Source organism: Lentibacillus kapialis (genome assembly GCF_014646635.1).
Lineage (GTDB): Bacteria > Bacillota > Bacilli > Bacillales > Amphibacillaceae > Lentibacillus > Lentibacillus kapialis.
The window spans coordinates 1-88910 of record NZ_BMNQ01000007.1 but is presented as its reverse complement, the minus strand read 5'-3'; the positions used below and the strand labels follow the sequence as shown (position 1 = coordinate 88910).

The 88910-nt window shown below is 42.7% G+C and carries 95 protein-coding genes, 3 tRNA genes, 2 pseudogenes, 1 riboswitch and 1 other annotated feature; of the genes and pseudogenes, 43 read left to right on the top strand and 57 right to left on the bottom strand.

Annotation, left to right across the window (positions count from 1 at the left end; genetic code table 11):
• From IEW67_RS04985 to trpA, 7 genes are all read left to right on the top strand, one after another.
• The coding region (locus IEW67_RS04985) for a hypothetical protein (RefSeq protein WP_188631962.1) at nt 1-187 on the top strand (187 nt) is incomplete at its 5' end.
• Nucleotides 183-434: a binding site (T-box leader), on the top strand. (Overlaps the previous gene by 5 nt.)
• 62 nt (nt 435-496) lie before the next feature.
• The gene (trpE, locus tag IEW67_RS04980; RefSeq protein WP_188631961.1) at nt 497-1897 is read left to right on the top strand and encodes an anthranilate synthase component I; all 1401 of its coding nucleotides are present in this window, start codon (nt 497-499) and stop codon (nt 1895-1897) included.
• A 27-nt stretch (nt 1898-1924) separates the two neighbouring features.
• Nucleotides 1925-2950: an anthranilate phosphoribosyltransferase gene (gene trpD, locus IEW67_RS04975; RefSeq protein WP_188631960.1), complete on the top strand. Its 1026-nt coding sequence runs from the start codon at nt 1925-1927 to the stop codon at nt 2948-2950.
• A gap of 1 nt (nt 2951) precedes the next feature.
• The gene (gene trpC / locus IEW67_RS04970; RefSeq protein ID WP_188631959.1) at nt 2952-3752 is read left to right on the top strand and encodes an indole-3-glycerol phosphate synthase TrpC; all 801 of its coding nucleotides are present in this window, start codon (nt 2952-2954) and stop codon (nt 3750-3752) included.
• Nucleotides 3742-4347 carry a phosphoribosylanthranilate isomerase gene (locus IEW67_RS04965; RefSeq protein WP_188631958.1) on the top strand — a complete coding sequence of 202 codons (606 nt, stop codon included), beginning with the start codon at nt 3742-3744 and terminating at the stop codon, nt 4345-4347. Before trpC ends, IEW67_RS04965 begins: the two co-directional genes overlap by 11 nt.
• A gap of 5 nt (nt 4348-4352) precedes the next feature.
• Nucleotides 4353-5558, top strand: coding sequence for a tryptophan synthase subunit beta (gene trpB, locus IEW67_RS04960; RefSeq protein ID WP_188631957.1), 1206 nt, complete (start codon nt 4353-4355; stop codon nt 5556-5558).
• Complete coding sequence (gene trpA, locus IEW67_RS04955) at nt 5551-6324, top strand: tryptophan synthase subunit alpha (protein WP_188631956.1); 774 nt, start codon at nt 5551-5553, stop codon at nt 6322-6324. The genes trpB and trpA overlap by 8 nt, the downstream gene beginning before the upstream one ends.
• 47 nt (nt 6325-6371) lie before the next feature.
• On the opposite strand, the gene IEW67_RS04950 is transcribed toward trpA, so the two are convergent.
• Nucleotides 6372-6566: an SHOCT domain-containing protein gene (locus tag IEW67_RS04950; protein WP_188631955.1), complete on the bottom strand. Its 195-nt coding sequence runs from the start codon at nt 6564-6566 to the stop codon at nt 6372-6374.
• Between the two features lie 238 nt (nt 6567-6804).
• Here IEW67_RS04950 and IEW67_RS04945 point away from each other — a divergent pair.
• Both IEW67_RS04945 and IEW67_RS04940 read left to right on the top strand, forming a co-directional pair.
• A tRNA-Thr gene (locus IEW67_RS04945) sits at nt 6805-6880 on the top strand.
• Between the two features lie 5 nt (nt 6881-6885).
• Nucleotides 6886-6976 (top strand) — tRNA-Ser (locus tag IEW67_RS04940).
• Between the two features lie 285 nt (nt 6977-7261).
• Here the strand turns inward: IEW67_RS04940 and IEW67_RS04935 are convergent.
• Complete coding sequence (locus tag IEW67_RS04935) at nt 7262-8032, bottom strand: hypothetical protein (protein ID WP_188631954.1); 771 nt, start codon at nt 8030-8032, stop codon at nt 7262-7264.
• 267 nt (nt 8033-8299) lie between these two features.
• On the opposite strand from IEW67_RS04935, the gene IEW67_RS04930 reads away from it, so the two are divergent.
• From IEW67_RS04930 to IEW67_RS04920, 3 genes are all read left to right on the top strand, one after another.
• Nucleotides 8300-8881 carry a CotY/CotZ family spore coat protein gene (locus tag IEW67_RS04930; RefSeq protein ID WP_188631953.1) on the top strand — a complete coding sequence of 194 codons (582 nt, stop codon included), beginning with the start codon at nt 8300-8302 and terminating at the stop codon, nt 8879-8881.
• Between the two features lie 295 nt (nt 8882-9176).
• Nucleotides 9177-9509: a PadR family transcriptional regulator gene (locus IEW67_RS04925; protein WP_188631952.1), complete on the top strand. Its 333-nt coding sequence runs from the start codon at nt 9177-9179 to the stop codon at nt 9507-9509.
• Complete coding sequence (locus IEW67_RS04920) at nt 9506-10183, top strand: DUF1129 family protein (RefSeq protein ID WP_188631951.1); 678 nt, start codon at nt 9506-9508, stop codon at nt 10181-10183. Before IEW67_RS04925 ends, IEW67_RS04920 begins: the two co-directional genes overlap by 4 nt.
• A gap of 76 nt (nt 10184-10259) precedes the next feature.
• Here IEW67_RS04920 and IEW67_RS04915 read toward each other — a convergent pair whose 3' ends face one another.
• From IEW67_RS04915 to IEW67_RS04895, 5 genes are read right to left on the bottom strand one after another with little or no spacing between them, the layout of a single operon-like run.
• The gene (locus IEW67_RS04915) at nt 10260-11450 is read right to left on the bottom strand and encodes a hypothetical protein (RefSeq protein WP_188631950.1); all 1191 of its coding nucleotides are present in this window, start codon (nt 11448-11450) and stop codon (nt 10260-10262) included.
• Nucleotides 11451-11495: 45 nt separating this feature from the next.
• Nucleotides 11496-12680 (bottom strand): YycP family beta-propeller protein, encoded by a 1185-nt coding sequence (locus IEW67_RS04910; RefSeq protein WP_188631949.1) that lies wholly within the window; start codon nt 12678-12680, stop codon nt 11496-11498.
• 13 nt (nt 12681-12693) lie between these two features.
• The gene (locus IEW67_RS04905; RefSeq protein ID WP_188631948.1) at nt 12694-13524 is read right to left on the bottom strand and encodes a hypothetical protein; all 831 of its coding nucleotides are present in this window, start codon (nt 13522-13524) and stop codon (nt 12694-12696) included.
• On the bottom strand, nt 13521-14210 hold the full coding sequence (locus tag IEW67_RS04900; RefSeq protein WP_188631947.1) for an ABC transporter ATP-binding protein: 690 nt from the start codon (nt 14208-14210) through the stop codon (nt 13521-13523). The genes IEW67_RS04905 and IEW67_RS04900 overlap by 4 nt, the downstream gene beginning before the upstream one ends.
• Entirely contained in the window at nt 14203-14595 is a 393-nt protein-coding gene (locus IEW67_RS04895; RefSeq protein WP_188631946.1) for a GntR family transcriptional regulator, read from the bottom strand. Before IEW67_RS04895 ends, IEW67_RS04900 begins: the two co-directional genes overlap by 8 nt.
• Nucleotides 14596-14808: 213 nt before the next feature.
• Here IEW67_RS04895 and selD (IEW67_RS04890) point away from each other — a divergent pair, with 213 nt between their 5' ends.
• The 3 genes from selD (IEW67_RS04890) (at nt 14809) to IEW67_RS04880 (ending at nt 17425) form a co-directional block, all read left to right on the top strand.
• The gene (selD, locus tag IEW67_RS04890; RefSeq protein WP_373288487.1) at nt 14809-15861 is read left to right on the top strand and encodes a selenide, water dikinase SelD; all 1053 of its coding nucleotides are present in this window, start codon (nt 14809-14811) and stop codon (nt 15859-15861) included.
• Between the two features lie 18 nt (nt 15862-15879).
• On the top strand, nt 15880-16935 hold the full coding sequence (mnmH, locus tag IEW67_RS04885; protein ID WP_188631944.1) for a tRNA 2-selenouridine(34) synthase MnmH: 1056 nt from the start codon (nt 15880-15882) through the stop codon (nt 16933-16935).
• A 97-nt stretch (nt 16936-17032) separates the two neighbouring features.
• Nucleotides 17033-17425 (top strand): hypothetical protein, encoded by a 393-nt coding sequence (locus tag IEW67_RS04880; protein WP_188631943.1) that lies wholly within the window; start codon nt 17033-17035, stop codon nt 17423-17425.
• 553 nt (nt 17426-17978) lie between these two features.
• Here IEW67_RS04880 and IEW67_RS04875 read toward each other — a convergent pair.
• From IEW67_RS04875 to IEW67_RS04850, 6 genes are all read right to left on the bottom strand, one after another.
• Nucleotides 17979-18671 carry an LrgB family protein gene (locus IEW67_RS04875; protein ID WP_188631942.1) on the bottom strand — a complete coding sequence of 231 codons (693 nt, stop codon included), beginning with the start codon at nt 18669-18671 and terminating at the stop codon, nt 17979-17981.
• Nucleotides 18638-19045 (bottom strand): CidA/LrgA family protein, encoded by a 408-nt coding sequence (locus IEW67_RS04870; protein ID WP_188631941.1) that lies wholly within the window; start codon nt 19043-19045, stop codon nt 18638-18640. The genes IEW67_RS04875 and IEW67_RS04870 overlap by 34 nt, the downstream gene beginning before the upstream one ends.
• A gap of 127 nt (nt 19046-19172) precedes the next feature.
• Nucleotides 19173-20120 (bottom strand): MBL fold metallo-hydrolase, encoded by a 948-nt coding sequence (locus tag IEW67_RS04865; protein WP_188631940.1) that lies wholly within the window; start codon nt 20118-20120, stop codon nt 19173-19175.
• Between the two features lie 114 nt (nt 20121-20234).
• Nucleotides 20235-21527, bottom strand: a complete 1293-nt coding sequence (locus tag IEW67_RS04860) for an alpha/beta hydrolase (RefSeq protein ID WP_188631939.1) — start codon at nt 21525-21527, stop codon at nt 20235-20237.
• 75 nt (nt 21528-21602) lie between these two features.
• On the bottom strand, nt 21603-22955 hold the full coding sequence (locus IEW67_RS04855) for a tripartite tricarboxylate transporter permease (RefSeq protein ID WP_188631938.1): 1353 nt from the start codon (nt 22953-22955) through the stop codon (nt 21603-21605).
• Nucleotides 22956-22960: 5 nt separating this feature from the next.
• Nucleotides 22961-23194: a hypothetical protein gene (locus IEW67_RS04850; protein ID WP_188631937.1), complete on the bottom strand. Its 234-nt coding sequence runs from the start codon at nt 23192-23194 to the stop codon at nt 22961-22963.
• A 102-nt stretch (nt 23195-23296) separates the two neighbouring features.
• On the opposite strand from IEW67_RS04850, the gene IEW67_RS04845 reads away from it, so the two are divergent.
• Complete coding sequence (locus IEW67_RS04845; RefSeq protein WP_188631936.1) at nt 23297-23608, top strand: hypothetical protein; 312 nt, start codon at nt 23297-23299, stop codon at nt 23606-23608.
• Between the two features lie 12 nt (nt 23609-23620).
• On the top strand, nt 23621-24232 hold the full coding sequence (locus tag IEW67_RS04840; RefSeq protein ID WP_188631935.1) for a spore coat protein: 612 nt from the start codon (nt 23621-23623) through the stop codon (nt 24230-24232).
• Between the two features lie 100 nt (nt 24233-24332).
• Here the strand turns inward: IEW67_RS04840 and IEW67_RS04835 are convergent, their stop codons facing one another.
• A complete protein-coding gene (locus IEW67_RS04835) occupies nt 24333-24506 on the bottom strand; it encodes a hypothetical protein (RefSeq protein WP_188631934.1) in 174 nt (57 codons plus the stop codon).
• 3 nt (nt 24507-24509) lie between these two features.
• Complete coding sequence (locus IEW67_RS04830) at nt 24510-26465, bottom strand: aconitate hydratase (protein ID WP_188631933.1); 1956 nt, start codon at nt 26463-26465, stop codon at nt 24510-24512.
• 156 nt (nt 26466-26621) lie between these two features.
• Between IEW67_RS04830 and IEW67_RS04825 the strand changes: the two genes are divergently transcribed.
• From IEW67_RS04825 to IEW67_RS04800, 6 genes are all read left to right on the top strand, one after another.
• The gene (locus IEW67_RS04825) at nt 26622-27425 is read left to right on the top strand and encodes a TIGR00266 family protein (RefSeq protein WP_188631932.1); all 804 of its coding nucleotides are present in this window, start codon (nt 26622-26624) and stop codon (nt 27423-27425) included.
• A gap of 56 nt (nt 27426-27481) precedes the next feature.
• Nucleotides 27482-27664 carry a YfhD family protein gene (locus tag IEW67_RS04820; protein WP_188631931.1) on the top strand — a complete coding sequence of 61 codons (183 nt, stop codon included), beginning with the start codon at nt 27482-27484 and terminating at the stop codon, nt 27662-27664.
• A 112-nt stretch (nt 27665-27776) separates the two neighbouring features.
• Nucleotides 27777-28217 (top strand): YueI family protein, encoded by a 441-nt coding sequence (locus IEW67_RS04815; RefSeq protein ID WP_188631930.1) that lies wholly within the window; start codon nt 27777-27779, stop codon nt 28215-28217.
• Nucleotides 28218-28300: 83 nt separating this feature from the next.
• The gene (locus IEW67_RS04810) at nt 28301-28552 is read left to right on the top strand and encodes a DNA alkylation repair protein (protein WP_188631929.1); all 252 of its coding nucleotides are present in this window, start codon (nt 28301-28303) and stop codon (nt 28550-28552) included.
• A gap of 403 nt (nt 28553-28955) precedes the next feature.
• On the top strand, nt 28956-29717 hold the full coding sequence (locus IEW67_RS04805) for a hypothetical protein (protein ID WP_188631928.1): 762 nt from the start codon (nt 28956-28958) through the stop codon (nt 29715-29717).
• A 243-nt stretch (nt 29718-29960) separates the two neighbouring features.
• Entirely contained in the window at nt 29961-31952 is a 1992-nt protein-coding gene (locus IEW67_RS04800; RefSeq protein ID WP_188631927.1) for an acetoacetate--CoA ligase, read from the top strand.
• 61 nt (nt 31953-32013) lie between these two features.
• Here the strand turns inward: IEW67_RS04800 and IEW67_RS04795 are convergent, their stop codons facing one another.
• The 4 genes from IEW67_RS04795 to IEW67_RS04780 all read right to left on the bottom strand — a co-directional run bounded on the left by IEW67_RS04795 (nt 32014) and on the right by IEW67_RS04780 (nt 34971).
• Nucleotides 32014-32622: a class I SAM-dependent methyltransferase gene (locus tag IEW67_RS04795; RefSeq protein WP_188631926.1), complete on the bottom strand. Its 609-nt coding sequence runs from the start codon at nt 32620-32622 to the stop codon at nt 32014-32016.
• Nucleotides 32623-32672: 50 nt separating this feature from the next.
• The gene (locus IEW67_RS04790) at nt 32673-33215 is read right to left on the bottom strand and encodes a GNAT family N-acetyltransferase (RefSeq protein ID WP_188631925.1); all 543 of its coding nucleotides are present in this window, start codon (nt 33213-33215) and stop codon (nt 32673-32675) included.
• A gap of 71 nt (nt 33216-33286) precedes the next feature.
• On the bottom strand, nt 33287-33877 hold the full coding sequence (locus IEW67_RS04785; RefSeq protein WP_188631924.1) for a histidine phosphatase family protein: 591 nt from the start codon (nt 33875-33877) through the stop codon (nt 33287-33289).
• A gap of 185 nt (nt 33878-34062) precedes the next feature.
• Nucleotides 34063-34971 (bottom strand): LysR family transcriptional regulator, encoded by a 909-nt coding sequence (locus IEW67_RS04780; protein WP_188631923.1) that lies wholly within the window; start codon nt 34969-34971, stop codon nt 34063-34065.
• Nucleotides 34972-35100: 129 nt separating this feature from the next.
• Between IEW67_RS04780 and IEW67_RS04775 the strand changes: the two genes are divergently transcribed.
• A complete protein-coding gene (locus tag IEW67_RS04775; protein WP_229671679.1) occupies nt 35101-36132 on the top strand; it encodes a YeiH family protein in 1032 nt (343 codons plus the stop codon).
• 18 nt (nt 36133-36150) lie between these two features.
• Nucleotides 36151-36570, top strand: coding sequence for a universal stress protein (locus IEW67_RS04770; protein WP_188631922.1), 420 nt, complete (start codon nt 36151-36153; stop codon nt 36568-36570).
• 99 nt (nt 36571-36669) lie between these two features.
• Here the strand turns inward: IEW67_RS04770 and panF are convergent, their stop codons facing one another.
• The 4 genes from panF to IEW67_RS18320 form a co-directional block, all read right to left on the bottom strand.
• Nucleotides 36670-38112: a sodium/pantothenate symporter gene (gene panF / locus IEW67_RS04765; RefSeq protein ID WP_188631921.1), complete on the bottom strand. Its 1443-nt coding sequence runs from the start codon at nt 38110-38112 to the stop codon at nt 36670-36672.
• The gene (locus IEW67_RS04760; protein WP_188631920.1) at nt 38109-38393 is read right to left on the bottom strand and encodes a YhdT family protein; all 285 of its coding nucleotides are present in this window, start codon (nt 38391-38393) and stop codon (nt 38109-38111) included. Before IEW67_RS04760 ends, panF begins: the two co-directional genes overlap by 4 nt.
• Before the next feature lie 225 nt (nt 38394-38618).
• Nucleotides 38619-39056 (bottom strand): DUF4064 domain-containing protein, encoded by a 438-nt coding sequence (locus IEW67_RS04755; RefSeq protein WP_188631919.1) that lies wholly within the window; start codon nt 39054-39056, stop codon nt 38619-38621.
• 53 nt (nt 39057-39109) lie between these two features.
• The gene (locus tag IEW67_RS18320; RefSeq protein WP_268238643.1) at nt 39110-39238 is read right to left on the bottom strand and encodes a hypothetical protein; all 129 of its coding nucleotides are present in this window, start codon (nt 39236-39238) and stop codon (nt 39110-39112) included.
• A gap of 195 nt (nt 39239-39433) precedes the next feature.
• Nucleotides 39434-39549, top strand: a riboswitch (TPP riboswitch).
• A gap of 86 nt (nt 39550-39635) precedes the next feature.
• Here IEW67_RS18320 and thiW point away from each other — a divergent pair.
• From thiW to IEW67_RS04715, 8 genes are all read left to right on the top strand, one after another.
• Complete coding sequence (thiW, locus tag IEW67_RS04750; protein ID WP_188631918.1) at nt 39636-40127, top strand: energy coupling factor transporter S component ThiW; 492 nt, start codon at nt 39636-39638, stop codon at nt 40125-40127.
• A 159-nt stretch (nt 40128-40286) separates the two neighbouring features.
• A complete protein-coding gene (gene tenA / locus IEW67_RS04745; RefSeq protein WP_188631917.1) occupies nt 40287-40973 on the top strand; it encodes a thiaminase II in 687 nt (228 codons plus the stop codon).
• Nucleotides 40970-41773 (top strand): bifunctional hydroxymethylpyrimidine kinase/phosphomethylpyrimidine kinase, encoded by an 804-nt coding sequence (gene thiD, locus IEW67_RS04740; RefSeq protein ID WP_188631964.1) that lies wholly within the window; start codon nt 40970-40972, stop codon nt 41771-41773. Before tenA ends, thiD begins: the two co-directional genes overlap by 4 nt.
• A complete protein-coding gene (thiM, locus tag IEW67_RS04735; RefSeq protein WP_188631916.1) occupies nt 41774-42544 on the top strand; it encodes a hydroxyethylthiazole kinase in 771 nt (256 codons plus the stop codon).
• Between the two features lie 3 nt (nt 42545-42547).
• Nucleotides 42548-43153, top strand: coding sequence for a thiamine phosphate synthase (thiE, locus tag IEW67_RS04730; RefSeq protein WP_188631915.1), 606 nt, complete (start codon nt 42548-42550; stop codon nt 43151-43153).
• A 219-nt stretch (nt 43154-43372) separates the two neighbouring features.
• A complete protein-coding gene (locus IEW67_RS04725) occupies nt 43373-45109 on the top strand; it encodes a YVTN family beta-propeller repeat protein (protein ID WP_188631914.1) in 1737 nt (578 codons plus the stop codon).
• A 150-nt stretch (nt 45110-45259) separates the two neighbouring features.
• A complete protein-coding gene (locus tag IEW67_RS04720) occupies nt 45260-45838 on the top strand; it encodes an RNA polymerase sigma factor (protein WP_188631913.1) in 579 nt (192 codons plus the stop codon).
• On the top strand, nt 45822-46571 hold the full coding sequence (locus IEW67_RS04715; RefSeq protein ID WP_188631912.1) for an anti-sigma factor: 750 nt from the start codon (nt 45822-45824) through the stop codon (nt 46569-46571). The genes IEW67_RS04720 and IEW67_RS04715 overlap by 17 nt, the downstream gene beginning before the upstream one ends.
• A 182-nt stretch (nt 46572-46753) precedes the next feature.
• Here IEW67_RS04715 and IEW67_RS04710 read toward each other — a convergent pair whose 3' ends face one another.
• Nucleotides 46754-47491, bottom strand: a complete 738-nt coding sequence (locus tag IEW67_RS04710; RefSeq protein ID WP_188631911.1) for a MerR family transcriptional regulator — start codon at nt 47489-47491, stop codon at nt 46754-46756.
• Between the two features lie 179 nt (nt 47492-47670).
• Here IEW67_RS04710 and IEW67_RS04705 point away from each other — a divergent pair, with 179 nt between their 5' ends.
• Nucleotides 47671-48093: a hypothetical protein gene (locus IEW67_RS04705; RefSeq protein WP_188631910.1), complete on the top strand. Its 423-nt coding sequence runs from the start codon at nt 47671-47673 to the stop codon at nt 48091-48093.
• 346 nt (nt 48094-48439) lie between these two features.
• On the opposite strand, the gene IEW67_RS04700 is transcribed toward IEW67_RS04705, so the two are convergent.
• Both IEW67_RS04700 and IEW67_RS04695 read right to left on the bottom strand, forming a co-directional pair.
• Complete coding sequence (locus IEW67_RS04700; RefSeq protein ID WP_188631909.1) at nt 48440-49261, bottom strand: squalene/phytoene synthase family protein; 822 nt, start codon at nt 49259-49261, stop codon at nt 48440-48442.
• 90 nt (nt 49262-49351) lie between these two features.
• Entirely contained in the window at nt 49352-50914 is a 1563-nt protein-coding gene (locus IEW67_RS04695) for a BCCT family transporter (protein WP_188631908.1), read from the bottom strand.
• A 474-nt stretch (nt 50915-51388) separates the two neighbouring features.
• On the opposite strand from IEW67_RS04695, the gene IEW67_RS04690 reads away from it, so the two are divergent.
• The 3 genes from IEW67_RS04690 (at nt 51389) to selA (ending at nt 53816) form a co-directional block, all read left to right on the top strand.
• Nucleotides 51389-51832, top strand: a complete 444-nt coding sequence (locus tag IEW67_RS04690; protein ID WP_188631907.1) for a LytTR family DNA-binding domain-containing protein — start codon at nt 51389-51391, stop codon at nt 51830-51832.
• Nucleotides 51833-51841: 9 nt separating this feature from the next.
• The gene (locus IEW67_RS04685) at nt 51842-52246 is read left to right on the top strand and encodes a DUF3021 family protein (RefSeq protein ID WP_188631906.1); all 405 of its coding nucleotides are present in this window, start codon (nt 51842-51844) and stop codon (nt 52244-52246) included.
• A gap of 181 nt (nt 52247-52427) precedes the next feature.
• The gene (selA, locus tag IEW67_RS04680; protein ID WP_188631905.1) at nt 52428-53816 is read left to right on the top strand and encodes an L-seryl-tRNA(Sec) selenium transferase; all 1389 of its coding nucleotides are present in this window, start codon (nt 52428-52430) and stop codon (nt 53814-53816) included.
• Between the two features lie 51 nt (nt 53817-53867).
• Here selA and selB read toward each other — a convergent pair whose 3' ends face one another.
• Nucleotides 53868-55760 (bottom strand): selenocysteine-specific translation elongation factor, encoded by a 1893-nt coding sequence (gene selB / locus IEW67_RS04675; RefSeq protein WP_188631904.1) that lies wholly within the window; start codon nt 55758-55760, stop codon nt 53868-53870.
• Nucleotides 55761-55897: 137 nt separating this feature from the next.
• On the opposite strand from selB, the gene IEW67_RS04670 reads away from it, so the two are divergent.
• A tRNA-Sec gene (locus tag IEW67_RS04670) sits at nt 55898-55994 on the top strand.
• A gap of 102 nt (nt 55995-56096) precedes the next feature.
• Here IEW67_RS04670 and selD (IEW67_RS04665) read toward each other — a convergent pair.
• From selD (IEW67_RS04665) to IEW67_RS04625, 9 genes are all read right to left on the bottom strand, one after another.
• Nucleotides 56097-57143 carry a selenide, water dikinase SelD gene (gene selD, locus IEW67_RS04665; RefSeq protein WP_188631903.1) on the bottom strand — a complete coding sequence of 349 codons (1047 nt, stop codon included), beginning with the start codon at nt 57141-57143 and terminating at the stop codon, nt 56097-56099.
• Nucleotides 57144-57177: 34 nt separating this feature from the next.
• A complete protein-coding gene (gene yedF, locus IEW67_RS04660) occupies nt 57178-57405 on the bottom strand; it encodes a sulfurtransferase-like selenium metabolism protein YedF (protein WP_188631963.1) in 228 nt (75 codons plus the stop codon).
• On the bottom strand, nt 57395-58612 hold the full coding sequence (yedE, locus tag IEW67_RS04655; RefSeq protein ID WP_188631902.1) for a selenium metabolism membrane protein YedE/FdhT: 1218 nt from the start codon (nt 58610-58612) through the stop codon (nt 57395-57397). Before yedE ends, yedF begins: the two co-directional genes overlap by 11 nt.
• Nucleotides 58613-58729: 117 nt before the next feature.
• The gene (locus tag IEW67_RS04650) at nt 58730-59047 is read right to left on the bottom strand and encodes a thioredoxin family protein (protein ID WP_188631901.1); all 318 of its coding nucleotides are present in this window, start codon (nt 59045-59047) and stop codon (nt 58730-58732) included.
• Nucleotides 59044-60495, bottom strand: a complete 1452-nt coding sequence (grdC, locus tag IEW67_RS04645) for a glycine/sarcosine/betaine reductase complex component C subunit beta (protein WP_188631900.1) — start codon at nt 60493-60495, stop codon at nt 59044-59046. The genes IEW67_RS04650 and grdC overlap by 4 nt, the downstream gene beginning before the upstream one ends.
• 1 nt (nt 60496) lies before the next feature.
• Nucleotides 60497-61453, bottom strand: coding sequence for a thioredoxin-disulfide reductase (trxB, locus tag IEW67_RS04640; protein ID WP_188631899.1), 957 nt, complete (start codon nt 61451-61453; stop codon nt 60497-60499).
• Between the two features lie 19 nt (nt 61454-61472).
• A complete protein-coding gene (grdA, locus tag IEW67_RS04635) occupies nt 61473-61931 on the bottom strand; it encodes a glycine/sarcosine/betaine reductase complex selenoprotein A (protein ID WP_188631898.1) in 459 nt (152 codons plus the stop codon).
• Between the two features lie 24 nt (nt 61932-61955).
• Nucleotides 61956-63272, bottom strand: coding sequence for a glycine/betaine/sarcosine/D-proline family reductase selenoprotein B (locus tag IEW67_RS04630; RefSeq protein WP_188631897.1), 1317 nt, complete (start codon nt 63270-63272; stop codon nt 61956-61958).
• A gap of 21 nt (nt 63273-63293) precedes the next feature.
• Nucleotides 63294-64601, bottom strand: coding sequence for a glycine/sarcosine/betaine reductase component B subunit (locus IEW67_RS04625; RefSeq protein WP_188631896.1), 1308 nt, complete (start codon nt 64599-64601; stop codon nt 63294-63296).
• Nucleotides 64602-65014: 413 nt separating this feature from the next.
• On the opposite strand from IEW67_RS04625, the pseudogene IEW67_RS04620 reads away from it, so the two are divergent.
• A pseudogene (locus IEW67_RS04620) lies at nt 65015-65446 on the top strand (YaiI/YqxD family protein); the annotation flags it as partial.
• 239 nt (nt 65447-65685) lie between these two features.
• Here the strand turns inward: IEW67_RS04620 and IEW67_RS04615 are convergent.
• Both IEW67_RS04615 and cypC read right to left on the bottom strand, forming a co-directional pair.
• Nucleotides 65686-67098: a glycoside hydrolase family 18 protein gene (locus IEW67_RS04615; protein ID WP_188631894.1), complete on the bottom strand. Its 1413-nt coding sequence runs from the start codon at nt 67096-67098 to the stop codon at nt 65686-65688.
• 199 nt (nt 67099-67297) lie between these two features.
• Nucleotides 67298-68542, bottom strand: coding sequence for a CYP152 family fatty-acid peroxygenase CypC (gene cypC / locus IEW67_RS04610; protein ID WP_188631893.1), 1245 nt, complete (start codon nt 68540-68542; stop codon nt 67298-67300).
• A 168-nt stretch (nt 68543-68710) separates the two neighbouring features.
• Here cypC and IEW67_RS04605 point away from each other — a divergent pair, with 168 nt between their 5' ends.
• Complete coding sequence (locus tag IEW67_RS04605) at nt 68711-69004, top strand: DUF3219 family protein (protein WP_188631892.1); 294 nt, start codon at nt 68711-68713, stop codon at nt 69002-69004.
• A gap of 38 nt (nt 69005-69042) precedes the next feature.
• On the opposite strand, the gene thrB is transcribed toward IEW67_RS04605, so the two are convergent.
• Genes thrB through IEW67_RS04590 form a run of 3 tightly spaced genes read right to left on the bottom strand, consistent with a single transcriptional unit; the run spans nt 69043 to nt 72307 of the window.
• Nucleotides 69043-69945, bottom strand: a complete 903-nt coding sequence (gene thrB, locus IEW67_RS04600; protein ID WP_188631891.1) for a homoserine kinase — start codon at nt 69943-69945, stop codon at nt 69043-69045.
• Nucleotides 69942-71003, bottom strand: coding sequence for a threonine synthase (thrC, locus tag IEW67_RS04595; protein WP_188631890.1), 1062 nt, complete (start codon nt 71001-71003; stop codon nt 69942-69944). The genes thrB and thrC overlap by 4 nt, the downstream gene beginning before the upstream one ends.
• Nucleotides 71000-72307 (bottom strand): homoserine dehydrogenase, encoded by a 1308-nt coding sequence (locus IEW67_RS04590; protein WP_188631889.1) that lies wholly within the window; start codon nt 72305-72307, stop codon nt 71000-71002. The genes thrC and IEW67_RS04590 overlap by 4 nt, the downstream gene beginning before the upstream one ends.
• Before the next feature lie 213 nt (nt 72308-72520).
• On the opposite strand from IEW67_RS04590, the gene IEW67_RS04585 reads away from it, so the two are divergent.
• From IEW67_RS04585 to IEW67_RS04575, 3 genes are all read left to right on the top strand, one after another.
• Nucleotides 72521-72940 (top strand): MarR family winged helix-turn-helix transcriptional regulator, encoded by a 420-nt coding sequence (locus IEW67_RS04585; protein WP_188631888.1) that lies wholly within the window; start codon nt 72521-72523, stop codon nt 72938-72940.
• A gap of 83 nt (nt 72941-73023) precedes the next feature.
• Nucleotides 73024-73626 carry an alpha/beta hydrolase gene (locus IEW67_RS04580; RefSeq protein ID WP_188631887.1) on the top strand — a complete coding sequence of 201 codons (603 nt, stop codon included), beginning with the start codon at nt 73024-73026 and terminating at the stop codon, nt 73624-73626.
• A 139-nt stretch (nt 73627-73765) separates the two neighbouring features.
• A complete protein-coding gene (locus IEW67_RS04575; protein WP_188631886.1) occupies nt 73766-74527 on the top strand; it encodes a DUF3891 family protein in 762 nt (253 codons plus the stop codon).
• Nucleotides 74528-74982: 455 nt separating this feature from the next.
• Here the strand turns inward: IEW67_RS04575 and IEW67_RS04570 are convergent, their stop codons facing one another.
• From IEW67_RS04570 to IEW67_RS04500, 16 genes and pseudogenes are all read right to left on the bottom strand, one after another.
• On the bottom strand, nt 74983-75564 hold the full coding sequence (locus IEW67_RS04570) for a CBO0543 family protein (protein WP_188631885.1): 582 nt from the start codon (nt 75562-75564) through the stop codon (nt 74983-74985).
• Nucleotides 75565-75893: 329 nt separating this feature from the next.
• The gene (locus IEW67_RS04565) at nt 75894-76598 is read right to left on the bottom strand and encodes an N-acetylmuramoyl-L-alanine amidase family protein (protein WP_188631884.1); all 705 of its coding nucleotides are present in this window, start codon (nt 76596-76598) and stop codon (nt 75894-75896) included.
• 48 nt (nt 76599-76646) lie between these two features.
• A complete protein-coding gene (locus tag IEW67_RS04560; protein WP_188631883.1) occupies nt 76647-77495 on the bottom strand; it encodes a polysaccharide deacetylase family protein in 849 nt (282 codons plus the stop codon).
• Nucleotides 77496-77793: 298 nt separating this feature from the next.
• Nucleotides 77794-78663, bottom strand: coding sequence for an acyltransferase family protein (locus IEW67_RS04555; RefSeq protein WP_229671678.1), 870 nt, complete (start codon nt 78661-78663; stop codon nt 77794-77796).
• Between the two features lie 73 nt (nt 78664-78736).
• Nucleotides 78737-78916, bottom strand: a pseudogene (locus IEW67_RS18460) (acyltransferase family protein); the annotation flags it as partial.
• 73 nt (nt 78917-78989) lie between these two features.
• Nucleotides 78990-79652, bottom strand: a complete 663-nt coding sequence (locus IEW67_RS04550; protein ID WP_188631881.1) for a GDSL-type esterase/lipase family protein — start codon at nt 79650-79652, stop codon at nt 78990-78992.
• 371 nt (nt 79653-80023) lie between these two features.
• Nucleotides 80024-81808 carry a sensor histidine kinase gene (locus IEW67_RS04545; RefSeq protein ID WP_188631880.1) on the bottom strand — a complete coding sequence of 595 codons (1785 nt, stop codon included), beginning with the start codon at nt 81806-81808 and terminating at the stop codon, nt 80024-80026.
• Nucleotides 81805-82491 carry a response regulator transcription factor gene (locus IEW67_RS04540; protein ID WP_188631879.1) on the bottom strand — a complete coding sequence of 229 codons (687 nt, stop codon included), beginning with the start codon at nt 82489-82491 and terminating at the stop codon, nt 81805-81807. The genes IEW67_RS04545 and IEW67_RS04540 overlap by 4 nt, the downstream gene beginning before the upstream one ends.
• 272 nt (nt 82492-82763) lie before the next feature.
• The gene (locus IEW67_RS04535; protein ID WP_188631878.1) at nt 82764-83141 is read right to left on the bottom strand and encodes a hypothetical protein; all 378 of its coding nucleotides are present in this window, start codon (nt 83139-83141) and stop codon (nt 82764-82766) included.
• Nucleotides 83142-83386: 245 nt separating this feature from the next.
• Nucleotides 83387-83677 (bottom strand): type II toxin-antitoxin system RelE/ParE family toxin, encoded by a 291-nt coding sequence (locus IEW67_RS04530; protein WP_188631877.1) that lies wholly within the window; start codon nt 83675-83677, stop codon nt 83387-83389.
• Nucleotides 83678-83720: 43 nt separating this feature from the next.
• Nucleotides 83721-83987 (bottom strand): hypothetical protein, encoded by a 267-nt coding sequence (locus IEW67_RS04525; protein ID WP_188631876.1) that lies wholly within the window; start codon nt 83985-83987, stop codon nt 83721-83723.
• A gap of 602 nt (nt 83988-84589) precedes the next feature.
• The gene (locus IEW67_RS04520) at nt 84590-84868 is read right to left on the bottom strand and encodes a hypothetical protein (protein ID WP_010529332.1); all 279 of its coding nucleotides are present in this window, start codon (nt 84866-84868) and stop codon (nt 84590-84592) included.
• A 163-nt stretch (nt 84869-85031) separates the two neighbouring features.
• Nucleotides 85032-85283 (bottom strand): DUF3923 family protein, encoded by a 252-nt coding sequence (locus IEW67_RS04515; protein WP_188631875.1) that lies wholly within the window; start codon nt 85281-85283, stop codon nt 85032-85034.
• A 587-nt stretch (nt 85284-85870) separates the two neighbouring features.
• Nucleotides 85871-87280, bottom strand: a complete 1410-nt coding sequence (locus IEW67_RS04510) for a VWA domain-containing protein (protein WP_188631874.1) — start codon at nt 87278-87280, stop codon at nt 85871-85873.
• 299 nt (nt 87281-87579) lie between these two features.
• Nucleotides 87580-87807: a hypothetical protein gene (locus IEW67_RS04505; RefSeq protein WP_188631873.1), complete on the bottom strand. Its 228-nt coding sequence runs from the start codon at nt 87805-87807 to the stop codon at nt 87580-87582.
• 50 nt (nt 87808-87857) lie between these two features.
• Complete coding sequence (locus tag IEW67_RS04500; protein ID WP_188631872.1) at nt 87858-88136, bottom strand: hypothetical protein; 279 nt, start codon at nt 88134-88136, stop codon at nt 87858-87860.
• Nucleotides 88137-88910: the final 774 nt, after the last annotated feature.

The following is an 88910-nucleotide window of genomic DNA, read 5'->3' as shown; positions in this document are numbered from 1 at the left end:
CGACTTCTCGCACGAGTTGGCCGACTTCTCGCACGAGTTGGCCGACTTCTCGCACGAGTTGGCCGACTTCTCGCACGAGTTGGCCGACTTCTCGCACGAGTTGGCCGACTTCTCGCACGAGTTGGCGTTTTGCACCTTCGTAAACTCGGTGCAAAACCAGCCTTATTTAAAAACTGCATATAATTAAATCGTTTGAGTAAGAGAAGTAAGCTTTTTTGAAGCGTTCAAGAGAGCCGGTGATGGTGTGATACCGGCACGTGAATCATTGCTGAATGGACTTACAAGAGGTTTCCTGAAATGTTAGTAGGGAAACACGGCGCTCCGCCGTTATACGGATAGGATATCGGAAAAAGGATTTCCCGTATCCGAACAAAGATGGAGGCTTTATCAAAATCTCCAAAAGGGGTGGCACCGCGGTTTCAATCGTCCTCTGCACACACAGTTTCATGTGTGTTTGCAGAGGATTTTTTATTTCATAAAGGGAGGTTTTAAGGAGATGAAAACATTACCTTATAAGTATACCAAACATAACGCTGATACACTGACGCCAATCGGTATATACGAAAACTTATACGGTCGGAAAAAGTTTTTACTGGAAAGTTCAATCCAGCATGAGGAAAAAGGTAAGTATTCCTTCATCGGAGCTGATCCCTATCAGGAATTAAAAGGCAGTCAAGATGCAACGACTATTGTGAATCACCAAAATGAAACATCCGTAAACCGGCGTGAACCGGCACTGAATGTATTTCAAAATGAATTTCCCGAGGTGGATATGACATTGCCGTTCCCGTTTTTCGGCGGTGCGGTGGGTTATATCGGCTATGACGCCATCCGAAGCTATGAGAATATCGGCGGTGCGCTACCGGACGACATTGACATGCCGGATATCCACCTGATGCTTTATCAAAACATTATCATCTATGACCATAGCGATGAATCGGTATATCTGGTTGCAACCAACTTGAATCGACAGCCTGAGCATGCATTGGATGAACGGTTGGAATCGCTAAAGAAAGCCTTGATTCCATTCCCGACAGCCGATGTATCAGCCGGAGAAAATATCGAATTCAACCCTGAGATGGATAAACAACAGTTTATGCGGAATGTGGAGACCGCTAAAGACCATATCACACGCGGTGAAATCTATCAGGTCGTGTTATCACAGCGGATGGAAGCTGACATGCAAGGTGATCCATTTCTTTTTTACCGGAAACTGCGGAAAGCTAATCCATCACCATACATGTTTTATATTGACTTTGAGGATTACGTTGTGCTTGGCGCCTCCCCGGAAAGCCTGATCCAGACAAACGGACGGGATATCATGACAAATCCGATTGCAGGCACACGCCCGCGCGGCAGCACGAAAGATGAGGATAAAACCCTGAGGAGCGAACTGCTGACAGACAAAAAGGAAATTTCGGAACATGACATGCTTGTTGACTTAAGCTGTGATGATTTTGCCAGGGTCTGTGAAGCCGACAGTGTCACCATACCAACTTATATGAAAGTGGAAAACTATCAGCATGTGATGCACATGGTATCGGAAGTCCGCGGGAAGTTAGCTGAAAGTTATACCAGTATTGATGCTCTGATTGCCTGTCTGCCCGCCGGAACAGTGTCAGGTTCACCAAGAACTCAAGCGATGCGTCTGATCAATGACCTGGAGGACGCGGAGCGCGGCGTTTACGGTGGAGGCGTTGGATACATCAGTTTCAACTACAACTTAAACATGGCGCTTGCGATCCGCTCACTCATCGTAAAAGATAATCACGCATACCTGCAGACCGGTGCAGGCATTGTCAATGATTCAGATCCAGAGGCCGAATACAACGAAACGCTTCACAAAGCAAAGTCATTAATGGCCATCAAAGACTATGATGTGACACATCAAGCGTAAACTTTAAAATCTTGGAGGGGATTCATCATGAAACATTATCTTGAAAAACTGCTGAGCCGTGAAGACCTGACATTCGATGAAATGAAGAATGCCGCTACATCGTCATTTGCAGATCATATCAGTGAAAGCGAACTCGCTTCATTCCTGACAGCATTGCGGGCAAAAGGTGAAACGCCCGAAGAAATCGCAGGTCTTGCTGATGTTATCCGGGAACAATCCACTCAAACGACCAATATATTGACGAATGTAATGGATAACTGCGGCACTGGCGGAGACGGGTCCTGCAGTTTCAACATTAGCACAACAGCCGCATTTGTACTTGCAGGTGCCGGCGTTAAAGTCGCCAAACACGGCAATCGTAGTGTTTCCAGTCAGACAGGAAGCGCTGATGTATTGGAACATTTGGATATTTCTTTATCGTTTTCAAAACAACACGTGGAGGAAATGATTCAAGAAAATAATATCGCCTTCCTTTACGCACCCAATGTTCTACCCGGCATGAAGCGATTCATGACCGTACGGAAAAACTTGGGGCTTCCGACAATTTTTAATCTGATTGGACCGCTGACAAACCCGGTCAAGCTGAACACACAGCTAATGGGTTCTTACCGTCGGGATATGCTGCCAGTGCTGGCAGAAACACTGCACCAGCTTGGACGAAAGCGCGCACTTGTCATCAACGGCGCAGGGTATATGGATGAAGCATCACTTGCCGGCGAAAATCATATGTCATTGTTGGAAGCAGGAAACGTCACATCATTCACGCTGCATCCATCTGAGATCGGTTTACCGGTGTATGACAATGACGACATCCGGGGCGGCGATGCAAAAGATAACGCCACTATTCTGCTGGATATTTTAAACGGGAAGAAGGGCCCTTATTACGATACCGTACTGCTCAATGCCGGTCTGGGCCTATTTGCTAACGGGGCTGCAGCGTCGATTAAAGATGGCATCCAGAAGGCTGAGGAAAGCATTCAGAGCGGTTCAGCCATGGATAAACTGCAGCGATTGGTCGATTATAGCAACAAAATCACACGTGAGGTGATATAACATGACCATTTTAGAAAAAATTATCCAACAAAAGAAAAAGGAAGTTGAGCATCTAAAAAATGAGCCCCTTCCTGATTTCTCGACAGCGATTGACAAGGTGCCGTCGATTGCCCGGACGTTTCATCATACAAAGCGTATGAATATTATTGCTGAAATCAAAAGGTCCTCTCCTTCTAAAGGAGCCATCGACCCGAATGTTGATCCGGTATATCAAGCTACACGATATGCATCCAATGGAGCCGGTGCCATATCGGTTCTGACCGACCAGACGTTTTTCAAAGGGTCGATGGATGATTTGCGTGCCGTCCGTAAAGCAGTCAATGTTCCGCTGCTTTGTAAAGACTTTTTCATCGACAAAGTGCAAATTGATCATGCCAAAGCGGCGGGTGCCTCCATCATTCTATTGATTGTCGCCGCCATGCCTGTGTCCACATTGCGGGAGCTTTACACGTATGCCAGTGATCAGGGTCTTGATGTGCTTGTTGAAGTGCACAACGAAGATGAAATGAAAACGGCCATAGATTTAGGTGCTGACATTATCGGCATCAACAACCGGAACTTAAAAACGTTTGACGTTGATTTAAATACCACTGGCCGGTTGGCATCTATGGTTACGAATCCTGACACCATTCTGATCAGCGAAAGTGGGATTAAAACGCGTGGGGATGTCATGAAGGCTGCCGCGAGCGGTGCGAGGACCGTCCTTATCGGCGAAACGCTGATGCGGGCTGATGACTTGCCGCAAACGATTAGCGATCTGCAAGTCCCGCTAACGGAGGGAGAACAGACCCATGTACGTTAAAATTTGCGGCATGACAACGATTGAAGCGGCACAGGAGGCTGTTAGGGCCGGTACGGATTTTATCGGGTTTGTCTTCGCACCGAGCAAACGGCAATTGACACCGAAAAAAGCAGCAGCCATCAGCAAAGAGGTCCCGTCATCAGTCAAAAAAGTCGGTGTATTTGTCAATGAAACCAGGAATACGATTATACAGACTGCCGAAACAGCAAGACTGGATATTATTCAGCTGCACGGCGATGAACCGGCGGCTTTTGCCGAATCACTCCCCTACCCTGTCATTAAGGCGTTCCGGATGGGCAAACATGACCCAGGTGAAATACAGGCTTATCCGTGTGACTATTATCTGATCGACAGCCCTAAAGGACCCAACCGGGGCGGCAATGGCACGACATTTGACTGGAGCCGTCTGGCAGATGCCGGTCTTGACATGCAAAAAACGATTCTCGCAGGCGGATTGAATCCTGAAAATGTGCAAACAGCGATTTCAACTGCCAAACCGACGGGTGTGGACGTATCAAGCGGTGTAGAAACGGACGGCTTAAAAGACCTTGAAAAAATCAATCAATTTATTAATAACGCTAAAATGAAAGGGTGATCTAAATGACCACATATACATTTCCGGATATAACAGGACGATACGGCAAGTTCGGCGGAAGGTTTGTACCTGAGTTGCTCATGCCGGCGCTGCTTGAGCTGGAAGAAGCCTACGACGCAGCCATGAACGATCCCTCTTTCAGAGAGGAACTCGATTATTATTTAAAAGATTATGTCGGCCGTGAAACACCGCTCTATCATGCTAAAAATCTGTCTGAACAATTGGGTGGTCCTTCAATTTATTTAAAGCGTGAAGATTTGAACCATACAGGTGCTCACAAAATCAATAACACAATTGGCCAGGCACTTCTGACGCGCCGGATGGGAAAACAAAAGGTCGTTGCCGAAACTGGCGCGGGCCAGCACGGTGTCGCAACCGCCACCGTTTGTGCACTCCTGGGACTTGAATGTGTTGTGTTCATGGGTGAAGAAGACATCCGCCGGCAAAGATTAAACGTTTTCCGGATGGAACTGCTCGGTGCCAAAGTTGAAAGTGTCTCCCAGGGAAGCGGGACTTTGAAAGATGCGGTAAATGAAGCATTGCGTTACTGGGTCAGCCATGTGGAAGATACGCATTATATCATCGGCTCTGTTGTAGGGCCCCATCCTTTTCCGAAAATGGTGCGTGATTTTCAATCGATAATTGGAAAAGAAACAAGGCGGCAGCATCAGGCGGACACAGGACGGCTACCGAACGCGGTTGTTGCCTGTGTCGGCGGCGGCAGCAATGCCATGGGCATGTTTTATCCGTTTGTTGAGGATGAAGGCGTTCAAATCTACGGTGTGGAAGCCGGTGGAAGCGGGATCGAAACAAATAAACATGCGGCAACACTATCTGCCGGGAGTGTCGGCGTTTTGCATGGAACAATGACACACCTACTGCAGGATTCAAACGGTCAGATAGAAGAGGCCCAATCGATTTCGGCCGGGCTTGACTACCCCGGTGTCGGACCTGAGCACAGCCACCTTTATAATACCGGACGGGTTACCTACACGTCTATCACGGATCAAGAAGCAATAGAGTCCTTTAAACGCTTGTCCAGGACAGAAGGCATTATCCCGGCTCTGGAAAGCGCTCATGCAGTCGCGTTTGCGACGAAACTTGCCAGAGAAATGGATGAATCGGAATCACTGGTCATTTGTTTATCCGGCCGCGGCGATAAGGACGTTGAATCGGTTAAAGATGTATTGGGAGGGAACGTCAATGAGTAATCAATTTTTGGATAAAGCACTGGAAAACAAACGCTCAGCAAGCGAAAATATTGTGGTTCCATACATCATGACCGGTGACGGCGGACTTGATATCCTCAAAGAACGGCTCAGCTTTCTTGAGAAAAGCGGTGCGGCAGCGGTTGAACTCGGCATCCCCTTTTCCGATCCGACCGCAGATGGCCCAACTATCCAAAATGCCGGACAGCGGGCCCTCCAAAATGGTACAACACTGAAAGGCGTTCTGGAAGTATTGGAAACATTCAAGGAAAAACGCTCGATTCCGGTCATTTTAATGACTTATTTAAATCCGATTCTCACGTTTGGTCCTGAAAAGTTTGCGGAAGCCTGTGCAAATGCAGGTGTCAATGGAGTGATCATACCTGACCTGCCACTGGAAGAAGAAACCTTGATCACTGAATATCTTATGCAATATGCCATTTCCAATATCCGGCTTGCCGCCATGACCAGCCCTGATGAGCGGCTCACTGAAATTGCTCAGCGTACAGAAGGTTTTCTTTATGCCGTTTCAGTCAAAGGAACAACTGGTGCCAGAACATCACACGGGAGCAATGTTCAAGCCTATTTGCAAAAATTGAAAGGGATGACAGACACCCCTGTGCTCGCGGGATTCGGTATCTCAACGCCCGAACAGGCTTATGAACTGTCCGCCAACTGTGACGGTGTAGTAATCGGCAGCACAATCGTGGATTGGTTTCATAATGGGCAAACAGAGAATATTAAACAGCTGATCCAAAAAAGCATCTAAACTTCACGGCCGCTTGTCTGCTCCCTTCATCAGGCAAGCGGCCGTTGCTATTTCCCCTGCTTTTTCCTGGCTTTTTCATATGCTTCTTTCGTGATCTCACCTTTTTCATAGCGCTCTTTCATAATTTCCAAAGAACTTTGCCGCCTATTGCTTTTTCCGGCGTTGAATCGGTAGAGAATAATCGCGATCATCATTAAAATAACAATTGCCAGGCCGAATCTGATATAACCTTCGACTGCCATGCGATCACCTCCATTAGTTACTGTTCCCGCTGCTTGCCAATTTAAGCACAAAAGAATTTCCAGTCAAATGTTTTATTTGAGTGATTGCAAAATATTATTGGTGACATTCCGAACAACTTCCACGGCCAGTTGACCGTTGATCATTACATAGGTTATAAAAATTCCAGTCAAATCCATTGCACAAATAACAAATATGTATTATCATTTTTGAGTGGAATTAAAAATCACACCTAAACATGCTGGTGTAGCTCAGTTGGAAGAGCACTTCACTCGTAATGAAGGGGTCGGAGGTTCGAGTCCTCTCACCAGCACCATCTATGGAGGAGTACCCAAGCACGGCTGAAGGGGACGCACTCGAAATGCGTTAGGGGTTAACGCCCGCGTGGGTTCGAATCCCACCTCCTCCGCCATTTTTTTATCTTGACCTGCATCTCCTTCATAATCTTCACATGTATTTACAGTATTGCTTCCAATCTTTTTACAACTCCGTATTGTTATAAATCTTACATACAAGCCTATGTTGGAAATTCGACTTATATAAAAGAAGGTCGCACTTCATTTGAATGTGCAACCTCATATATTTAATATCATGGGTTATGGGATTAACCTTTACTAAACGGAAGCATATACTTATGACGCATTGACTTTTTAAAATCTAAGGCTGTTGCACCAAACAGCCTTAGATAAGTCTGCCACTATTGGTTAGCGTTATTACTGGCTGGGGCAGAAGCACCTGTAACGCCTCCACCACCGCCACCGGTAGATAAGTCAGTAGTATTTGGTGTTAAATTAAGCGGTGTATTAATTGTAACCGGCATACCGTTCTGTTTACAACGATGTGGATTCAGCGGTTCGACCTTGCCGTTTCGTTTAACTCCCCGACGTATTACTGTGATATTCGTACGCAAAACAGCTTTGAACAGCAAGAAATTAATCACCGTTCCGCCACTGGCATCTGTTGTAATTAATGGCTGATTTAACACAGCTTCCGGTTCAGGAACAGTTTCAGTCACCTGATCTCCAGGGCATATTCCAGGACAATCGGTATGCTCCTGGAAAAAGATCCTGATTGGAATGCTAACAGATACCACTCCGGCAGTAGTTTCCTCGATATCAATTGTTGCCGGGATGAATCCGAGATTAATAACTTTATCCTTAATCACGGTAACCTCCTGCTGGATGCCTGTAAAGTCCGGATTAACTCTTAAATTTACCAGACCAGTTAAGCCCAGGGCACCAACAAGAGCATCAACTACTGTTGAAGGGGGAAGAGCTCCTCCGCCATTCAACGGGCCAAGAGCAGCCGGCAGAATAAACTCGGCCGTTTTCTGGACATCATCGGAAAACACTACTTCTTCAACAAGTTCACCGCGTTCACAGCCACATTCTTTTTTCCCGCATTTGTCGCAGCAATCGTCCTGATAATAATAGTCTTCCATATCGTAAAAACTTCTTCTTTGTCGCAAATTACTTTCCTCCTCTTTAATTTTTTGAGTTTTTTGGCCTGTTAAGCACTAAAAACTCTTTACACTTACTTTATATGTGGATAATGCAATATTGAGTAGATAGATATACCTGTACAAGCGCACATTTTTTATATAACGGCTCTTTTAGCCCTTTTTCTAGTAGACAACTTCATTAATTTGGCAGGAAATAGACATTTATACAGGCTTCTTATGCATGCAATACATATGTTGCTATTGTTCAATATTCTAATGTAAGGAGAGAAGTATATGAGCTGTCATAAAGGAAGGGAAAATGTCTATTCAAAACGAAGAGACGACAGCTGTGTATGTGATATAGTCAGAAATATCATCAAAGCGCAAGATGAAGTAGCAGATATGAGCTGCCATACCAGCTGCGACAGATCAATTCACCAGTTGTTGTCACACAGAAATGACACCGGGCCTCAAAATACAACCATTCCGTTCATCCTTTACTGTAAAGGAGATTGCGATCCATTTGTAGGGAGCGGCGTATCGCGTTCATCTGCATACGGAAAATCTTTTTTTGAATGTGTCGAGACGCCCATTTTCCGAGCTAAAAAATTTGTTCATGATAAGGACTGTTGCGTTAAGCTGGAATTGTTGCTGCCTGTTTCGGAATCATGTGAAGTTGTAAAACCATATGATAAACATGGAAAGGTATGCCAATTCTTTTCGACTGATAAACCCATTACAGATTTTGTGGAAACCGGTATATGCCTGACAGTTGACTTGGAAGATTTCACCGGCATAACCTGTCTTGATCCTGTTTCACCATTATCAATCAATGAAATGCATGTACCCGATAATCACGCCCATAAGCATTACTAGCTATAAGTACTAAGCCACCCATACTTCACCCTCTCAATCAATCATTTTTTTATTAACACCTGCCTTATCTGAATAGATAAGCAGGTGTTAATACTGCTTTTACATAAATATGCGCTGTATAGAATCTCTGTCAGCCACATGCTGGACAATTACACTATTCGCAGCAGTAACTGGCATTGCAATATAGCTGAAAGACTGTTATACTATTTGGCAATACAAGTCACTGTATGTGAAATACAGCACTGGTTCTTCATTTTTTACTTAACTATATTGCTATACAAGGTAGGCGAAACACATGACAATAAGAAGCCAATTGTTAAAAGGAATATTGGAGGGATGCATATTGATTATCATTTCCAGGTCGACCGTGTATGGCTATGAATTATCGATGAAGCTTCAGGATTATGGGCTTACTGTCAGCGAAGGATCCATCTATCCGGTACTCCTGCGCATGCAAAAAGATGATCTGATTAAAGGAAACATGCAGCCATCACCTAACGGGCCGAACAGGAAATATTACCATCTGACAGACAAAGGCGTGGAGGCACTTGATCTTTTTAAGACGCACTGGGAAGGTATCAAGCATCCGGTTGACCGATTATTGCAGGATGAGGGGGATCGAACATGAATACAAAGATGTTAGTGGAAGAAAATAACCAAAAACGCAAACTGCTGAACAAGGAAAACCTCGCCTATTATGAAAACATGCTTGTCTACATTAGGCTATCTTACAGCAAATCGGATATCGCAACAGAAGAAGTGCTTGCCGAAATGCTGGATCATCTCCTCGAAGCTCAAGAGGACGGAAAAACGGCAAACGATGTGTTTGGCGATAATCCGAAAGCTTATGCTCAGGAAATCGCGGGTGCTCTTCCCAATCGAATACCCAGAAGCTTTTTGAGTTATTTCCTTATGGGAACCTTATTTTTCATGGGAGCAAGCACTATTTTTAACAGCCTATTTAATATAATTCTTTATTATGGTTTTAACAAAGGTGACGCTGAAGTCAATGTCTTTTTAGGTTCGTTCACCGTGAAAACTGTACTCTTTCTGCCAATCGCCTTTCTGCTTGTCTATGTTATCATTCAATACTTGAGATGGAGTGCATTCAAAGGGATAAACAAAATACTGGAGTTTTTCATTTTCTGGCTGTATGGTCTCCTGTCTGTCGCGCTTTTTTTGCTGGTTATTTATCTTTTGCCACCGTTTGGAGCAGCTGTTAACCTTCCACACTGGGAAGTTCTGATTATTGGCATTCTGCTTGGACTTTCCGGATGGTTTGTGCTGAAGAAAACCCAATGACAGTGATCAGCCATACTATATTTTGAACTGATTAATGACAAAACGCCTGCTCCCGGGATAGAAGCAGGCGCTCGTTTTAATCGACCCGCAGTTCATACAAATTGAGTTTGTCATTCTGTTCAGGTGAGCCTTCCAGCTTAACTTTCCCCTCAAACAGCGTATCACCGGATTTTAAATCAAGCACCAGCAAGCGTTTAAAGGATTGCGGGGCTTTTGCAAGCATATATGCCCTATCATTGGCAATGCGTGTTATGCCTCCCCACTTTGCTTCCTTACACGATGAAGGTAAATCTACTTCATTGGTGATTTGTTCTGTTTCCACATTATACTCAATAATCTGTTGTTGGCCTGAAAAATAAAGCGATGTATTGTCACGGCCAAGCCTCCCCTGACCTTCCAGTGACTCAGGCATTTTTAAAGACCTTTTCTTTCCTGTTTCCGGATTGTAGACAATATATCCCTCGGACTTTTCTTTTGTCGTCTGTTCTGACGCCATGCCTTGACTATCTTCCCGCGCGACTGGACGGGTCGTTTTACTGAAAATAATGTTATCATAGGCCGTTGTCTCATCTGAAACAGATACCATATTAGACAGTGTATGCTTGTTTTCATGAAGACCATCCGAAACAATCGTATCCTCACCGGTTATCGCTTTATTTGAAATATCGATACGGTAAAAATGTGCCTCTTTCTCTCCATTTTGTGGATAATTACGTGTTATAACGTGTAGTTCATCACCGGTCATTTGCACATCCTGCACCTGTACTTGTACATACATCGCCCGATTTGGTACAGGAAGCGTAAACGACATTGTTTCATCACTTTCTTTATCCAATACAGCGATATCAAATGTCGCCTCACCTCGTCCGGGTACTGTTTGATTGATTACATCAGCATAAGCAAGCGTATCTTCTGTCTCAAGATATGATGTGTCACTTCCACCTTTGCCGCGCATAAAACTGCGATACGTCTCTTGAAGCTGATTGACTTTCGCATTAAAAAATCTATCCCGGAAGTGTTCAGGAAAGGACACCTTACCGCCATATGTTGCTCCCTTTGAATCAATCTGCACAAATTCGTCCCTGCTATTTCCGACTGAATAACTGCCGCTTATTGTGACCGGTTTGATTTCATCTTTATTTCCTTTCACTTTTTCCATCGTTATGCCCGGCAGTCCATTAGAAGCGATAGCGGACTGGATATAAAATGTCCCGATTGTCAGTACAATAATGGCTAATATGACTGTTAATTGCCCATATCGTTTCATTCGATAGCTCCTCTCACATGATTGATCGTCATAAGCAGGCGGTCTTTAGCTGATAGATAGATCATAAAGCTGAAGTGTCACATTCCGTTCCAGTGGTTTTTCAGGTTTTATCTTGCCATTGTACAGCAAATCACCGGAAGTCAGATCAAAGACAGAGATTTGTGAGATATTGCTCTGTTCATTTGCTGTAAGTACATATATGGTGTCATCTGATATAGCCACAGGTGTGGGAAAGCCACTGCCCTGTTCAGGCAGCTGCATTTCCTTTTCAGTCTCCCCTTTTGTAATATCATATTGCAACAGGTTATGACCGTCTCTCATGTAAAGTTTGCCATGTTTATAGATAAGCATATTTTCAACAGATAAGGATTTTGGAAGTTCCAATTGCTTCTTTTCGTTTGTCTTCAGTTTATAAGCGATATATTCTTTACCGGATTCAGTAATTTCCCGCGCAGTGTCTGTTCCCTGGCCAATAACCGAGTGTTCTTTAAAAAAGACAACATACTCCTGTGCCTTTGTCTCATCTGGAACCCCCATTTTCCGTATACGTGTATGTACGGCTTCCGCTTTCTGATCTTCATAGGAAGTAATCACGTCTTCCCCCGTCATATTTTGTTCATTGAAATTAAATCGATAAATCCGTTTACTGTTTGCTCCGGTCACTTTTATGTTTTGCGTGATAACATAAAGTTCATTATCAATCATTTGTACATCCTCTACGGTCACCTGACTGTATGCTTCCTTGTCAGGTACAGGCACGGTAAACGAGGTCGACTCTTCCGTCTGCTTGTTCAGTACCGCCATATCAAAGGTCATATCCTGATTTGATGCATCAAGGGACTGTCCAATAACGTTTGCGTATGCTACCACGTTATCTGTTTCAAGAAATGACCTGACACTTCCGGATTTGCCTCGCATAAACCTTCGATAACGATCCTGCAGCCGATTAGTGTTGTCCCCGTATATTCTATTGCCAAAACGTTGTGGAAACGGCTGTTCACTGCTGTATACTGTTTCATCTATGTCAACCTTTACGTTATCCCCCATTCCAAAGCCAAGTCTATAGCTACCGCTTATCATGAGGTCTTCCACCTTGTCCTCGTTTCCACTTACCTTCTCAATGACAATTTCAGGATAACTGCCGGATGTTATTGTTTGTTGTATATAATAGGCGCTGAATGTCAGCACGATAATTGATGCGACCGCGACTAAATACAAATACCGCTTCATCCGATACCTCCTCTCATACCGTAATTTTTTTCGTCAGTAAGTAATGGCCCATCCAAAGGGAAACGGCTGTCACAAGCAATCCCAATACCACTTCCAAACCGAGTGTTTCTAGCGGATATAAATAGTAATGATCCATGAAAACAGTGGCCAGTAGGGGCGACAGCATAATGACACCGGAAATAGCAACGAATCCGATTCCAAGCAATATCCCTTTCCACTTGAAACTGCGTTCGAATAAAATGGCCGTAAACAATACAGATACCGCCATAAAACCGGCACCATAATACAGAATAAACTCCGTAAAGGTTTGCGGAATGAGTATGGACAAATAGTCCCACCCGACAACCTGTTCAACTGTCATATCCGACCGGAAGTCAATTGGTACCAGCCACTTTAATACACTGTTTTCAAGCGGCAAAATGATGAGCTGCACCGAAACAAGCCCCAATACCATTAAAACGATTGATGCCGCTTTAGCAAGATAGACGTTTATTCGTGCTGTCGGCAGCATCAGCAGCCGGTAAATGAATGTGTTTTTTCCAAACCAGTCACGATACCAGATCATAAAAATATAGAATAACAATGCTGCCGCACAAACTGCGATCGGTCCCATAAACCATAAACTTCGGGCAAATCTCAAAAATGACATGGAACGGTATTGTTGAATAAATTGCGCTTGCGAAAGGCCTTCCTCATAAATCATTTTATTTGCTTCAGCCATATACGAATTGGCTGTCACAATAACACCGACAACCTGCACGATGATTGTCAGCGCAATCAGCACAAGATATATTTTCATAAACCGGCTTAATTCAAAATTCAATAGTTTTACAAAACGATTCATGGCTGATACACCTCCCGCATTACATCAACAATTGATTTTCCCTCTGTTTCTCTGACTTCCTCACTATCGAACTGTTTTAAAACTTTCCCATTATCCAGAAGAACTGCCTTATCTATCAGATGTTCAATATCATTGATTTCGTGTGTTGTGATGAGCACACCGCGGTCTTCCACCAAATGACTGGTAAACACATCAGCAATCTGTTCCCGACTGAAAATATCAATGCCGGAAAACGGCTCATCCATCAGCAAATAATCAACATCGAGCGCCAGTCCAAGTAATAAGTTTACTTTGGCGCGATTCCCTTTGGATAAATGATTGATTTTCTCACTTTCCTGCAATTTGAAAAAATCGAGCAATTCCGTTGCACGTTCCTGGTTCCAGCTGTCATAGAAATCCGCCATGAACTCCATGGCTTCAGCTATTGTCATGCTCGGCTGCATTATGATCGCATCGGGAATGAAGGTGATTTTTTCATAGCTGTGTTTGTTGATGGTTTCGCCATTTACAAGGATCTGCCCACCATTGAGCGGAGTCAAGTTCATGATCGCATTCAGTATCGTTGTCTTACCGACCCCGTTTATTCCAATAACACAGGTTATTTCGCCCTTTTCAGCAGTAAACGATACGCCTTTAAGCACTTTTTTCCGGCCGAATTTTTTCTGAATCTCGTTTACCTCAATCATATTTAGCCCCCTTATCATCACGTTTGTCTTTGTATTTTTCCTGAACGAGTTCGAGCACTTCATCAACCGGTACATTAATCGACTGCACCGAACGGACAAAATCATCGACCGCTTCCATGATCAATTCCTTTCTTACTGATTTAAGGACATGCTCATCCCGTGTAATCTTACTCGGCAAATTCCGCTCCGTCGTAATCAAACCTGCTTCCTCCATTTCTTTATAAGCTCGTTGTGCGGTATTTGGATTGATTTTTAATCGATTTGCCAACTCACGCCGTGAAGGGATTTCCTGACCAGGTTCAAATACACCGGTTGCAATTTGCTCTTTAAAATGCCGGATAACCTGCACATAGACCGGGTCCCGCTTATTAAAATTCACATTCATAATCACAGCTCCCATTTCTTCAGATGGACACATATGTATTAATCATTTAATACACTATGATCAAAAAATGTGTATTAAGCACGTAATACATCTTATGTACTGTATTATATGGTTAATACACATAGAAGTCAATAGTCATTTTCGTTTATGTATTGTTAAAAACATATATGAATCCGTCTATGATAAAATAGAGATTATGAGTTTACTGAAAGGATGATTAACATGGCAAGTGCCGTTAAACTGACATCACTCTCCTCCAAAGGCGGCTGCGGATGCAAAATTGGCCCGGCCGATCTTGAAAATGTTCTGCACTCGCTACCGCAAACTGTTCCGAATCCGAATTTACTGGTCGGGCTGGATACAAATGACGATGCGGGTGTTTATCAACTAACCGATGAACTTGCACTTGTTCAGACCGTCGACTTTTTCACACCGATTGTCGATGATCCATATGCATTTGGCCAGGTAGCTGCCGCCAATGCGATCAGCGATGTGTATGCGATGGGCGGCACACCGATTACAGCTTTAAATATCGTGGCTTTCCCCATTTCCACACTGGATGAAAACATCCTTGCAGACATTCTGCGCGGGGCTGGTGATAAATTGAAAGAGGCCGGCGTCTCGCTTGTCGGCGGCCATTCGATTGAGGATCAGGAACCAAAATTCGGACTGGCTGTAACAGGAACCGTTCATCCTGATAACATCAAAACCAATACTGGAGCCAAACCGGGGGACAAGCTGATTTTAACAAAGCCGATCGGTGTCGGCATTATGAGCAGTTCCCTGAAAAGAGATTTGCTGAACCAGGATGAAATTGACCGGGTTACACACGTTATGACAACGTTGAACAAAACAGCTTCCGAAACGATGAACGATTTCAATGTCAATGCCAGTACCGATGTCACCGGTTTCGGCTTGCTTGGCCACGCATCGGAAATAGCAGCCGGGAGCAATGTGGAAGTACGGATCGATTCAAAATCCGTCCCTGTCCTGCCGCGGGTGAAGGAACTGGCCGAATCCGGTGTGATACCAGGCGGGACGAAAAGCAACTTTAGCCATATCAACGAGATTGTATCATTCTCAAAAGAGCTCGACCAACTGGATAAATATATTATGTGTGATGCGGTTACCTCGGGCGGACTGCTCATGTCAGCGGACAGCAATGATGCTGACGCCCTTCTCACTGAATTACAGCAAAACGGTATCGAAGCGCAAATCATAGGCGACATTTCAGATGGCAACAATGGTCATATCACAGTCGATTAGTCAGGGAGTGATCATAATATGTTTCATGATATAACATTAAAAGAGTTGCTCAAAAAACAGCATAGCGAAAACCACACCATCATTGATGTCCGTTCACCTAAAGAGTATAACGAAACAACCATACCAGGCAGCATCAATATACCGGTGTTTACAGACGAGGAGCGCGCGGAAGTTGGTACGCTTTATAAGCAGGTGGGCAAGAAGGAAGCAAAAGAACGCGGGTTGGAGATTATGTCGGCCAAACTGCCTGAGTTCATCGCCAAATTCCGGCAGATTGACACGCCCAAAACCGTATTCTGCTGGCGCGGCGGCATGCGCAGCAAAACAGCTGCAACGTTGGTTGACTTAATGGGTATTGATGTGAACAGGCTTCAAGGTGGTGTACGCGCATATCGGCAATGGGTGGTCGCCGAACTCGAAAAGGCAGAGTTTCCGCCTGATCTTGTCGTGTTGAACGGCAATACTGGAACAGGCAAAACAAAGCTTCTTCATCAGCTCGCTGATAAGGGTTACCCGGTGATTGATTTGGAAGGAATGGCTGCACACCGGGGATCTATCTTCGGACATATCGGACTTGAACCCAATATCCAGAAAGAATTTGAATCCCAGCTTATTCAAGTGATGCACAAATTCCGGAATGCGCCGTTTGTTTTAATGGAAGGTGAAAGTAAGCGGATCGGCAAAGTCACCATGCCCGAATTTTTGTTCCATAAAAAAGAACAAAGTATACAGCTGTTCATCAATCTGCCGATGGAACAACGCATTCGGAATATCCTGGACGACTATCAGCCCTGGAACGAGCCGGACAAGTTCATCGAAGCGTTCGACCGCATCAAGAAACGAATTCATACACCAATCGCCAAACAGATTAATGATGATTTAAAGAGGGGAAATTATCATCACGTCATCCAACTGTTGCTAGCATATTACTATGACCCGAGGTATGAGCATATGGCCGGAAAGTACCCGCAAGATAAAACAAAAGCGCTTGATGCTGCAAATATGGGAGATGCAGCTATTCAAATCGAAAGCAAACTCCTGGAAATGTATCCGCGAGAGGTGAAATCTGTGTAGATGTTTGAATTGAAATATGATGTTCATCCGCTATTCATATACAAGTTATACACTTAAAAGGAATGTTGAATCATTATTCATAAGGAGAGAGCTGATAGTGAATAAATATAGTAAGGTTTTGCTTAGATTCTCCGCCCTTTTCGCAGTTCTTGGTGCTTTTATCGGATCGCATATGGCAGGTGCCGGCAGCCTGGCATTTAAGACAGTACACGCCCACATTCTTGTTGTCGGCTGGCTGACCTTATTTGCCTGGGCAGTTTATTACAAAATCTTCACGCCAGCCAAAACTATCATCGCCACGCTACATGTCTGGTCAGCAATTATCGGGGCGATCGGCCTGACCGCCGGCATGTGGTTCTATTATTTACATCCATTCGGATTCGCTGACGGGCTGGTGACCGTATTCTTTATTGTCGGCGGTTCCATTATGCTGCTTAGTTTTGTATTGTTTGCTGTGCTGACGTTTATGCGGACGGAGGATGAGGCGTAATACATTTTATTTGTGAACATTTGCGCCAAAAAATTGTGAACTTGAGCCGAATCTGTGACAACTTCAGCCAAATCAAAAATTTATACCAAAAAGGAGCAGTATTCTGCTTGGGCCGGACAGTGAAGAGGACATCACAAATGTTTACAATAACTCGCTGAAGACGGAGAATGAAATGACAGGATACCTTTTGGAACATGGCTTCGCAAGAGACAAAAACGCTTTATTACAGAAACTGAACTATACAAAGTAATAAGTCAGGCATGGCCTGACTTATTATTTTGTATCGAACATTCAGCCAACGAGCTGGAAAACCAAGAATCCGGCGTTCAAGAATTCGATCACAAGATGAACAAAGCGCTTTAACCGAAATCACAAAGCCAAGCGTCGAGCGGACAAAACGTGAAGGTAAAATGAAAATAATCGGTAATCGGGGGATGTATTATGATCCGGCTGAATGAATTGAAACAGCGATTTAAAGAACCCAAATTTTTAAAGTGTTCATTTGAAACCTGTGGTAACTTCTTCGACGAGCTTGGCTTAGCAATTATCAACATTAAGCATAAAACAACAAAACAACCAATGGTCCGAAAATGGAACACGCAACGGCGCTTAAGGTCATCGCAACGGAACTCACCGAAGTTGTATAGTCACCATATTCAACAGCCTTTGACGTTCCAATGACATGAGATGCACTGCCGAAAGCCATCCCTTTTTCCAATGAATCATCAAGCCTGAACCAGTGAAGAAAATAAGGTCCGATTACTACGCCCGTAAATCCTGCTGTCATAACAAACAGGACCGTAAGCGAGGGCAGTCCGCCCAATCCATCAGCGATCTGCATTGCTACAGGGGTTGTGACCGATTTAGGCAAAAGTGAAAAAAGCAGCTTTTCAGTAAATCCAAGTGACTGAGCCAATAACAACCCGCTAAAAATGCCAGTCAAAGATCCGACGAATACTCCGCCCAAAATCGGATATAAATTTTTAACCAAAAGATGCCGCTGATTGTATAAAGGGTATGCAAGCGCCACGATGGCTGGTCCAAGCAGCGCATCAATCCATTGTCCGCCAATCATATACGTATCATACGAAACCCCCAGCAGCAATAAGAGGAACACAACGGCAAAAGTCGATGTTAAAGCGGGAATTAGAAACGGTAAATGAAATCGATGATATAATCGGGTCATAAATATATAAATGAAAACTGTTAGGCTTATGAAGATGATTCCGATAAGTGCTTGTGACATTCCGCTTTCTCCTTTCGCTTTCCCCCGTATCTTGCCAATAACCGACTCGTATGTCCAGCAAAAATCATGACAAGCAGAGTGCTAATAATGGTAACGACAAAGAGCCAAACAGTGTAGCCACCGAAGAGATCAAAATACTTCATCACACCGGCAGTGGCAGGAACAAATAACAGCGGTAAATACTTCAATAAAAAGACCGAGCCCTTCTCTACCCATTGAATGGGACATATTTTCAACAGCAAAGAAGCAAATAGAAGCAATAAGCCAACTATACTGCCCGGGATAGGCAAATCCATAAGATTCTGCAACAAGCTGCCAGCAAAATAAAAAACGTATAAGAACCCGATCTGTATTACAATGGTTATGATTTTCATCTTACATGGTAATTCCCCGGATTGACATGTTATAGAGGAACACCGCCCTCCTTTACGTGAGATTGTGCAGTGAGAACACGTTTTCAATTCCGGTCTTTTACAGGAAGACCTGTCCTTTTAGCCTTAGTTATTGCTTCAATTTGTTAAAGTAATCAATCATACCAAGGGCACACACCTGCATGTCCAAATTTAGCAGGATGTAGATTTCATGATCCGTGCGCAAACCTTTTATCGATAGATCACCCCTGACCTGCTCTAGCATGCGTGATGCCAGAACATCATAACCTTTTCCTTCCGACATCGCCTCTTCGCCAATTCCAACAAAAATATCAAGCCACTCTGAGACTTGACTAAGCGCTTGATTAACATCTTCTGTCATGCCGAAATGTCCGTAATAAATCCTGTCGAGATTCATGTTTCGGATGCGGTCTATGGATGCATGCATAGCACTTGGGTCAAAATGGTTCGGGGAAGTTGATGGCAGAAAGAAGTCAATTCCCTCATCAATCAGCTGCTTATACCGAATACCAACTGTATCACCGGTGAACAAGCCATTGGTAATAGGATCATAAACGCTAAAATGATGTCTGGCATGACCGGGTGTATCAAAAAATTCCAATGTGCAGTTATTGCCAATTGTTAGTATCTCCCCCTCGCCCTTTTTAATCAGGCGATCTTCAGGAAGTGGCACGATTGGATCAAACAATTCGGTAAAACTGTCGCCATAGACACCTCTGGCACCTGCAGCCAGCTTTTTCGGATTCACCAAATGCCTGGCCCCTTTTGGATGCACAATGACAGTTGCATTCGGACAATCTTCTATCAACAGCCCGACCCCGCCGGCATGATCGAGATGAACATGTGTCACGATGATATATGCCACATCTTCAAGCGAAAAACCAAGATCATCCAATCCTTTTTTAATATATTTCACCGACGGACTTGGCCCGGTTTCGATAAGTGTGAGCTCATCCTCATTAATCACATATGTACCTGTACGTTCAGATACACCCAAATCAAAGCCATCGATCAAATGAATCCGCTCGTCCATTTGAATCGGTTGTTTATCCTCCATTCCCAATCCCCCCATTCTCTTTTCCTTCCACTATTATACTACATCCCGTCAGTTGAAAACGAATTTAGAAAACCTAATTAATTCATTTGGAGCCCCGGCAAGTTTAAACACTTTCTATTTTAAAAAATCATTTTCCTGTAAAAAGTCGACGATCCCATCCGTCAGTCCATCCGCCAATGGAAGATCTGGATTGCTGTATGTCTTGAGATTGTCCACTTCATCCTCCGGCGCCTCTTTTAATATATGATTCATTTTGTCAAGAATCAACAGATCAGCATTCGGCTGGGCCTTGTGCAATAATTCTGCTTCACTTTCCGGAACCTGCAAATCGCGGCCGCCACCAACAATTAATGCCGGCACCTCAAGTGCAGCGATTTCATCAGCCGGATCATACTGGATCCACGAACCTATAAATTCTTGAAGTGACGGGCGAAAGACACTTTGCAATTCCCGGCTCACATCCTGCTCGTTTTCACCTTGTTTCAACTTTTTAAGAATACTTTCCGCTTTCAGTAGTGATTCCTCAGACAGTTGGCTTTGCAATTGCTCATATAGCACCTGATCAATTGAACGACCGGCCCCGGCAAGTGAAATGAAGAGATCAGCATACCCTTCTTGTGCTGTCAGCATGCCTACCAGTGAACCTTGACTGTGTCCGATTATACCAATGCCTGAAAACGTCTCCTTCTGTTCCAACAGCTCTGTCCACTGTACCGCATCAGTCACAAATTGATCAAACTTGAGTTCGTTTTCCGGAATGGCTGCCTCTAGATTCTTCCCAACTCCTCGTTTATCATAGCGTACACTAGCTATTCCCTGTTCGGCCAACCTTTTAGCCAGCATCTTTAAGCTGTTATTTTTACCCTCAATGGCGTTTGAATTACCATTGCGATCAGTCGGTCCTGAGCCGGGTATAATCAACATAACCGGAAAAGGTCCTTCCCCTTCAGGCTCCTCCAGTTCCCCATAAAGCGTTGCTTCACCTGTTTTCACACTTAAAAAATTCTCATCCTTTTCATTCACAGGGTCACCTTTTGTTAACTTAAACGGAAAAGTCTGTCCTTGCTGACTGAAATTGCCTTCAATCATATCATTCTTATATTCGCCGTCAAATGACATCTGCTGCCCCTGAATTTCCATGAAAAAGGTGATTTCCGAACCGTCGACTGTAACCGAAGTGAGTGGGTAATCCTTAATACCCTGAACTGGAATGCTGATGGTTCCCGACCATTCATTATCATTATTTAGATTAACCATGATATCAAGCTGTTGATTGGGGGCATCAATGGCCCCTGTCCATTTGCCGTTCACGATTGCATCATCTCCTTTATAACCATCATCACTGCATCCGGCAGCTACTGCCAGCATAAAAATGACCAAACATAGCATAAATAACGAACGTCTCACAGGAATCCCCCCTCGTCATCTGCCAGTACTACGGTGATGGTCAAAATAAGGTTTCACCACGATGAAAGAGTCCGTCTAAAATATCAATCCCACAAGCCATGGCGCTGCGTATAATGTCATAAACTGAACACCATAATTGACACCTTTTCGGTGCAGAAAACCTGCTACAAGTCCGATTAACAGAACACCGGCAATGTTCAGAGCACCAGCATCCATGTAAGCGAGCATCATCACTAGACCGAAAAACAGCCCCAGCATCGCCTCATGCGGTATATATTTAAAAACAAACGCGCATATCTGCTGCGCGTATTTGATGGTGATAAAGAACGTCAAACCGATTGCAATCACAGATCCGATAACTGTTGCCACCACAAAGTCGTTCATCGATAGGATGTGATGCAGATTATGTTCATATGTATAGACGGGCGGCGCATTAAATAACGCATGGCCCGGACCCAGAGCTGTTGGGGACAGCGGATAGCCTATAGCAATCAACGGGACAAGCGTACCCGACAGATATGCTGCGTTCGTCAGACCGTCCATACTGGAGATTGCACGAGCTGCACGCTTGACTGGATCCTTGATGCGACTGGCAACCATTTCACCGAGAAAGATCGTCATGCCGACAGGGCTCATGAAAAAGGTAAGCACTCCAAATACTGAACTGATAGCACTTGAAATCGTTTCATGTTTATCCAGAATTTTGAATGGATTCGGAAAACCTTTTTCAGCTTTAGTACGTCGCATCTCAATGGTTTTTGTACCATAACGGGGCAAACTTTTTCTAATGGATCCATTCAGCAGCTCAAATAATTTTAAAATAACCGGTCCGATTGTAATGCCAAGGAAAAATGATGTGAAGACCGTTGTATCTTCAGGCACAATATCCAGTTCCCAGTACAAATTCCGCAGTCCCTGAATGATGAATGCAAAAGGAACAATCGACAAAACTGCAAACCAGCGATTCTTCGTCATCAATGCGAGGAAAATGGCCCCAAGAAAAAATATCTGACTTGAATACTGCTCGATAACATCAGCCAACGGCACCAATGCTGTCGCCAGAAGAAGGCTCAATGGCACTGAAATGATCGTTCCAATGACCGAGCCCGAAGCCATTTTTCGGATACTTACATCCGGTTTCCCGTATTTTTTCAAAATCATCGCATGCTCAACCATTGGTGCGGACATGACACCGCCCGGAATACCGGCAACTGCAACCGGAATGGAATCGGTCAATTTTTTTGCTACAATGGCTGCTATAAAAAATGTCAAAACGAGAATCGGCTCAAGACCGGAAATAACAAGCACAAGCGTAACCGGGGCGAGCACGGCCGTTTCATCGGTGCCGGGGGCAATCCCGATAATTGTATATAACGCAGCGCCAAACATTGCTGCAGCAGCCATTTGTCCAATTAAAACAATATCCATAACGCCTACTCCTCATCTGTATAACTGAAGTTTCGTTTTGGTGTAACGATAATCGTGCTGATAATAAAGCCTGACACTGCACCGATCAGCCCGTAAATGAGCGGCTGCTGACTATCTGGCGCAATCAGGTATCCGCCAAGTGATGTCACACTGCAAATGGCCAGGCTTATGGTCAAATCTTTGATATGAACAAGGTCTTCCCACACTTCAATGTTTTCTTTTTTATCTTCTGCAGACACTATATAACAACTCCTTATCACTGAGTAAATCACGCACAGCCATGGGGCATACCCTTCATAATCTAAAATTATACCTATTCAACAATGTTTAATGAAGCCATTTTGAAAAATTTTATGATAAACCCTTCCAATACCTACAATCGAAACAAATTCAGGAAAAGGGGGGGTAATCAAGCATTTTTACTTTCTATTAGTGAAGACTTGTCCTGGACCGCTTTTGTGGTGCTTTCGCACGAGTTCGTGGCGTTCTCGCTCAAGTTTGCGGCGTTCCCGCTCAAGTTTGCGGCGTCCTCGCACGAATGCTCCTGCGCGACCTGGCAAGCTATAAGATACTTCGCCAAAGTAAAGAAATGGAAGGCTCAAATCATACATAACAGAACCTGCTTCGTCCAAAATAACAATGAATACTTTTAGGAGGTTATGTTGATGCTTAACCAGCAGCAAAATTTCACAGACACGACGCAACTGCCACCACAACAGCATTACGGCGGCCATGACATGTTTGATGGTCATGAAGCTTTATCATCGCTAACCGGTGCATTGGATCAGTATGTGCTATATGAACAGCACATCCAGGACCCAGAGCTGCAGACAATGTCACAGAAGCATCGGACTTTTTGCAACCAGCTTTATAATACGATTGTGGACACGTATCAATCCGGACAAGATCCGGCTGTCGATACCCAGTCCTATAAAATGGACCAGAACAACAACGTTATGTACGGTATGCAGCCTCCGTCACAACCATCGACACCCATTCAGTCAGTAAGCGAAATCAATGACGAAAAGATTTCCGGCTTTATGATGGGTTCGTTAAAATCAGCTGCAACAGCTTTTACGAATGCGTCACTGGAAATGACCAACCCCGTCATGCGACGTGTGCTGGCAGATAGTGTTCCTAACTTGATTGAAATGGCCTATGAAGTATTCCTTTATCAAAACAAGAACCAATACTATCAAGTACCCCAGCTGCAGCAGCAAGATATGCAGGCATTCCAGCAAAGCTACGCCCCAACCCAGGGCACAATGCCGCATTAAACTGTTGAAAGTGGTCAAAAAAAGAGGAATCGGCTAAACAGCCCGATTCCTCTTTTTTCGTATTTTAGCTACTCGGCCACTATGTTCCACAGTGTGTTTATCAATCCAGCAGCCGATTATTTTCATCAACTGACATAACACGTGCCGATCTGGAGATATCCTCAATATCACGTACCCCGTCTCCACCGCACACACTGCAATTGTATTGCCAGCCTTCATCATCGGAAAGCATGCCTGTTCCTTCACAGGCTTTGCATGTATTTTCACGTGCCATGGGTTACCCTCCTATCTGTTGCCGGTCTTTTACCCAATTAATGATGCCGCCTTTCAGCATAATCTCAACCTGACGTTCAGAAAGACTGTGCTGCACATTGATTTGTTCATGCTTATCTTTTACATCAACAGAAAATTCATTCCCTTGCTGAATTTTATTCCGTAAATCTGAGAGCTCAAGAACATCGCCCGCTGAAAGCAAATCAAAGTCCTCTTCATTGACAAACGTGAGTGGCAGCACACCGAAATTCACGAGATTTTGCCAGTGTATTCGGGCAAAATCTTTCACGAGTGCAACTCGCAACCCCAGGTATCGCGGTGCCAGGGCAGCATGTTCACGACTGGAGCCCTGACCGTAATTAAAACCGCCAACAATCGCGTGACCTCCGTCCTCGACAGTTGCCTTTCCACGTTTGTAGTACGTGGCGTCAATTATTTCGAACGTAAACTTGCTGATCTCGGGCAAGTTACTCCGATACGGAAGCACGCGAGCCCCGCCGGCCAAAATCTCATCAGTTGATATGTTGTCGTCCATTTTCAGAAGTATTGGCAATTCCATCTTGTCAGGCATCTCGTCCATCTTAGGTATGGAAGCGATATTTGGTCCCTTGTTTAGCTCAACATTTTTCGCTTGTTCATATGGAAGTGGCGCATCAAGCAAATCCATATGCGCTGTTGCGTGTTTGGGCTCCTTTATTTTAGGAATTTCCGCTTCAAGAGTGCGCGGATCGGTAATCTTCCCTGTCAATGCAGATGCCGCGGCTGTTTCCGGACTGCACAGGAACACACTATCTTCCCGCGTCCCGGAGCGGCCGGGAAAATTTCGCGGCGTTGTACGCAGGCTGTTTCGCCCTGTCGCAGGTGCCTGTCCCATACCAATACAACCGTTGCACCCAGCCTGGTGCATCCGTGCCCCGGACTGCAGCAGGCTGGCAATATGACTCTCCTTCACTAAATCTGTCAGCATCTGCCTTGATGTCGGGTTTATATCAAATGACACCCCATCAGCAATATTCTTACCATTTACAATTTCTGCAGCAATGGCAAAATCACGGTAACCCGGATTGGCGGATGAGCCCACATATGACTGGTAGATTGGTGTGCCAGCCAGTTCCCTGACAGCGACAACGTTCCCCGGACTTGATGGCTTCGCAATAAGTGGTTCCAGTTCCGAAAGATTGACCTCTTCCAAGATATCATACGTTGCTCCTTTATCTGCCGTTAGCTCAATCCAGTCGTCTTCGCGGTCCTGGGACTTCATAAATCGCTTGACTTCTTTATCGGATGGAAAAACCGTACCTGTTGCACCGAGTTCCGCTCCCATATTGGCAATGACATGACGGTCCATGGCACTTAAATTTTCAACGCCCGGGCCAAAATACTCAATCACTGACCCGACACCGCCTTTTACGTCGTGTCTGCGCAGAAGCTCAAGAATAACATCTTTCGCACTAACCCATTCCGGCAACTTGCCGGTGAGCTTGACTCCCCATACTTTTGGCATCTTGACATAAAACGGTTCACCGGCAATAGCCATTGCCACATCGATTCCGCCTGCTCCCATTGCGAGCATTCCCATACAGCCGTTAGCACACGTATGACTGTCAGATCCGAGCAGTGTTTTGCCTGGTTTCGCCAATCGCTGCATATGTACGGGATGACTCACACCATTACCCGGCCTGGAGTAATACAGTCCGAAGCGTTCTGTGGCACTTTGAAGAAACAAATGGTCATCGGGATTCTTACTGTCCTCCTGAATCAGGTTATGGTCGACATACTGTGCTGATGCTTCGGTTTTCGCCCGGTCGAGTTCCATAGCCTCAAGCTCCAGCATAACCAATGTCCCTGTTGCATCCTGAGTGAGTGTCTGATCGATTTTCAGACCAATCTCTTCACCAGGTGTCATCTTCCCGGCAGCCAGATGATCTTTAATCAATTTCTGGGTAATATTGAGTGGCATCAAATTCCTCCTAACAAATAGCATCTGCATTATTTTTATACGCAAGTATACTTTTGTAGTATATGAAAAAGACGTATAATTATTTGTAAAGCATGTGAATCTTTTCATGATTTGCCACGTATTACTCAGGTAACAACTAAAAAGGGGATGGAAAACGTGAATAACCATGAAATTGAATATGAGCTTCACGGGGATGACATGCAATTCGTCGAAGTTGAACTCGACCCGCAAGAAACGGTGATTGCTGAGGCAGGCAGTCTGATGATGATGGATGAGGAAATTCACATGGAAACGATATTTGGCGATGGTTCATCCAACCAGGGCAGCGGTCTGATGGGAAAGTTAATTGGCGCCGGAAAACGTGTCATTACCGGTGAAAGCCTATTTATGACAACTTTCACAAATGAAGGGAACACTAAAAAACACGTATCCTTCGCTTCCCCATATCCAGGCAAGATTATGCCGATGGATTTAAGTGATTTGAATGGAAAACTGGTTTGTCAAAAAGATGCCTTTCTCGCCGCCGCAAAAGGTGTATCAGTCGGAGTGGAATTTCAGAAAAAGATAGGCGCGGGCTTTTTCGGTGGTGAAGGATTTATCATGCAAAAACTTGAAGGCGATGGAATGGCATTTGTACATGCCGGTGGAACAATGCATAAAAAGGAACTCACCCCCGGGGAAACATTGCGGGTTGACACCGGTTGTCTTGTTGCGATGACGCAGGATATTCATTATGATGTAAAATTTGTCAGCGGTGTCAAAACAGCCTTGTTTGGTGGCGAAGGGCTGTTTTTCGCGACATTGCGAGGCCCGGGGACAGTGTGGGTGCAATCACTGCCGTTCAGCCGCCTTGCCAGTAGAGTGTTTGCCTCAGCTCCTCAGGAAGGCGGCTCAGATAAAGGAGAAGGAAGTATCGCAAGCGGATTATATAATCTTTTGGGCGGTGACAGACGTTCATAATAACTGTGTTTTAAGCACATACTAAACACGAAGCCATTTTGATTGGGGTGGATTGTATGGGAAGAGACGAACATCGGACGAATCGCAGAGGAAAAGCTCGTTTGGCGCAAACGCCGAAATATGCGAAAACAGACAGCAAGGATGTTGAATTTTCCGTAGAATTTGGTGACCACAACGACAAAATAGCTCAAGTTAGAAGACACGCAGCCCAAGAACGTGTAAAAAACAGGAATTCCTGATAAAAAGTGCCCCCTCTCCGGGGCACTTTTCATTTTTTAATTGTGGTTTTTTGCAGGACAACGATTCATGGGTTAAACTAAATACATGAATATTGAACAAGGAAGTGGCAGCATGGGGAAAAAGAATGTCGATGACTATTTGACAGAAGGAATTTACGGCTCCCGGCAAACGAAACGGTCTGAACGGAAACAATTCCTGGGAACAATCAGGGAGCGCATTGTAATTGCGCTTACGAAAGGCCAGGTCATGTCGGATAAAGGACTAAAACATCTGGAGACGGCAATGAAGGCAAATAAAGATACCAAACTGCTGATGAATGGTGATGTTCCACATAAGTTTCTAAAAGAAGAAAAAGCACTGGCCAACAAATATAACATTCCCTGGACTGAAGTTACCAATGAGGAATCAGATACAGACATCGGGGCAGTCCTTGCGTATGATTATGCAATTGATAAAGAATATATTTTTATTGATGACTCTGATGAAAAAGTGAAAAAAAAGACTAAAACAACTAAATCCTTTTTTGGGAAAATTAAACGATGGCTTTCATAACCTGCCTGATGCATGTCACTCAACTGGCAGCTTTCGAATAAAAAGTTACAGTATTGGAATGATAAGGCTTGGAGGTGTCTGATATGACGCAACAATATCTTTGTCCGAACTGTAAAACAAATCGTTCACGGTTTAATATGATCGAACAAGTAGCAAAACCGGTGAAATTGGATCCACAGACCGGCGATATTTTAAAGGATTATACAGACAGCCAGCCGGAAATTTTTCATATTACCTATAGTGGCCCGGAATATAAAATACAATGCGGTTCATGTGGACTGATTGAAGATGAATATACGTTTATAAAATTTGCTGAACATGACCGCAGCCAGTAGCTATGGCAATCACCACTATCTAAAAGCACTCCGGAAATACTTTGCTGGAGTGTTTTCTTATAAATTATGTACGACCTTATAAGGAAAACGTTGGCACTCGGTATAAGACGGGCAAATGCCGGTTTTTTCTAATTCAAGCTCAGCCTGCGCATGAGATTCAACATCATTTTGGCTTGTCACAAAACATATTACGTATGAGGCGAAAAACGTGAATAAGCGATTATATTTTGATTTTGCGAAACTTTAATGCGACATTTTTTGACAACACCCTTAATAGTGATCATTTCTGCCGAAAAAATGGCAATTTTTTTGTGTTATTCACGTTAAATGTAAAGTTGCAGCCTGTGTTGTAGCGTGATATAGTTTAAACAACCTTTGTTGAAGAGTAAGGGAGGTGAGATGATTGGAAGATACTTTACAACTGTTAATCGATGAAATCAGAGGCATCAAAATTAACATGGCGACCAAAGATGACTTGTCCGGGATGGCCTCTAAGGACGATATCTACGGCATGACAACCAAAGATGACTTGTCCGAGATGGCTACTAAGGACGACATCTCTGGCATGGCGACCAAAGATGACTTATCCGATATGGCCTCTAAGGATGATATCTCTGGCATGGCGACCAAAGACGATTTATCCGGCATGGCGACCAAAGATGACTTGCCCGGTATGGCTACTAAGGACGACATCTCTGGCATGGCGACCAAAGATGACTTATCCGGGGTGGCTACTAAGGACGATATCTCTGGCATGGCGACCAAAGACGATTTATACGATATGGCTTCTAAGGACGATATCTCTGGCATGGCGACCAAAGAGGATTTATCCGGCATGGCCTCTAAGGACGACATCTCTGGCATGGCGACCAAAGACGATTTATCCGGCATGGCCTCTAAGGACGACATCTCTGGCATGGCGACCAAAGACGATTTATCCGGCATGGCCTCTAAGGACGATATTCAACGGCTTGAAGATAAAATAGGTGACAATGCAGCACGAATTGATCGTAATTACTACCAAATCAACCGAAACTTTAGTCAGGTTGCAGTGAATTCCGAAAAACTGCAGGAGCTTTCAGATAGCAATCGAAGGCAGGATAAATCGATGGAAACCCTTGCTTTACGCTCCATAGAACATGAAACAAAGCTAAGGGATTTATAGAAAACCACATTTAACAAACAATAACCGAAGCTAAAAACTTCAATATCTTTGTCAATTCACTATTCCTGAATAAAGCCACTCCAATAATATGACTTCCTGACCTTTTCATTTTGTTGAAACGTATACCCTACAGCTCATAAACCATAATGACATTTCCAATTCCCAACCCCTACTTATCCTTTACACACGGAAAACGGTTTCATATAATAGATAACGAGTGCAGTCTAAAGGAGGGGCAGGATATTGAACGAGATAAAAGAAGGTACCCTGTTATGGGAACCGGATAATAAACGAAAACAACAATCAAAAATCTATGATTATATGAATTGGTTAAGCGCACATAAAAACCTGCAATTCGGTGACTATCATTCGCTCTGGAAATGGTCCACAGACGAATTGGAAGATTTCTGGATGTCAATATGGGAATACTTTGATATCCAAGCGGAAAATCCTTATAGAACAGTTCTGACATCACATCAGATGCCTGGAACGGGATGGTTTCCGGAAGCGACTATTAACTATACCGAACATATTTTCAAAGACCGAGATAATGAAAAGCCGGCTATTATCCATTCGTCAGAATTACGCGGCACAGAGGAAATTACATGGCAGAAACTGTACCAGGACACAGCGGCCATGCAGCAAACCCTTAAAAATATGGGTGTAGCAAAAGGCGATCGTGTCGTGGCTTATGTTGCTAATATCTATGAAACTATTGTGGCGTTTTTGGCGACCGCAAGCCTTGGTGCAATCTGGTCGAGTGCCTCACCGGAATTTGGCACTCAAAGCGTGATTGACCGGTTCAAACAAATCGAACCGAAAGTGATGGTGACCGTTGATGGCTACCGTTACAGCGGAAAGGATTTCGATCGGATTGATGTCGCGGAGAATATTCAGTCCGAGTTGCCGACATTGGAAGCAACTATCGCTATCCCGTATTTGAATAAACAACCTGATACAGGTCATCTGAAAAACGTCACATTATGGGAAGATGCGATTGCGGAATCAGGGACCCTTACTTTTGAACATGTGAACTTCAATGACCCGCTATGGGTACTATTTTCTTCCGGCACCACCGGAAAACCGAAGCCGATTGTGCAAAGTCAGGGCGGTATTTTGCTTGAACATCTGAAAGCATTGACATTTCATGCAGACCTTGGAGAAGACGACCGTTTCTTCTGGTTTACCACCACAGGCTGGATGATGTGGAATTTCCTTGTCGGCGGACTGCTGACCGGCAGTACGATTATCCTATACGACGGCAACCCGGCCTATCCGGACAAGCGGATGCTGTGGAAGTTTGCCCAGGATACAAAGATGACAGTCTTTGGTACGAGTGCAAGCTATATTACCGCGTGTATGAAAGATGAGGACCTGAAACCTGGTGATGAATTCGACTTGAGCCATCTTAAGAGCATAAGTTCAACTGGGTCTCCGCTTCCGCCTGAGGGATTTCAATGGTGCTATGATAATGTGAAAAAGGACCTTTGGATTGCCTCAGCAAGCGGGGGAACCGATGTCTGTACAGCATTTATTCTGGGTGTACCCATTTTGCCGGTATATGCAGGGGAACTGCAGTGCCGCGGACTTGGTGCTAAAATTAAAAGTTTTGATGATGATGCCAACCCGCAAATTGAAGAAGTCGGTGAACTTGTACTGACTGAACCATTCCCATCCATGCCAATTTATTTTTGGAATGACCCGGACGGTACTCGCCTTCATGACAGCTACTTCGATGTATTCCCGGGTATTTGGCGGCACGGAGATTATTTAAAAATTACCGAGCGGCGCACGTGTGTCATTTATGGACGATCTGATGCGACTATTAATCGCGGAGGAATTCGTATCGGTACGAGTGAAATTTATCGTGCGGTCGACCACGTCAGTAAAGTAAGTGATAGTCTAATTGTGGACGTTCCAAAAGGTGATGGCGAATCCTATACACCATTATTTGTCCTGATGAAAACCGGTGAGGAACTGACTGATGATGTGAAAAACACAATTAAACAACAGATCCGTCAACATTGCTCACCACGGCACGTACCAAGCGGTATTTACGAAGCGCCTGATCTGCCGAAAACACTAAATGGCAAAAAACTGGAAATACCGATCAAAAAAATATTGATGGGAAAACCGGTTAATGAAGTGGTCAATAAAGGGTCATTGAACAACCAGACTTCACTTGATTACTTTGTTCGTTTCGCGGAAGAACAAGCTGAAATAGGTAATAAGTGAGAATGAGGATGTCGGACAGACATCCTCATTCTGTATTAGCATCCAAACCGATAAGGCTATATTATTTAACCGGTCTGGCCCAGATTAAACTTATGATATCTGTCCAATAACTGTTCTTATAGTCAACCTTAGGAGCGGAGTTCTCAACAATCTTCATGATATTTCGGTCACAATGGCAGCCGGCGGTTTTTTTGAACAATGGGTCGACCATCTTTTGAGTATACGACAAAACACGATTTGAGCTGATACCGTGTTCCATTAACAGGATGATGCCATCTTCACGGCACCAGCGGTTAAATTGATTCAACACCCCCGTTGGATTGGGATAGCCGCACATCGTCAGCGTGGATACAATGCAATCAAATGAACCCGATTCAAAAGTCAAATCTTCCACATCCTGTTGTATCAGTTCGGCATCCATTTTATAATCGGTGGCAGTTTGTCCGGCACTTTTAATCATTTCCGGGCTGAAATCCACCCCTGTTACATGAACGTTCTCCCTGCTGTAATATGGGAAGTTTGCCCCGTTGCCGACACCCACTTCCAAAACTTTTCCATAGGCACTTGCTAAAAGCGCCCTTCTCCAACGTTCCCAAAAACGGCTGGTGCATAATGCGTTAAACATGTCGACGTGTTTATCATATTTCCCGATTAGCTTGTCTTTTGGCATCTCTTCCCATCCTTTCGACAACCCGGTAACTAATTAAGTAAACATTTCTTTTACGATTGCAGCGCTTGCCATTCCCGGCGCAAAATGCCAAAAATAAGCATGTCCTCGGACTCACCGTCACGATTCAAATATTCTCTGTGGCCGCCCTCATGTTTAAAACCGCACTTTTCATAAGCTGCAATCGCCCGATTATTACGTTCAAATACAGTTAACTGAACACGAAGCAGATTCAGTTCCCTGAACGCAAAACCCAAGACAAGCCTAAGCGATTCCTGACCATATCCTTTGTTCCAGTTTGTTTTATCTCCAATACCAAGTGCCAGCCATGCATTACGGTTCGCCCAATCAATCGAATCCAGTTCCACGAATCCAATTAAGTCATCCGATTCCAGTATCCGGACTGCAAACAGAAATTCATTGTTCTTGAGCTTTTTCAAATACCACTCTTTTAACTCCTCAACGGATTTTGGAAAAACGGGAGAAGCATCCATAAGCCGCATAAACGTTTCATCCTGATACCATTGCTCCAATATAGATAAATCAGTCTCTTTAAATCTAGTCAGTTTGATTTTATGGCCTGTCAGTAATTTCACTTGGTCCCCACCCTATTCATTTCATTATCAAAATGCTGCATAAAACAGCTGAAAATTGCCATTTTAAACAGTCAATTAAATAAATCGCTTTTCAACAAATGCTCAGTCCAATTATACATATCACAAGCCCAGCCGCTATCATCTCTTGACATGGAGGTTAGTGATGTGTTTTTTAAGGATTCATCCATATTCGAATCAGGAAGAAGTCTGTTCAAGAGCATCTTAATGAATGTTCCGTGGCTGACAATTAATACATTCTGATGCTTATGCTTGTCACTAATCTCGTCAATAAATGCCATCCCTCTGGCAATAATGCTGTCCTGTGTTTCGAATTGCATATCCAGTTCACGCCACTTAGGTCCCCATTGCTGCACCCTTTCTTCCTCTGTCATCCCTTCAACAAGTCCGCAGCCTCTCTCACGAAGCCTGGAATCCAGCTGTAACTGTGTTCCAAGTTTATCATTCAGAATTTCCGCGGTTTGCTTCGCCCGCAATAGATCACTGGAATATACAATGTCCCAGTCACCGATTTCCAGCTGTTCCGCCAAAAGACGAGCCTGCTTTAAACCTTCTGTATCTAATGGAATATCGGAGTTTCCTTGCGCTCTTCCTTCCTTGTTCCACTGTGTAACCCCATGACGGACAAATCCGATCGTTGTCATTTAAGCAACACTCTCCCAACGCGTATTTATTAGAGACACTATTAGTATGTTAACATAATGACGTTATCAAAATTGTAATCTTACACTCTGACAAAATGATACCGCAGTCTATTAAGTATACACTCATTTTCACTACTTTGCCTCAGCAATTAACTCTGCAGCTAAGAGCACGCCTCGCAAAATGGCTATTCCCCAGCGGAAAAAACAGTGAGTTCCTTTTTATGCCGCAATAATGCTATAAAAACCTGCAATGCCTTGGTCTGGAAGGGCGACGTTGTAACGATTGAAAATTGTCTTGTGAACGGCAGACCCTTAACATCAACCATTTGTATATCACCATTGCGCAGTTCTTTTTGAATGGCCCATTGTGATAATAAACTTATTCCAAGCCCCGCCTCGACCGCTTCTTTGATAGGCTGTGTACTGCCAATATTCATAATGTTGGCAGGCGAAATCCCAAAACGCTGAAACATTTTTTCAGCGGCTTCCCGGGTACCTGAACCCACCTCCCGCAAAATCCACGTTTGTTCTTCTAAATCCTCTGTCGTTATTTCATTATGCCTGTTTACCAAAGGATGTTTCGGAGACGCAACAACGACCATAGAATCTTCTGCAAATTCTTCAGTCTGAAATTGCTGTTCATTTTTAAAATGACCTTCCACAATACCGATATCAAGCTGATGATGCATCACTGAATCCGCAACTTCAGCTGTATTGCCAATCATGACAGTGGGCCGGATTTCCGGATAGCTTTCTTTCATTTTAGCAAGAATATGAGGAAGCACGTACTCACCAAACGTATAACTAGCCCCAATTGAAAGGGGGCCGCTGGCTTTATTAGCTAAATCATCCACCAAATGTTGCATTCTGGTGTACAAACCAACAATTTCCTTCGCATGATGATAGACAATTTCACCAGCTTTATTTAAGTGCACATATTTATTCGTCCGTTCCAAAAGCCGCACACCTATATTCTCCTCAAATGTCCGTATATATTGGCTGACGGCAGGTTGTGTCATATGTAATTCTTCCGCTGCTCTTGAAAAGTTTTGTTTCTCTGCAACTGTTACAAAAACCTGTAAGTGCTGATCCATTTTATAACTCACCCTTTTAGCACGTGTTTTGTTTATCATAACATATTACTTATGGTCATGATTAGAAATAATTATTTTCCTTATGTTAGTAAAGCCATTATGCTTAATAAAGGAGGTGTTTTCATGGCGATGCCGGAAATGCAAACAAACACAGAAACAAAAAAACAGCCGTCCCCCCAAACAGCTTGGATTGGCGGGATAGCATTCACTTTTTTGATTGCTTTACTAGGATATTTGCTCGCAATGGTGCCCGGGTTCGACCGTGTCGGACAATTGGCATGTGCCATTATAATCGCTGTTTTTTACCGACAGATTTTCGGATATCCTGAAGCGATCCGACCGGGAATTGCCTTTGCATCAAAGCGATTATTGCGGGCAGCCATTATTCTGTACGGACTAAAACTGAGTATTGATACTGTTCTGAGTGATGGTCTTGGACTGTTAGTTCGGGATGCCGGCGTCATTGTTTTTGCTATTTTAGCAACTGTCTGGCTGGCGAAAGTGTTTAAAGCGGATAAAAGCATATCCCTATTACTTGGAGTTGGTACAGGGGTCTGCGGGGCAGCAGCCATCGCCGCAGTTGCGCCGATTGTGAAATCAAAAGATGAAGATACAGCTATTGGTGTTGGCATTATCGCCTTGATGGGAACCATTTTTGCAATCGCATATACCATACTGCGTCCTGTGCTGCCGCTTGACGCCATTGAGTACGGGATCTGGTCAGGATCCAGTCTGCATGAAGTTGCTCATGTTGCTTTGGCAGGTGCGCCTGCAGGTGATGAGGGATTAGCCATCGCATTGCTGGCAAAATTGGGGCGTGTCTTCTTGCTTGTTCCGCTTTGTTTTATCTTTATAGCGATTATGAAACGCAAAAACAAGACAAATGAAGCAGAAGACGCAAAGATCGAATTTCCATGGTTCCTTGTTGGTTTTATTATTGTAAGTATTTTGGGAAGCTACGTATTAGGTGAGTCTATCCCAGTATCAGATGGTGTGATGGATGGCGTATTCACGTTGACAACATGGTTGTTGACAGCAGCCATGGTCGGCCTTGGTCTGAACGTCAGCTTGAAGGACTTGCGTACACGTGCGTTACGCCCATTGGCTGCGATGACCATTACGTCATTAGCATTATCTGTTATCGTTTACTTCATCGTATAAAAAGAGGGGGATACTTTCGTGAATTCTATCTTATTTGCTACGGACGGGTCGGAATCATCCAAACATGCCGGGGAAATGGTCAAAGATTATCTCAAAGCTTGGCCGGAAGCAGAATTATACGTGCTTTACGTGACTGCCAAAGAAAATTATGCCTACGATTATATCCCGGATGTGATTGACCGTTACGAAGATCAGATTAAAAAAGACATAAGAAATACAGTCGAAAACCAGATGTATACGGAATGGAAGAATCATGTACATTTTGTGCACAAAGTCGGTCATCCAAGTACAACCATCTGTGACGTTGCCAAAGAAAAAAATGCTGACATAATCATTGTTGGAAGTCACGGTCGTGGATTTTTTGACCGTTCATTGCTCGGAAGTGTTGCCCATGCCGTCCTGAACCGAACCGAACTACCTGTACTAGTGGCTCGTTAATCCAAGAACATGTAAAGCCGTTTGTCCACTGAGGTCAAGCGGCTTTTATTTTTACATCCGGTTCACGAAACGAACGACCTCCTCAATCAGTCCAATGCATCAGCTTGCAGCCTCACTTATGGATGCATTTCGGGTTCCCAGACTCACCAAGACATAAACAAAGAACGACACCACGACCGGTAGCACGACCGAATGTAGGCCAAATGGCTGCGGGAAGAATGTATCTGATATAATATAAAGACCGACGCCGGCGACCATGGACGCAAGCGCACCGAATTTATTCCCTTTGCTCCAGTACAGACCCATAACAATCGGCCAGATAAATGCCGCTTCAAGCCCACCAAAGGCAAACAGGTTCAGCCAGATTATCAGATCAGGCGGGTTAAGCGCCATCAGGAATACAATAATCCCTAGAGTCGCTGTCACACCAATACTCAACCGTTTGACCCGCTGGTATGTCGCCTTTGGTTCGACATAATTCAAATAAACATCTTTAACAACTGATGAACTGACCAGGAGCAGCAATGAATCGACCGTTGACATGATGGCTGCCATTGGGGCTGCAAGCACAATACCTGCAAGCCAGTTTGGCATAACTTCCAATGCTATCAGCGGCATAACCTTATCACCGACTTCAATGCCAGGTAAAATCGGCCGGGCAAACACCCCGATCAAGTGCATATTCAACATAATCACACCAACAACGATCGTACCAATAATGATGGCACGATGCATAGAACGGGAATCCTTATAGGACATCGCCCTGACCGTAATCTGGGGCAATGCTACAACGCCGACACCGACCAGTATCCAAAATGACGATACGAAGGCTGGTGTGAGCGTTCCCTCAGCACCATACGGCGTAATTAAATTCGGATTTTCGGCACTTAAACCTGAGATGATATTGGAAATGCCGCCACCTGCAATAATCGTCGCAACCAGCAAAATGAGCGTTCCGACAAACATTATCGAACCTTGAATGGCATCAGTTAGGGCGACCGCCCGAAAACCGCCGATCGTTACATAAATAAGCACGAATAACGCAAAAATGAATAAAGCACTCGTATACGGTATTCCAATCAATGATTCAATTAACCGGGCACCGCCAATCCACTGGGCCGCCATCGCCGAAAATAAAAAGATAATAATGCTGAACGCTGAAATCAGGACAACCCACTTGGATTGATAGCGTTCTTTTAAAAAGTCGACCATCGTGAGCGCTTTATACTTTCGCGTCACAATCGCAAATTTTTTACCTAAAACCATCAGCACAAAATAGCCCGTTGATACCTGGGTCATCGCCAGGAATACCCAGCCCAGCCCCTCGGTATAGGCTGTACCCGGGCCTCCGATAAAACTGCTGGCACTGCCGTATGTTGCCGTCATCGTCATTGCCAGGACAAACCCGCCAAGACTCCTTCCACCGAGGAAATAATCCTGCATAAACGTATTTGACGATCTTATGTATTTACTGGACCACACCCCAACAGCAAAAATAATCACTAATATCGCAATTAATGGAAGTAATGCCTGCCAATTCATGTTTCATCTCCCTCTTCATCGAACGAAACTTCGACAAACCATTTTTTTACAACAATCGTCACTAGCACAGCCATGACAATGAATCCCACTACACAGCTATAAAAAAACCAGGCCGGCAACCCGAAAACATATGTATATTCAGACGGGTTCTTACCACCAAGCCCGTATGCAAAAGCAAACCACCAGATAAAATTGAAAATAACCAAACCTGCCCCAATCAGCGCTTCACGGTTGGCAACTTTATAGCGCGGATCGTTATCAAATCTATTTTCATGACTCATGGAATTCACTCCCCCACACAACGTACTATTATTTAACGTTCCATTTAAATATAACGGAAACACATTGAGTTGTAAATATTTAAAATATTCATATTCCAAACAAAACGCCTGGACTAAAAATTCAATGCGTACAAGCTCAGAGATTTTCGCCGGCTAAACAAGGGAGTAGTCATCTATAATATCATAGAAAAAGAGCAGCCTTGAAGCTGCCCTTTAAAACACGTCTTATTCAACTGTTTCCTGAGAGACAGGTGCCGGAGCCTTCCGTGCCAGGCACATGATACCGGCTATCAAATAGAATATACCACTGAATATCATTCCCCCGAAGGTAATGATCGTACTCAGCACGGCTGTCACAATTAAAATGATTCCTGCTGCCTTGGGTTTTTTATCGCCTTTCACAAACACGATGGAAACAATACCCAAAATCACACTGATAACAGTAAGGATAATAAGATACCAGCCGCTTCCCTGCATCATCCCAAGAACGGCATCCATATCGCCCGCTGCCATTCCCGGCTGCTGCTGTGTTATCTCCTCTTTCGCCTGATTCCAAACGGCCTCATTATTGAAAAGCCATACCATAAAACCGCCAACAACAGTAAATAAGCCATAAATAAGTGCACCAATAATTGTCAGCACAATTTCACCTGTTCGACTCATACAAGTCCTCCTCCGTTTCATCTTCAAACATCCTATGCAACACGTTAAAAGAATTATTCGACGTCCGCATAGTCCATCAATTGTACCACAAAATCATCCAATCTTTCCTCCATCAGGTTGTTTGTCAGGCCAGTCACCCATTGCAGAATATGATCTAATAAACGATTACCATACGTAATCATTCAAATACTTTTTTGCCCGTCGGAAAAACCCCCGTCCTTATACGAAATCCATCAACTCGGAAACGCGGGATCACACTCCGGTTACATTCACCATTTCCATTCCGACTTTCATTCTATCAAAATTAATTGGAATTTTTAATAATTCCATGACAAAATCGAAACTGTTTGTTAAACTTAAAATGAACAAATATATATCAAAACTACTAGGGGTGCCCAAAAAACGCGGGCTGAGAGGAAAGGCGTCTGAGCTTTCCGACTCTTACGGACCTGATCTGGTTAATACCAGCGTAGGGAAGTAGTCTGACTGCAAGTTGATATCAGCTATTTCAAGCCAGGTCCATTTTATGGATCTGGCTTTTTTGATTTTCCTTCCGCCCCTAATGAGAGGAGGGTTGAATTGAACCGGACGCGTTTACTGACAACGATGGCTGTTTTTGTGGCAATTGGAACTCTGGGCGCACAGCTATTATGGTTTCCGGCAGGCGTTGCCAAGGCCTATCCGGTACAGCACGCGGTCAACGTCATGTCTGCGGTCACACTTGGTCCTGGCCCGGCAATTATCATCGCCTTTATGATCGGTCTTGTCCGCAATATGCTTGGTCTGGGGACACTGCTGGCATTTCCGGGTGGGATGATCGGTGCTTTTATGGCTGGTTATCTATATCGCCTAACTGACAAAAAAGGAATGGCTGCACTTGGTGAAGCAATCGGTACCGGGGTTTTCGGTTCATTGTTTGCCGTGCCATTTGCCCGTATCCTGCTGGGCAGTTCAGCCGGCGCATTTTTCTTTGTGCCATCGTTTCTCGTCAGTTGCATAACAGGTGCATTAATCGGCTGGTTTGTCGTTTCGAAAGTGGGATCGGATATTTTTATAAAAAATTACGTATGAGAAAAGCTGCGAAAGTTATATTGGCCGGGGGTATTTCCTTTTGGACCTGAGACGAACGAATACCAACGCAGAAAGGCAGAGTAGGAACACATTGATTTTCTATTAATCTGATTTTACGCTTCCTACAGCTTCCTGACAATGATAGTTGGAGGTTTTAGAATGACATTCACACAGATGTTACGTAAAGAAAACGATGATATTTTCCGGACTATTTTTAATCATCCATTTGTCGATGGCATTGGCAAAGGAGAAGTTCCGGATGAGGCAATTGCACACTATATAAAAGCTGATTATGAATATTTAAGTGCTTTTATCCGAATTTATGGAACGGCTATTTCTAAATCTGCCAAACGCGAAGACATGCGATTTTTTAATGACCAAATCCAATTTGTCCTGAACAGTGAAATTCATCCGCATCACAATTTCTGTGATCATATTGGCGTTGGCTATGTGGAACTTCAGGATTATCCGCTTCCGCCGACCGCCGATCATTATATGAAGCATATGATGTATCACGCTCATATGGGTGGTTTAGGCGAAACCATTGGTGCCCTTTTGCCTTGCCCATGGACTTATTTGGAAATCGGCCAGGAATTAAAAACAAAATATGCTCCATCAGCTGATCATCCATTTTACCAATGGATTAGCTTTTATGCCGATGAAAGTACTCGTGACATAACCAGAAACATGAGGCAGCGCCTGGACAAAATTGCAGAAGATGCTTCACATGAGGAACAAAAACATATAAAAGAAGCGTTCCGGAAAAGCTGTCAATTGGAGCTGGCCTTCTGGGAGATGGCTTACACGTGCGAAGAATGGCCTGGAGAGAAGGTGAGCAGCCAGTGACGCATATACCCGCAGCATTGACAATTGCCGGCACCGACCCAAGCGGCGGCGCCGGCATCCAGGCTGACTTGAAGACATTTCAGGAATTAAAAACGTATGGTATGTCGGTTATCACCTCTGTGGTTGCTCAAAATACGACAGGCGTCCAGGACGTACAGCATATGTCAGTGTCTATGATTAAGCAGCAACTAAAATCGGTTCTTTCCGATATCCCGTTCCAGGCGTTCAAAACCGGCATGCTGGCTGACATTGATATTATGGACGCCGTGATTGAGAAGATTTCCGGACTGGATTCCCCTTATATTATGGATCCGGTTATGATGACAACGAGCGGTCACACATTAATCGCGGAGGATTCCCGTAAGTATTTACGTGAGAATCTGCTGCCATTATCGGCATTGGTCACACCGAATATACCGGAGGCAGAGGTGATTACCGGAGAAACGATTAAAACACCCGACGACATGCAACAGGCTGCCAAACAGATTGTCGATGAATTCGGTGCAGGAGCTGCTTTAGTGAAAGGCGGTCATATGCAAAGTCAAGCAGCCGACTTTTTGTTTGATGGGGAAACAATGCATACTTTCTCAACCGAACGAATCGATACGCAAAACACACACGGAACCGGATGTACCTATTCAGCAGCCATTACGGCCTATGTTACCCACGGTTACAAGCTGCCGGATGCCGTCCAGAGGGCAAAGGACTTTATAACGGCAGCTATTTGTCATTCATTTTCGATCGGACAAGGGAACGGCCCGACCAATCAGTGGGCACATCGAATGGAAAGGGTGAAGTAAATGAAACAAGCCATTATTCAAGAAGCACGCGAAACGATGCCGCTTATCCAACACCTGACCAATCAGGTGGTTATGAATTTTTCAGCTAACGGGCTGTTATCATTCGGAGCAGCGCCAGTTATGGCTAAGGCTGAAGATGAAGCTGCCGATATGGCTTCAAATGCCAATGGTGTCCTTCTCAATATCGGGACGTTAACTGCTGATGAGCTTTCAGGGATGATTCGTGCAGGTGTTGCTGCCAATGAAAAAGGGATTCCGGTCGTCCTGGACCCGGTTGGCGTTGCAGCAACACCATTCCGGACGACAGCTGCAAGGAGCATTCTGGAACAAGTAAAGCCGACAATGATCAAAGGAAATGCCGGTGAACTCGCACACCTGGTTGAAATTCCGTGGGAAACAAAAGGTGTCGAATCAGTCGGTGAAGGCAATGCCGATGAAATCGCTGCTAAAGTGGCTAAAACGTATCAGACTGTTGCTGTGGTCACCGGCAAAACGGATGTTATTTGCACTGGTGATGAGGTTTTGCAGAATCAATCCGGTCATTCGATTCTAGGTAAAATCACCGGTGCCGGCTGCCTGCTTGGATCGATCTTAACAGCCTGCCTGACAACAAACGAAGCCAGCGGTCAACAGGCATTAACCGCTCTTGAGTTTTACGGGCTCGCCGCAGAACATGCTGCCAGACAAAGAGACGTCAATGGCCCGGGGACATTTCTCCCCCATTTCATCGATGCGCTATCGCTCGACCCTGCCGAACTTGAAAGGACGTAACTTATGAATCTAAGAAAATACTTTATCATGGGGAGTCAGAACTGTGACCGGAAACCCGAGGACATCCTTGAGGAAGCGGCAAAGTCCGGTATCACCGCTTTTCAGTTCCGGGAAAAAGGTGAAGGATCATTAACCTATGAAAAAAAGTTGGCTTTGGGACGCAGACTGCGCGACATTTGTGCCCGCCATAACATCATGTTTTTCATAAACGATGATATAGACCTGGTTGAACCGCTGGCAGCTGACGGTATTCATGTCGGACAGGATGACATGCAGCTGGAAAAAGTGCGGAAGATGTTTCCCGATAAAATCATTGGTCTGTCAGTATCAAATCAAACTGAAGCTGACAACAGCACCGTCCAACTGGCTGACTATCTCGGAGCAGGATCGGTATTTGCAACATCATCCAAGGACGATGCTGCACAAGCAGTCGGTCTGAAATGGATCAGAGACTTGAGGATCCAATATCCCAACATACCGATTGTCGGAATAGGCGGGATTACTGAAGAGAACGCGTCTTCTGTCATAGATGCCGGAGCCGATGGGACTGCTGTCATTTCAGCTATCACGAGAGCTGACAATATCGGCGCAGCTGTCAAAAAGCTTTGAGTTCTCTCTCTAAATATATTAAAGGAAAAGACCTTCATGGCATAATGGAGGTCTTTTTTTATCTATCGTCAATTTATAAACAGCCATTTTCAGATGTTCAAGTCAAAACCAGGGTTACTAATTGCTCAATAATTCAATCAAAAATTAAAAATTCATACCAAACCGAACGTTGCTTTTCTTCGTTAACTTAAATGAAAAGAATTTTTTGGAGGTGTTTAGATGAAAAAACAAAAATTATGGATCCTCGCAGCAGTCTTGATAGCGGTATTGGTTCTTACGGCGTGTTCAGGTGACAGCGAAAATGATGCAGAAAATGGAGACCAAAGTAAAGAAAAAGGAGAGGATGTAAAAACTGGCATGCAGGTGATGGACAACGAAAAAGTCGGCAAGTATTTGGCAGATTCGAAAGGGATGACCCTTTATATATTTACAAAGGATGAAAAAAACGTCAGCAACTGCAAAGGCAAGTGTCTCAAAAATTGGCCAGCATATTATACCAAAGATCTTAATGTGCCTAAAGGCTACGATAAAAGTGATTTTGGAACAATTACCAGACAAGATACAGGTGAAAAGCAAACAACGTACAAGGGTTATCCACTTTATTACTTTGTTAAGGATAAAGAAAAAGGTAAGGTGAACGGTCAGGAAGTTAAAGACGCCTGGTATGTAGTCAATGACCAAACATTTCAACAACACATCAACAAAGATCGAACTACGTCGTTATCAGAAGGGATAGAAAAGGTATTATCCTCCCTTCACGATTTAAAAAATACAGCGAAATCTTCAACCGATGATGCGAAAAATTTAAATGAAAAAGGGAAGGCTCTCTCAGAAAGCTGGGAACCAATTGAAAAGAAAATTGAAAAGCGTAATGCCGAAGCCTACGAAAATATTGAAAAAAGCTTGTATCCGTTAATCTCTGAAGCGAAAAAAAATCAGCCGGATACCGGCAAGGTGAAACAGCTGGTTGACGAAACAACGGACAAGCTTAAACAATTCAAACAAAAGATAGCTTCAGCTCAACAAGTTACCCGTTCCAAAGGAATGGGTAACTTACATATGTTGTATGTAAACAACCGTGATGCAAGTGGGATCCAGGTCATTAATCCAAATAATAACAAGGTTATAGATGCAATTCAGGTTGGAAGGAAACCAACCTACAATGAAGTGTCCCCAAACGGCAAATATGATTACGTGGTCAACAGTGGTTCAGAAAATGTGTCGATTATAAACACCCAGACCAATCAAGTCGTTAAAACCATACCGGTTGGGAAAACACCGAAAGGAGTCAATTTCACCCCGGATGGCGAATGGGCGTATGTGATCAACGAAGGAGAAGGTACGGTGACTGTCATTGACATGCAATCGATGAAACCGGTGGGCAAGATTGAAGTTGGAAACTCCCCCCATAACGGGGTCTCCAGTCCGGATAGCAGCAAATTTTATATCACAAATACAGGTTCAAACACAGTATCCGTGATTGATACTTCCACCCAAACAGTGGTTGACACGATTGAAGGTGTTAATGGGGCACCACATAACATCAATATTATACCTGACAAGAATACATTGCTTGTGTCGTTAACGAGTGAAAATGCAGTAGGTGTGATTGATCTTGACAAAGAGAAAATGGTGACAACGATCCCGACAGGTGTTGGTCATCACGTTATAGACATTACCCCAAACGGTAAATATGCCTACGTAGCAAACATTGGAACCGACTTTGTTTCAGTGATAGACCTTTCAAAAAGAAAAGAAATCAAGGAAATTAAGGTAGGGAAGGGACCACATGGCATTGCTGTTACAGCAAACGGGGAAAGAGCTCATGTTGCGGTCAGTATGGAAAATAAAGTAGCCGTGATTGATACATCGAACAATGAAGTTGTGGACAATATCACGACAGAGGAATTTCCATTCTTTGTAAGTACTATTGAAGGTGATTCAGTAAAAAATTGATTGAAGTATACTGGAACTGTCGAATAGAGACAGTTCCTTTTTTCGGTTTGCAGCACCCTCTCTTCGAATTGCAAACACACAGGGATCCGTTTACTCAGATTATACCGTATGATAAATTAAATAGAAGGATAACGGAGGGAGGACGGTGCAATGAAAGACAAATCAGACCAGGAATTGATGGAATTAATTGTTCAAGAACACCGTCCGGCTTTTGAAGAACTGTATGATCGTTATATAAAACTTATTTACAGTTATGCTCTGAAAGCTATGAGCGGTGACAAAGAAAAAACCAAAGAGATTGTACAACAAGTATTCTTGAGAATATGGGTTGCTAAACAGCATTATGACTCCGACAAAGGACAGCTTGTCAATTGGTTAATCACAGTAACAAGAAATATTTCCATAGATTATATCCGCAAAGAAAAAAAGCTTGCAGAAAAACAGCAAAAGGCTATTCTACACGATTCTATCGAAATGTCGGGCTATACTCTGCGGGACGCTGACAACCAATTGACAAAAATGGAGATTGAGGAAGCGAAAAGCAAGTTGTCCGAGGAACAAAGACGCCTGATCACACTATTATATTGGGGTGGTTATTCTTTACTGGAAATTGCAGAGTTTGAAAATCAGAAGATAGGAACAATTAAAAGCCGTTTACACCAATCGTTAAAGCGCTTGCGTTATTATCTTGGGACAGAAGGAGGGATGACGGATGACAAAAAAATGTGAGCAGCTGGTGGACTACCTTACCGGGGAATTGAAAAAAGAAGAATGTCAGGACTTTGAATATCATTTATCACAATGCCAGTCATGTTCATCTGATTTAAAGCAACTTCAGGAAGCATGGTCGGCCCTTTCCTTCGATGTCGAAGAAGCCGATGTCCCGCCAGAGTTAAAATCCGAAGTGATGGATTATGTTTTTTCTGACAAAAAAACAAAGGACTCTCAAGAAAATGGCTTTACAACTATTTATTCAAAATGGAAGAACAGAATGAAGCAACATTTCAAGCCTTTAGCTTCAACGATTATTGCCATTTTATTTATTGTAGTAACCGTATTGGTCTATCAAAATATCCAATTACATCAGGCACTTTCAGAAATGGAAAAACCCACCGATTCAACAGTCAACGTGATTCGGACTGTTAAACTCCAATCAGTCATTACTTCAAGTGATGCCCAAGGTTATGCTGCGGTTGTAGAGAATGAAAATGGGCGTGAGCTTATTGTCAATCTGAATCAGTTACCCATGCCGGAGGGAGAACAAACCTATCAGGTTTGGCTGCTCAACGATGGCAACCGCAAAAACGCCGGTACGTTTCGTCCCGCCGCGAATGGCAAAGGGGTGATTACGTTTCCGCTGCCTGATAAGAACTATACCTTTGGTAACATCGGCATTACATTGGAACCGGATGCCAATGGAACAAAACCTCGCGGAAAAAAAGTGGTTGGAACAACTTTATAAGGAATGTTTCAATGAAATAAACGATTGAAAACCCGTTAGGAATAGCATTCACCAACGGGTTTTTTTCAAGATCAGTATGTTCACGCCCGAAACTCTCTTTGAGGGGCATCAGCCTTTTATCACATAAACAATGTGTTACACAGGAATGCTTTTTATACTATATTTCGCTTTCATTCATGAAACTATGCCTTCTTCCGGTCCGCATAAAACGCCATGGCATCACACATAAACATGGCCAGACCGTCACCATACGTGTCGATGTTTTTCGTGAAGCGTTCATCGTCAACATACATCTGCCCGAGCCCTTTGAAAGCATCAAGTGAATAACTGCCAATCTTATTCAGATAGTCATACCAAACTTTAATAGCTGCCTGTGCTTCATTTGAATCGGGTGCTTGATGCCTTATTGCAGCAAGGTCCCGGTAAATGCGGTCAAATTCCTGTTCCATTGCTTGCTGTTCATCTTTTGACAGCTGATTGACTTTGGCGTTTGACTCTTCAACCGCTTTGTCGCCCCAGCGTTCGCGGGCTTCCTGTTCGTACGGGTTTTTGCTGAAGTCAAAGCCTTCAAATTTCTCCTGATCACTCATCGGAATCTCTCCTTTCGTATTCTGGATTGTTTTATCAATCGTCGCAATCATATTGTCCAGGCGGGAGCGTTCTTCCAGCAGCATCTTGCGTTGAACGTAAAGCGCCTCCTCCCTGTCAAACGATGGACTATTGATAATCTCCTTTATTTTCTTCAAAGGGAAGCCAAGCTTTTTAAAGAACAGTATCTGCTGCAATGTTTCGAGCTCCTTTTCCGAATAGATCCGATAACCTGATTCGGTGGTCTCGGGCTCAAGCAAGCCGATCTCATCATAATGATGCAGTGTGCGCACACTGATGCCGACTAATCCGGCTACCTCTCTGACTTTCATTACTAAGACCTCCCTTCAATTGTTACGTTAAAGTATAACGTAACGTTAGAGTCAATAGGAGAATGGCTAAAATTGAACGCTTTTTTTTCGATAGGTCGAATCGCCAGACTATACGCCCATACATTTCTAGACGCATCCCCATATACTAAAGAGAAAGACGATTAAGGAGGAAGTTGAATATGAATCATAACCAACCACCGTATGACGATCCCAGAATTTTTAATTTACCATGGTTTCAAAACAACGGACCTGGTGCAGGGCCTCCGTTTGGCGGACCGCCCGGACAATCGGGAGGACAACAGCCAGGATTTCCCGGTGGACAACAGCAAGTCAGTGCACCCTCATCCCCGCCACCGCCATTCACACCACAAATGCCGCAAACACAGAAGTCGCAAGGTGACTTCAGCGTTTATGCAGTCGACCCAGGAGCAATCCAGCGATGCTTATTTCAATTTACGTATATCTGGCTGCGATGGGATTCCTTCTGGTTTTTTCCAATCTTTGTCGGCAGGCAATCGATAGCAGGATTCAGATGGCAGCGGAACAGGTGGGTCTACTACGGTGTTGACTTAAATAACGTGCAGTCTTTTCAATGCTATTAGGGGGCTGTCATAATGTCGAATATGACAGGGCTTTGTATACACCTTACAAAGAAGTGATAACATCCATCATTTAGCCTTAATCTATTTCACATGTGTCCTGGCAGGGTTTGCGCTGGCCTATGTACCAGCTTCCTCGGTCATCACCGGGGGATTAGCTTCGTTTTTGAATGTGATAGGCGATCTTATCATTATCATATTCTCGGGAGCCATCCTGTATTGGCTTTAAATCACTGCTGAACAAATGATTTAAGAGACTGTCCGGACCGTCTCTTTTTTGCTTACTTTGATCATTAGTACCCAGCCCTGAAGATGAAAGCCACCATTCGTAATTGAACGGTGGCTTTCGTTAGTCTTCCTTAATATCTTGAACAATGGTTTCGACTTCATTTCTGGAAATCTTCTCACGGCCCTCTTTCAAAGCCTTCAGAGTTCGTTTAGCTAATGCAAGCGGAATCCGGCAAAATAGCTTAATCGTCCGGGTATTGATGTCTTTCATATATTCGTCCGCCATGGCCAGGTTTTTTTCGGTATAACTGAACAAATCGTCGCGTGTCCATCTATCCGGAACGAAGCTGACACCGCGCTCGCTATCTTCATCCTGATTGCGCAAAATATTGACAGCCTGCAGGCCCCGACCATATCCTATGGCAAGTTCCCGATCTGTTTCGGTTCCGTCATACCACTCCCAGATATCAGACAGCATGATACCGACAAGCCCGGCAACATAATAGGTGTAATCATCAAGGTCGCCTTCATCCTTAATATTCCATCCCTTTTTCGCCCAATCAGCCATTCCTGCGGCCATTATACGTGTCGATGCTTTTACATTTTCAACAATCCCATCCGGGCAAATTTCAAGCCAATCGCCGAGTCGTAATGTCACCTCAGGAAGCTGTGTTACATATGGCTGCACCAATTCACTGTAAGCCTTTTCGTCAAAAACATCGTACTTCAATAAGTCGCAAGTTGTTCGGAGCAGATATTGTTTTGTTTCTGTATCCAACTCCTCATGATCTTCTATTTCATCAACAGCACGCATGCATAAATAAGCTGCCCCGACTGTTTGATTCAGCGGTGATTTCAGCAATGTTATCGGTATGTAAAATGTTCGGCTTGTCTGTTTTAATATATTATTCGCATCTTTTTGCAGTTTTTTCGCTTCACTCAACGGTGATGCCTCCCCTTAATGCTGATTTCATTATATCAAAAAATAGACAGAATGAATATAAAAAAAGGGAGTACCCTGAAGTATCCCGTTCTACTTTCTATGATCGATTTTAATCGGACGTCCTTTCCTCGGCCTTTCCCACATCAGACCCTGTTCCAGCGCCATCTTCTTCGCAATTTGAGGTGCATTCCACAACGGCGGCAACAGCAAAAATGAAACCGGGACTGCCGTAATGACAATCGAATTTTGAATCGCAGTAATGCTACCTTCTCCAATTGTCAGAATCATCATCGTCGTACCACCAAAAATCAGCGCCCAAAAGACGCGCAACCAGCGGGCGGGATGATCATTTCCAGTTAATGTTACGGATACTGTATAGGACATTGTATCTGTCGTCGTCGCCACAAAAACAATCGATATTAAAAGAAACGCGACGGCCATGACAGTGCCCAATGGCAACTGGTCCATAATCGCCATAACAGCAGCGGGCATTCCCGCTTCATTCAGCGCCCCGGATACAGACCCCGGATTTTCTATTTCAAAGAATACGCCTGTTCCGCCAACAACAGAGAACCAGAAGTTGGTCACGAGCGGCGCTACAATAGATACTGCAATAATCAATTCACGAATCGTTCTTCCGCGCGAGATGCGGCTGATAAAAATAATCAGCATCGGGCCATAGCCGATGAACCACCCCCAGAAAAATATGGTCCACGCGCCAAGCCACGCATTGTCACCGCGATAAAAATTCATCGCAAAGAAGTTCTGTAAATGAAATCCTGTTCCGCCGATGAATGCGTCAATGATGAACAATGTCGGGCCGATCACAAGCATAATAATTCCCAACAAAAACGTCATGCTAACATTGACACGGCTCAGTAAAAGAATCCCCCGGTCAACCCCGGTCGCAGCTGATATCGCCGCGATAATAACCAGAACAACTACCACCAGAATGCTTACCGACACAGTATTGGGAACACCAAATAAATGATTCAGCCCATAGGATATTTGCAAACCAAGGAAACCTAATGGCCCCAATGTTCCAGCAGCTGTTGCAATAATGGAGAATATATCTGCCGCAGACCCGAGAACACTTTTATGAAAGATTTTCTCCCCGAACAACGGAAATAATAAAGCTCGTGGCCGCATCGGATAACCTTTGCTGTAATGCACATACATCATCACAATGGTTGCCAGAGTACCTAGGATCGCCCAGGCCAAAAATCCCCAATGCATAAAAGCTTGTGCAAACGCAGCCGATACATTATTAACTTCGCTATCGCCAAATAATGGCGGTGTTGTCATATAATGATACATCGGCTCGGAGGCTGCCCAGAACACGCCGCCGCTTGCCAGGAGAGTTACGAGGATCATCGCAACCCACCGATAATAACTATACTTCGGTTTATCCATTTTACCCAGTTTGACGTTTCCATACCGTGAAAAGGCTAAAAAAATACCAATTGCAAAATTACCGAACAATAATACCTGCCAATACGCTCCAAACAGATCGGCTGAATAATTGAATAAGGTCGTAATCCATTCTCCAACCATGGCGCTGTCCATGAATGATAGAACAATAAATAAAATCAAAAAACCGCCACTGACGGCAAAAACGGTCCAGTCCGTTTTAATTCTCTCTTCTTTCTGCAAAGTTTGCCTCCCATATTCAGGAGCAAGTGTCTATACATGTGCTGTCATACAGACCGTTGGATGGAAAATGATTATCCTTTTCCCGAACCATTTGTTAACTCTATCTCTCTAAAAGCCATCAGCTTGCTCATGTTATTTTCAAACATAGTGCTTAATTATAGTTTTAATTATATAAAACGTCAATCATAAAAAATACTATGTTTGCCCAAACGCTCCGGAACTTCTGCATGTGAAAAAAACATAAATCATTCTGAATTTTTTGGGGCTGTCATGTCAGCAAAGCTCCTAGGACAGAAGTAGTTTGGATACTACTTCTTTGCTATCGTAAACTTATTTGGTCAGATTCATTAAGCATTTCGTCGCTTCAAAAAGGTGTTTCATCTGAACGATCTTCCTTTCCATTCCCGTCTTGTATATAATGTTAATCAAAGTATACAGATATTTTACACGACTTAAAGGAGAAGGAGGACCCTTATGGAGCTGAAAATTGAATATGATCATTCGTTGCCTGCCAACTTAACCATTCTGCGAACCAAAACGCATCATGAATTCGTAGACAAGATAAATCATTTATTTGAAAACCCGTACCCGTCGAACATCATTATCGCACATAATGGTTCAAGTTTTTCACCCATTGATTTAAAGCAAGTCTATTATTTTTTCACAGAAAGCAAGGCGGTTTATGTGAAATCCGAATTCGGAAAACAGAAAATAACTGAAAGACTTTATGAAATTGAATCGCATCTACCCAACTATTTTGTAAGGATATCACGATTTGAAATCGTTAATTTACAATGGGTTCAACGTTTTGAGTATACATTTGGTGGTCGAATTACTCTCCATTTAAAAGATAAAGAACAACTTTATACGACACGATCACACACAAAGAAAATTAAAGAAATCCTATTTAGAAAGTGAGGCGTTTTGATGATTAAAAAGAAAGCATTATCTTTGGTGCTTAATATTTCGTTATCAGCCAATATAATGGTTATTGTTACATGGATAATCACAGATGCATTGGGATACGATTCGATCAGCCCAACTTATTTGTTCAGAAATATAGGCGCCACTGTTGTGCTAGTGGGAGTGAACACAGTAATCGGATGGTTTTATTCAAAAAACGCCAATCCATTGGTCATTGGTAGTTTACATTTTCTTATCGCCGGAACAGTATTTGTCCTCTGTGGTTTATGGGCACATTGGTTTCCGTCGGATGGAAGTATCATTTTAACCGGTATATTGATTTTTATGTTCATCTTCTTAGTCATATGGCTTTCGCATTATTTCTATTGGAAAAGACAAATCAGAAAAATAAATGGCAAACTTAGTTGATAATGGTGGTATCCTGGATCTGTTAATATGATACTAACAAATTAAAATAGATTCAGAATATTTTTGTCAAATCGACTGGTTCGCTATTATAATAGAATGCGTCAACAGTAGCAAGTTGCGTTTGATGTGTACTGCTGTATGATTTACAAAAACTAACGCGCCATACATAGGGGGGCAACCGTTGAAGGAATATCTCCGGGAACTGCCGGCTATCCACGCCGTTCAAAACGATAATCGATTTACAGCGTTACAGGAAGAATCTGATATTCCGTATTCAACATTGACAAAATGGATCCAGGACATCATTCATCATATACGTGAGCAGATGTTGAACAACAACTGGGAGCAGGAATCTCCAACCAAAGCGGACCTGAAAAACGTCATTTTCACCATGCTCAAACAAAAATCTGAAACGTTCCGGCAACATAATTTACGATACGTCATCAACGCCACGGGAACAATTTTACATACCAACCTCGGGCGGGCAAGATTAAGTCAAAAAGCCATTGATCAAGTTGTGCTAACCGCCGGGAATTACTCGAACCTTGAATATGATTTAGAACAAGGCAGGCGCGGCTCCAGACATCAGCTGACTGAATCTGCTTTAACAGAAATCACCGGTGCAGAAGCGGCAATGGTCGTCAACAACAATGCCGCAGCCGTTTATCTGATTCTGCGCACACTGGCGTATAAACAAGAAGCCATTGTTTCCCGCGGTGAACTTGTGGAAATAGGCGGTTCCTTCAGAATCTCATCCATCATGGAAGAAAGCGGAGCAATGTTGCGAGAAGTCGGGACAACCAACAAAACCCATTTGTTTGACTATGAACAGGCAATAGGCGACGAGACAGCCATACTGATGAAGGTTCATACCAGCAATTTTAAAACGATTGGGTTCACCGACTCAGTTGACACGGGAAAACTGGTCAAATTGGCACAAAAGCACCGTCAGTTACTTGTCTATGAGGATCTTGGGAGCGGGGCACTTTATAATTTTGAAGCAGGCGACGAACCCGTCGTATCCAATGTGCTAAAAACGGGTGTGGATATCATTTCATTCAGCGGTGATAAGTTATTGGGAGGGCCACAAGCAGGGATTATTCTTGGACGGAAAGAACTGGTGGATAAATTAAAACGGCACCAACTGGCACGTGTATTACGTGTGGATAAAATGACACTCGCTGCACTTGAGGCCACAATAAAAAGTTATGCGGAGGGAGATGATAACGATATTCCCGTGATCCGTGACATGTCACTGTCCATATCCGAAATCCAACAACGAGCGGAAACATTCGTGGAGGGTGTACGTAGAAAAAGCAAGGCATGGCAGTTCAACATACAAGAAGATACGTCACAAGTTGGCGGGGGGAGCATGCCGGATGTTGAACTGGCAACACTTGTCGTTTCCGTATGCCACACACAATTTACCCCGCAGCAGATTTTTAACCGGCTTCGGACAGGACAGCCCGCTGTTCTTGCAAGACTCAAACATGACCGGGTGCTCCTCGATTTCCGTACCATTGCAACGTGCGATATACCAGTATTAATTGATTGTTTTGCTGGTATGTAGCAAGACAATGGAAGCTCCACCACAATATTCGATTCAGGCGGAAGATTCATCCTATATCCATTTTCGATTATCGCCGACTCTTTTAGTCAGTTTATATTGATCCAATAGTTCCAAAAACGGAACCAAATATTTTCGGGATACCTGTAGTGCATCTTTCGCCTCTTTTAAACCGAATGTCTCATTTGTGCCGGCTTTTAACATTAATAAAGCACCTGTAAACGTCTTATGATGAATAATGAGTTCACGCGTTAACGGATGTGCCTGTTCAGTATGAATGAGGTAGGCGTGTAAGTCTTCAGCTTCTTGTTTCAGCACCGTTGTATGCGTTATATATTCTGTCCACCTCTTCACCTGCAGGCCATCCGCTTCAAGCTGATTAATAATCGCTTCCATTTGCGTTTTCCATTTTTCAGGCAAATATGGTGTGAAACCAGATAAGGCAAGGAACTGTTTATCCTTCTGTATTTCACCGGTTGACAGCATTGAATCCAAACCGAATTCCACGAGCCGCTTCGGAAACTGACCATTAAACGATTGCACGATTTCAGCCTTACTGATTCCCGGCCGCATCGGAAATTCATCGTGGCGATTCTGCAATTGCTGTGATACCATGTCCTTTATCATGATGACGTCTTTCGCCAGGGCGTACTTGTCCCCTGTTACTTGTACCAATTGCCGGGTGTCAATGCCTTTATTGACTGCGGCCTTCATTCCAGGTTCATCAAAGGACGTATATTGAATCAACTGTTTCACATTCAGCAATTTATGCTTCATTAAGACATCTTTAACTAAATCTTCTGGTGTCCCGTCTTTCTTTTTCTGCAACATGTCCATTGTGGTTTCACCAAAACGGTACTTGTTTCCTTTAGGCTCAATCACCCATCCGCCGCCAAGTGTTTCAACCGGTGTGGGTCTTCTTAGAATAAAACGGTCACCACGGCAAACAACAATCTTTTCCTCCAAGCGAATCTGGCACAAAACATCATCATCATCCCGGATCACTTCATTCCTGTCGAAAAAGACGATTCTCCCCATCACTTCAGATGTCCCGGTGTGTACTTTTACCGGCATCCGCTGTTTTACAGGTGAGGACAAGTTTTCGACAAGCTGCAGGTTGACATCAATCGTATTCGTCACCAAAAAGTGATCGGAGGCAACAAGCACATCCCCACGCTCGATGTCTTCCTTGTCTATTCCACTAAGATTTATAGCTGTTCGCTGACCGGCACGCGATATACGCTGTCCCTGACGATGGACCTGAATTTGCCGCGCTCTCACTTTGTAACCTCCGGGAAGAATAGTCAATGGACTCCCTTTTTGTACAATGCCCTCATAAATGGTTCCTCTCACAATCGTTCCCTGTCCTCTCACTGTAAACACCTGGTCAATTGGCAGTCGAAACGAGCCATAAGCATCCCGAAATACTGTCTTTTCCAGTTCAGATACAATTTGTCGTCTTAGCTGATCGATACCTTTTCCGGAGATACTGTCAACGCAAACCAATGGGACCTCAGAAAAAATGGTCCCGGCTATACTTTCCCTGATATCCTCTATAGCAAAGTCGAGCAATTCCGCATCAACACGATCTATTTTGGATACCGCGACAATACAATGCTGGACGCCAAGAAACTCCAAAATTTGCAAATGCTCCCTTGTTTGCGGCATCACCCCTTCATCCGCAGCGATTACCAGAATGACAAGATCAATACCTGCGACTCCGGCAATCATCTGGCGGATAAACCGTTCATGCCCCGGCACATCCACAATCGAAACGTGGCTGCCATCCTTTGTTTCCAAAGGTGCATAACCAGGTTCAATTGATACTTTCCGTTCCTTTTCTTCCTTTAAGCGATCGGTATCCACGTTTGTAAGTGCTTTCGTCAGGGCTGTTTTGCCATGATCAATATGGCCTGCCATACCAATCGTAAAGTAAGCATCATCCATTTTAATCCCCCCGCTTTGTCTGTAAAAATTTTCTTCAACCAGAGCATTTCAGCCGTGCGATTTTTTAAAAAATATGGTATTATTAATGTATAATATTTCGACTATAAAGATGTATCTGAAAAATAAAGCTAATTTATGGGGCTGGCTGAGTGACTGGTGTCCTCCCGGGTCTTCAAAACCCTGCGGGAGACGCGTGCCGTCTTCGGTGGGTTCGATTCCCACACAGTCCCGCCAACCTTGTTTCGCTTATGGACCTTTCTGAATTAAAGAAAACCATCCATTAACTTCCGTGTCTCTCTATATGATGAAAAGGAACTGATCAACCCGTTCCCCTTCCTAGCTCACACTCACCCGACCTTTATTCTTGTTGGTCACGCTGCCGATGATGGCCGGCTCGATTTGACGATTTGCAAGCGCATGTACCAGTCGTTCTCCCTCTGTTTCAGGTACAGATATAACGAGGCCTCCTGAAGTTACCGCGTCGCAAAGAATTAACTGATCAATATCATTAATGGAATCGGCATATTCAACACGATTAGACAGCCACTTGTGGTTTTTCTTCGTACCGCCTGGAATAACGCCTTGTTTAGCGAGCGTCTTCGCTCTTTTCAAAATCGGCACTTCCCCGCTTGACAGCGTGATGCCAACTTGGCTGTTCTCGGCAATCTCCAAAATATGACCAAGCAGTCCAAAGCCGGTAACATCCGTACAGGCGTGCACATTATGATCGGCCATAACCTCTGCCGCATCTTTATTTAAAGCCGCCATAACGTTTGTTACTGTTTCAAGTTCTTCTTTCGCCAGCAAGTCTTTTTTTTTTGCGGTTGTCAGGATGCCGACGCCAATTGGTTTTGTAAGAATCAATACGTCAACGGGTTTTGCCCCTGCATTGGATAAAATGTGATCCGGATGAATCGTACCGGTAACTGACAGCCCAAACTTTGGCTCCTGATCATCGATTGAATGCCCGCCTGCCAAAACAGCTCCTGATTCAGCAACTTTTGCAGCAGCTCCGGACAGAATATCTGCTAATATGTCTTTACCAAGTGTGTTCACGGGAAACCCGACGATGTTCATAGCCGTAATCGGTTTTCCACCCATAGCGTAAACGTCACTTAAGGCATTTGCAGCTGCAATTTGTCCGAACATATAAGGATCATCAACAATCGGTGTAAAGTAGTCCAGGGTTTGCACCAATGCCGTATCATCGCTTATCTTGTATACGCCGGCATCGTCGGATGTATCCGAACCAATAAGCAAGTTCGGATTTGGTGTAGTCGCTGGTAAATGACGCAAAACTTGCGCCAGGTCTTCCGGACCAATTTTGCATCCTCAGCCGGCTTTACTGGATAGTGCGGTTAACTTGATTTCTTCTCTCGTCATGCAATCACCTCCTTCACTGAATGGAAAGATGGCTTTAAGTATAAACATAGAACAAAATGTCCTGACCGTTTTTAATCGGGAAATCTGCCAACTGATACCCGCGTTTCACTGTTTCCTCGGGGACATTCCTGAAAGATGCCGGACAATCGGTTATGATTTTCAGAAGCTTCCCTCCTTCTAAACCTTCAAGTGTATCCAACGTATATATAACCGGATAGGGACAGGATTCGCCCCGTAAATCCAATGTGAAATCAGCTTGCATCTGTTCCTGCATACCTTTTACCTCCCTTTTTCACGTTGAGAACAGCATGATAATTGTCACCGCGTAACTTAACAATAATATACAGGGCAAGCAGGATCAGCAGTGTTGCAAGCACGGCACCCACAGGACCAAAAGCCGGAACAAGATTTAGTTCCGCTCCACTGGCAACAAATAGATCATAAACACCAAGATGATCCCAGGCAAACGCGAGAAAAGTTGCGCCGGCTATATTTCCTGCAAATACCGTGAAATATAAAATCTGCCCTTCCATCAAACGATACATCATCCCGGTTTCGCAACTGGAAGCCATGACAATACCAAGACCAAACAATGCGCCTCCAATGAAAGTGCTTGGGGCAGCGATTTGTGTAATGGGGAGCATACCATAGGAAGCAATGACCGCAATCGTCAAGACAGAACTGACCGCCATACCGGCTATAATCGCTTTGGCCATGATGCTGCGACCCATAATCCATAAATCACGAAAAGCTGACGTAAAACAAATTTGTCCTCTTTCAATAAGAATACCAAAAAGCGCGCCAAACAGAGCACCGAATCCCAGTAAAATTTGCCCTTGAGCAAAAAAAAGTACAATAAGCGATAAATATAAAACAGCGATAACTCCACCGACAAAGGGTTGTATTGTCCTGGTTGCCTTTACAGTTGACTTGCCGCCCCCTTTCGCTAAGGCAGGCTTTCCTTTCCACCAGCGGGTTTGCACGATTTTCGCTCCAATATACGAACCGGCACCTGTTGCAACGATAAAAATCCAGGAATGCAAGGAGAACTGGGGCACACCGGTAAAAAAGGCTGCCAGATTGCAGCCAAGCGCCAAACGTGCACCAAATCCCGCAATGATGCCACCGAAGAGTCCCTGTACATAACGTCGTTTTTGCCTTGGAACACGAATTTTAAAATTGTTACTCAATAATACCATGATAAGCGCACCGGCAAACATGCCCCAAATCATCCAGCCACCCGGACGTGTCAATGTTGTTCCATCCATCCGGATCATATCAAAATATGCCCAACCTGATATATCGGCACCGAAAAGTCCCAGGAATTCCCCGCCCAGGCGTGTGAATTCACCCGTAACGGCCCACACTGCTCCCGTAAAAGCGAAATATAACGCACTTAAAATACCGGCCAGTAGGAGCGCAATATATGGATTCCAGTAATTTAGTATTGAATGTTTGATAAAATACATTTACCAATTCCCCTTACGTAAATCATACGATCTTTAATAACATGATAGAAAAATGGGATAATGCTAATGCCCTTACCGGGAGTCCCTGTCATTAACATGTATCCCAATGTCCGTTTACTAACCCTGTTCTAATATTAATTCCTCGATATTTTCTATTGTCAGGTCGCCACCTGAGATCCTGTTCACTTCTTTACCGTCCTTGAATGCGAGAAAAGCCGGAAGCCCCATCACACGATAATCAATACAAAGCCGCCTGTTTTCAGCTGTATTCAATTTGACAACTTTAACCCTGTCCTGATAGATTTCCGACAATTCTTCCACATCAGGCATTAATTGTTTACACGGCACACAACTCGGCCCCCAAAAATCAACAACCACTGGTTTGTCGGCTTCCAGCACTTCCTGATTAAAATTTCCTTTGTTTACATCCATCATGGTTCATTCACCCCTTCATTTTTTTCAATAAGGAAAGACATCCCGTCGGACAGGTTTGTCATTTTGCCAAGGAAAAGACTGCCTTTGCCAACAAACATGGCATTATTAATGTCACCGTTCATGATCATTTCCCGTGCGTGGCCAAGAAATGGAATGGCTGAGGCAATATGGCCCTGGGTCGGCGAAAAACCGGCCATACCATGTTTATTCTCAAAATGATTCATTTCTGCTTTTTCCATTTCTCCTCTCAGAACTGCCATCGCAGCAATTGTACGGTAGTTTGTTCTGGGCACATTACCATTGCCATTGGGTTCTGTCACATCCGGGTTATGAAGTTCGACTGCATATTTATCGATATCCAGAATCCCCCTTCCAAACCGCTCCAACGGCTTAATAATTAATGATTTGTAGATAGCTTGTGCAGAGGAGCCCGCGGAGATATCATGTTTGCCAATACTGTCTGTGCGAATCACCGGACTTTTTCCATCGTCTTTGCCAATAATCATGGCAATAGCTCCCATCTGATCTTCCACAATCGGCATATCATGTTTTAAATTCCCGGCAAACTTCATCCCCAGTTTTGCCAAACTGCCGCCCCCAATAATAACAATTTCCTCGTAGATTCCCGCTTGGATAAGTCCTGCAGCAATATTCACTGAATGGGCAGGGGCACAGCAAAAAGCTTTAATGTCAGAGCCCGTTGCGTTGACACAGGCTGCATGTTCAGCAATGGATTTGGCTATATTACCACCGCCGCGCTGATAGCGGTCACCAACCGCTTCTTCGTCACAGCCAAATACATAGTCAACATCTTCTGCTGTAACATCAAATGAATACAGAACATGACGCATGGCAATAATACCTGAAGCCTTATTGCACAGATTTTCCAAAATAATCTCAGCGGTCAAAAAGGGATCTTCATCATGCCCTGTCTGCACATAACCAACCAGCTTATTACCGTTCACATGCAATGGTTCAGCTTTGCCCTGGGCTAACGCTTTTTCGATTACTTCGATATCCTTCCCTTCACCCAGGCGCTCAAAATCTTCCGGTTGTATGATTGGATGATTTGTGAGTTTTTCCTTCAATTCCAATAAAAACGTTTTTTCCAAATAAACCAATTGAAACTCGTCAGCTATTTTAAGCCACCCGTAAAATTCATCCTCGGGAACGATTTCACCGGACGGCCCGAATCGCTCTGCATCCGTAAGCTTCACATTAGTCCATGGCCGTGCATATTCATTTAGATCATCAGGCCGCATATTGCCGATGAACACCTGGTTTGGCGGGTATGCAACGGCTTCTTCATAGTTTCTGAGATTAGCCAAAATCTCGTCAAGTAAATGATCATTTTTCGCTGTTTCCCTTGTGGGCTTAGAACCGTGGCGGACCAGACCAGGCGTATGGGCAATGACCGAAGAGGCACCTTTGACAACCGGTGTAATCATGTTATACCTCCTCACGTGCGTAGTGTAATTCTTCAGTTAGCTTCTCAACGTATTCCTGAGCCGACTGGGCCGCAATACTGCCATCACCCGTTGCCGTTACAATTTGCCGTAACTTCTTTTCATTCACGTCACCTGCTGCAAATATGCCCTTAACATTGGTACACATATTTTCATCCACTTCGATATATCCGTTTTCATTTGTGATACCAAGATCCGCAACACATTCGGTAAGCGGATCCATACCAACATAAATGAATACACCATTACAGGACATTTCTGAATTTTCGCCGGTAATCGTATTGGTGAGTGATACTGACGAAACCACCCCATTCCCCTTAACCTCATCAACAACATGATTCCATATAAACGCAACCTTATCATTATCAAACGCCCGTTTTTGCAACAGCTTTTGCGCCCTTAATTCATCCCGGCGATGTATAATGGTCACCTTTGAAGCAAATCGGGTAAGAAAAACCCCTTCTTCCACCGCTGAATCTCCACCGCCGACGACAGCTATCTCCTGATCCTGGAAAAAAGCGCCATCACATACAGCACAATAGGAGACACCGGCACCCGACAACGCCTTTTCTCCGGGTACATGCAGGCTCCTGTGCTCAGCACCTGTAGCAACAATAATAGATTTTGCCAGTATTTCATTATCCGCCATTGTTATTTTTTTGTAAGGGTAGCCATCTTCAATCGTTTGAATATTACCTTGAATATAATCAGCATCGAACTTCTTTGCATGTTCGAACATCTTATTGGAGAGATCGGGGCCGAGAATGTGCTCGAACCCCGGGAAATTTTCAATGTCCTCCGTATCAACCATCTGCCCGCCCGGTGCACCGCGTTCAACCATTAGTGTTTTCATTTTGGCTCTTGATGCATAAAGTGCTGCAGTCATGCCAGCCGGGCCTGAACCGGCAATAATCACGTCGTAAATATGCTGTTCATTCACGCTTTTCCCCCCGTTACCGTTAGACAAATTTCACCCTGGCCTCTTCCATCGCACTACATATGGCTTCTTTCTCCAATGATAGCTCCGCAACGCCAACTTGTTCGTCATATATTTCCTGAGGGACCTCCTCTTTGACCATGTCTTCCAAAATGTGATGCACAGGAAGGTTCAGTGCAACCCCTGCTAGAGGTCCGGCATAAGTTGGATCACCAATCGTCACTGTTTCCGCATAAATATCGGCACTATCGGCATCCGGGGATCCTAACAGAACAACAACATTTTCTTGCCCGTGTGCTTCAGCCGCTTTCTTTAATTCTCCCTGGACCACCTGGTCCATTGCGCCAGCGGCAGTTCAAACAAAACAAGATGTGTCTTTGTAGATGACATCGCCCCCTGCAGCATTAACGCATTCTGCAATTGCCGGTGCAGGTACACCATCTCTTTCCCCCAGGATAAACACCTTTTTACCTTTTAACATGATCCAGCACTCTCCTTAAACATTTTATATAGTCACATCAAAAATTGAGGGTTCTTCAATCTCTTGCATTAAACCATCGAGGGCGACCCCAACACGGTGCCTTCGCAAATTCCATTGTTCCTCTTCCGTCAGATTCGGATCACCCAGCGGATGTGGAATGGACACAGTCTGAACAATCCGATTAGCACCAACCGTTTTAGCGATCGTCACGATGTTTGCCATTTGCACGATTGGTATGCCTGCTCTTTCAATTTCTTTTGCTATCGTTGCCCCGCAACGCGTACACGTTCCTCAGGTGGATGTCAGGACAATTGCCGAAACATTTGCCTCAAGCAGTTCGTTGGCAATCTCGTTGCCCATTCGGCTTGCTTCCGCCTGACTGGTCCCCGTGCCGACCGTAGTGTACAGGAAGTGATACAAACGTCCGATTTTGCCTTCATTTTCAAAGTGCCGCATCGCATCCAACGGAACAACCACATTTGGATTTTCGTTGGCGGCGCTCGGATCAAACCCGGCGTGGATTGTCTCCCATTCACCTGCTTTCAGTTCGCCCTGACCGGTTATATCGTATTTTCCCCATTTCGTAGCAGAAGCGGACTGAATTCCATCCGGATTTCCTTCAGGTACGATACCCCCTGATGTTACGAGCGCTACTGTTTCTTTATTTAAATCAGCCAAAGGCGGTGCAATGGGGACTTTATCAATCTTCGGTATCGGGATTTCTGTCTCATACTCGTCATCGTTTAATTTTTGCAGGAGCATCTCAACGGCCCGGTCGGCTCCCATTTTCGGTGGTTTCACGAATGTTTCACCACGGATACCCATAGGGAAGTAACCTTCCTCCCTCGCCGACAGTGTTTCCTCACCTGCAAGCAAACGTGTAATGAAGTCGGCCATTGTCGGCACATCTTTTCGCATTGTTGCAGCACTTCTGCCGCCGGAAAAGATATAAATATCCTTTCTGTACATTTCGACAGCCGGATTTTCCACGTTCATACTCGTTAAAACAGGGACATTAAATGTCTCTTTGACTGCCTTACAGATTTCACCACAGGCAAATCCGTATCTCCCCGCCATAAAAGCAGGGCCTGCAATAAATACATCAAACGTCTTATTTTCCAGAAGATCCAGAATGATTTCAACTGCTTCATCTTTTTTGGAACCGAAGTAATTATCTCCGCAAACAACGGTATGTGTCACTTCAATATCAGGTTCAAGCCAGTTCTTCAGCAGCATTCCCGGACCAAATACACCTTCCTGAATATCCGGCCTATAATCAGCTTTTTCTTCACCACCGATTTGGCCGAAAAATTGATTGAGATAATAGATTGCTTTTTTCAACCAGCCTCACCTCCTTTCAAATTAATACTCAACAACCGTTTTGAAGTGGTTACCGGTATTTGCATCTGCACAGAAAATTCCATTATTTTCCATTTCAATCGATCCATCTGCTTTAATACTTCCATCCCAGCCTCCGGAATTTCCGTCTCTGGTAAGTGATTCAAGTTCACCAACAACCACCTCCATCGGATCAAGCTTTAATATCTGCGACACATTACCGGTTGAAATAAGCGCATTAGCCTTTATCGATAGATCAACAAGTGGCTGCGAGCGACCATCACGTCCTGTTGCTTCATTCGTTATGCCAACGGTTTTGATACCTGCATCCTCAAACTCACTTATAGCCAGAATAAAATCGGTATCAGGGTTGCCATATCCCTCTTCACAAACAATTGCCCCTTCCGCTCCTAGCGAGCTGGCAATCTGCTTAATGCGCATCGCCGAACGCTGTTTCTCTTCAAGCGCAACATTTAGATTGGATACAATCACACCTAGGAAGTTGATTGTTACACCGTGCTCGCGCATCAAGCGTTTTACAGTTTCATTATTAACATGCTGATAGGTTGATATTTTTGACGATGATGGCATGAAACTTCCGGAAACAACTGCTCCATCCAACAATTCGTTTGGATGCATAAGTGTCGGCAGCATATTTCTTGCATCCCATCCATAAACGAGTGAATTGTAACCGTTTTCAATCATTTGCGACTGTAATTGCAGTACATACACGACCCTTGGGAGCTCCTTTACCCGATCTTCCAACTCATTAGGTGATGGCAGGTCATAAACCTCCAATCCATCCGGTTCCATATCGCGGATACATTCGCCAAGATACTCGCTAAGCCGAATCGCTGCTAGCCTTAATGCGGTATTTTTCTTTTGCTGCTCATGATTTTCATCATCTTCATTCGTATCTGCCACAAGACAAATGTTAAGCAAATAAGAAAACATCGTCTGGTAAGACCCGGGACCGCTCATATCCACCAACCCATCCTGAAAGCCGCCCCAGTGCTTCCCCACTGCTAAGACGCACCCCCCTTTTAATACGTGCGTTCTTCCTGTACCTGCTGGAACAAGATTGTTCGTCAAGCCCGGATATAGCTCACCTCCTGACACCTTGCACCTTGGTTCAACGGCATCTTTAACAGGCGTAATGCGAATCGGATCATTTGGTCTTGCAATAACAATATCGGCGTCTGTAATGCGGTCATCTTCATACACAACCCGTAAGGCCTCATCTTTGTTGATTGTCAGTAAGCCATTTTCAAAAACGGTCGTTTCGCCAAAATCAACATCTTGAATATGAAAATTACCGATTTCCAGCCTCATAAGCTCCCCTCCCTTTATATCGGTCAAATAACTTGCTCTAAGTCAATATAACATCAACATGCTCTTTTATAATCATGTATATGCTCAATAGTGTAAGTTTGATTATAATTCAGTATTTCTTGACTGTAAATGATTTTTGATAATTCGTTAAATAAAGTTTTTTCAGTTAATTAATTTTGTACGTGATAAACTGAATAAAAAATTTAAACCGTGTCATATCGTGCTGAAAATTCGCCCCACATACCAGTTGAGACAACATCGTTCAGCTTTTTCCGTAATTGTTTCATGGGCAGCTTCAAGTACCTGTAGGGTGAATTGTCAGGGCAACCTTACGAGCTTTTACCTTCCGCTCATAGTGGCTTCACAAAAAGACATCTGCTAAAATTACTATATAGAATATGGAGGTTATGATCATGAAAGTCTACGTTGACGCAGATGCCTGTCCGGTTAAAAAAACAATCATATCTGTTGCCCGGGACTTTGATATTCCGGTTATACTTGTGAAAAGTTTTTCTCACTTTTCACATGATGATGAAAAACCCGGTGTGGAGACAATTTATGTGGATACAGGTGCTGAAGCCGCCGACTATCGAATTATGCAATTGACACGGAAAGGGGATATTATCATTACTCAAGATTACGGGCTTGCTTCACTTGGGCTTTCAAAAGGGTGTACCGTTCTGCATCATAAAGGCTTCACGTATACTAATCAAAACATCGATCATTTGTTGCAGACCCGTTATGTAAATGCTGTGGCACGCAAAAGCGGAAAGCGAACAAAGGGCCCGAAGGCATTCAACACTGAAGATGAAGTGAAATTCCGTGACCTTTTCCGAAAAACACTTGAAAAAACACGCTATGATTTTGAACATCCAAAAGAAGACATAAAACAGGAAATGCGCGAAAAAGACACTGGAGATGATACCGGAGAGGAACGTTCGTGAACTATAAAGCGAAACAACGTAATATCCTTTCAATGGACTTTAATTCTCAAAAGGGACATCAATACAGACTCTGGTTCCTTGTGATCACTCGCAGATTGGAGGAGCCCTTTGAAACGGTATAGCCGTCTCAAAGGGAAACATTAAAATTTTCTGATTCGAAAATTGCTCTGCAGCATCGGCCAATTTTGCGGGAATGGGGTGCCAAGCGCCCAATAGCTTACACCTCTCAGACCATATTCCTTGACCGTATTATATTTCGCTTGAACACTGCGGGCATCTTCAAACCAGACCTCATGCCTCTGGCCGCTCTCATCCGTATAACGGAAAAACGGTGACTGGTACGTTTCATTATATTGAATAGCTGCGCCATACTCAGCTGCCAGTTGAACCGCTTCTTTCGGACTCAACGTACTGGCTGTCGTACCCTCGACCCATGGAATGTTCCAATCACGTCCATATAAAGGCATTCCCATCACGATTTTGTCACGCGGAATCACGGTTATAGCATAATCCAGCACATTCCTTACTTCATTAATCGGGGCGATTGCCCATGGTTCACCACCGGCCCATCCCCATTCATATGTCATCAATATGACGAAATCGGCAATTTCACCGTGCGCCTGATAATCATGAGCTTCGTACAACAGTCCTTTTTGATCAGCATTCTCTTTCGGTGCAAGAGCTGTCGTAACCAGAAACCCTTCAGAATGCAGCCCGGCCACAACACGCCGCAAAAAATTATTATAATTCCGGCGGTCTTCCGGATATACATATTCAAAATCAAAATTGACGCCCGCATACCCTTTTTCGCGCATGGTTGTCAATAGATTACTGATCAATGCCTCCTGTACTTCGGAACTGCGCAGCACAGCCGCAGCCAAATCCGAATTAAACTCACCCCCGGTGAAATTGGTCACCACCATCAGCGGCGCAACATTATTAGCCTTGGCGGCCTCAAGCACCGGCTGATCAGGAAGTTCGGTTAGCGTTCCATCGTCACGAACACTGTACATGAACGGAGAAAGATACGTTAAATATCTGCCCAAACGCATCACCCCGGGAGCACCTTGATTGTCTACCTGTGTTATATAAGCATTCACTTCCGTAAAGGGCTTTGCTGAAACAGGAATCCTCAACGTTTGCCCCGGAAATATCAGCCCGGGCTGTCCGATATCATTGACCGCAATAATGCGTTCAGCGCTAATACCATATCGCTGGGCAATCCCCCAAATGTACTCACCTGCTTGAACAGTGTGCGTAATATAAGGGTTGATCAGCATTTGTCCGACAAAAATTAATGATGGATCTGTGATATTGTTGGCGACAGCCAGTTCCTGGACCGTCACTCCAAACATCTGCGCAACCTGCCATAATGTGTCCCCAGGCTGAATAACATAGTCATGGCCGGGTTCCGGAATCACCAACGACTGCCCGACAACCAGCACATCCGGATTTGTCAGTTCATTCAACAACACGATTTGATTCATGGCCGTTCGATATTGTTGTGCTATTTGCCATATTGAATCTCCGTTTTGCACAATGTGAATCTGCATAATTTATCCCCCAATTTATATACTCTGCATATCATTCTATTCATTGGGGGGTTGTCCCATTAACAAATTTTAATATAACGAAAAAACGCCCCCTAAGAGGACGTTTTTTCGTTGTAACGTCAAAATTATAAATTATGGGTGACCTTATAAGAAAGACGTCGACGTTCGTATAAACAAGGTGAATGCCGCGTTTTTCCAATTATTTATTTGTTACCTGATTTATCATCAATCTGCTCTTCGGCAAGGGCGGGATTCGTATCATACTGTAATCCAGATTCTGCGTTGGCAACTGGTAATCGATCTTATTTGCCAAAAATTCCAAGCTGATTTTCATGACATCAATTGTGATCCACTCACCGGCACAACGATGCCCCATACTATAATCACCACCACCCTGAGGGATAAAATTAAATGGACTGCCATCCCATTCTTCAAAACGCTCCGGTCTGAACATATCAGGGTTGTCCCAAATTTCAGGATCATGATTTGTTCCATAAATATCTAGAAGCACAAGGGTTCCCTTCCTAAAATGACACCCTCCCCATTTGAAGTTGTAACGGACTCTCGCTCCTAAAAATGGCGCAAACGGGTAGTAACGGCGGACCTCCTGAGCAAACATCCGTTTGTCTTTATCATTACGCGTCTGAAGTTTTGCTTTTGTTTCCGGAAAATCATGCATTGCCAGCGCACCAAATGTCACATAGCGTCCAATGGCTGTAATCGGTCTCAGGACATTCAGCAATTCCACTGCCGCAATTTGCAGACTCAGCAGTTTGCCATTCAAGTTCCGGTGCCAAGCTATTTCATATAAAGCCGTCCCTTCTCGTGGGTGCCGATCCCCGCTCCGAACCTGACGGATAAGACGCCTGACCCATTTCTCGGAGCGGTTGCGAGCCATTCTGCCTTTCCAATGCCTGGGCCCGACAGCACCAAACGCATCAATCATGGCTGCAAGGTCACGCGCCCGCTGATTCAGTTCACTGGCAAACAGCGGCACATCAGCCCATTCACAGGCTATGCGGCACATTAGTTTTTCGGATTCATGAAGTAATGACAGTTCCCGCTTCTCTTTCCAGTTATCAATTGCAATCCGCCATTGTTTTCTGGTTATCGCCCTCAGTTCATTAAGATATTCAGATGTCATGAGCGACATAAACAGGTGCTTCCGATGCTTATGTGCAGAACCGTCCAGTCCCTGTACGCCACCTTTGCCAAATAGGGATTCCTTAATGCGACTCGGCGCAGCACCTTTTCGTTTAAATTTTGTCTCATCATAAAAAACTTCTGTAGCCTTTTCTCCGCCCATACACACCACTTTTTGTCCAAACAGCCTTGTGTGGAAAATATCCGATTGAAATTTCCGGCGCCTGTTAGGGATGTAAAAAAAGCCTTCTGATACCAAGTCGTGAGTATGATCCAAGCCTTGTTCACGCGGAATTGCCATAAGCCGACCCCTTTCGGTGATATTTGCTACTTATTCTTTTCCCCTCGTACTTAAAATTTATTCTAGTTTCAAATGCAATAGCCGCCTTGCAACAGGCCAAAACATGGCAATCCATAATCAAAGCTGTTACGATTGAAAAAATTGGTTTAGTCTATAGAAGGTGATCACATGGATCAGACAATTATCATCAATGATATGGAAATTAATGCGTTTAACGTTCAGGTAGGATCAACCAGGAAGAATGGAGTAACGCGAATTACATTGAGCTTTGACTTTGAAGTGACCCACGCAGCATATCATGACGTCACAACGTTACTGTATAAGAATGATTTCAGGGTGAAAGTCCCCGAAAAAAATCTCGAATTTCCAGCTGCTATCAGCAGCTATTCCACGTCAGTCGTCAATTTATACGAACCGGGGGCCGTCGGTAATTTTAATCTTGAACTGACTGAAAAAGAATAGCAAAAACTAACCACACAGACTTTATGTAATCTGTGTGGTTATCGTAACCGTTCACTGGTTGTAACCGCCCCACCGTAATCTATTTCAAGTAATGCTACATTATGATCCGTCATAAGATTGCTGAGGCGGTCTGCGATCGTTTGGCCTTTACCTTTTGGAGCAAACGAAATCATCGTCGGTCCCGATCCGCTGATAACCGTTCCGTAAGCACCGGCCTCTTTCGCCTCACGCTTAATATCCTCATAGCCTGAAATCAGCTTGGCACGGTATGGTTCGTGGAACATATCACGTTCCATCATTTTACCTGCCAGTTCAAGGTCGTCTGAAGCAAGCGCAGCAATCAGCACATTGCTGAGGGCACTCGCTGTAGCCGCATCCTCCCGTTTATAAGTTTCGGGCAAAACTTGTCGGGCGGATTCTGTCGTCAAATCTTCTTCGGGGATATATACGATCACATCAACTTCCGGAACCGGCAGTTGAATCCAGTCGATTTCACCGGCAGTGACAGTCGATATGACAAACCCTCCCATTAGAGTTGGGGCAATATTATCCGGATGACCCTCAATTTCAGTGGCGAGCTCCAATTTCTCTTCAGGTGTTAAAGGTAAATGACATGCCTTGACCGCCAGTTCAATGCCGGCAACAATTGCAGACGCGCTGCTGCCAAGCCCGCGTGCCAATGGAATGTCACTGTAGACAGCCATTTTGCACGCAGGCAGCTCAGCATGCCAGCGCGCTGCAACATCATGGGCAATCTGTACAATAAAATGATCCTCAGCGTTTGTAAGGATCGGCAGATGCGGTGAGTGCTGCACAATCTCCCATTTATCTGAGGGTGAAATATCGAGTGTGAGATATAAATTCAAAGCCAATCCCATCGAATCAAATCCCGGCCCAATATTCGCCGAACTTGCCGGAACACGTACCCTGAACGGCTTCATGCTTCCACCAGCTTTTCAATATAATCCGTGATCGTTTTCTCATCATTTGGCAAGGTAACAGGATCCTCATCAATTTGATCGATTGCCGTTTGCGGATCTTTTAGTCCGTTACCGGTTAAAACAGCGACAACCTTTGACCCTTCAGCAATTGTGTTTTGCTTTCGCTGCTGAATAATACCTGCAATCGACGCGCAGGAGCCCGGTTCGGCAAAAACACCTTCTTGCGTTGCCAAAAGTTTTTGAGCGTAAGCAATTTCTTTATCGGTCACCGAACCTATTTTTCCCCCGGAGTCGTCCCGTGCCTGTACAGCAAGGTTCCAGCTTGCCGGGTTACCGATGCGAATAGCTGTGGCAATGGTCTCAGGGTTTGAAACCACTTCATTTCGAACAATCGCGGCGGCTCCCTCTGCTTCAAAACCAAACATATATGGAAGTCCTGTCTGCTTCACCTCGTGATACTCTTTAAACCCTTTCCAGTAGGCACTGATGTTGCCTGCGTTTCCAACAGGGATACCTAGGATGTCAGGGGCGGATCCGAGCACATCGCAAACTTCAAATGCTGCTGTTTTTTGTCCTTCCAGACGATATGGGTTAACCGAGTTAACGAGTGTTGCAGGAGAACGTTCACTGATTTTCCGGACAATTCTCAGGGCGTCATCAAAATTGCCGTCAATCTCTACGATATCCGCTCCGTACATGACAGCCTGAGCCAGTTTTCCAAGCGCTATTTTACCTTTAGGAATAACAATGATTGCTCTGATGCCGGCTCTGGCTGCATAAGCTGCCGCTGAAGCGGAGGTATTGCCTGTTGAGGCGCAGATCACCGCATTGCTGCCTTCTTCAACGGCTTTGGCAACTGCCAGCGCCATCCCGCGGTCTTTAAATGAACCGGTCGGATTGGCACCTTCCACTTTGCCATATAACTCAATCCCCAATTGCTCAGATAAGGTTGAGAAATGAATCAGGGATGTATTGCCCTCTTGCAGTGAGATCTCCGGGGTCTTGTCCGTAACCGGCAAATACGATTGATAGTGTCTGATTAAACCTTGCCACGTCATTCCTCAGCATCTCCTTCTACTTTATAAAAGCTTTTAGTATCAATCACTTCGTCAAGTTTGCTGAGGGCTTCCAAGGCCTGATGCATTTTTTCAAGTGAAGACTTATGAGTAATCACGACAATTTCTGCCGCATCCGCGTCTTTTAACGGATTTTGCAGAATTTGCTTAAAGCTTATATCAAACTCATTGAATAAAGACGATATCCTAGAAAACACACCCGCTTCGTCTTTTGCATAAAAACGCACATAATATTGACCAAAACGCTGCGCTTCTGTTTTCAATTCCTTTTCAAAACGGGGTTCAACGAATTGACTGCCGGTAACACCGCGATGCATATTTTTAATGACCGCGACAACATCTGAAATAACCGCAGCAGCAGTCGGCATGCTTCCCGCTCCGGCGCCGTAGAACATAGCTTCGCCCACTGCTTCGCCATATACATACACAGCATTATATTCATTTTTGACATCTGAAAGCGGATGATCTTTGGAAATAAGTGCCGGCTGGACATTCACTTCAACCTGCTTACCATCAAATTTCGCAAAACCAATTAGCTTCATAGTGAATCCAAGGTTATCACCATATTGCAGGTCAATCAAATCTATACCATTTATGCCGGTTACTTCGACATCGGCCAAATCAATATGGGTTGAGAAAGCAAGCCGGCCGAGAATTGCCATTTTTCGGGCCGCATCAAGCCCCTCCACATCAGCTGCCGGATCAGCCTCAGCAAAGCCAAGATCCTGAGCTTCTTTCAACGCTTCTTCATAGCCGACGCCTTCATTGTGCATTTTTGTTAATATGTAATTCGTTGTTCCATTTACAATCCCCATTAATTGTTCGATGTGATCGGAGGCAAACCCATCTGTTATCCCCCTTAAAATGGGAATCCCGCCGGCAACGCTCGCCTCATAATAAAAGTCACATCTATTTTCTGCCGCTGCTTCATGTAATTCAGCACCATAAAGAGCGACAAGATCCTTATTGGCTGTAACCACATGCTTTTTGGCTTTAAAAGCTTTTAATATTGACTCACGTGCTTCTTCAATACCGCCCATTACTTCAACGATGACATCGATTTCCGGATCATTTAAGACATCATCTGAATTTGTTGTGAGCAGTGTCCCATTAGTCTTGGCATCCACATCACGTGCTTTATTCGGATTACGCACCAATGCACTTTTAACATGGACATTGCATCCGAGTTGATGAGCCAGTTTTGCCTGATGCTGTTCAATGAGATCTATGACACCTGAACCCACAACTCCAACTCCTAATAGACCGACTGATACACTATCTTCCAAATCATCACCCCATATTCAGTTTAATATGATATTTCATACATTTAAACACGAATAGCGGCATATGGCAATAGCTAATTTTTAAACGACGTCGTTTCACCTTCCTACCCGCGGTAATAAATGGATTCAGTTGACATATATTCGGCAAATCAATTATAATTAATTTGAATTCAAATTAAATAAATTTAATCTAAACGTGTTTGGAGCGAAATGGTTATGCATGAAAATCTATCATTAAAAATGTTTGTTATTCTAATGAAAGCTTCGAAATCAGTAACCGAATATGTCAAAAAAGACATCAGCCGGTATGATATGAAAACGAACGATTTTGCTATCCTGGAAGCCTTGTATCACAAAGGTGAATTGACTGTGAAGCAGATTTCTGAAGCAGTACTTATTAATGCCGGATCGATGACATATGTGATTGATAAACTGGAAACAAAGGGGCTGCTCAAACGCCAGCCGTGCAAAGATGATCGCCGTTCTATATACATTCATATCACGGATAAGGGAAAACAGCTGATGGATGACATTTTCCCCAAACACAAAGAAGCAATTGAGGCGTTATTTCAAGGGCTGAGTATTGATGAGAAGAAAATGGTTATCGATATCCTGAAAAGAGTTGGACAACCGTAAGTTATATTCATACTGCCGTTGATTAATGTGGCTGGCTATTGTTGTTAGCTGAAGGTCAATGAAATAAGAAGGGAGAATTCATCATGAAATATGTCTTTCAAAAAGGAAATGACCAGACAAAACCAACATTATTATTACTCCACGGAACAGGAGGCACGGAACAAGATTTATTGCCGCTTGCCGGTGAAATCGATAAGGAGGCTAATGTGCTGAGCGTCCGCGGAAGCGTCTCAGAAAACGGCATGCCCCGGTTTTTTAAACGGCTGGCTGAAGGGGTATTTGACGAAGAAGATTTGATTGCCCGGACAAAGGAATTGAATGAATTTCTTGATAAGGTTGCAGAAGAACATGATTTTGACCGCCATAATGTAGTCGCAATCGGCTATTCGAACGGTGCCAATATCGCAGGAAGCCTGTTGTTCCATTATCAAAATGCTTTAAAGGCTGCCATCCTGCACCATCCGATGGTACCGAGAAAAGGGATTGAACTGCCGGATCTCTCCGAAAAAAGCGTCTTTATCGGAGCGGGAACTAATGACCCGATATGCTCAGCCACGGAATCAGAAGGACTCAAATCCTTGCTTGAAAATGCGGGTGCCAGTGTTGAACTCCATTGGGAAAACATGGGGCACCAATTGTCGATAGGTGAAGTAAAAGCAGCCGCTGAATGGTATAATAATCTGTAACTTGAAATGACAGCTTCTCATATAAAAAATCGTTCGGGAGACCTCCGAACGATTTTTTTACAGTAGATAAGTTTTGATAAAATCTTATTTTAAATATTGTCACATATTTCGTATACTAAAAGTAGAAAGGGTGTCACAAATGATTGTAAGAGAACGCCAAAACGAGTACATTATGATTGAACAAGATCATCATGCGCGGATTTCCGGTCAACTGGCAGCCAACCTGAAAGATTCATTTTTTATAGAGGAGATATGGAAGCAATCCGTTCTCTATGCGATCGAAAACCATGACTATGCATGGAGGATGATCGACAAACAGCCATTCTGGAATGACCAAAAACAAGAGCCCTTTATGTTCACTGATATCCCCAACCCAGTTAAAACTGTTTTTTATAAACACGGTATTGATGAAGTCGAAAAACACGATTCATATGCTGCTCTATTATGCAGCGAACATTACACACGCTTCCTTATTGACGATCCGAAAGACGAATCACAGCTATTTGTCCAAAATGAACGAGACCGCCAGCAGAAAATTATTCATAGGATAGAAAATTATGATAAGGACATATTTGGTGTTCATTACAGCTTATTACAATTTTTTGATAGTCTTTCATTATATCTTTGTCTGAACGAGCCCGGGTCAGCCAAAAAAGATGAACATCCGTTTTTCAAAGATGGCATACCTGTCCCGCAGCATCTTACTTTCTTTCATAAAAATAAAGTCGGCATTTACTGGAAAGATAACGGAACAGTTGAAATGGATGTCTTCCCATTCGGCAGCCCAATAGACGTAACCATTCGTCAGAAAGCCGTGCCCAAAAAAGCCATCGCAGAAAATGGATTGATCAGCAGCTATGAACTGGCAGACGTTAATTCAGCATCCATTCAATTGTTTTAACAATTTATAAGGTATGGAAAAAGACACTAAGTATTTCACATACCGTGGAGAAAATTAAGAATCTCAGTTTGATTTTCTTATGAAATATCAACACTATTAGGCCGCTATTAACAGGGTAATTAAATGAAAAATAATGCATTGTCAAAAAAACATTACTTTTGAGTGGTTTTTGGCATAAAAATGTAAGGGGGTGGGACATAGCTAAAACGTTTAACATTAAGACGAATGATAACTGGTATATGTAAGTGTACCGTTCGGATAAGCTTTACCACCGCTACGGAAAAATGCTTCGCTGGTTTAGATGAAACAAATTATACTATAAAAAGAAAGATCCGGATTGATTCAAAATCTAACTTGAGGTGTTTTAAATCATCGTTCGGATTTTTTCTTTGATTTATTACTTTTGTCCTGGACCCATTCTTTTTTTAAATTATTCAACAATCGCGCCCGTTAATTTAATGATTCTCTTCTTTAATTTCCTTTTGCTGCAACCAAAGAAACAAGTTTGTAATAAGTTTAGAAACAATAAAGACTATTACATAAACAAAGAATAAATAAACATAGTTCATTCCATCATGCATATGAAAAAAATGAAAAAAGTGCATAATTGCTTTTACTCCAAAGGTATAAATTGCTGATAATAATAAGGAATATAGGTAAAAATTCTTCTTATTATTTAACGTCCATTGATATAACAACATATAAGCCACTGGTATTAATGAACCATCTAAAGAGAAACTTGGTAAAATGGGAATAAGTTCATAAGGGTAGTCCCACAGACCAAAGCTGCGAGCAATAACATCCACGTAAAACATCCAGACATGAATATTGAGTCCATAAAAACCAAGAAGTAACATCTTACGTTTATCTATAAAAATAAACAATACAATAAGAGGCACAACTGACATTAACATTAGTATCCAAAATTGCCATGAATCAAAGCTTGAAAATGATTTCCAATACTCTATTTGAGATTGCGCTACCTCCTCAACCATAGATCTTATTTTATTTAAAATATCCGATTGGTACTGCGCCATTTACTACACCCCTAATTAGTACATATATTTATCGGATATTTTAACCACTGGTTTCTAAATTATTCTTAATCGACAAACTGGCTCTAATGCTTAAGAGGTGCAGATCCTTACTCCGGAAAAGCGCCCGTTTAATGAAAATCAACTTCAGTAATTTTAGTTACAGCAATAGAAGTTTGCTTTTTTTGTTTTCCATATATGTATATTTTCCTGAGACTTATTGATTTGTTTTCGTTTCCTTTTATAAAAGGAAACGAAAACAATTATATACACTGGATAAAGCTATCATTCCATTTTCATATTTATAAGTAGTTTTATTCAGATCACTGATCCTAAAAGAGCCAATCTCCAATACCCTGTTCTTTTGACTCCGATCGGTATTCTTTAATCCCATCCACAATAGATGCGGCTACGCTTTTTTGAAATTTGTCTGTATACATTTTAGATTCAGCCTGGGGGTTCGTTAAAAAACCCACTTCAATCAACACGGCTGGCATGTTCGTATCCCTTACAACAAATAAATCTTTCTTGTTTATCCCACGATCTGAAAATCCAGTTGCATCGACCACATGTTTTTGCATTGTTTCGGCCAAGAGACGGGAGTCATCATGATAATAAAATGTTTCCGTTCCTGATACATCTGGGTTGGAGAAAGTATTTCCATGAAGAGATATAAATATGTCCGCATAAAGCCTATTGGCGTATTTGGGTCTATATCGGCTTGTCTGGGAAAGAAAATTATCATCATTCCTTGTCATATAAACCTTCATGTTAGGGGCTTGTTTTAACATCTTTTCTACCTCTTTACTGAGGCTTAAGGTAAATTCTTTTTCATACCGGCCACTAGCACTTGTAGCACCCTTATCTTTTCCGCCATGTCCCGGGTCAATGACTACCTTATAAACATCATCCCCTTTATTGTTTTGAGCAGTATTCTCATCGTTGTTGCTGCTAGTATTGGGATCATCGCTACCACAAGCAGTAAGCAGTATTACAAAAAATGAAATTAACATAATTATTAACATATTTTTTTTCATCGTTATCCTTCTTTCTATATTTTATCGACCTTGATCAATTTTGGTTGATTACATTTTTATTCGGTGGCATCGGTCATAACATTTGAAATGCATCACCGGAACGGAGGTATCAATTTTTTTCATCTGAAAACCATGGTTTGTCAGCCAATCCAACAATTCCGGTAAATATTTTGCTGTATTTGAACTGTCATGAAGTAACACAATCGATCGGATTCCTCTCTTTTCTTTTTTTTGAATTTGATGAATCGTGTTGGTGACATACTCCTTGCCCGAAAGGTCCCAATCATCGCTGTCAATATTCCAATCCCATATTTTGTAGCCATGGGATTTTAAGGCTTTTCTAAAAGGCTGAATTAAATAAGGCACGCTGCCATAAGGAACACGGACCAGATTAGAATGGAAACCTGTGATGTTTACCAGTGTTTTTTGAGCTTTATTCATTTCCTGAAGAACCGTTTGTTTTGAACGGTAAAACTGTTCCAGGTCATGTGTTACACCGTGTAAACCTATTCCGTGACCTTTTCTGACTATCCGTTTCACTGCCTCAGGGCGTTCTTTCATGTGAGGTTCCAGCATAAAAAACGTCGCTTTAGCATGATAGTTTCGTAAGGCAGCAAGAATCTCATCAGTATCAGTAGAAGGACCATCATCGAAGGTTAAATAAACGATTTTTTCTTTAGATGTTTTTGATTCAGTTGATGATTTGTTTGTTTCGTTTTCGGAATTACTTTGAATCTCCTTTTTCACAATTGTTGTTTCGTGTATACCTTCTTTGGATGAAGAAGCAGAATTTCCAACGAAATAATATAGTAGAAAGGCAATAGCCAATAGGGCAGCCAAACTGATAACGACGTTCCTTTTCGTATGGCTTCTCCCACCAACCCGCCTTGATGTCATTGTGTTAACCATCCCTTCTCATCTATGATTTATTTCACTATGCATAGATTAATCGGCAAAAATAAAGATGAGATAAAGTTGATATGAATACCAATTAAAGAATTTAAAAGAGGTGTTTAGGTAGATATAATTTTTAAATGAAAGCTTTTAAGAGAACCTAATTACGTTTGGTAAAAAAAAAAGACCGTCGCCCAATATCCCGGATGTAAATGGATATCAGACAACGATTCTTAATCAATAAATTCACAATCCTTATAGTATCTGCGAATGGAGATTCTAAGCTGTCAGATTAAATTCGTTATTGCTTTTCAAACACACCTGTTAAGTCACTGGTGCGTCCCTTCTTTCTCCATGTACCTCCTTTCACTTTATAACGGACAGGTTTTTCAATAAACTTCCAGGAAACCGAAGCAATCAGAAGAACGGCTGCAATTTGTATAATTATGCGAAATAAAGACTGCCCATCCGCTGTTGCAGATGAGAAAGTCAACACAATCACAGGGTAATGCCATAGATAAATGCCATATGAGCGAACGCCTAACCAACGTAGTGGCCTGAAGCCCAGAATACGACTGATCCAAGTTGACGGGTGAACCGCAGCGCTAATTACTGCAACAGTAGCCAAACATTGAATAACCATTCCACCACGGTAGAGAAACGTATCGTATTGATTAATCTGCCAAAACATCCAAAATAGGATGACAAGACCGGCTGTCCCCACTGTTTCGAAGGTTATTCTCAAACATTTGGTATCAAAAACCTCTCCAGCCATTTTTTCGCTGGGCAAGCAGAATGCAAGTACTGCCCCAATCAATAAGGAAAACGCACGCGTATCGGTACCGTAATAAATCCGGCTTGTATCCATTAATCCCGGTTGGTGAAGAAGAGCCATATCAAGGACAGAAGCAAAGGCCAGAAGAACAATCGTCCCAATTAACCACTTACGCTTTGGCATTAAGGTGATCCCTAATATAAGGAAAAATGGCCAAAATAGATAAAACTGCTCCTCTACAGCCAGAGACCAAAGATGTAACAAAGGGGAAGGTTGACCGAATTGGGCAAAATAACCGACATCCGTGATAATGTACCACCAATTCGACATATAAAGAAACGAAGCCAACCAATGCCCCCAAATATCGACAAATCGGGAAAAGTGAAAGATGACCATCCATCCTCCTACCACGATTAATAAAAAAAACAATCCCGGCAGTAGGCGACGGGCACGGCTGCAGCCAAAAATCTTTTAGGTCGATTTTTCCTTTGTTTTTCCATTGCCTCATCAAAATGTCCGTAATCAAGTACCCGGATAAAACAAAAAATACGCCAACACCCAAAAATCCGCCAGGTACCCATGCGAAACCAAAATGGAAAGCAATCACTGCACATACAGCAATTGCTCTTATTCCATCTAGTCCCGGCATATAACGACCTTTTATCTCTCCGGGAAGGTTGTTAACCATTGGTTGTTTATGCCCCATGATGATACGCCTCCCTTTATTGTTTTTGGATATAGCTTAGTAAAAGAGAATAAAACCTCGACTTCAAATGGACACCATCCTTAACATGTAAATTCTGGTGCTTTTCAAATAGTGGAGATAAATCAATGTAATCGACCTTTACCTGTGATGCCATCTTTTGAAGCCCTTTATTATATTTCGGGATATTTTTATAACGCGGTTCTTTCTTTAAAGCAGCTTGGGTCACTGGTGTTACCGATAAAACATGAATCTGCGTATCCGGCAATTTCTTTTTTATTTTTTCTATGAATTTCTTGTAAAACTTCATCGAATGTTCAACAGGGTGGTCAACAGGCATGAGAAGATCATCCGATCCCAACAGAATATAGATGCTTTCAGGTGCTTGGTCTACAATTTTATCGACATTTTCCATGGCAAATTGAGTGGTTGCCCCCGCACTGCTGATCACATGGTCACCATCCAACACATCGGATAGCCCTTTAAAAATGGAATCTCCATAAAACAAGTCGTTATCGTAATACGATAAATCCTGACTTTTCTCATGCGAAGAATCGTTTTGATCTTCATTTTGATTTTCACCTTGATTTACGTTTGCCTTTTCATTTTGTTGATCTCCACAGGCTGTAGTAGATACAGCAAGAATGACCATAAACAAACTAAGAAATATCTTTTTCTTCATATCAATAGATACCTCCTACATGTTGATTAAGGCTTTCTGGTTTTCCCTACTCCTCGCAAAATAGATATTTCACAAACTTGGATCATGGCTGAGAGCTCAAGGTGTAGATCCCCCCTTTTTATAATGATCTCAATAAAATATGATCCTAAAGAAACCAAAAGATCCCTTTCAGTACAAAGGTTAAAAGATAGGGTTAAAGATCGGGTGAAGTTGAAATAAAGATCAATTAAAGAATCACAAAATGTGTTACGAATTGAAGAATTCATGTGGTCTAAATTCTGTAATACGTATAAAAAGCCATCCGTTCAATATCCCCATGAACAGATGGCTTTTAAATCATAAATTCAATTTTTATAACGTTTTTTTAGAGTCTACTCTTTTTTATTCAAATAGAAGTAAAACAACACGCCATATTCCGTATTTGTTACACCATACGCCACACCATGAAGTTCTAAAATATTTTTTGAAATAGCAAGCCCTAAGCCCGTACTTCCTTCCGAACGACCGCGAGACGTATCACCACGATAAAAGCGATCCCATATTTTCTCTAAATGTTCTTCTGCGATAGGAGCCCCGTTATTTTCCACACTTACTTTTACACGATCCTGCTCTTCTATCGTGGAAATCCAAATGTTTTTATTTTTCGGTGTGTAACGAATCGCATTGGTAATAAAGTTCGTAATCACTTGTTCAATCCGATGCTGATTTGCAACAACCTTTGTCCCGGATAGGTGTTTATGAACATGTAATTGTTTATTAGCGATGTCTAAAGCTAATTGTTCGCAAATATGCTCGATAACCTGATCAATATAGAAGACATCCATTTCCATTTTGTACGTGCCGGATTCAAATTTTGCCAATTCGAGCATATCAACAATGAGCATATCCATCTTATCGACTTCTTTTGCCATTGCGTTAAAATAATAATCTTTTTTATCCTTAGCGACACCATCTTCTAAAATGGAGATACAGCTCTTCAATATACTCAAAGGTGTCTTTAATTCATGTGATACACCGGAAATAAATTCTTTACGTGTATGTTCCAGTTGTTTTTCCTTCTCGATATCCTCCTGCAATTGGTTAATATGCGAATGCAGCGTGGTAGAGAGTCTATTAATATTGTGTGATAACGCACCAATTTCATCTTTTGACCTGACAGGTATTGTCTCGGAAAAATCCAAATCGGCAATCTTGCTTGTCGTATCGTTTATTTGTAGCAATGGTTTGGCGATTTTTTTTGAATAATAAAAGGATGCCAGAACAATCAGGAGCAGTACAAATATAATTAAGTAAACATAATAATCTTCTAGCATTTGTACAGCTTCATCAATTGGCTGTAATGATGTCATAGCAAAAATGTAAGATGTTTCACCATTCGCATCTTTAATCGGTCTGATTAATATTTTGTAGTTAATATCATTTTGCTCATAGTCCATTGTTTTCGCATGGCCATTATAATTATCTTTAAATAGCAGGTTTGCCTGAAATTGTTTGATTTGTTCGATAAATACACGATTAGTGTAAATAGTTGAACGTACGGATCCTGCGGGTAATTGTAATTTCTTAATTTTTCCCGTTAAATATATCTGCAAGCCTCCTGCTGGAGAGGGTTCTGTTTCAGTTATGTTTCCATATAACTCTTCCGAAAGCAGCGTATTCTCTAATCCTAAATTCCTGTTCCGATTGGTTAAAATGGCAGGAACTACTGTATCATCTTTCATTACCCCATCAATCATAATACGCTTGCCCTGTCCTAAATTAAACTTGACCCTTTCTAAATCTTCTAAACCGATAAAACTGTACAAAGGGATGGTAATATCACGATTAGCGAGGTTCTTATTCAGAGAAGCATCTGAATGAATTTTCACAGAAAAATCATCTGTGTATTTAATATTTCCTGCACTATTCAACGTTGTAATCCACGTCGAATGTTCCTGGTAGAAGTCCTGCTCCAGCCTTTTAATTGCCTGTACATTTTCCCCGGCCTTCAGGTATTCCTTCTTAAAAGATTCAATACTCGTTTTAATGTCATTTACCTTTTGGGTTGCATAATATTGCTTAAAAAATACAGTTTGTCCAATATAAATCGTTGCTAAAATGAGCATGCACAATAATATTGTCAGCAAAAATAATTTTAATACAATGCCTTTTTTCATGTTATTCCCTCAAATTTATAGCCAGCTCGAATAACCGTGACAATACAATTTGCTTTAGTGCCTAACTTATACCGCAGATTACGGATGTGGCTATTGATTGTGCGATCATCACCATCAAATTCATAGCCCCATACTTTAGTGATAAGTTGTTCCCTTGTAATAATAATCCCTTGATTTTGCATTAAATAGGTTAATATTTCAAACTCCGTGTATGTCAAAGTGATACTTTCCCCATCTACTTTCACTGTTCGTGTAGGGAAGTGGACACGGATACCCTTACTGATTAAAGTATCTTCATCAGGTAACTTACCTGCCCGGGCATAGCGGCTATCAATTAATCGTTTTACTCTGGCCAGCAAAATTGGCGGACTGTATGGCTTTGTGACATAATCATCAGCACCTAATTCAAAACCTAGCAGTGTATCATCTTCATCCGCACGTGCTGTCAACATAATAATCGCCACATTGGAAGTTTTGCGTATTTTTCTGCAAATGGACCATCCATCTAACTCCGGCAACATAATATCCAGAATAATTAAATGTATGTCATGTTCTTCAAAAATAGTTAAAGCTTCATTTCCATCTACTGCTTCTAATACTTCATATCCTGCATCTAATAAATAATCTTTAACGACTTCACGTAAAATGTCTTCATCTTCCACAATTAAAATTCGTTTTTGCATTGTTTTCCCTCACAAATTTAAAAGGTTCTCCATAAAACTATCATACTGATGTAAAGATAAGATAAAGATGAGATGTACATTTAAGTAAGAATCGTGAACCTTAATCCTACGAAATAATGGAGAGTGATCGACTCTCTAAATTTTCAATTCCGCCAATGAAATATTCCGATATTTATCCAACAATCTGGCTCAATTCTGCAATACAGGGCGCAAGTCTTTGTTCCAGAAATGTGACCTATTGCTTAAACAACATTTCAGTTCTTACTCACAATTTAATGGTTTCCCTGTAACTTGTTATTTACAATATCTCTGAGTTTAGGGAATGCAAAAATCATAACAACCGTTAGCAATATAACCACACATAAAGAGCCAAAAACGCTATATTCAAAATCAATAAGTTCAAACCAAACTTTACTTGCCAAAAACATTACAACAAGCATTACCAAATAGGGAAAGAGCATTATAAAATAAAATCCTATACCTTTTCCAAATTTGAAAAATGAGTTCCATTTATCCTCATTCTTATTAAATATCCATCCTAAAACTTGGAAAGACATCAAGAGTACACCAACATAAAAGGCAGAACCTATGATATATAACAGAACATAGGAAATAAGAAGCAAAAGAATATCCATACCCACCACCTTCATTAATCCTATCCTACAATATGTCCCTTTAAAGCAATATCGGGAGCACACTATTCCAGATTTGCGCCCGATTGATGAATAATTTTATTTTCTCATTGGTTCAGCCAAATCACTGACATATATAAAAGACCATCCTTAAAATTCTACTTGATTTATTCCTTGAATTTGTCCTTAGTTACTATTGCGTCCCTTTACTAAAGGAAGAAAAAGCACCTTCGCTTATTGTAGAAAGGTTCCCTATACGGGAATTATTTCTTTCTTTTCCGCTTTGAACGTGCGGGTAAAATATTAATGACATCAATCTCGCAATCACTTTCGTAAACTGTATAAAAAATCAAATAATTTAACATTCGATGACGGCTTTTTCCGTATGTAAGGCAACGGAAACCTTTAAAAGGCCCCTGCTCGACCATCTTTCCGGCATATGGAAAAGAAGATAACAGCCGATCGATTTCATCAATCATGTTATCTTCTTTAGAAAACCACCATTCAAGCACATCTTCCCCTTGTCCCGAAAAAAATGCTTGGATTTGATCCAAGCATTTATTAAACTCTTCCGTAAAATGAACTGAAAACTCCCGGTTATCTTCTGTCATGCCGTGATACCTTTAACTCTTCCGCGGTATATCGTCTCATATCCGGATTGTCAAGAAAACGTTGCAGTGATTTCTTTAATTCCGGATACTCTTGGATTTCTTGTTCCAAATTATCGGGCTCCACATTCATGGTAGATGTATCATGTGCCTCTAAAGAGATTAGTTTTCCATCAACAACAAACATTGCTGAATTTTGATCATTCATGGCATTCACGAGCTCTTCTTTGACATTTTTGCTTAAAGGTCTCATCATTCCTCACCTCAAAGTTTACGTTTAATTATTACTCTTATTATAACACAGTAAGATACATCCGGAACATCATCGCATTATTTCATCAGTGATGATCCCCGTTTTTAATCCTCTCCTTTCCATGCATGAATACACTTTCGCATTTAAAATATTTACATTTTTTCACTGATTTTTGGGTAGCTGTTCTTCAACTATCTGCCCGACCGATGGACAAATTTATTCTGCAACTGCGCCCGATTGATGAAGATTGAACATCGTCAAATCTCCTTTATTTTTGATGACTATCTTTAATAAAGAACCCCCTAAATAGGGGGGGATTTGTAAATTTATTACTTTTTCTTCCAATAAACATTTTCTCTCTTATGTTTAATGCCATCAATCCAAACAACGCCTTCTTCCTCACTAACTTCAAATACTAACATGACTTGATATAGACCAAGTCTTACCCAGTAGCTTTTTAAAATCCCATTGGGTATTGTTTAGCAGTTAAAATGGGCATATATGATAGACGTTCAAAAGTATCTAGATAAATGCGTTCTTTAACTTCTGAGGGATATGCAAGTATATTACTCAATTCATCAAGGGCAGTTTGTGACCAATAGACATTATAAGTTTTGTTCACTTTCAAACTCCCTAATTTTACTCTGAAGATATTTTAGTCCCTGCTCTTGATTGTAAATACGTCCATTTGTACGATCTTCTTGACTTTTCTGTACTTGGCGGATGAGTTCCTTATCCCTGGTAAACAGGTCTAAATCAAATTGATCAATGGCTTCTCTTTCCCGTTTCATGTTTAGATAACCAATAAAATCATATACTTCTGCTGCATCTTCTTCGTGAATATTGTCAATTAGCTGTTTTAGCTCTTCACGATTAACACTCATTTTAAACACCGCCTCGTATTTACTAACACCATTATATCATGTGAATGCATCATTTACATAATTCCTTCTAATGTCAAAATCCCCCCTTTTCCTCTGCTTAAACTGAATTACTTATAACTTCAACATAATAGTCCAATCCTGCACATTATACGATAATCGCGCCCTATCCCTGAACGGTCATTTCTTTATTTCTTTTGTTTTTAATAACCAGCATTGCAACTAGCCACCCAATTTGAATGAGCAAAGGGATCAAAAAAGGTAATGCTAAAACCAAAATATTTAACATAATGATTTCCGGAGTTTGAATAGCACCGGTCGCATCTACGTCTCTTTGTGCTAAAAAAATCGATCCTGCTGAAAAAAAGGCCAACCAAAAAGCATTTACGATCCACCAAGCAATCCAAGCAAATTTCACCAAACCACCCCTCTTATGAACTAATAGAATAAAAGCCATCTGGCCCGATTCAGAAGTACGCAATTGCTCAATTAGCGCGCCCTATAGCGGCACAATTTATGGTCTATGTTATAGGTTTGATGATGATTGATTATTCCCATCTTGAGACGGTTGAAAGATTAATTCGCAATCCTTACAAAAAAGATATGTAGATTTCTTGTTTCGGTATCGAACCCACATTACAATTATGACGATAAAAACAATGGGCCCCAAAAACAATTCAAAACCGGCTAACGGCATTTGCCTAACAAGGAAAGACCCGACAAAGGCAATGCCAAGCGTAAATAAAAAACCAAAGCATCCCATGCGATCTCTCCGTATCCCCACTCGATGGCTGTGACATCGGGGACATGTTTGCCATTCCATTATAAATCCCTTTCCTTCCTAAGTAGTTATTAGATAATCGCGCCCGATTGGAGAACAGTCGTTTCCGATATCAGATAGTATTAAAGCTTAATTATATTACTGAACGTATTTTTATTTATGACATTATTTAAACCTGATAAAAACAAACAGGGACCTGATGTTTTAAAATTAGATCTCACAATCTAATTCCTGGTTTGTTTATTATATTTTTTGTTTATTTTCCTTTTTATCTCTTTAATCGTTTCCATACTGATATCCTCTAAATCCTGTTTAATCTCGGATACTGATTTTTTTACATCATCCTCTACTTTTTTGGCCTTTTCCTGAAGCTTTTCCATTTGCTCAGTTGTAATAATTTCTTCTTGGTGAGCTATGTTAATCACTCTATAGAGATGACTCCACTGAGATAAATTTAGACTGGTCCAATCTCCTATATGATTCATAATGTCAACGCTGTGTGAAGGTGCAGCACTTTCAGCTTCAGACATAGCCTGTTGCTTCCATTCCTCCCAAGCATCTAATATTTCCTGAGCATTATTGAATTCATCTTCTAACTCATCTTGATTATTCACCGTTGTATAAATTCCATTTGATGCCTCTGCCATTTTTTCTAATTGTTTCTGGGCCTTTGCATCAGTTTGAAAACCAATAATATTAATAATTGGTTTAGCATTAGACTTAGAAAACGATTTTGCAACTTTAACTGGATCTCCACCGCAAGTTCCAACGCCATCGCTAACTAGATAGATTAGGTTTGTATTATTCTTAGAATCAAATTCCTTCATGGATTTCATAGATTGTTTTAGAGCTGAAGCGATGGGAGTCCAACCCTTAGGTTCAAATTTATTCAATGCCTTTTGAAACTTTTTCTTATTATATGGAGCAAAACCATATACTTGTTCTATCGCACTACAGGACATGTTCTTATCCGATTCAGCACCAGTTCCTTTATGGCCATAGACACGCAATGATACGTTTGCTTTTTCAGGTACGTTTGATAAAAATTTATTAATGGATTCGTTTGCTAACTCCATACGGGTTTTTCCGCCAGAAATAGCTGCCATACTCCCACTCGAATCCAATATTATTTCAATGTTATAGTTTTGTTTAAATTGAAACCGTGAATCAGGCAATTCCGGATTGTCAAAGTTAAGAAATTGCCATTTTTTAATTAAATCTTTCGGGTTTGGAAAATCATGCGAAACTAGCTTATAAAAGTATTGAAAATAATTATTTAATTGTTCATCACTTGCATTTTTTGAAAGAGGTTCCAATCTTTTTAACTCTTTAATAACTTTCTTTTCTACTTTATCGTTTTTAAGATCCTTTGACGCATATCTTCCTTGCTTTTGATGAATGAAACCTGCAGTATCAGTTGGAACCTCTGGCAGAGTTTCTAAAAAGGTATTGTTTTCAGACCCCTTCTCTGTTTGATTATGTACATTAACAGCCTCTTTATCATTCTTTTTTTCTGTTTGTTCATTTACTCCAGTTTTATCTGAACCAGAAGTATCTTCATTTGAATCATTACTACAACTAACCAATAACAGTAGTGATATCAATATAATTGTAAATATCCTGATCTGTCGCATGTTAAACTACCCCTTTCACTTCAATCGGCTCATCAAACTGAACTGTCTATAAACCAAACTCAAACAGTCCAATTGGTGTTGTCTTGTTCTCTTTGGCAAATTGGTATTGTTTTTTTATTAATCCTTCTTCCGGAATGGCGCCCGATTGCGGTAACCTGGCAACAGGTTTGAGTTATAGAACTTTATTTCAAAGCAAACAACTTTTCCTAATCAAAGAGCTTTATTATCGTGGAACAGCCACGCCTTAAACTATCAAGTTTATAGACTAAGATCTGATCTCGCATTTCGCATTTTTACCACTACACACTAAAAATAGCAATAATTATTGCCAGTACAGAAAGTGTTAAACTTAAAATTTGCATTCTCTTATTGTCTATTTGGGTTATTTCTCCATCTATAAGACTTTGAATCCTATGTATAAATTCATTTGCTTCATATTTTTGTGATCGAAGGTTTTCTTTAAATCCAGCTCCATCATAAGGATTTTCAATATCCAATAATTCCGAGAATAAATCACCTTCTTTCATAAGCTTCATCGATTCTAATTGTGTTGAAGTAAGATTTTTGCGAGTTTCCTTTAAATCTTTTTTCTTTTTTGTTTACTGGCATCGGTAAACGTTTTCAACAATTCCTTTTGTACTTCTAAATATTGCTTGTTTATTTCCACATACCATGTATTGATCGAAATAGTATCTTCATATCCCGAAAAAGGCTCTTCCAGCTCATATTTTCTTAGGATTTCCTGTAACCTTTTTCGTTTAACACTTGGATTAACGAAATTACTATCAGTGTATCTCCCTATAAGTTCTCCTTCATTTGCTTTTTTATATGATTGTAAAAATTCATATTCAAACATTTTAGATCACCTTTATTGTGATGTTTTTAACGGATAATCATTCCATTCGGAAGCTTATCTATATCATTTCGAATTTTTTAGGAATCCCTAAATTCACTTTTTAAAAGCCGATGGAAGAACCGTGATCTTGCTTTGCGTCTGTATAAAGTTTTTGTTTCCTGAATCTCAATCAATGTTTCCATCAAACGCCAATCTCGCTCTTCAATGCGGGTCTTAATTTTCTTTATAATAACACATAGTTAGTATACCGTATGCAAATCAACCCTTTTATTTAACATTATAGAACCAACAGTTATTCCATATAATGGCCCTATTCAGAAGGACGCACCTATTCGATTAGCGCGCCCGATTCCAGTACTTTTTATGCCGTATTCTCTTTATCATTTATCAAATTAAATAATTCATAAAGTATAATAAAGGAAACAGCCGTAATCCCAAAAAAGAAATAAAGTTTCTTAGGCAAATCAAAGATAAAAGTAAGAGTACCAAAAATTAGAAAAAATAAAATTGCTGTGATGTACTCTTTTTTCCTTCCACCTTTATCCTTATGAGGAAATACTACATTTAAAAATATAACAATAGGAATAATTATTGCCAGATTAAAAAGGATGTCTTTTGGTAAATTAAAGGTGAATATTAACAGTATAACCTGAATTATTCATAGCTTCACGTCATATCCTTCAGTGATTCCGTTATGACGGCACTTTTGAGCATTGATACTGATCACCCAAAAAGTGAAATTGAAATAAATGAAAAAGAGCCCAACCTTTGGTA

Excerpts from the sequence above, each read along its gene's own strand:
- IEW67_RS04540 (WP_188631879.1), bottom strand. The coding sequence starts at position 82,491 with ATGCAAAAACGAATTTTAATTGTGGAAGATGAAGACATTTTACGTGAA.
- selB (WP_188631904.1), bottom strand. The coding sequence starts at position 55,760 with ATGGATGATGCTTACTTTACGATTGGTATGGCAGGCCATATTGATCAT.
- IEW67_RS04830 (WP_188631933.1), bottom strand. The coding sequence starts at position 26,465 with ATGCCACTCAATATTACCCAGAAATTGATTAAAGATCATCTGGCTGCC.
- IEW67_RS04930 (WP_188631953.1), top strand. The coding sequence starts at position 8,300 with ATGAGCTGTCATAAAGGAAGGGAAAATGTCTATTCAAAACGAAGAGAC.
- IEW67_RS04950 (WP_188631955.1), bottom strand. The coding sequence starts at position 6,566 with ATGGCAGTCGAAGGTTATATCAGATTCGGCCTGGCAATTGTTATTTTA.
- IEW67_RS04710 (WP_188631911.1), bottom strand. The coding sequence starts at position 47,491 with ATGAAAGTCAGAGAGGTAGCCGGATTAGTCGGCATCAGTGTGCGCACA.
- IEW67_RS04525 (WP_188631876.1), bottom strand. The coding sequence starts at position 83,987 with ATGATGAGACCTTTAAGCAAAAATGTCAAAGAAGAGCTCGTGAATGCC.
- IEW67_RS04720 (WP_188631913.1), top strand. The coding sequence starts at position 45,260 with ATGAAAGACAAATCAGACCAGGAATTGATGGAATTAATTGTTCAAGAA.
- IEW67_RS04785 (WP_188631924.1), bottom strand. The coding sequence starts at position 33,877 with ATGACAACGATCGGATTTGTCCGTCATGGGGTTACACAGTGGAACAAG.
- yedF (WP_188631963.1), bottom strand. The coding sequence starts at position 57,405 with ATGCAAGCTGATTTCACATTGGATTTACGGGGCGAATCCTGTCCCTAT.
- IEW67_RS04895 (WP_188631946.1), bottom strand. The coding sequence starts at position 14,595 with ATGAATGTGAATTTTAATAAGCGGGACCCGGTCTATGTGCAGGTTATC.
- IEW67_RS04725 (WP_188631914.1), top strand. The coding sequence starts at position 43,373 with ATGAAAAAACAAAAATTATGGATCCTCGCAGCAGTCTTGATAGCGGTA.
- thiE (WP_188631915.1), top strand. The coding sequence starts at position 42,548 with ATGAATCTAAGAAAATACTTTATCATGGGGAGTCAGAACTGTGACCGG.
- IEW67_RS04500 (WP_188631872.1), bottom strand. The coding sequence starts at position 88,136 with ATGTTTGAATATGAATTTTTACAATCATATAAAAAAGCAAATGAAGGA.
- IEW67_RS18320 (WP_268238643.1), bottom strand. The coding sequence starts at position 39,238 with ATGATTACGTATGGTAATCGTTTATTAGATCATATTCTGCAATGGGTG.
- IEW67_RS04505 (WP_188631873.1), bottom strand. The coding sequence starts at position 87,807 with ATGAAAGAAGGTGATTTATTCTCGGAATTATTGGATATTGAAAATCCT.
- IEW67_RS04605 (WP_188631892.1), top strand. The coding sequence starts at position 68,711 with ATGGATCAGACAATTATCATCAATGATATGGAAATTAATGCGTTTAAC.
- IEW67_RS04905 (WP_188631948.1), bottom strand. The coding sequence starts at position 13,524 with ATGAATCGTTTTGTAAAACTATTGAATTTTGAATTAAGCCGGTTTATG.
- trpA (WP_188631956.1), top strand. The coding sequence starts at position 5,551 with ATGAGTAATCAATTTTTGGATAAAGCACTGGAAAACAAACGCTCAGCA.
- IEW67_RS04925 (WP_188631952.1), top strand. The coding sequence starts at position 9,177 with ATGACAATAAGAAGCCAATTGTTAAAAGGAATATTGGAGGGATGCATA.
- IEW67_RS04760 (WP_188631920.1), bottom strand. The coding sequence starts at position 38,393 with ATGAGTCATGAAAATAGATTTGATAACGATCCGCGCTATAAAGTTGCC.
- IEW67_RS04820 (WP_188631931.1), top strand. The coding sequence starts at position 27,482 with ATGGGAAGAGACGAACATCGGACGAATCGCAGAGGAAAAGCTCGTTTG.
- IEW67_RS04815 (WP_188631930.1), top strand. The coding sequence starts at position 27,777 with ATGGGGAAAAAGAATGTCGATGACTATTTGACAGAAGGAATTTACGGC.
- IEW67_RS04615 (WP_188631894.1), bottom strand. The coding sequence starts at position 67,098 with ATGCAGATTCACATTGTGCAAAACGGAGATTCAATATGGCAAATAGCA.
- selD (WP_373288487.1), top strand. The coding sequence starts at position 14,809 with ATGATTAACATGGCAAGTGCCGTTAAACTGACATCACTCTCCTCCAAA.
- IEW67_RS04910 (WP_188631949.1), bottom strand. The coding sequence starts at position 12,680 with ATGAAGCGGTATTTGTATTTAGTCGCGGTCGCATCAATTATCGTGCTG.
- IEW67_RS04570 (WP_188631885.1), bottom strand. The coding sequence starts at position 75,564 with ATGGCGCAGTACCAATCGGATATTTTAAATAAAATAAGATCTATGGTT.
- trpB (WP_188631957.1), top strand. The coding sequence starts at position 4,353 with ATGACCACATATACATTTCCGGATATAACAGGACGATACGGCAAGTTC.
- IEW67_RS04840 (WP_188631935.1), top strand. The coding sequence starts at position 23,621 with ATGCTTAACCAGCAGCAAAATTTCACAGACACGACGCAACTGCCACCA.
- IEW67_RS04875 (WP_188631942.1), bottom strand. The coding sequence starts at position 18,671 with ATGTCACAAGCACTTATCGGAATCATCTTCATAAGCCTAACAGTTTTC.
- IEW67_RS04585 (WP_188631888.1), top strand. The coding sequence starts at position 72,521 with ATGCATGAAAATCTATCATTAAAAATGTTTGTTATTCTAATGAAAGCT.
- IEW67_RS04555 (WP_229671678.1), bottom strand. The coding sequence starts at position 78,663 with ATGGTCATCTTTCACTTTTCCCGATTTGTCGATATTTGGGGGCATTGG.
- IEW67_RS04865 (WP_188631940.1), bottom strand. The coding sequence starts at position 20,120 with ATGGAGGATAAACAACCGATTCAAATGGACGAGCGGATTCATTTGATC.
- IEW67_RS04915 (WP_188631950.1), bottom strand. The coding sequence starts at position 11,450 with ATGAAACGATATGGGCAATTAACAGTCATATTAGCCATTATTGTACTG.
- IEW67_RS04705 (WP_188631910.1), top strand. The coding sequence starts at position 47,671 with ATGAATCATAACCAACCACCGTATGACGATCCCAGAATTTTTAATTTA.
- IEW67_RS04775 (WP_229671679.1), top strand. The coding sequence starts at position 35,101 with ATGCCGGAAATGCAAACAAACACAGAAACAAAAAAACAGCCGTCCCCC.
- thiM (WP_188631916.1), top strand. The coding sequence starts at position 41,774 with ATGAAACAAGCCATTATTCAAGAAGCACGCGAAACGATGCCGCTTATC.
- IEW67_RS04780 (WP_188631923.1), bottom strand. The coding sequence starts at position 34,971 with ATGGATCAGCACTTACAGGTTTTTGTAACAGTTGCAGAGAAACAAAAC.
- IEW67_RS04580 (WP_188631887.1), top strand. The coding sequence starts at position 73,024 with ATGAAATATGTCTTTCAAAAAGGAAATGACCAGACAAAACCAACATTA.
- IEW67_RS04520 (WP_010529332.1), bottom strand. The coding sequence starts at position 84,868 with ATGAGTGTTAATCGTGAAGAGCTAAAACAGCTAATTGACAATATTCAC.
- IEW67_RS04900 (WP_188631947.1), bottom strand. The coding sequence starts at position 14,210 with ATGATTGAGGTAAACGAGATTCAGAAAAAATTCGGCCGGAAAAAAGTG.
- trpE (WP_188631961.1), top strand. The coding sequence starts at position 497 with ATGAAAACATTACCTTATAAGTATACCAAACATAACGCTGATACACTG.
- IEW67_RS04565 (WP_188631884.1), bottom strand. The coding sequence starts at position 76,598 with ATGAAAAAAAATATGTTAATAATTATGTTAATTTCATTTTTTGTAATA.
- panF (WP_188631921.1), bottom strand. The coding sequence starts at position 38,112 with ATGAATTGGCAGGCATTACTTCCATTAATTGCGATATTAGTGATTATT.
- IEW67_RS04920 (WP_188631951.1), top strand. The coding sequence starts at position 9,506 with ATGAATACAAAGATGTTAGTGGAAGAAAATAACCAAAAACGCAAACTG.
- cypC (WP_188631893.1), bottom strand. The coding sequence starts at position 68,542 with ATGGCAATTCCGCGTGAACAAGGCTTGGATCATACTCACGACTTGGTA.
- IEW67_RS04650 (WP_188631901.1), bottom strand. The coding sequence starts at position 59,047 with ATGATGGATGTAAACAAAGGAAATTTTAATCAGGAAGTGCTGGAAGCC.
- thrC (WP_188631890.1), bottom strand. The coding sequence starts at position 71,003 with ATGACGTGGCAAGGTTTAATCAGACACTATCAATCGTATTTGCCGGTT.
- IEW67_RS04835 (WP_188631934.1), bottom strand. The coding sequence starts at position 24,506 with ATGGCACGTGAAAATACATGCAAAGCCTGTGAAGGAACAGGCATGCTT.
- IEW67_RS04550 (WP_188631881.1), bottom strand. The coding sequence starts at position 79,652 with ATGAAGAAAAAGATATTTCTTAGTTTGTTTATGGTCATTCTTGCTGTA.
- IEW67_RS04560 (WP_188631883.1), bottom strand. The coding sequence starts at position 77,495 with ATGACATCAAGGCGGGTTGGTGGGAGAAGCCATACGAAAAGGAACGTC.
- tenA (WP_188631917.1), top strand. The coding sequence starts at position 40,287 with ATGACATTCACACAGATGTTACGTAAAGAAAACGATGATATTTTCCGG.
- mnmH (WP_188631944.1), top strand. The coding sequence starts at position 15,880 with ATGTTTCATGATATAACATTAAAAGAGTTGCTCAAAAAACAGCATAGC.
- IEW67_RS04690 (WP_188631907.1), top strand. The coding sequence starts at position 51,389 with ATGGAGCTGAAAATTGAATATGATCATTCGTTGCCTGCCAACTTAACC.
- IEW67_RS04625 (WP_188631896.1), bottom strand. The coding sequence starts at position 64,601 with ATGAGGCTGGAAATCGGTAATTTTCATATTCAAGATGTTGATTTTGGC.
- IEW67_RS04715 (WP_188631912.1), top strand. The coding sequence starts at position 45,822 with ATGACAAAAAAATGTGAGCAGCTGGTGGACTACCTTACCGGGGAATTG.
- IEW67_RS04685 (WP_188631906.1), top strand. The coding sequence starts at position 51,842 with ATGATTAAAAAGAAAGCATTATCTTTGGTGCTTAATATTTCGTTATCA.
- IEW67_RS04795 (WP_188631926.1), bottom strand. The coding sequence starts at position 32,622 with ATGCCAAAAGACAAGCTAATCGGGAAATATGATAAACACGTCGACATG.
- IEW67_RS04575 (WP_188631886.1), top strand. The coding sequence starts at position 73,766 with ATGATTGTAAGAGAACGCCAAAACGAGTACATTATGATTGAACAAGAT.
- IEW67_RS04755 (WP_188631919.1), bottom strand. The coding sequence starts at position 39,056 with ATGAGTCGAACAGGTGAAATTGTGCTGACAATTATTGGTGCACTTATT.
- trpC (WP_188631959.1), top strand. The coding sequence starts at position 2,952 with ATGACCATTTTAGAAAAAATTATCCAACAAAAGAAAAAGGAAGTTGAG.
- IEW67_RS04545 (WP_188631880.1), bottom strand. The coding sequence starts at position 81,808 with ATGAAAAAAGGCATTGTATTAAAATTATTTTTGCTGACAATATTATTG.
- IEW67_RS04535 (WP_188631878.1), bottom strand. The coding sequence starts at position 83,141 with ATGAAGGTGGTGGGTATGGATATTCTTTTGCTTCTTATTTCCTATGTT.
- IEW67_RS04965 (WP_188631958.1), top strand. The coding sequence starts at position 3,742 with ATGTACGTTAAAATTTGCGGCATGACAACGATTGAAGCGGCACAGGAG.
- IEW67_RS04510 (WP_188631874.1), bottom strand. The coding sequence starts at position 87,280 with ATGCGACAGATCAGGATATTTACAATTATATTGATATCACTACTGTTA.
- IEW67_RS04855 (WP_188631938.1), bottom strand. The coding sequence starts at position 22,955 with ATGGATATTGTTTTAATTGGACAAATGGCTGCTGCAGCAATGTTTGGC.
- thrB (WP_188631891.1), bottom strand. The coding sequence starts at position 69,945 with ATGAAGCCGTTCAGGGTACGTGTTCCGGCAAGTTCGGCGAATATTGGG.
- yedE (WP_188631902.1), bottom strand. The coding sequence starts at position 58,612 with ATGTATTTTATCAAACATTCAATACTAAATTACTGGAATCCATATATT.
- IEW67_RS04870 (WP_188631941.1), bottom strand. The coding sequence starts at position 19,045 with ATGAAAATCATAACCATTGTAATACAGATCGGGTTCTTATACGTTTTT.
- grdC (WP_188631900.1), bottom strand. The coding sequence starts at position 60,495 with ATGATTACACCGGTTGTCAAAGGTGCCTCTTCGGTCATTGCCCATACG.
- IEW67_RS04810 (WP_188631929.1), top strand. The coding sequence starts at position 28,301 with ATGACGCAACAATATCTTTGTCCGAACTGTAAAACAAATCGTTCACGG.
- trpD (WP_188631960.1), top strand. The coding sequence starts at position 1,925 with ATGAAACATTATCTTGAAAAACTGCTGAGCCGTGAAGACCTGACATTC.